This is a genomic window from Microvirga sp. 17 mud 1-3 (assembly GCF_003151255.1).
GTDB lineage: Bacteria > Pseudomonadota > Alphaproteobacteria > Rhizobiales > Beijerinckiaceae > Microvirga.
Window position 1 is genome coordinate 1,421,595 of record NZ_CP029481.1, and the last position, 111,883, is coordinate 1,533,477.

Genomic DNA, 111,883 nt, shown 5'->3' on the forward strand with positions numbered 1-111,883 from the left:
AAGCCGCGACCCGCATCCGCGAGGAAGTGGACCAGGACGCCAACATCATCCTGGGCGCTACCTTCGACGAGAGCCTGGAAGGAATCATCCGCGTGTCGGTGGTGGCCACCGGCATCGACCAGATCGCCGGCGAGGCGGTGGACCTGTCCTCCACGGAGCAGCGGATTTCGGAAGTGGCCGAGCGACTGCGGGCCGAGGCCCGCGCCCGGGTCGCCCAGACCCAGGCCGTCCCGACCTTTCGCGCCACCGCCACAGCCGAAATGGTGAAGGCGGTTCCGGCTCCTGCCCCGGTCGAGGCTGCGCCCGCGCCGGCTCCCGTTGCGACCGCCCCGATCTATTCCTCCCTGGCGACCCCGTCCGTCGAGCCGGCTCCCCAGCCGGTGGTCCGTGACGACGTGGTCCTCACGCCGACCCAGCCGAAGCAGGCCATGGCCTACGAGGCGCCGGTCGTCGCCGAGCCAGCCTACGAGGAGCCCGTTGCGCCGCAGGGCGCCTTCATCCCGCCGCAGGCCGAGCGCGCCATGCGTCCGGCCCGGATGCCCCGGATCGACGAGCTGCCGATTCCCGCGCAGAACCAGATCCGCGCCAGCCGGGGCGAGGAGGCGCCGCACGACACCAAGCGGATGTCGCTTCTCCAGCGCCTCGCCACGGTGGGCTTTGGCCGCCGGGACGACCATGCGCCGGCCGAGCCCGCTCCGCAGCGGCAGGCTCCCGAGGCGCCGCGCCAGCAGATGTCGCCGGTCCATGCCGAGTATGCCAAGCGGCCCGCCGCTCCCCAGGGCTACCGCCCGGCCCAGGGCCATCCGGAGCAGGCTCCGCGGATGCCCGCGGCCCAGCGCGGCGTCGAGGACGACCAGCTGGAGATCCCGGCCTTCCTCCGCCGCCAGGCGAACTGACGTCACGCAGGCCCTCACGGCCTGTTACGAAACCGAGCCCCCGGCCGTCACGCGGCCGGGGGCTTTTTAATAAAACGTTTACTTTTCAAAGAGTTGCGAATTGTCGAGGTTGTAACACACGGTAAGAAAGCGTGATTTGGCCTAGCCGTGCCCGAGTCCTATCTTGCCGTCAGTTCAAAGCGGGATTCGTTGCAGGCCCGCGCGTTGAGATGAGAAAGCGGGCGCTGGGCGCCGGGCGGGGTTCCGCCGGAGCAAAGGGTCCGAGGTCGAGTGAAGATGAAGCAGAGCCAGCAAACCACGCTTCGCGCAGCCGTCGCCCTCACGGGGGCAGGCGTCCATTCCGGAGACGAGGTCAAGATCGTTCTCCACCCGGCGGAGGTGAACCATGGCATTGCTTTCCTGCGCACCGGCCTGCCCGGAGGGCATGAGCGCCTGATCGATGCGCGGCATCTCGCCGTGACAGCCACCGAGCTCTGCACCGTGATCGGGGACCGCGACAGCGGCGCCGTCGCGACCATCGAGCACCTGATGGCGGCCCTCACGGGCCTCGGGATCGACAACGTGCTCGTCGAGATCGACGGGCCTGAGGTTCCGATTCTCGACGGCAGCTCCGCCCCCTTCATCGACGCCATCGACCAGGTCGGCCTCGTGGCCCAGACTGCGGCCCGTCGGTATCTCAAGGTTCTCAAGCCGGTCCGCGTGACCCAGGGCAAGGCTTTCGCCGAGCTCCTCCCCAACGAGCGCGCCTTCCGCCTCGACGTGGAGATCGATTTCCCGACCCCGGTAATCGGCCGTCAGCGCAAGTCCGTCGACCTGTCGCCGTCCGTGTTCCGCAAGGATATTTCCCGCGCCCGGACCTTCGGCTTCATGCGCGATGTGGAGAAGCTCTGGAGCGCCGGTTTCGCACTTGGCGCCTCCCTGGAGAATACCGTCGCCATCGGGGATGATGGCATCATGAACCCAGAAGGCCTGCGCTACGCCGACGAGTTCGTGCGCCACAAGATTCTGGACGCGGTCGGCGATCTCTCCCTCGCGGGCTTCCCGCTGCTCGGCACCTACCGCTCCTATTGCGGCGGGCACCGTCTCAACTTCTCGGTCCTCGAAGCTCTGTTCGAAAGCCGCTCCAACTACGCCGTCGTGGACAGCGGCGCCCGCCGGGAGACCGGCTATGCGGAGCTCGGCAGCGGAATCGCCGTCCCGGCCTACGCTCCGGACGTCCACTGAGGCACCGTTCCTTCCCCTTCCGGGCGCCCGTCGGACTGGAGCGTCCTCCGGCCGCACGATTTTCGGCCCTTTCCCCAAGCCAGCAGGACAAAGCCTGACGGATAGGGTTGGCTCTTTGCCTGCGCATAGGTTAAAGAGCCTGCAATGCACCGTTACAACCCGGGCACCAATTTCGGAGGACCGCGAGGCATGTCTTTCGCGAAGGCTTATTCAGGATTGAGCAAGACCGCCGCCCGTGTGCTGGCGGTCGGCGTCTGCGGCGTGGCCCTTGCAGGCTGCGACACCCTTTCGTCACTCAATCCGTTCGACAAGAGCGAGACCTACAAGCCCGAGATCGTGGCGGACGTTCCGGCTGAGCAGCTCTATAATGACGGTCTCGCGCGCATCCAGAAGCGGGACTTCGAGGGCGCAGCCAAGAAGTTCTCCACTCTCGACAAGCAGTATCCCTATTCCGACTGGTCCCGCAAAGGGCTGATCATGGAGGCCTACGCCAATTACGAGGGCGGCCTCTACGAGGAATCGATCACGGCGTCGAAGCGTTACCTGCAGCTGCATCCGTCGACCCCCGATGCGGCCTATGCGCAGTACCTGCTGGCTTCGTCCTATTACGACCAAATTCCGGACATCACCCGGGACCAGGAGAAGTCGGAGCGCGCCCTCATGGCGCTGCAGGAGCTGATCCAGCGCTATCCGACGTCCGAATACGTGGCCGACGCGAAGAAGAAGATCCAGGTCGCCAACGACCAGCTCGCCGGCAAGGAGATGGAAGTCGGTCGCTTCTATCTGCAGAAGCGCAACTATTCGGGCGCCATCAACCGCTTCCGCACGGTCGTGTCGCGCTATCAGACGACCCGCCACGTGGAAGAGGCGCTGGAGCGCCTGACGGAAGCCTATATGGCGCTGGGCATCGTCAACGAGGCGCAGACGGCCGCGGCGGTCCTCGGGCACAACTTCCCCGACAGCCCCTGGTACAAGGATGCCTACGCATTGCTGACCAAGGGCGGCGTCGAGCCGCGCGAAAATTCCGAATCCTGGATCAGCAAGGCCTTCCGCGGCGTTCCCCAGGTAGGTCAGAAGGCGGGGTAAGCCCTCGGGTTTCATGCTGATTCAGCTGGCGATTCGCGACATCGTCCTCATCGACAGGCTCGAGCTCGATTTCCGCGAGGGCCTCAGCGTCCTGACGGGCGAAACCGGAGCGGGCAAGTCGATCCTGCTCGATGCCTTTGCGCTGGCTCTCGGCGGGCGAGGAGATGGAAGCCTCGTCCGGCATGGGGAAGGGCAGGGGCAGGTCACGGCTGTCTTCGATTGCCCTCCCGACCATCCGGCCCGGCGCATCGCCGCGACGGCCGAGATCGATGTGGACGGGGACCTCATCCTGCGCCGCGTGCAGGTCGCCGACGGGCGCACCCGCGCCTTCGTCAACGACCAGCCGGTGAGCGTGCAGGTGCTCAAGGCCATCGGCGCGGCCCTGGTCGAAATCCACGGCCAGCATGACGACCGCGCCCTCGTGGATCCCGCGACCCACCGGGCGATCCTCGACGCCTTCGGCAGCCTCTCGGGGGAGGTCCAGGCGGTCAACGAGGCCGCGCGCCAGGTCCGCGACGCCCGGCAGGCCCTTCAGGAACATCGCGCGCGTATCGAGAAGGCTCGCAAGGAGTCCGACTTCCTCCGCCATGCGGTCGAGGAGCTTGCCAAGCTCGCGCCGCAGCCCGGCGAGGAGGAGACCCTCTCCGAGCGCCGCATCCTGATGATGCAGTCCGAGAAGGTGGCGACGGACCTCAACGAGGCCTTCGAGGCCGTGGCCGGCTCCACGTCGCCCGTGCCGGTCCTGTCGGCTGCCGTACGCAAGCTGGAGCGGCGCGGCGCCCAGGCGCCGTCCCTGGTCGAGCCGAGCGTGAAGGCCCTCGATGCGGCCCTCGTGGCCATCGACGAGGCGCGCGCGGCCCTCGAGGCGGCGATCCGGGCCACCGAGTTCGACCCGCGGGAGCTGGAGCAGACCGAGGAGCGCCTGTTCGCTCTGCGGGCCGCCGCCCGCAAATATGACGTACCCGCCGACGAGCTCGCGGCCCTTCGGGAGCGCTTCATCGAGGACGTGGCGGCCATCGATGCGGGCGAGGAGCGGCTCGCCGCCCTGGAGACTGCCCTGAAGGATGCCGAGCGCGCCTATGTGGCGGCCGCCAAGGTCCTGTCGGCCGGTCGGCGCAAGGCTGCCCAGGCTTTGGACGCCGCCGTGCAGGCCGAGCTGCCGCCCCTGAAGCTGGAGCGGGCCCGCTTCATCACCGAGATCCAGACCGACGAGGAGAGCCGCGATCCCAACGGGTTCGACCGGATCGAGTTCTGGGCACAGACCAATCCCGGCACCCGGCCCGGCCCCCTGATGAAGGTGGCCTCGGGGGCGAGTTGTCCCGCTTCATGCTGGCCCTCAAGGTGGTGCTGGCCGACAAAGGCTCGGCCCCGACCCTGGTCTTCGACGAGATCGACACGGGCGTCGGCGGCGCGGTCGCGGATGCCATCGGCCAGCGCCTCGCCCGGCTCGCCCGCCGCGTGCAGGTGATGGCCGTCACCCACGCGCCCCAGGTCGCTGCCCGCGCCACGAGCCACTTCCTCATCGCCAAGGAGGCGGTCCGCGGCTCCGAGCGCGTCGCCACCCGGGTCATTCCCTTGGACGACGGCCCGCGGCGGGAAGAAATCGCCCGCATGCTCGCCGGCGCCACCATCACGGAAGAAGCCCGCGCCGCCGCAGCGCGGCTGCTCGAAGCGGCCGTGCATTAGCGTTCGGCCTCCCGCCCCATCTCTCCCTCTCCCGTGTGGGAGAGGGGCAGGAGTGAGGGAAAGCCCTCTCCGGAGAAGGCGTAACCCCGACCTGCCGCACTGATGTGCATCGACCTCTCCCACACGGGAGAGGTGAAGGGGGGCGCTAACCTGCTCTCCTCCCCGTAGGTCTAGTGAGTTCGCGGGAAACGCGTCGCTGCTCTCCTCCCCCTTGTGGGGAGGAGTTGGAGGTGGGGATGCAGCGCGATATTCTGTGAGTCCTGCGCTCACACCCCCACCCTGACCCTCCCCACAAGGGGGAGGGGATCGCGGCGCGCTTGCCCTGACTGTTCTTCTTTCGTTCTTGACAGGTCGACCAAGCTAAGCTATATCCTTTCACATCTGCTCCCGCCGAGGGGCGCGCTCGCGAGGCGTCGCCGAATGCGGGGAGCGGAACGGTCCTGTGGTCCCACCCGACGCAAGGTGTGGCCCAGGTGGCCCCGGCAGTGCCGGAGGTCCGGGCTGGCCCGGCGCCGCGTGCGGTTCTCACCGCAACGCCGCGTCCAGGCAGTACGTGGACCTCTCGCGGCCGGTCCGCCGAAACAAACCGTGCGCGCTGACGCTTCGGCTCACCGCATTATTCATCATTCCCTCAGAGCCGGAGCGATCCTCTCGTCCCCCTCGATCCTGCTTCATCCTCCGGGCCTCACGGCCCGGAGGACGCAGCGGCGTGCCTTCATGGCGCCATGGTCATTCCAAACCGCTTCACCGTCATTCCGGGGCGCCGCAGGCGAGCCCGGAAACCATAACCACCAGCGTCGCAGAACAAGGAGCGACGGCGGCCATTGCGCTTTGTCCTGCATCGTCACCGTTTATGGGTTCCGGGCTCGGCTCTACGAGCCGCCCCGGAATGACGTGGAAGGTCATGGCCCGACAGCGACATGGCTCGACCGAATTCCCTCCCCTTGTGGGGAGGGTTAGGGTGGGGGTGTGAGCGCCAACCTGGATTCAGTCCTGCGCTGACACCCCCACCTCCAGCTCCTCCCCACCGCAAGTCGGGTGTTCCCGACTTGCGTCTGATGGGAGCGGATCTCGGGAACACCCGAGATCCGTGGGGGAGGAGAGCACCCCAGCGCTTCCCGCGCACACCCCAGATCCGTGGGGAGGAGAGCAGGGTATGGCATGATGCCGGGCCCTTCGAATTGGGCTCCGCCGAGCCGCCCCGGAATGACGGGGAGCACCGCTCCCCCTCCAACAGGGAGCGATAAACCATAGGTGTTGTCCGCGCTCTGGAGAGTCCTGCCGGGGGCGTTATGGTGGCAGGCATTCCTCATTCCGATTCGATCCATGGCCCGACAGAAAACCTCCTCGGATACCCCCGTCGACCAGCTCTCCTTCGTCGATGCTCAGCACGAGCACGAAGCCCTCGGGCGTGAAATCGCCGAGCATGACAGGCGCTATTACGAAGAGGACGCGCCGACCGTCTCGGATGCGGAATACGATGCCCTGCGCAAGCGCTACGAGGCGCTGGAAGCGCAATTTCCCGAGCTTGTCGGGGACGAGAGCCTGAGCCGGAAGGTCGGCTCCAAGGCGTCGGAGAAATTCTCCAAGGTCCGGCACCGGGTGCCGATGCTCTCGCTTGCCAATGGGTTCGAGGACGAGGAGGTCGAGGAATTCGTAGAGCGGATCCGCCGCTTTCTTCAGCTCAAGCCCGAGGCGACGCTTCTGTTCACGGCCGAGCCGAAGATCGACGGCCTGTCCTTGAGCCTGCGCTATGAGAACGGCCGCCTCGTGAGCGCCGCGACCCGGGGCGACGGGGCGGTGGGCGAGGACGTGACCGCCAATGCCCGCACGGTGGAGGACATCCCCCAGCGACTCGCCGGAAAGCACGTCCCGGACGTGTTCGAGGTGAGGGGCGAGGTCTATCTCTCGCACAAGGATTTCGCGGCCATCAACGAGCGCCAGGAGGCGGCCGGCAAGCCCCTCTTCGCCAATCCGCGCAATGCGGCGGCGGGCAGCCTGCGCCAGCTAGATCCGGCGGTTACGGCCTCCCGTCCCCTGTGCTTCTTCGCCTATGGCTGGGGCGAGGTGAGCGCCATGCCGTCGACCACCCAATTCGGGATGGTCGAGGCCCTCAGATCCTTCGGCTTCACAACCAACAAGCTCACGCGTCTGTGCGCCAGCGTCGAGGAATTGCTGGAGCATTATCACGCCATCGAGACCGACCGGGCCAATCTCGGCTACGACATCGACGGTGTCGTCTACAAAGTGAACGAGCTCGCGCTCCAGACCCGGCTGGGCTTCGTGTCCCGCTCGCCGCGCTGGGCCCTGGCCCACAAGTTCCCGGCCCAGCAGGCAGTGACGGTGCTGGAGGACATCGAGATCAATGTGGGGCGCACCGGCTCTCTCAACCCCATCGCCAAGCTCAAGCCCGTCACGGTCGGCGGCGTGGTGGTGTCGAACGCGACCCTGCACAACGAGGATTACATCAAGGGCATCGGCGGCGACGGCCAGCCGATCCGCAACGGTGTCGATATCCGCATCGGCGACACGGTGGTGGTGCTCAGGGCGGGCGACGTGATCCCCAAGGTGCTCGACGTGGTGCTCGACAAGCGCCCGCCGGGTGCCAAGCCCTACGAGTTCCCGACAATCTGCCCCGCCTGCGGCAGCCACGCTGTGCGGGAGGTCAATCCCCGCACCGGTAAGGAGGATTCGGTGCGCCGCTGCACGGGCGGCCTGATCTGCCCGGCCCAGGCCCGGGAGCGCCTCAAGCACTTCGTCTCCCGGAACGCCTTCGACATCGAGGGCCTGGGCGGGCAGCGTATCGAGGATTTCTATGCGGAGGGGCTGATCCAGCGCCCCCAGGACATCTTCACCCTGGAGGCGCGCAATGCCCGCAGCCTTCAACGGCTGGAGAACCGGGAAGGGTGGGGGGCGACGAGCGCCCGCAACCTGTTCGCGGCCATCGAGGCGCGCCGGTCCATCGCGCTCAACCGCTTCATCTTCGCCCTCGGCATCCCGCATATCGGCGAGACCTCGGCCCGACTGCTGGCCCGCCATTTCGGCACCTTCGAGGCTCTGCGCGAGACCGCGAAGGCGGCGGCCGACCCGGATTCGGAGGCCCATGCGGAGCTCACGGCCATCGGCGGGATCGGCCCGGTCGTCGCCGATTCCATCGTCGAGTTCTTCAAGGAGAAGCATAACGAGGAGATGCTCGACGCTTTGCTCGCACAGGTCACGACGGAGCCCATGGAGGCCACTGCCGCGAGCTCCCCGGTCGCCGGCAAGACCGTGGTCTTCACGGGCTCCCTGGAGCAGATGACCCGCGAGGAGGCCAAGGCCATGGCCGAGCGCCTCGGCGCCAAGGTCGCGGGTTCCGTCTCCAAGAAGACCGACATTCTGGTGGCGGGCCCGGGCGCAGGATCGAAGCTCGACAAGGCCAAGGAGTTCGACATCCAGGTGCTCGACGAGGACGGCTGGTTCGCCCTCGTGGGCCGACCCTGAGACTCCTGTGCAAGACGCGCCGGGCCCGATGTGGCATGATGCGGGCCATGACGGTCATCTCTCCGGAGCTCTCCCTCGACCCTGACCAGCGCGTCGCTGGCGACGTAACGCATTTCTGGCGGGTGCCGCGCCATCGCGGCCTCGAATGCCTGCGCGCGACCTTCCGCCGTCACGCTTATGCCCGGCATAGCCACGAAACCTACGCGATCGCGGCCGTCCTGTCCGGTTGCGAGACCTTCTTCTACCGGGGCGAGCAGCATTATGTGGGCCCCGGCCAGGTCGCGGTCGTCTGCCCGGACGAGATCCATGACGGGTCCCCGCATGGGGAGGGCTTCGAATACCGGACGTTCTACCCTTCTGCGGAGCTGATGCGGGAGATCGCCGAGGACGTCGCCGGGCGCCCCCTCGCAAGCCCGCCCTGGTTCCCCCGGACGGTCCTGCCGGACCCGGAGCTCGCCCGTGCCCATGCCCGGCTCCATGCCTGCCTTTGCCTCGACGACGTCCTGACCTCCGAGATGGAACAGGACACCCGCCTTATCGCCTATCTCTCCGTCCTCATCGCCCGCTGGGCCGACCTCGACGCGCCGGCGCCGCTTCGCACCGGTTCGAAGGGCATCGTCCGCGTGCGGGAACATCTCGAGGCCCATCTGGGGCAGGAGGCGGAGCTGGCGAGCCTCGCGGCCATGGCGGGCCTCTCCCGCAGCCATTTCATCCGCGCCTTCCAGAGGGAAACGGGCCTGACGCCCCATGCCTACCTGCTCGACCGGCGGGTCCGGGCAGCGCGGCGGCTTCTCGAGCGGGGCGAGACACCGGGGGAGGTCGCACTCGCCTGCGGCTTCTTCGATCAGAGCCACCTGAACCGGGTCTTCAAGGCCCGCATGGGCATCACGCCCGGCGCCTACCGGGTCGCCTGAAAAGCGCACTTTCGTCCAAGACCGGCCGCCAGGCCTCTGCCATAAGGGCCGAAACGGATACGACCATGGAACAAGTGAATCCCTTTAAAGCCTCGCCAATGCGGGAGGCCCGGGCGGGCCTGCGCGACATCGCGCCTGCGGCCATCGCGGCCATTCCCATCGGCCTCCTCTTCGGCGCTGTCGCGGTTACCAAGGGCCTGAGCCCGGCCGAGGTGGCGCTCATGTCCCTCCTGGTTTTCGCCGGCGGGGCCCAGTTCGCCGCCATCGAGAGCTGGGTCAGCCCCGCGCCGATCCTGGCGCTCGCCTTCGGGACCTTCCTCATCAATGTCCGCCACGTGCTGATGGGAGCGTCCCTGGCGCCCAAGATCCGCCTGAGCAGGTCCCAGAAGTTCATCGCGTTCTTTTTCATGACGGACGAGTCCTGGGCGCTGTCGGAGCGACGCGCGATCGACCGGCCCGTGACGGGAATCTATTGGGCCGCCATGGCCGCAATCCTGTTCGCGAACTGGGTAGTGTCGACGACTTTGGGAGCCGTGCTCGGCTCGTTCCTGGGAGATCCGGCTCGGTTCGGGGCGGATTTCGCCTTCACGGCCCTGTTCATCGGGCTTGTCGCGGGCTTTGGCCGCAGCCGGATCACGCTGGTGACGGTGGGCGTCAGCGCCGCCGTGGCGGCGCTCGTCCACCATTTCATCGGCGCCCCCTGGCATGTGGCCTCGGGCGCCCTGGCGGGAATAGCCGCCGCCTATGTGACGGCCGGTCCGGAGGCGCGGGCATGAACCTCGACACCACGACTCTCCTGGCCATCCTGGCCATGGCGGCCGTGACCTATGTCACGCGCATCGCGGGCCTTCTCGTGGCCGACCGGCTCGCCCTGACGGGCCGCGCCAAGGCGGCCTTCGACGCCATTCCGCCCGCCGTGCTCGTGGCGGTCATCGCGCCGACCGCGCTCACGACCGGATGGGCGGAAGCCATCGCGGCCGCCATCACGGCCGTCGTCGCGTTCAGGCTGCCGCTGCTTGCGACGGTCGCCGTGGGCGTCGTGGCCGTCGTCCTGCTGCGCGGCGTCGTCTGACGCGAGGCCTTTAAAACGATGCGGCCGCGGAGGCTTTCGCCATCCGCGGCCGCAAAATCATGAGAATCCCGCGAGAGGCGGGGAGGATCCGACGTCAGCGCGTCGCGGCCTCGAACATCTCTTCCACGTGCTCCCAGTTCACGAGGTTCTCGAGGAAGGCCTTGAGATAGTCGGGACGGCGGTTGCGGTAATCGATGTAGTAGGAATGCTCCCACACGTCGCAGCCGAGGATCGGCTGAGCGCCGTGCACGAGCGGGTTCTCGCCGTTCGGGGTCTTCATGACCTGGATCTTGCCGTCCTTCACGGCAAGCCACGCCCAGCCCGAGCCGAACTGGCTGGTGCCGGCCTGGATGAAGTCCTCCTTCATCTTGTCCACGGAGCCGAGATCCTCGACGATCTTCTTCTCCAGCTTGCCCGGAAGCGCGCCGCCGCCATTGGGCTTCATCCAGAGCCAGAAATGGATGTGGTTGTAATGCTGGCCCGCATTGTTGAAGAGCGCCTGGTTCTTGCCATAGGAGCCCTTCACGACCTCCTCGACGCTCTTGCCCTCGAACTCCGTTCCCTTCATCAGGTTGTTGCCGGTATTCACGTAAGCCGCATGGTGCTTGTCGTGATGATATTCCAGCGTCTCCCGCGACATGTAAGGCTGCAGGGCGTCATAGGCGTAAGGCAGTTCCGGCAGGGTGAACGACATTGGGGTCTCCTTCGAGATTGAGCGACCTGCGGGTTAGTTAAAGCGGCACGGCCATAAGGGCAACGGCCACGCTTCCGACTTTTTTCCGGCCAAGCTTTTCTTGCCCTGACCTTTGCCCTATAAAAATAGGGGTCTGCCTTTTGAGAGATTGTGTTTTGCGTAACGGAGACAGGATGGTCATCGCCCTTTTTGCCCTGGCTTTCGCGATGATCGTCGGCGGCCTCTTCGCCGCCATTTTGGGCTGGGACATCGTCCTCGTCGAACGCGGCTGGACCATGGTGATCGCGGGCAGCATCAGTGCGGCCAGCGGGGCGCTCCTGCTGGGCGTCGCGGCGATCGTGGCGCGCCTGACGCGGATCCAGTCGGAGCTCATGCGCCTCCAGGCCAATCTGGTGGAAGACGAGGAGGCGCCCGTCGCCGCCACAGCCATCGGAGCTGCTGCCGGCATGTCGACGGCGGCCCTTGCGGGCGGGCTGCTCGACAGGACATCGCCTGAAATCTCGCCGGACGAGACGGAATTGGCTCCGGCTGAAACCCATGCGGCCGAGCCCGCGCCGGAGGTCGAGCCGGCGGAGCCTGAAATTCCCGCTCCGACTTTCGAAGGCGAGAGGCTGGACCGCTTCTTCGAGCCGCGTCCCTACCGGGAGGCATCCCGCGACATCTTCGGCGAGCCGCCGCGGGCACCGGAACCCGTCGCGCAGGCCCGTGAAGAGGCGCCCGCAGCAGAGGACGAGACACCCGAGGAGCCGCAACCACAGGACCAGGTGGAACCGGAGGTGCGCATCCCCGACTTCCTGCTCGCTACGCGCTTCAGCGAGACCACCTATACGGAGATCCGCCCGGTCGAGGAGGATCGCCTCTTCGCCCCGCTTCCCCGTGAGGAAGCGCGCCGGGAGGAGCCGGAGCCCGAAGAGAAGTCCGCGATTCCGGAGCGGGAGGAGGATCTCTTCGCGCCCGAACCGGAGCCCGCACCTCCCGCCGAGCCTGAGGCCGAGCCCGAGCCCGAAATCGTGTCGGAAGCCGAGCCTGAGCCTTCACCGGCGCCCGAGAAAGCCGCCGAGCCCGCTGGTGCTCCGTCGGTCATCGGCAGCTACAATTCCGGCGACAACCGCTATGTGATGTATTCCGACGGCTCCATCGAAGCAGAGACGCCGCAGGGCATGTTCAGGTTCGGATCCCTGGACGAGTTGAAGGAATTCATCGCCACCGGCCAGGGCGGCACCCGGATTACTTGAGAAGGGCCGAGAGGGCGCGGAAATCATCCGTGCCGGCCCGCTCGAGCCACTCGAAGATCGCCATCTCGGCATCGATCCAGTGACAGCCCGCATGGAGCAGGCGGGCGCAGGCCGCCGCAACGCTCGAAGGCGCCCGGCTCGATATCGCATCCCCGACCACGAAGACCGGCAAGCCCATCGCATGGAGGCTCAAGGCGGTCTGCAGCACGCAGACATGGGCCTCGATCCCGCAGAGTACGAGTTGGTCCCGGCCCTCGGCCCGCAGGGCCGCGATGCGCTGCGCCGTTGCTTCGTCGCCCGTCGCCGGGAAGGTGACTTTGGGCAGGACGACGGTGCCCTCGGGAAGCTCCTGCGTGACCGGCTCGACCGTCGGGCCGAGCCCCTTGGGGTATTGCTCGGTCACGGTCACCGGAATGCCGAGCCGGGCGGCCCCGCGCAGGAGCAGCCGGACCTTCGGCAGCAGGGCATCACCGCCCGTAATCGCCGGCATGAGGCGTTCCTGCATGTCGATGACAATCAGGTGAGAGCGGTCGGCCTTCAGCAGCATGGCGTCACGTGTCCGGGTTGAAGAGGGGAGGCTGGTCGGGAATCGGCATGGTCATGGTGAAGCGCAGTCCCGCCTCATCATAGTCCATCTGGACCTCGGCGTTGAGCTGCGCAATGAGGACTCTTTGGAGGAGGCGGCTGCCAAAGCCCTGGCGGGCCGGGCCTGTGACCCTCGGCCCACCGCGCTCGATCCAGGAGAAGAAGAGGGTCGGCTTGCCGTCCTTGTCTTCCACAGTCCAGGTGACCTCCACCTGTCCGCCGAAGGTCGACAGCGCCCCGTGCTTGGCGGCGTTCGTGGTCAGCTCGTGCACGGCCATGCCGATGGGCACGGCAGCCTCGGAGGGCAGCTCGACCGACGGGCCGCTCACGGCGACGCGGTTGCGCGCCTCGCCCTCATAGGGGCCGAGCTCAGTCTGGATCAGCTCTTCGAGGGAGGCCTTTTGCCAGTAATCCTCCGTGAGGATGTTGTGGGTGCGGGCGAGCGACACGATGCGCCCGACGAAGCCCTGGTAGAACTCCTCGATGCTGGAGGCGCTGCGCGCCGTCGAGCCGACGATGGCCTGGACAGTCGCGAGGGTGTTCTTCACCCGGTGGTGCAGTTCGCGGATCAGCAACTGCTGGCGCTGCTCGGCCTGCTTGTACCGCGTGACGTCGATATTGACCCCGACCATCCGCAGAGGCTTGCCTGCCGCGTCGTAGAAGAACAGGGCGGTGGTATCGATGGTGTGAGTGCTGCCGTCGGGACGCCGCATCCGGTACACGAGGTTGATCTCGCCGTCCTGTCGGCCGAGCGCCTCCTGCATTGCCTTGTTGGCGGGCCCTAGATCTTCGGGGAGCACCTTCTCTTCCCAGGCGGCGAAATCGCCCTTGAAGGTGCCGGTCTCGATGCCGAACAGGCGCTCCTGCTCGGGGGTCCAGGTGACCTTGCCCGAAGGGATGTCCCAGTCGAAGACGCCGATCCCGGCGGCACGCTGCGCGAGCGAGAGACGCTCCTCGCTGATGCGCAGGGCCTTTTCGGTCTCCTTGAGGTCGTGAATGTCCACGCTCGTGCCGACCCAGCCTGTGAACTCGCCCTTTGCATTGTGCAGGGGCGCTGCGCGGATCAGGTGCCAACGGTAGATTCCGTCCGTTGACCTGTACCGGGCCTCCGTCTCGTAATGGGATTCCGTGCGGATCAGCTCCTTCACGTCCTCCAGGATTTTCGCCAGGTCATCCGGATGGATGGCGTTCATCCAGCTATGGCCGAGGGCCTGCTCGGGTGGCAGGCCCGAATAGGCGACCCATCGCTGGTTCGTGTAGGTGAGGTTGAGATCCGAGCGCAGGATCCACACCAGAGCCGGAAGGGATTCGGCGATAACCTCGAAGCGCGCCTGCGTCTCGCGCAACCCGTTCTCGGCCCGTGCCTTCTCGATGGCGATCCAGGTCCGCTTGGCCACATCCTCGATGAGGGAAACGTCGTCCTCGCTCCACTCGTGGGGCACCGAGGAAGCAATGTAGAGAAGCGCCTTCAACTGACCCTGGTTCAGGAGCGGCACCGTTACCATGGTCCTGATATTGAGCGTCGCGTAGAAGGCTTGAACGGACGCATCCTCCAGGCGGGCATCGGCCTTTACGTCGGCGATCGCAAGGGTTCGTCCCTGCTCCAAATTTTCGGCGACCCAGGCTGGGAACTCGTGGAAGCGATAGCTGCGTCCCTCGTTGCTGATCACGCCCCGGGACCATTCCCGCTCCACCATGACGACGTCGCGCGCCTGGTCGTATTCGCCGTAGCCGACGCTATCGACCTTCAGCAGGCGCCCGAGACTCTGGGCCGTCGTTTCCATGATGTCCGACGGGTCCTGGAAGCTGCGGAGCTGGTCGTTCAGATCGAGGAGAAATTCCTGCCGGCGTTGGGCGTGCTGCGCTTCCTCACGCATCCGCTCGCGCTCGGTGAGGTCCTGCGTGACGCCGATGAGGCGCACCGGCGTATCGCCCTCGTATTGGGCACGGCCCTTGGCGAGAAGCCTGCCGATGCGGCCGTCCGGACGCAGGACGCGGTGCTCCACATGGAAGTCCGTCCTGGTGGCGAGCGCGAAAGCTATCGCCTGTTCGATCCGCTCGATATCCGCCGGGTGCTGGAGCTGCCTCAGGCGTGCCTGGTCGAGGGTCTCGTCGGGCGCGAGGCCGAGATGGGCCTTGCAGGCAGCGTTCGCTTCGATCCGGCCGGTGGCAAGATCCCGCTCCCAGGTTCCGAGGCGGCCGAGCTCGAGGGCGAGGCGCAGCTTTCCATTGCTGCGCCGCAGGGCACTCTCGGCCTCGTGCAGGCGCCTTTCGAGGGCGGCAATACGCTCCTCCTCGTCCTCCTCGGGCGAGATGGCGCCCTGGAGGGTGGATTGGCTGCCGTTGGGAGTCATGAACGCCTGCTTTCCCTCATCGATCCGCAAGTCCTCGTCGTGCCGCCGGGCCGGGAGACCAGAGGCATGGTCCGGCCGGTGGCACTTTCCTTATAGCACCAAAAATGTAAGGAAGTTCCACTTCAGCCCTGGAATCCTTCGACGCACATCAGCGCGAAGGTATACGCGAGGGCGACCTCCTCCAGACGGTCGAAGCGGCCTGCGGCACCACCATGGCCTGCCTCCATGTTGAGCTTGAGCACGACCGGGCCTCCGCCCGTCATGGTGGCACGCAGGCGCGCCGCCCATTTGGCGGGCTCCCAATAGGTGACGCGGGGATCGGTCAGCCCCGCCAGGGCCAGGATCGCCGGATAGGCCTGCGCCTTCACGTTGTCGTAGGGCGAATAGGACAGGATGGTCCGGAAGGCCGCCTCGTCGGCGCCGGGATTGCCCCATTCGGGCCATTCCGGCGGGGTCAGGGGCAGGTCCGCATCCAGCATGGTGTTGAGCACATCCACGAAGGGCACCTCGGCAACGATGCCGGCGAAGAGATCCGGGGCCATGTTGGCCACCGCACCCATGAGCATGCCACCCGCGCTGCCGCCATGGGCGACGATGCGCCCGCGCGCCGTGTACCCGGCGGCGACCAGCGCCTCGCCGGCCGCAATGAAATCCGTGAAGGTGTTGGTCTTCTTTTCGCGCTTGCCGTCGAGATACCAATGCCAGCCCTTCTCGGTTCCGCCGCGGATATGCGCGATGGCGTAGACGAAGCCCCGATCCACCAGCGACAGGATGTTGGTGCGGAAGGCCGCCGACATGGACACGCCGTAGGAGCCGTAGCCGTAAAGCAGCAGCGGCGCCGTGCCGTCCGGCACCACCTCGCGCCGGTGCACGAGGGAGATCGGCACCTGGGCGCCGTCCGCCGCAGTGGCGAAGATCCGCCGGGTCACGTAATCGTCCGGGTTGTGCCCGCTCGGCACTTCCTGGCGCTTGCGAAGGGTGCGCTCTCCCGTACGCAGATCGTAGTCGAGCACTTCGCCCGGCGTTGTGAGAGAAGAATAGCGGAAGCGGATCGTATCTGTGTCGAACTCGTAGCCCGGATCGACGCCGAGCGAATAAGTCTCTTCCGGAAACGCGATGGTCTCCTCGCGGCCCGTCGCGAAATCCCGCACCACGATGCGGGGCTTGGCGTCCTCCCGCTCCAATCGCACGAGATGGCGCGCCAGCGCCACGACGAAGAGAATCATGGTGCCAGGCCGATAAGGAACCAGGTCGCGCCAGTATTGGCGCTGGGGCGTCGCGACCGGCGCCGTCATGATCTTGAAGTCCTCGGCGCCGTCAGCGTTGGTCAGGATGATCAGGTCATCGCCGCGGTGCTCCACGTCATATTGCAGCTGCGGCGTGCGCGGCTCCACGAGGCGCGGGCGGGCGGCGGGATCGGCCCTGTCGAGAAGCCAGACTTCCGAGGTTTCGTGGTCGCTGGCCTCGATGACCGCGAAGGTGCCCGACTGCGTGAGCCCGACCTTCACGAAGAAGCCGGGATCCTTTTCCTCGTAGACGATCGCGTCCTCCTCGGCCGGCCGGCCGAGGATGTGTCGCCTGACCCGCACGGGGCGATGGTTGTCGTCGAGCTCCACATAGTAAAAGCCCGAGGAATCGCCGAGCCAGACCGCATCGCCCGACGTGCGCGGCACCGCGTCGTCCAGCTCTCGGCCGCTTTCCAGTTCCCGCACGCGGATCGTGAAGTATTCGGAGCCCTTGATATCCGCCGACCAGGCCATCAGCCGATGGTCGGGGGAGTGGTCGGCGCCGCCCAGGTCGAAGAAGGCATGGCCCTCGGCTTCCCGGTCCCCGTCGAGCATGATCGTCTCTGCGCCGCCCTGGCGCGGCATCCGGCAGACCAGGGGATGCTGGCCGCCTTCCCGATAGCGGGTGAAGTACGAGAACGGGCCGTCCGGCGCCGGCACGGAGGAATCGTCCTCCTTGATACGGCCGCGCATTTCGGCGACGAGCTTCTCCTGAAAGGCCTCGGTGCCACGCAGGACCTGCGCCGCATAGGCGTTCTCCCGCTCCAGGACCGTACGGATCTCCGGCGAGAGGGCCTCCGGATTCTTCAGGACCTCCTTCCAATTCTCGTCCTTCAGCCAGGCATAAGGATCCTCGATGCGGGTGCCATACAGGGTGAAGCTGTGCTCCTTCGTCGGGACGGAGGGGGCAGGCGGAAGGGGGAGCGGCGACGGACGTTCGCGTTGCATCGAGGATATCCGGATCAGATGGTACGGCGGAAAGGCGAAGGTAACTCATACATAACTCGGATTTGCCGTTCCAGGTCCGTGGTGACGCTCAGGCAAACGCCAAGCAATTCGTACAAACGATTTCTAGCTACTTCTTACGGTCGAGATCATGCGAATTTTCTCATCCTGTTTACCTATGGTGATGGTTAAGACTTTTAACCATCCAGTTTTATTGCTCCTCACAAGATGATATAAAGTTTTTTAGTAGGTTTCGCGAAGCGTGACTTGTAATCGGCAGGAAACTGTCATAGGTGAACGGCAATGCACGATTTCTGTGCGATTACGATGCGGACTCTAGTGAAACGTGCGGCTTCTCTTAAGAAACGGCCCTGAAAACGAATTGCTGCTGATCGGGGTCGGGATTGGGACCGGAAAGGAAGAAAAGTACAATGAGTGAAACCAGTGCTGCATCGAACTATATTGAGTTGGCGGCGGACATCGTGTCAGCCTATGTGAGCAACAATTCGGTTCCTTCGACCGAGCTGCCCGCGCTCATCAACGAGATCCATTCCGCTCTGATTCGTGTCGGCGGAGGTGCCGTCGAGGTTCCGACCGAGGCTCCGAAACCCGCCGTCCCGCTGAAGAAGTCGGTCACGCCGGATTACATCGTCTGCTTGGAAGACGGTAAGAAGTTCAAGTCCCTCAAGCGCCATCTTCGTACGCAGTACAACATGACTCCCGAGCAGTATCGGGAGAAGTGGGGTCTGCCGGTGGATTACCCGATGGTCGCTCCGAACTATGCCCGGGCCCGTTCCGAACTTGCAAAAGAAATGGGACTCGGTCAGCAGCGTCGGAAGCGTCGCTCCGCTCGCGCCTGAAGCATTCGGGATCCGGTCCGAGAGTTGGAAGCCGCCCGCGACGGGCGGCTTTTTTCATGACTTTCGCTGAGGACGGTCGGTCCGAATTGACCCTGTCTTCTCCCGATCCTTCAGGAGGTGCCTTCCGTCAGCCGGCGTCTCGTGAAAAAGTTTTCGATGGAGTGTCGATTCCGCCGATGCTCGTTCGTCGTGTGAACAGGAAGGCCGGTCCGGCCTTCGGAAACGGAGGAGAAAGACACATGCGCGTCATGGTTATGGTGAAGGCGACGAAGGACAGCGAAGCGGGCCTGATGCCCTCGACCGAGCTCTTCGAGGCCATGGGCAAATTCAACGAAGAACTTGCCAATGCAGGCATCATGCTGGCCGGCGATGGTCTGAAGCCGTCCTCGAACGGCAAGCGCGTGGCCTTCGACGGCGCGAGCCGCACCGTCATCGACGGGCCCTTCGCCGAGACCCGCGAACTCGTCGCCGGCTTCTGGATCTGGGAGGTCCGGGACATGGCCGAGGCGGTCGAATGGGTGAAGCGCTGCCCCAACCCCATGCCTGGGCCGAGCGAGATCGAGATTCGTCCCCTCTACGAAATGGCCGATTTCGGCGAGGCCCTGACGCCGGACGTCGCTGCCCTGCATGACCGGGTCCGCGAAAAGATGGGCGGTTCCTAAGCCCTTCAGGCGGTGCTCCCGCCTTCCCGGACATAGCCCGTGACCCCAGTCGACATTCACCAGGCAATCGAGACGGTTTTCCGGATCGAGCAGGCCAGGCTCATCGCTGGCCTGACCCGGATGCTGCGGGATGTCGGCCGGGCCGAAGAACTGGCGCAGGACGCCCTCGTCATGGCCCTGTCCGAATGGCCCAGGGCCGGGGTTCCGGTGAATCCCGGCGCTTGGCTCATGGCCACGGCCAAGCGCCGGGCCATCGACGGCATCCGCCACGAGAGGATGCGTGCACGCAAGCATGCCGAGATCGGCCTCGACCTTGCGCCGGAGCCCGATACCGGCATCGACGACATCGAGGCGGCCATGGGTGACGATATCGGCGACGAACTCCTGAGCCTGATCTTCACCGCCTGCCATCCGGTTCTTTCGCCTGAGGCGCGGGCGGCCCTGACCCTGCGTCTGATTGGCGGTCTCACGACGGACGAGATCGCCCGCGCATTCCTGTCGAGCGAGGCGACGATCGCGCAGCGCATCGTCCGTGCCAAGAAGACGTTGTCCAAGGCCGGATTGGCCTATGAGGTGCCGCGGGGGCAGAGCGGCAGGAGCGTCTCGGGACTGTCCTGGAAGTAATCTACCTGATCTTCAACGAGGGCTATGCAGCTACTGCCGGCGACGAGCTGATCCGCCCGAGCCTCTGTGCGGAAGCCCTGCGCCTGGGCCGGATCGTGGCCCGCCTGATGCCCAATGACGCCGAGGTCTTCGGTCTTGTGGCGCTAATGGAGATCCAGGCGTCCCGTCTGCCTGCTCGCCAGGGCCCGGGCGGCATTCCGATTCCTCTGCCGGAGCAGAACCGGGCCCGCTGGGACCGGCTCCTGATCCGTCGCGGCCTGGCCGCCCTGGAGAGGGCCGAGGCCCTGGGCGGTGCCGACGGTCCCTATGCCCTGCAGGCTGCACTCGCTGCCTGCCATGCCCGGGCCCGCACGGCAGACGAGGCGGATTGGCCGAGAATCGCGGGGCTCTACGACGCTCTCCTGATTGTCAGGCCATCACCCATCGTTGCCCTCAACCGGGCCGTGGCCCACAGCATGGCCTTCGGTCCAGAGGTCGGTCTTGAACTCCTGGGCGAGATCGAGCGGGCGGAGGCTCTGCGCAGCTACGCACCCCTGTCGGCCGCAAAGGGAGATTTCCTGTTCCGGGCCGGTCGGCCGGCGGAAGCCAGGGAGCAGTTCGAGCAAGCTGCCGCGCTCACCCGGAACGGACCCGAGAGGGCCTTCCTGCTCGGGCGGGCAGCGGCTTGCGACTTGTGAAAACCGTCCGAGCGGCATGGCTTTTCAGGCTGCGAGGCGGTCGGGTGAGTCGGTAGTTTCGCGGTCCCGTTCCCCGCGCATGACCGCGCGCTTTCGCCGGAGCAGGGTCTCGCTCGTTCTCTATTCTCACTGAGCGGCGCTTCTTCTGGAGAGGCGCGATCCTCTGTCCCCAGAATTATCCACAGCTTGGCCTCTCCTTGACAGGTAGGAATATGGGCTCACAATTCAGGACGAAGGGACTCGTCCCTTCTTGATTTATTTTAAGGAACAAATCATGAACAAAAAGGATAGTTATGGCATTGGAAAGCAAGGTCAGGGGCGGTCCGAAGCAAAGGGCAAGAGCCGGAAGATGAAAGCCTCCCGGGACGAGGGCGGGGCGCATCGGGAGAGCAATCTCGCCTTGCCGTCGCGCGCGTTGACCCGCGAGGCCAAGCGCTTGCTCGAGGCCCTTGGCCTGCCCGAGGCACAGGCCTTCGTCGACCCGACCGACAGGGAGGATGTGATCCTGCGCAAGCGCCGCGAGGCGGTCTCTGTTGGGGCAGGGCGCTTCTCGCGGAATGCGGCCGAAACCCTGGCGCGGCAGGATCTTGCCCGCTGGCAGCGCGGTCCGGAGGGCGGGGAGGCCCTGCTCCTGACCGATGCAGGCCGCGCACATCTGCGCCGGGCCGAGGCGACAGAGCCGGCGGCGGGCTTTTTTCATCAGCACCGGGAGACCGAGATCTCATCCGTCGAGAGCGAGACGGGCCGGGCACGGGTGCGGGTCGATACGGAGGAAAGCCCGCTGGATTGGCTGCGCCGCCGCAAGGGGCGCGACGGGCAGCCTCTCATCGACGAGGCGTGTCATCAGGCGGGCGAACGGCTCCGCGCCGACATTGCTCTCGCGGGTCTCCTGCCGGGCGTCACGGCGCGCTGGGACGCAATGCCCCGTAGTGGCGGGCCGGCTTCGCCTGGGGAGGCGACGGACCGCATGGTCGCGGCCCGCCAGCGCGTCCGCAACGCCTTCGATGCACTGGGGGCGGATTTCAGCGATCTCCTGATGGACCTATGCGGCTTCCTGAAGGGGCTGGAGCTCATCGAGCGGGAGCGGCACTGGCCGCCCCGCTCCGCCAAGGTCGTCGTCCGGCTCGCTCTGGCGCGGCTTGCGGAGCATTACGGCATCGAGGCCACAGCCCAGGGCCCCGCCGCCTCCCGCGGCATCCGCGCCTGGAAGGCCGTGGTGATCGAGGGCGGACGCAGCTGAACCGAGAAATGCTGTGCGGTCGGGACGGAGCGCGACGGGTTTCCCTCCCCCTTGTGGGGAGGGATGAGAAGGGTGGGGGGCGGCGCTCCCTTTCCTTCACTCAGGGAGATGTGCGCAACGGTAAGAAGTTATGCTGCGAGAACTGCCTGGGCGTCGTGGCGGATGCGTTCGACCATGGACCGGACGCCGTTGGAGCGTTGCGGGGTCAGGTGCTCGGCGAGGCCGAGGGAGGTGAACAGGCCGAGGGCGTCGGTGGCGAGGGCCTCGCGGCCGGTCTTGCCCTCGTAGAGGGCGATAAGCAGGGCGACGAGGCCGCGCACGATATGAGCGTCGCTGTCGCCCACCAGGTGCAGACGGGGCTCGCCGTCGGCCTCGGTGGTGGTCGTCACCAACCAGACCTGGCTTGCGCAGCCCCTCACCTTGTTGGCGTCCACATGGGCCTCCTCGGGCAGGGGCTCCATCATGCGGCCGAGCTCGATCAGGTAGCGGTAGCGCTCGTCCCACTCGTCGAGGAGCTCGAAGTTGGACACAATCTCGTCAATGGGCGGCAGCATGGCATTCCGGCTCGTTTTCCGTGCCGGACATATAAGGGCTCGTATGCGGTTTGGCGACCGATGGCCGTTCAGGAATTCGTTTTCCTGGCGTCTCCGCGCCAGGGCGCCTGCCGGTCGCTCGGCTTGAGCGTGTCGCTCGCCGGGCTCGAGGAAGGGGCCGTGCCGACGCCGGAGGTCGCCATGATCCGGTCGATCACCGCCTGCTTGGCGCTGTCCGGCAGGGCCTGCCACATGGTTTCGAGGCGCGTCGATGCCTCTGCGGGCGCAGCGGCGGCAGGGGCTGCCTCGGCGGCCTGCGGTTTCTGTCCGCTCCAGGCCAGGATCCCGTCGAGCGCGGAGGCCCCTTCGTCGCCCTGACGGACGGGGGAGTAGTAGAAGATCGCTCCGATGATCAGAGCGGCGCGCAGAAGAGAGAACATGACCTTTTCCTCGCAACCCCGTGAGGGCACGATGCTTCATCATAACCTCGCCAGGGCCGGGCTCGTAGGGCGCCGTCCGGCAACCTGGAAACAGGATGAACGAAAGGTTGACGATGCACCGGGCGTCCGAATGCCCTGGAATCTCCGGCAATCGTGGACAAAAGAGGGCCGCGGAGGAACTCCGGCGGTCTGTTCGCCCGGGCCGCATGGCATCCGCAGGCGCTCGCCTTTAGGTTCGCTTAAGCGGAGTCTGGCAGGGTGCTCCCATGACGATGCGCCGCGCCGAAATCCGCTGCCGGCGTCACCAAGACGGGAAGACCGAATTTGCGTGAAGCCCTCGCTGCCCGCCCAGACGACGATTTCGTGACGTCCGCTCCGCCGCCGGCTCGCCGCTCCGCGCCGGCCCGGCGCCCTGCCGCGTCCCGCAAGGCGCCTGTAAAGGCGCGCAAGGAGCCGGGCTTCGGCGCGAAGACGCTCGCCTTCCTGGTGCGGCGTCCCGGTGCGGCCGTCTCGGCCCTTCTTCTGACCGGCTGCGCGGCCGCCATCGCCTGGAATGCCCTCGTTCTCCAGACCGTCCGTCATCCGGCGCCCCTGTTCAATCGGGATGCGTACTCCCCGGCGGAGGGTGCGGTTCCGGCTCAGACAATTCTGCCGCCGACGCGGCCCGTGCCCGTTGCCGCCCCTCTGGCGGAGGCCCCCGTGGCCGAAGCGCCGCCCGCGCCCGCCCATGCGGCCGTGTCAGCGCCGCCGGCTCCGGCGACTCCTGCGCCGGTTCCTGCCAAGCCGTCGTCACGCAGCGCTATCGCGGACCTTATCACGAAGGGCGAGGTCACCCAGCCGCAGCGCGTGACCGCGGTGGCGACGCCCGCGCCGCCTCCAGGACGGATGCCTCCGCCGCCTCACGATTCCATCGCCGAAATGATCCGCATGGGCGGCCCGGTGCCGGTTCCGCCGGCTTCCGTCGGCCGGCCGGAGGCCGATTCCGTCCTCCTCGGCCAGCGGGCCCTGGCGAAGCTCGGCTACAGCGTGAAGCCGGACGGGATCATGGGCTCCGAGACTCGCCAGGCCATCGAGCGGTTCGAGCGCGCCCGGCAATTGCCGGTGACCGGCGAATTCGGTGCCCGGACCTTACGCGAGCTCGCCACCCTGTCCGGCCTGCCTCTCCCGTGAGGTCGTCCCTGCGGGTTGCGGATCGTCGTGCCGAATGGCACAGGATGCCGTCATGGCTCGCCTGAGATCGGATTTCTGGGTCTCCGCCTATCTGCGCCGCTGCGGCGTCGAGGGGGTGGATGCGGCCCTGCGCAAGCGTGGCTCCGCGGAGGCGGGAGCGGTCTTCGTGAAGGTCGACCATCTCGACGGCACTGCGAGCCTCTATGGTCCGGCGCCGCAGCTGTTCCTGGACGACAGCGACGAGCGCCGCTTCTCGCCCGTCCTGCAGGGCGTCATGCCGCTCGATGTGGAAGAGCGGATGGCGCGCGAGATGCGCTTCGATCCGGATCTCTGGCTCGTAGAGGTGGACGACCGCGCCGGCCGCCACTTTCTCGACCTCGCGACGGAAAGCTGACGCTCTCAGCCCTCAGGCGTTTCCAAACCCAGGATCGCCCGCACGAGAACGGCCGCGAGGGCGGGCGAAGCACTTCTCATCGTTCGCACGAGCGACGTTACGGCCGACAGGGAGCCGGACAGGGCAGGGTGGAGGCGAAGGATGATCGCGATCGCATCCCGCTCGGCGAAGTCGAGCGCCTTGAGGGCGAGGGGCAGCAGGGCATGTCGGCCGGGCGCGAGAAGCCGCCATTCCGTTTGGGCCGGATAGCCGAACGCGTAGGACAGGAGCGCTTCGAAATGCGCTACGTCCCCGGCCTGCGCTGCGGCCAGGAAGGCTGCCGTCTCGGATGCGGTCAGGCCCGTGCAGGGCGCAGCGGGATCGCCCGGCGCGAAGGTCGCGAGCCGCTCCCGGATCCGTGCACGACGCGCTTCGTCGGCTGCCAGATAGAGAGCCGCTTCGTCCAGGGGCGAAAGCGAGTCGCGCATCAGAAGATGAGCCGCCAGGGACGGACGCAGGCGTGCGCGGCGTATGAGCTCGCCCATGGCCGGACCTCTCGGAGCGATGCAGCGGTTCGCCGCCAGCGCATCCTCAACGGCGCTCTCGTGCATCACGAGGAGTTGATCGACCATGATGGGCGTGAGCGCGGAATGACGGGCGAGACGCACGCGCCCCTCGGGTGTCCCAAGAAGCCGCGTCAGGAGCGAAGATGACACATGCGCCATGTGGGCGAGCACGATGTCGCGGACGTCCGGGGAGTGCCGCAACAGACGATCGAGAATCGAGGCCGGCGTGTCTTCGCAGGGCGCCAGGATGCGGGCAATGGTCGCGAGCGTCGCGTCATCCGCACGTGACAGGAAACCGAGCGCAAGAGTCTCGAATGTCTCGATAATGTCGCGGTCGCGTGCTGGCGCTGCGACGAAGAGTTCCGCATTCGCGATCAGGAGCGCGGCGCGGGAATCCGTCGCGCCTGCCTCGACCCGTCCCAGACCCGACAGGTCCGGCCAATGCTCCTGTGGGGCGTGAGACGTCATGAACGCAACTCTTTCGGCACGGCAACGCGATGACCCTACGGAGGTACCTTTAGCGAAATGTTAAAGGATTTTGCCCGCGCGGGTACACGCCTTCCGGCTAACGGAACCGAATTCGCGGACCGCATGTTGATTCTGCGTCTGCCGAAGCTTTTGCACGCCACGCGCCTGCTGGAAACGGTCTGTTAACCATAGAGTTATTTTGTGAGGGCAGTGTCGAAGCGGACAGCCGAGCGAATGGGAGGAACCCTCATGAATGACGTCTGGAACAGGTCACCGGGGACTATCGTCGTCTTTCCCGATGCAGCATCCCGCCCACAGCGTCCCGCACTGTCGACGGATGAACCGCGCGGAGAGATCCTGCTCTTTACCGGCGTGCGCTACGAGAGGCCCACGTCCCGCCCCGATCCGTCCCGCCCCTTCGCATCTGGCAGCACCCGCCGCCGCTCTTGACGAGTCCCGTCGAGACGATGCCGGAATGTTGAGCGTTTCGGCGAAAAAGCGTTACCTGCGCAGATCGGGAACGTCCCGGCGCATCAACAGGGCGTCGCTGCCGTAAGTTGCGAGCTTCGCGCGCAGGGCAGCCGTCATCGCGGTCCTGAAACCGCATTTCTCCCAAAACCCCTGCGAGCCGTTCACGGCTACTAGAGACAGGTTGTCGAAACCCGCTGCGGCTGCATGGTCGGCGAGGTGATCCACGATCGTCCCTGCAAGGCCCTTGCCGCGCCCCTCCGGCAGGAGGGCCACGTCATGCAGGTAGAAGGTCGTCGCGCCTTCCGGAATAGCGCCGAGCGGCGTGTCGAGGGGCGGCGGCTCGCCATAGCGCCAGGGATGGCTGAGGGCATATCCCACGAGGCGCGCTCCTGCCTCGGCCACGTGGCAGCCCTCCGGATAGAGAGCGAGGCGCTCGGCGAAGACGGGCATCTCCTCCGGATGATTCACGTGGATGAAGTCCGCAATGGTCTTTACGGCCGCGAGGTCGCCGGCCGTCATGGGCCGCCATCGCACGGCAGGCCCGGTTTCGTCTCGGGACATCAGCTCGCCTCGTCCTCATCCTCATCGACCGTGCAGGAAACCGCCTTGGCGGCCTCCTCGGCCTGCATGCGCTCGCTCGGATAGGGCGCAGCCACACGCACGACGATGTAGCCCTGCTCCTGCGGCGCGACAATGCGCACGTCGCGGGTCGGCTCGTTCGGGTCCTCGGCGGCCCGGGCCTCGTCCAGTTGGCGCGGAGTCATCACCACGAGTTCGAGCTCGCCCCGGATTGCCGCGCGGTCCGTGACGGCGAAGAACACGCCGCGTGTCTTGGTGTGAAACGAGAAGGACAGGAAGTCCTGGCCGGTCTTCGCGGTCACGCGCACCGGGCCGTCCGAAAGATCGAAGGCACAAGCCGCCACCGCAGTCGCGGGGTCGGGCAGGGGAAGCCAGGTCGCGCCGCCACCGGGCGGGCTGATGATCTGAGCCTGATCTTCCGCCAGGGTGTCCTGGAGGCGGCCGAAGGCGTCGTTCTCGGCGAAGGACGGTGCCATGAACACCGCCGCGATATGCACTCCGGCGGCCAGAACGAGCCCGCAGAGGGTCGCAAGAAGGATGCGCGTGAGATTGCTCATGCGCCGCACTCCAGCCGCTCGATTGTGGGCAGGTCTTCGGCGTTCATGCTCAGGCCCGCGGCACCCGGGATATCGTAGAGGCGCAGGACCACGCTGAAGGGACCGGACGGCGGAAGCTGAAGCCAGTTGCCGGCGCTGAGGGCTCGCGAGAGGCTGATCGTGAAACCGTTCTGCGCATCCCGCAGTATTTCGGGCGACGTGAAGCCGTTGCGTCCGAGTTCCGATGGGGCAAGCTTTCCGTCTGCATCATACACGGTCAGTGTCCACCAGCGTGCGGCGGGCGCGGACGAGCCGATGCGGTACGAGCAGGCGGAGTCCAGTTGGCGCCCGCTATTGTCGACCAGGGCCGTGAGGGCCAGGCCCTCGCCTGTCGCCAGGGGGATGTCGCCGCGCCGGGCCACGATGGCGCGCATATAAGGATCCGCCTCCGCGGAGCCCAGCTTCGGCCAGACATGCCAGGGTCCGAAGGACCGGGCCCCGAAGGGTGGGGCGCCCTTCAGCACCGCATAGGCCGAGCCAATGCCGAGCCCCAGCGCAAGCAGGAGGACATAGAGGATCAGGGCGGCGGTCGGAATGGGTCTCTTCACGGGCGGCAGCGGCTCTGGAGGATGGGCATGAACAAAGGGCTTGAGGGAGCCTTCGGGGTGGACCTGGGAACGTGTCTCGTCAAGGCGGCATGGTGTTCGATCTAGAGCACGCCGGGCCAAAGGGGAGGGAAGCTGGCGAGTCCAGGGAGCGTATCTTAGCCGGGTCGCATGGCTCCGCCAGGCCACGCGTACGCATGGCCCGTCACGGCATGGCGAAGCGCCGCGAGGCCCGCACCACCTCTTCCTGCGTGCCTGACGTGCGCATCGGGTCCTCCGCCTTCGTTGCGGCCGCCGGGCGGGCTGCCGACTGGAAGAGTGTGCTGATGGTGCCGAGAACCTCGTAGGAGCGGCGCGACAGGGTGCCGGCCAGATAGGCCTGCTGCATGGCGGAGGCCTCATCCTGAGCATTGCGGTTGGCCGCGACCTTGGCGTTGCCGCCCGTTTCGAGGCCCGGAAGCGGGCGGATTTCGAGGTTCTGGTGGCCGAAGGCCATCACTTGCTGCCACGTCATGGCCGGCAGGGTGCCGCCGGTCATGTTGTTCATGGGGCTGTGGTCGTCATTGCCGTACCACACGGCGGCCACGAGATTGCCCGTGAAGCCGACGAACCAGGCGTCGCGATAGCCGTTCGTGGTGCCGGTCTTGCCGGCTGCGCGGATGCCATCGAGCTGAGCGCGCTTGCCGGTGCCTTCGTCGACCACCTTGTTGAGCATGAAGTTCATGGCGTTGACCACCCGCGGCTCCAGCACCTGGGGCTGGGGCGTATCCGTGGCATGGCGGTAGATCACGTCACCCTGTGAGTTGTGCACCTCCCAGGCGGCGTAGGGCGGTGCCTTGCGGCCCCCATTGGCGAAGACCGCATAGGACGAGGCCATGTCGATGACCGTCACCTCAGCCGCCCCGATGGGCAGGGAGCTCGAATCCGTCAGCGGATGGGTCAGGCCCATCTTGCCCGCCATCTCGATGATCTTGGCGCGCCCGGCCTTGGCGTTGCCTTTGCCGATCTGGAGGGACATCCAGACCGGAATCGAGTTGATGGACCGGGCCAGGGCTGAGACCATGGGCATGCTGCCCGAGAAGGAGCGTCCATAGTTCTGCGGGCACCAGTTGCCGAGGCAGATCGGCTTGTCGACCACCGTGGACGAGGGGGTCAGCTTCGGGTCGGCGGTCAGCGCCGTGGCATAGACGAAGGGCTTGAAGGACGAGCCCGGCTGACGCAGGGCATCGGTAGCGCGGTTGAACTGGCTCTGGCCATAATCTCGCCCGCCGACGATGGCGCGCACCGCACCGTCCACGTCCATCACCACGAGGGCGCCCTGGCCGGCCCGGTATTCGCGGCCGTGCTGGCGGAGCATGTTCTCCAGGGTCTCCTCCGCCTGGGCCTGGAGGGCCGTGTCCAGGGGCGTCTTGATCGTGAGGACGCGGTCATTGCCGAATTTCTTTTCAGCCGCGAGCTGCTTCACCTGCTCGAAGGCCCAGTCCAGATAGAAATCGGGGGTCGTCTCGCGGCTGCGGTTTACCGGGGTCGCCGGGTTGCGCAGGGCGGTCTGGATCTGTCCTTCGGTCAGGAACCCGGCCTCCACCATGTTCCGCAATACATCGTTGGCGCGGGCGCGGGCGGCCGGCAGATTGATGTGCGGGGCATATTTCGTCGGCGCCTTGAAGAGGCCCGCCAGCATGGCGGCCTCCGCCAGGGTCACGTCCTTGGCAGATTTGCCGAAATAGTAGTCCGCCGCAGCCACCACACCGTGTGCGCCGCCGCCCATATAGGCCCGGTCGAGATAGAGCTTGAGGATCTGGTTCTTGGTCAGGTGGTGCTCGAGCCAGACGGCCAGAAAGGCTTCCTTGATCTTGCGCTCGAGGGAGCGCTCGTTGGTGAGGAAGAGGTTCTTGGCGAGCTGCTGAGTGATGGAGGAGCCGCCCTGGACCACGCCACCGCCCTGAGCATTGACCACGAGGGCCCGGAAGGTGCCGATCGGGTCGATGCCCCAATGATCGTAGAAACGCCGGTCCTCGGTCGCGAGCGCGGCCTTGACGAGGTAGTCCGGGAAATCCTCAAGCTTGTAGGAATCGTCGAGCCGGATGCCCCGGCGGCCGACCTCCTGGCCGTAGCGGTCCAGGAAAGTCACGGCGAGGTCCTGGGTCTTGAGCCAGTCTTCCTCGGTCTCGCGGAAGGCCGGCAGCGCCAGCGCCAGCATGACGACGCCGCCCGCAAGGCCCAGGGTGGTCGCCTCGCTCGTCAGGTCGAGGAGGGCACGGGGTGCGCCACGAAACCGCAGGCACTTTGCGAAATCCGAATAAGCCTCCCAGCCTCGTGCGAGCTTCTGCCCGCTCTGGTACAGGGATGTGTTGAGCCAGGCATCGAAAGCCAGGGCCGCGCGCTTAATCTTCGTTTTGAACGGCGTACGGGGCTGCGGGCGCACGGGGAGGTCCTTCGGGCAGGTCGGATGACCTGGGGGCTTGCGGTGATCCTTAACCCTCCGTCCGGCGGGACACCGTCGCGGAGGCTTCTATTAACAACTCACGAAAAGGCTTGACGGTTCATATGGTTTCGTACCCTTGCCCATAAGGCCGAAATTCCGCCATTCCCCGCTTCCCTCAAAGTGCCGTAAAGAAAGGGTTGAGACCTCTTTATGGATACCACAGCTGTCGTAACGTTAAAGCCTGAAGATTTGCCCTTCTGGAAAGTAAAGTCCTTGGAGGCGATGTCCGCCGACGAGTGGGAGAGCCTGTGCGACGGTTGCGGCCGCTGCTGCCTGGTGAAGCTCGAGGACGAGGATACCGGGGAGGTGCTCTACACGGATGTGGGCTGCACCCTGCTCGACGACCAGACCTGCCGCTGTCGCGACTATCCCAACCGGCAGGCCAAGGTTCCGGACTGCGTCCGGCTGACCCCGGAGGCGGTGCGTGGCCTGTCCTGGCTCCCGGCCACCTGCGCCTACCGGCTCCTGGCCGAGGGGCAGGATCTGTACTGGTGGCATCCCCTTGTGTCGGGCGATCCCGAAAGCGTGCATGCGGCCGGAATTTCGGTGCGGGACCGGGTGGCTGGGCCCGAGGAGGATTTCACCGTTCGGGAACTTCTGGAGCGCCTCGTCGACTGGCCGGCGGAGGATGCGGACGAGGACCCGCGCCCTTAAGGCCCTTCTCAGGATTTGGCGCCGCGCGCCTCCACCAGCTCCGCCATGGCCTCCGATCGCTCATCGGCCAGGCCGCGCAGGCCCGCGCTCACGCCCTGGCGGTCGGCTTCAGGGCGGTTCTGGCTGACCTTCCACTTCGCCTCGATGCGAGTGATCTCGATGGCGATGCCGACGATTCCCTTGAGCTGGGCCGTGACGAAAGGCTCGGGCGCATCGGTCACGGCCCAGGGAGTAGGGAACGGGGCCTCGTGCCGGGTCGTGAGGGCCGTGACCTGGTCGAGGATCCAGGCGGGATCCTCGAATACGCTGATCCGCCCATAAGCCTGGACCATCGCGTAGTTCCAGGTCGGCACGACCTTGCCGGTCTCGCGCTTCGTTTCGTACCAGGACGGGGTCACATAGGCGTCCGGCCCCTGGAAGATTACCAGAGCCTCCGCACCGGGCTCCACGTCCTGCCATTGGGGATTGGCCCGCGCCAGATGCGCCTTGAGTGTGCCCTGCGGGGACGCTGCCTCGTCGAGCAGGAACGGCGCAGGATTGGCAACAAGTCCCGATCGTCCCGCCGTCACCAGCAGGCCGAACGGATGGGAGCGGATGAACGCGTGCTGGACCTCCAGGCGGTCCTCGCGGAAATGCGGCGGCTGGTACATGGCGGGCCCATCCTCGTCTCGTCCGATGTCATAGGCGCAACGATGGGCCGCCGACCAATCAATTTTCGCGCCGGCAGACATCACGGGGGACGATGGGCAGGGCCCAGGCGGGCTTCAGCCCCTCGCTCTCAGAACACGCAGCTTGTCGGCAAGCTCCGTCCAGCGATAGGGCTTGCTGATGAAGGAGGCCCCTTCGGGCAGCCCTTGGGTGGGAAGCGTGGAAACCGGGTAGCCGGACGCGAGCAGGATTTTGACCTTCGGGCGCAGGCGCTGGGTCTCCTTGGCGAGTTCGAGCCCGCTCATGCCCCGCGGCATCACCACGTCCGAGAACAGGACGTCGATATGCCGGTCGCTCTGCAGCACCTCGAGGGCCGCGAGAGCGTCCACGGCAGTCAGGACTTCGTAGCCGAGACTATCGAAGATCTCACTGGCAATCTCGAGCACTTCCGGCTCGTCCTCGACGATCAGGACGGTGCCCGCGCTCTGCCTGATTTCACGATCGTCCACGGCATCCTCTCGAGAATCGCTCTCCCCCTCCTGTGCCGGAAGCAGCATGATGATGGTGGTGCCCTTTCCGGGCGTGCTGTCGATCTCGATGTGACCCTCCGACTGGGTCACGAAGCCATAGACCTGGCTCAAGCCCAGGCCGGTGCCCTTGCCCACTTCCTTGGTGGTGAAGAACGGCTCGAAGGCGCGGCTTGCCGCCTCCGGCGACATGCCTGTGCCCTGGTCGATGACCGCGATGCGGACGTAGGCGCCGGGCTTCAGGTACTTGGCCTCCCTGTCGCCTTCACGAATTACGACGTTCCGCGTCTCGATCATCAGGGTACCGCCACCGGGCATGGCGTCCCGGGCGTTGATGACGAGGTTGAGAAGGGCGGTCTCGAATTGCGGCCCGTCGATGTTCGAGGACTTGAGATGCGGGTCCAGAGAGACCGAAAAATCGATGGTCTCACCGCAGGCCCGGTGCAGCACGGGCTCGAAGCCCCGGATCAGGCCGTTCGGATTGTTCAGCTCGGGCTGGAGGGGCTGCCGGCGCGAGAAGGCCAGCAATTGCTGCGTCAGCTTCGCGCCCCGGTCGGCCGCGCGCTGGGCGCTCTCGATCAGGCGCATGTCGCGCGGTTCCCGGGCCGTGCGGGTGAGCAGATCGAGATTGTTGACGATGATCGTCAGAAGATTGTTGAAATCGTGCGCGATCCCGCCCGTGAGCTGGCCGACGGCCTCCATCTTCTGGGACTGGAACAGGGCGGCCTGCGCCTGGGCGAGCGCGTCCTGCGCCTGTTTTCGCTCCGAGACGTCCCGCGTGATCTTGGCGAAGCCGAGCAGGGTCCCGTCCGCGCCCCGGATGGCGTCGATGACGACGTGGGCCCAGAAGCGCGTGCCGTCCTTGCGAACACGCCACCCTTCGCCTTCGAATTTCCCCTGGTCGGCAGCGGTCTTGAGGGCACGGAACGGCAGGCCGGTGGCGCGATCCTCGTCCGTGTAGAAGCGGGAGAAGTGCTCGCCGATGATCTCGTCCTCGGTGTAGCCCTTGAAGCGTTGCGCTCCCGTATTCCAGCTCACGATGGTGCCTGACGAGTCGAGCATATAGATGGCGTAGTCGGTGATCGACGCCAGAAGAAGATGCAGCTGCCCTTCGTCGCGCGCTGCCATGCGTACTCTCGTTACTGAATCCATTAAGATCGCCCGATCACGCTGGTATACCGTCTGTCTGGTTATGCCGGGTCCGGTTGTCCGGTAACGCAACCGGGGACCGAGCGTTCCTAGGGCTGCCGAACCCGGTCAGGCCCTCTGTTCGATTTCACCCGGGAAAGGAAAGCCTATCCATTCAGGCTTGTCCAGAACGACCGCGATTCCTCCCGCCCGGATCGTCTCGCCCGCCGCGAGGGCATCGGCGGCCCTGTCGAGGCGGATCATCAGGAGACCACGCCCTCGGGCGCCCGTCCCGGTCTTGCCGAGAATCTTGTCTCCGGCCGTCACCTCGACGCCGGCCTCGGCCGCAAAGCCTCCCTCGTAGGTCGCCGGCACGATCCGGGTCCGGGCCGTGCCCCGATGCTGCATGCGCGAGACGACCTCCTGGCCCACGTAGCAGCCCTTGTCGAAATCGACACCGTGGAGCTGGTCCATCAGCGCCTCGTGCGGAAATGCATCGCCGAACAGGAAATCCCGCCCGCCTTCCGGAATGCCGAGGGCAATGCGGCGGGCGTGGTAATCCTCTGCCGAGGCCGTGGTGAATTCGGCCGCATCCTCGGCCGCCACGATGGCGCGCCAGCCCAGGGCCGCAAGGCGCGGATCTTCCGTGACGAGGCCCGCTTCGTCGGCCGGAGGCGGGGCATCCCACCCGGCCACGACGGCCAGCATGTCCGACTTGTCCTCGACTGCGACCTTGGCGCGGAGCTTGTAGAAGCCGAGCCGCTTGGCGAGATCGGGCGCGAAGACCTTCATGACGTCGAGAAAGTACCCGCCGCCGATCTCCGGTGGAGCCTCGAAGACCATGAAGTCGAACAGGATCTTGCCCTGGGGCGTCAGCAAAGCCCCCAGCCGCGCCCGCTGTGATGTAATTTTGTCCATGTCACAGGTGACAAGGCCGTCGAGGAAGGTCTTGGCATCCTCTCCCGAGACCTTGACGACACCCCTGTCGGTGAGATGCGCTGACGGCATATGCGGCTCCGGCGATCTGTCTTGTTGCTCTTGTTCGAAGCGTGACATATGCCCGGACGGCACCAGCCTTCAAGGGACGAGACCTCATGCCCCAGACCTTCGACCTGATTCTCAAGGGCGGCATCGTCGTGAATCACGACGGGCGCGCGGAGCGCGACGTGGGCGTACGGGGAGGCACCATCGCGGCGATCGGCGACCTGTCCCGCGCCTCGGCCGGGCGGGAAGTGGACTGCAAGGGCCTGCATATTCTCCCGGGCGTCATCGACACGCAGGTCCATTTCCGCGAGCCCGGGCTCGACCACAAGGAGGATCTCGAATCAGGCTCCCGCGCGGCCGTGATGGGCGGCGTGACGGCCGTGTTCGAGATGCCCAACACCGATCCCCAGACCACGACTCCCGAGGCCCTGGCGGACAAGATCGCGCGCGGTCGCGGCCGGATGCATTGCGATTTCGCCTTTTGGGTCGGCGGCACCCACGAGAATGCACGGCATGTGGCTGAGCTGGAGCGCCTGCCGGGCGCCGCCGGCATCAAGGTCTTCATGGGCTCCTCCACGGGCTCGCTCCTGGTCGAGGACGACGAGGGCATCGCCCAGATCCTGCGCCGGACCCGCCGCCGCGCCGCGTTCCACTCGGAGGACGAGGCTATGCTGCGCGCTCGTAAGGACCTGCGGATCGAGGGCAACCCGCGCTCCCATCCGGTCTGGCGCTCGGCCGAGGTGGCGCTCGCCTGCACCCAGCGCCTCGTCAGGATCGCGTCCGAAACGGGCGCGCGCATCCATGTGCTCCATGTCACGACGGCCGAAGAGATGGCTCTCCTGAAGGACCACAAGGACCTGGTCTCCGTGGAGGTGACGCCGCATCACCTCACCCTGGTGGCGCCCGAATGCTATGAGCGCCTCGGCACCTATGCGCAGATGAACCCGCCCGTCCGCGACGAGAACCACCGGGCCGCTCTCTGGCAGGGGCTGGACGAAGGCATCGCCGACATCCTGGGCTCGGACCACGCGCCGCATACGAAGGCCGAGAAGGACAAGACCTATCCCAATACGCCCTCCGGCATGACCGGGGTGCAGACCCTGGTCCCGATCATGCTCGACCACGTCAATGCGAGCAGGCTCACCCTGGAGCGGTTCGTCGACATGACGAGCGCCGGCCCCAAGCGCCTGTTCGGCATCGCCCGGAAGGGCCGCATCGCCGTAGGCTACGACGCCGATTTCACCGTGGTCGACCTGAAGCGTCGCGAGACCATCACCAACAACTGGATCGCCTCCACGTGCGGCTGGACTCCCTATGACGGGGTCACGGTCACCGGCTGGCCCATCGGCACGGTGGTGCGCGGCAACGTGGTGATGTGGGACGGCTCCCTCGAGACGCCCGCTCAGGGAGACACCGTCCGCTTCGAAGAGACGATGGGCGGGTAGGGCCTTTCGCTTCCCTTCGCCGCGCTCCAGGTAAAGCGGCGAGATCGCGCGCAATAGCGACGAGCCGCGCCGGGATTCCCTCCCCCTTGTGGGGAGGAGAGCGGCGCGGCGCTCCCCGCGTCATTCCGGGATGGTCCAAAGGACCAGGCCCGGAACCCATAACCGTTGACAGAACAGGATAAAGCTCAGCGTTTGCCGTTGCCCTTATTCTGCAAAGTTGGTGTTTATGGGTTCCGGGCTCCGCTGCGCGGCCCCGGAATGACGGAGGTGGCCCCGCAAGGACGGAGCCTTACCCATCACATCGTGCGGTTCGACGGCAGACCCACCGGTTTCAGCACGTCCCGCGCGGCCTCCACGAAGGCATGCATCACCTCGGGGCCGTAGGGATTGTCCGAGATGATAGTGCGGAAGAGCTCGTCCGAGTCGTGGCGCACCATGTCGACCATGTGCTGGAGATGGCCGAAGGAGGCTGTCGTCAGGTCGAGCCGGGGCAGCGCCATGGCGGCCGTCACGCGCCCCAGGAGATGGGTGAGGCCCTGCACATAGGCCATCTGCCGGTCGTGCTCGTCGGCGGTTGTGCGGATTACATGAAGTCCAAGATGACGGCGAAGGAAACGGGCGGCCACGAGGCTCTGCGCGCAATCATCGGCACAGAATGCGATGCGCAGGCCCACGATCCCGTTCCGGCCGCTCTGGGGGCCGAACAGCGGATGAGTGCCGACCAGTCTGGTCCCTGAGGGAAGCTCTTCCCGCAGGATGGCCAGGGGCTCGGTCTTCACCGAGCAGAGATCGACCACAAGGGTGCCGGGGCTCAGATGCGGTGCCATGGCCCGCGCGACGGCGCGGAGGCTCCGCAAGGGAACGGCAAGGACGACGATGTCCTGCCGGGCGGCCGTTTCCAGGTCCACGGCTTCGACATTCCACCGGGCCGAGAGCGCGCCGAGGTCGTGGCGGGAATCGTGGATCCGCAGATCGAAGAAACGCCGCAGATGCGGCAGGCTGAATTCGCCGAAGGCGCCTACGCCCACGAGGGCGAGGCTGCGCCGTCGTTGCAGAAGTTCGGCGTCGTCAGCCAGCGGGGAGGTGAGGAGGTTTTGCGTGCTCATGCGGTTCTCGGAGGCTTTGTCCGCCGCAGGGCATTGCCGAAATGAAAACGCCGCCTTGCGGCGGCACCATTTCGACGAAATCGATCGACCCGTGCCGCTCCTATGGGGAGGGCCGGTAATACGAAACAGCAAAAGGCAGGGTCGTGATCATGGCCGCATCATCCCCGAAATCCGGCGCGGGTCAAGGCCCATCACTCAGCCGGACATCCCGGGCCAGCCATGCGTCACGGAGCAGGCCCGGTCGGCTTCAGTGCTTGAGGGCCGTCGAGAAGCCCCCGCTGCGGATCTTATCCGGCAGGCTGGCCGCGTATTCGGCCACGGCGTCTTCGCCATAGGTCGCGACGAGCTCCGCAAAGGCGGCGAAAAGGGCAGCCTGCGCCATGCAGTCGCCGTCGAGGCCGTCGAGCTCGGCTTCGGCAAAAGCCTCGGTCACATAGCTCAGGGCAGCCTGCTTGATGGCGCTGAGTTCGGGCAAGTCGGGGAGGAGGGCGTCGTTATCGTTCATGATCCAGGGCCCCATCGCGCAGGGGCGGCGCGTGTTCGGTTGTCCCGAATGTAGTGAGCGCACCGACCCACCGCCACCATCTCCTTGCAAAGAGGTTAATGCGAGAGGGCATCCACGGAAAAATGTGGATAAATCAGCCGCCGTAACGGCTGGTGATGGTGCGCGCGAGGGTCTCGCCCTCCTTGAGATAGCGGTTCGAGGCCTCCTGAGCGGAGGCTGTGCAGATGCGGTAGGTCAGCGCATAGGCCTGGTAGCCCTTGTTGTAGGCGCCGGCGAGCCGCTCCCGCCGACCGGGCGTCGTGCCCTCCGCGTCGAGCAGGGCCTGCATGCGTCCCTGCCATTCTGTGCCGTCGGCGGCGGCGCAGAGGGGGCGCAGAAGTGCGAGGGAGCCCATGATCTCGGCGAGCCTGAGCAAATCCTTCTCGTAGGGAGCGGGCGGCGGCTCGACCGGGGGCGCCGGCTCGGCCTTCTGCTCCTTCTCCTTTTCTTTCGCCTCCTTCGGGGGAGCCGAGCGCTGGTTCTGCGGCGCCCGGCGCTGCGGGCGGAATTGCGGCTGCGGCCGCAGCTGAGGCTGGGGGCTGAGCTCCGGCTGTCGGGGCGGGCCGAAGAGCCGCTCGAAGAAGCCCTGCGCGCTCGCGGGCTGGGTAGCCGTCATTAGGACTGTGCCGAGCAGAAGAATCCGCTTCACCGCGCGGACTCCCGCCGGTCGAAGGCGAAAGCCCGTTCCAGAATGGCCGCTAGGCCCGGTGTCGTGGGCAGGCCGACGATGTCCCGTTCCGTAACCCAACGGATTTCCTTTGCTTCCGGGCCTGTCCGAGGTTCGCCCGAGACCCAGCGCGCGGCATGGGCGGCGATGACGATATGGTGCTTTATACGGCCTTCCCGATCCCTTTCAATGAATTCGAGGGGAGCGATCAGACCGATCAGCTTGGCCTCAACACCGACCTCCTCCCGAAGTTCCCGAAGGGCCGCCTCGGCCAGGGTCTCGCCGATCTCCACCTGTCCGCCGGGCAGGGAGAAAAGGCCCTCGGAGGGTGGCTTGCCGCGGGCTGCCAGGAGGGCCCGGCCGTCGCGGAAGACCGCCACGGAGGCGGCCAGGATCGGGCGGGAGGGATAAAGGCGCGACTCGGTCATGAGGGGTTCTCCTCCGCCAGCACATAGCGGGCGCGGGGGCGGATCAGGGTGGCCTGGCTGCGCTGCTCGATGGCATGGGCAAGCCAGCCGGCGGTCCGCCCGATGGCGAACAGCGCAAAGGATGCCCCGGCCGGAAGCCCGTATGCCCGCTCCAGCATCACCAGGGCGGCGTCGAGACTGGGCCTGTCGCCCGTGGCGCTCTCCACGGCCTGCAGGGTCGTAGCGTCGGAGGCGAGGAGCGGAAGTCTTTCCAGGAGCGCAGGTGCCCGTGGGTCCCCGTCCGGGTAGAGCCGGTGCCGGAAGCCGGGGGCCTCGGCGGCCCGGGGTGCCTCGAGGAAGGTCCGGACCCGCTCGATCATGCCCCCATGATGGGGCCCGCTCAGGGCCGCGAGGCCGGCGATGACCGCATTGCGCAGGGAGGTGCCCGTGGAGGCCGTGACCCGCACGGCGAAAGCCGAGGCGCTGAGTTCGTGATCGGCGCTGAGCACCAGGGCGCGGCGGATCGCATCGGCCGCCCGAGGCGCCCTCCAGGCCGCAGCAAGGTGCTGGTGGATGGGCTCGGCGCCCGGATCGGCGCCGCTTCCGGCCGCTGTCACGAGACGCAGGATCGTCGCGACCTCTGCGGCCCGGGCCTCCATCGGGACCGGGGCGGACAGGAGGCGAACCGCCTGGGTGACGAAATCGTACGGGCCGAAAGCAGGACCGGGCAGAGTGCCCACCACGTTCCTGACGAGCGGCGAGGGGGCCTGGAAGGCGGCACGGTCGAGGCCGCCGATCAGCAAGAGGGCCGTCTCCTCCAGGGTCGCGGTCTCGGCCAGCCGGATCGCATCCAGCTCCCGATAGTACAGGTGCCCGTCCTTGATCTGGGTGATGCTGGTCTCCAGGACCGGGAGCCCCCAGTCCAATGCCGTGGCGGCTGCTGCGGCCGGGCGGCGGAAACGCGCCTTGCGCTCCGCCAGCGCCGTGACGTCCTCAAGGGAATAGAGCTTCTGGCGAGGATCGTGGGGCGACGCGAAGGAGCGGATCAGGCCCCGGCTCACATAAGCATAGAGGCTCGCCCGGCTGATGCCGAGGCGGCCGGAGGCCTCTTCGGCCGAGGTCAGATCGAGCAACTTCGTTCCCATAGGTTGATATGTTGATTCAAGATTGACCGCTCCGCAATGGCGGCGTGATGCTCCGCGTCGAAAAAGGAGATGCCTCATGTCCATCGGACTCGACGATGTCATTGCCGCCGAAACGGTTCTCAGCCACGTGGACGGGGAGGCGGGGCGCCTCATCATCCGCGGGCACGATCTGGAGGAACTGGCGGGCCGTGTTTCCTACGAGGATGCGGTCGCGATGCTCTGGGAGGGTTTCGTGTCCTTGAGCGATCCGCGCGCCGCGCTCGGGAAGGGGCGCGCACGGGCCTTCGCGCTCCTGTCCGGCCTCGCGCCCCGGCTGCAAGGCCTCTCGCCGGTCGAAGGAATGCGCCTTCTCCTCGCAGCGCTGCCGGATGCGGAGCCGGACCATGGGCCCCTGGCCGTTGGCGCCGCGGCCGTCGCGGCCGCCATGGCGGTGCGGGGCGCGCAGGGGCTGCCACCCATCGCGCCCGACCCTGCAGCCGGACATGCGGCCGACCTCCTGCACATGCTGCGCGGAGAGCCGGTCGACGAGGGTGACGCGAAGGCGCTCGATACCTATCTGGTGACCATCCTCGACCACGGCCTCAACGCCTCGACTTTCACGGCGCGGGTCGTCGCGTCCACGGAGGCAGGGCTGCTCTCGGCGGTGGTCGCCAGTCTCTGCGCCCTCAAGGGACCTTTGCACGGCGGTGCGCCGGGGCCAGTGCTCGACATGCTCGACGCCATCGGCAGCGCCGACCGGGCGGAGGAGTGGCTCGACGCGGCCATCGCCCGCAACGAGCGGCTGATGGGGTTCGGCCACCGAGTCTACCGGGTCCGCGATCCGCGGGCGGATGTGCTGAAGGGCGCGGTGTCGCGCCTGAAAGGCCGGGACAACCGCATCGCCTTCGCGGAGGCCGTCGAGGCCGCGGCCCTGCGGGTGTTGGCGCGCCGCAAGCCCGGACGCCGGCTCGACACCAATGTGGAGTTCTACACCGCCCTGTTGCTGGAAGCTCTCGGCGTGCCGCGGGAAGGCTTCACGCCTCTCTTCGGCGCCGGCCGGACGGCCGGCTGGGTCGCTCATGCGCTCGAACAGGCCGGGACCGGCCGCATCATTCGCCCGCAGTCGCGCTATGTAGGACCGCGGCCGGCAGAAGCCGCCTGAGGCGCACTCATTCCTGCGGCAGATCCTCAATGCCGATCCGCCGCAGGACCGCATCGGTGATCCGGTTGCAGCGGGCGCCCGCGAACGGGAAGGCGTCCACGAGTGCGGACGAAAGGGTCTCGTGAAGGGCCTGCCTGAGGAGCCTGCGGGCGCGGTGCAGGCGCGTCTTCACGGTCTCGGGGCGCAGGCCGAGCTGCGAGGCGGTTTCCTCGATGCTCATCTCCTCCATGTCCCGCAGCACGAAGACGATGCGGAACGGGACTGGCAGACGGTCGACGGCCTGCTCCAGAAGGCGGCGGACCTCCGCACGGGCGGCCGCTGCTTCCGGGTCGTTATCCCTATGGGCCGTCGGCAGGGCGATCACGCGGGTGTCTCCTTCGTCTCTGAGCCGGTCGAGGTGCTCCACCTCCACAGTCGGGCGCCGTTGCCGCACCCGACCGAGCGCCTCATTGAGGGCGATCCGCGTCAGCCAGGTGGAGAGGCGCGCCTCGCCTCGAAAAGCGTCGAGATGCATAAAGGCCCGGACATAGGTCTCCTGGACCACGTCCTCGGCCTCCGCGTCGTCCGCCAGGACACTGCGTGCGACCCGATAGAGGCGGCGGTTGTAGCGGCGCATGATCTGGCGAAAGGCCTCACCGTCACGGGCGAGGGCGCGCTCGACCAAAGCTGCGTCATCCAGATCGTCCAACACGACCGGCGCGGTTGCGGTGCTCGGCATGGCGGGCCCCTCCCTGGTCCTTAGATGGAGCAAGGACGCGAAGGTTCCCGGGAGTTTCGCTCATCGCAGCCGCGGCGTCACGTATGGCGCACGATACCCCTGCGCAGGATCTCGTCGACCGCCGGGAAGGCGCGCAGAGCCTCGTCGGGAACTGGCTCGCCGCCTTGGGAGGCCGACGACGAGACGGTGCTTCCCCCAAGCCCGCCGGGGCGGCCCACCACGATCCGCCCGACCATGCCGGCATGCTCGTGCGGAATGCAGAAGTAGTCGTAGGTCCCCTCCACCGTGAGCGTGACCGAGAAGCTCTCGTCCGGCAGCAGGTAATCCGAGTTCCAGGGGGTGGCGCCCGCCGGAATGCGCAAGGGGCGGTCGGAATTCTGCGGGTGGTAGGCGGTGGACGTGTGAGAATTGCCCGGATCGCGATTGATCCACCGGACACTCTGGCCGGGCCGGATGAGGATTCCGATCGGGTCGAACCAGACCTGGGATCCGTCCGCATTGCCCCGCATCACGATCTCGACCGTATCCTCCGCCCATGCCCGGCCGGCCAGGCGAGCGGCCAAGGGAGCGGCGAGGAGAACCCCGCCGACCCTGAGGATATGGCGCCGGGTCGGCGTCATTTCGCCACCCGCGCCTCGTCGGCCTTGGAGACGTGCCACAGAACCACATGGGCGTGGGGCTTTTCGACGCCCGGATGGCCGGCATTGTAATAAACGTCCACATGGTCGACCTTGCCGCCGGGCGCCGCGAGATTGTCGAAGCTCTTGTCCTTGTTCGACAGGTCCTCGATGGGCAGCATGTAGACGGTGCTGACGAGCTTGCCGTTATGGTCGTAGGCCAGGAAAGGGCCGGCCGGCAGGGTGTTCGGGTCCACATAGAGCTGGCCGAGCCCGGGCAGGAAATCGGGCAGCTTCACGAGGGTGCTCACCTTCTTGTAGGCGCCTGAGGGCGGCGCCTTCTCGACCTGATCGGCCGCAAATGCGGGCAAGGTGAGCGCAGGCATGGCGAGCGCCGCAATGGCGGCAACGGCGAAGCGGAGAAACATGGCGACATCCTCTCTCTTGCCGGGCGGCAGGCCCGGCCTGTCGATTGGATGAAGCTCCGTGCGAAAGGTTCCCGGTTCCGATCTCGGCCGGGAGAGGCGCCTCAGACGTGCTGCCCGCCGTTGATGTGCAGCTCCGCGCCGTTCACGTAGGACGAAGCGTCCGTGCATAGGAAGTAGATGGCCTTCGCGACCTCATCGGTGGTGCCGAGGCGGCGCATGGGGATCTGCTCGACGATCTTCTCCGTGCCGGGCGAGAGGATCGAGGTGTCGATCTCGCCGGGCGAGATGGCGTTGACGCGTACGCCCAGGGGACCGAAATCGGCCGCCATCTCGCGGGTCAGGGAGGCGAGAGCCGCCTTCGAGGTGGCATAGGCCGCGCCCGCGAAGGGATGGACCCGGGAGCCCGCGATGGACGTGACGTTGACGACCGAGCCCTTCGCCCGGGTCAGCTCGTCCACCAGGCCGCGGGCCAGCATGATCGATGCGAAGAAGTTCACCTGGAACACCCGCACCCAGTCCTCGTACCGAGTGTCCAGAGCCCCCAGGCGGGCGCCGCCGGGCCCCTTGGGCGAAATGCCCGCATTGTTGACGAGGGCGTGGAGCACGCCGCCCTCGGCCGCGAGGCGCCCTTTCACCTCTTCGATGGCCCGGAGCGTGTCGTTGGCGTCCGCGAGATCGACCTGAAGGTGGTCCTCGGGACCCATCTCCCAGGGGCAGTTCTCCGGAAAGGCGTGGCGCGAGCAGGTGATCACCCGCCAGCCCGCCGCCGAGAAGCGCTTGACGGTGGCATGGCCGATGCCCCGGCTGGCGCCGGTCAGCAGCATGATGCGGCGGGAATTCTGAGACGTCGTGGGCATGGCGTCCTGCGGGCTGCCTGTGGGAACGGGCGCGGACCCTAGCGTGCCGGAGGCCGCAGGTCCATGGGTGCCAAGCCTCCTATGCTGCAATCAAGTGTCGGGGTCGGACCGCCTGGGCGCACCTGGCAAATGAAAATGGATGCGATCCTTTTCCAATTTGTCGAATTGTTACATGATCTCAGTAATATGCTGAGTTCGAATGCAGGGCGGAAGTGGAATGCTATCCCGATTGTTGAGAGTGCTGAAGCTCGGGTTTCTGGGATTATGCTGCATCTTGGTCGGATATGGGATTGGACGCGGAAGCGTCCTGAGCGGCCAGAGCACAATTCTCTCGACAGTAGAGAAGTCTGTCGATGCCTCGACAGGCCCCTTTATGTGCTCACTCCAGCAGCATGGAAATGTCGGTCGTTATCTCCGTGAGGTGGGTGTGGAAACCGATCGCTTCGACGATATTCGAACGCTTGACAATGAGAATATGCTCGTGGTGTTCGACGGCCGTGTTTTGCGGGCCGTGCGGTTCACGACGTTCGGCCCCCATCTCTCGGAAGAGAAGTGCTCCCTGATCGATTGATGGCTGCACCGGATTGCGGATGGCCTGACCTGGATGTCATGAAGTGACTGCGCCCAAATGGCGCGTGAAAACGAGTGTCTCGGAGAGACCCATGCAAGTGCCGCCGCCCGTCAGGGCCTATGTGGATGCCTATAACGCTCGGGATGTGGAGGGAATGCTGCGCGCTCTCGCAGAGGACGTGCATTTTCAGAACATTACTGCCGGCTCCGTGAATGTGGAGACGAACGACATCGGTGCATTCGCGGACCTTGCGAGAACGGGCGCTACAGCTTTTCAAGAGCGCCGGCAGGAGATCGTGGCCTGCATCGTTGTCGGCGACCGCGCCATGATCGAGGTCGATTACAGCGCCGTTGTCGGGGCCGACCTCCCCAACGGCTGGAAGGCCGGGCAGGCCCTGCGCTTCAGGGGCAAAAGCTATTTCGAGCTTCGGGACGGCAGGATCGTCCGAATCGTGGACGAGATCTGAAGGACGGGAGCGGGATCGTTGCCCGGGAGGTTGCGACGTTCAGCGTCAGGGCCCGGTTTTGAATTCCATGATCAGGAGTTTCCACTCGCTGTAGGAGCCCTGGAACCTATCCGGAATGAGAAAGGGCGCGCAGCGCTGGATCGCACGGACGGCAGCCTTGGCGATATCCGAGTCAGGTGTCGGTTCGAGGACCTTCGGCGCTTGCAACAGCGAACCGTCGCGGCGGAGACGGATTTCAAGACGGGCTTTGCTCGACCAGGACGTGACGGGCGCCGTGAAGCACCGCGTAGCTTGCTCGAACATGATCTGGAAGAAGGCTTTTCGCTGTTCGGCGTTCAGCGCATGGGCCGGCATGACTCCCAGAAGACCGGCCAAGGCGAAGGCCAGGATCATTCGCATCATGCGTGCCTCTTTCCTGGACCGCCTCGCACTTTTGGGTTCCAGTCTGCCGTCACGTCGCGGCCCTCTCCGCTTACCCTATAGATTGAATGGAGAGGTAGGAATACGGTCAAGTTCATTTGACCGGTTTCAACGCCATTCGGAAGGGGGCGACGGAGTGTGGAGGGGCGGGCTTGATCCGAAAGCCGCCGCGTGTTTGCCCGACTGCTAATCCCTTGTTTTGCGCCAGGCTGGGGCGGGACCAAGCCCGCCCCGATGCTGTCAGAGAATCATAGGAGCCTCCTTCCGAAGACGGGTCTTATGTCGCTCCGACGGGGCCGCTGAGGCTGTGCGCGGCAGCACAGCCAGACACTGGCTATTCCGTAAGGGGAGATGGCTCGTACTGAGGCTACGTCGTCGGATTTTTGGAGAGCGTTCATGGCGCTCCCAGGTCTACGATGGGAATATCGGACAACGCATCCACGGGCTTCCGCAGGGTTTGTCGATCAGGGTGAAGTCAAGCGTTGGCAGGGCCGGACATTCTTCCTGAACGAGCCGCTCGCTTTACAATTTATTCTTACTTTCAAGATAAGGAGTTGCGGCGCACCTGACATTGCATGGCGGCCCGTCGACGTCTCCACACGGTCATGCGCTTATCCGCACACATGACCCTTCCTAGGGAAGACAGCGCCATGTTGAACTTTCGTTCCGCACGCGACGCGAAGGCCAAGCTCGCAGCGCTGGATCGGTCACAGGCCATTGCCGAATTCGAGCCCGACGGCACCATCCTGACGGCCAACGAAAATTTCCTGGCGTTGCTCGGCTACGCCCTGGACGAAATCCGGGGGCGGAATCACAGTTTATTCGTCGACCAGGCCACGCGCGACAGTCCGGAATACCGCGCCTTCTGGGATTCTCTCCATCGGGGCCAGTATCAATCGGCCGAATACAAGCGCATCGGGAAGGGCGGACGGGAGGTATGGATCCGGGCGACCTACAATCCGATCCTCGGACGCAACGGCAAACCAGGCAGGGTCGTGACCTTCGCGACCGACATCACCTCGGGCCGGCTGCGCAACGCCGATTTCGAGAGCAAGGTTCACGCCATTGACCGGTCGCAGGCGGTCATCGAGTTTCTGCTCGATGGCACCATTTTGACGGCCAACGAGAACTTCCTGAACGTGATGGGCTACAGCCTGGATGAGATCCGGGGGCGGCATCATGGGATGTTCGTCGATGCCGCGTACCGCGCCAGCAGCGCATACCAAGATTTCTGGGCTTCACTCGCCCGCGGAGAATATCAGGCGGCCGAGTACAAACGCATCGGCCGGGAGGGGCGGGAGGTCTGGATCCAGGCGACCTACAATCCGGTCTTCGATCTGAACGGTCGGCCCAGCAAGGTGGTCAAGTTTGCCACCGACATCACCGCCCAGGTCCGGCAGCGTCTCCTTCGCGCCGAGCTTCAGAACTCTATCGCCCGCGAGCTGGGCGAGATCACCAGGGCGGTGACCGAGGTCACACAACAGGCCTCCGGTGCTGCGGGCGCGTCGAGCGAGACCTCCGCGAATGTCACGGTCGTGGCGGCGGGAGCCGAGGAACTGGCGGCGTCCATCGGCGGGATCCGCGAGCAGGTCAGCCAGGCTCTTGCGATCTCGACCGAATCCGTGACGCAGGGCCAGCAGACGACCGCTATCGTGTCCGGTCTGGCGGTCTCGTCCGAAAAGATCGGCGAAATCGTCACCCTGATCGGATCCATCGCGTCCCAAACCCATCTCCTCGCGCTCAACGCGACGATTGAGGCTGCTCATGCCGGGGAGGCTGGGCGCGGCTTTGCGGTGGTGGCGTCGGAGGTCAAGGAGCTTGCCATGCAGACGGCCCGGGCCACCGAGGAAATCGGCCGGCAAATCGCGCAGACGCAGACCGCGACCCATCAGGTCGTCAAAGCCATCGAGACGATCACGGCGACGGTCATGAGGATCAATGCGATCTCGATGGCGATCTCGCAGGCCGTCGGAGAGCAGTCTGCGGTCACGCAGGCGATGTCGACCACCATGCGGACCGCCTCACAGAGCGTATCGTCGATCAGCGGCAGCATCGGCGAGATCGCCCGCTCGGCGGGGCTCGTCGACACTGCGATCGGCAAGATGCGGGAGGCCTCCATCGCCATGGCCTGATTGGCCGCCGGAAAGGCGAAGCCGGGCCCGATCCCGGCCCTGTGCCTTCTGGATTACGGATAAAGCCGCGTCTTCCGCCAGCCATCGCCTTCACGCTTGAAGACCACGCGGTCGTGGAGGCGGAAGGGCTTGTCCTGCCAGAACTCGATGGAGACCGGCGCGATGCGGAAGCCCGTCCAGTGAGGCGGGCGGGGCACTTCGCCGATGGCGTATTTCGCGGCGGTCACGGCCACGGCCTTCTCCAGGGCGAAGCGGCTCTCGAGGGGGCGGGATTGCTGGCTCGCCCAGGCGCCGATGCGGCTGTCCCGGGGACGGCTCTGGAAATAGGCATCCGCCTCCTGGTCGCTCACGAGGGTCACCGGGCCCCGTGCCCGCACCTGGCGGCGCAGGCTCTTCCAGTGGAGCACAAGGGCGGCCTTCTTCTGGCCGAGGAGCTCGCGGCCCTTGTTCGATTCCGTGTTGGTGTAGAACACGAAGCCGTTCTCGTCGAAGCCCTTCAGGAGCACCATGCGCACGTTCGGCAGGCCGTCCGCGTCCACGGTCGCGAGCGCCATGGCGTTGGGGTCGTTGGGTTCTGAGCGCGTCGCCTCCTCCAGCCAAGCTGCGAAGAGGGTCCAGGGCTCGTCGACTTCGGTAAAGTCACCGCTTTTTAACTGATTCAAGGCTTTATCCTGGTTGTGACCAATTCGTTCCGGGGGACCGACGCCGCATGAGGGCCGATGCGCGCCGTTATAGATCAGCCGCCGTCCTGGGCGAAGCGGTGAAAATTGCCGCCGTCGCCCTGATCGCCCTCTCGACAGGGGCCTGCAGCTTCACCTATGGCCTCGTCGGCTACCAGGACGAGGAGCCGGTCGCCACGGGCTCCATCGCGCCGAAGGCCGTTTCGCCCCTTTCGCCGGACCTCAACGAGGAGGATTGGCGCCGGGCCAAGGCGGCCCTTGCCGTTGCGCTTGATCCGCAGGGAGCCGGCACTCTGGTGTCCTGGGACAACCCGGACACGGCCCATAAGGGCAGCTTCTCGCCGTCTAGCCCGCCCTTCGTGAAGAACGACGAGGTCTGCCGCGCCTTCTCGGCTCACCTGGCCGGTTCGGCCACCCTCGAAGGCACCGCCTGCCGCCCCTCCGGGGGCGATTGGGCGATCAAGGACCTCAAGCCTGCCAAGGCGAAGAGCGCCGAGAAGGCTTCCGAAAAGCCGTCCGGAAAAGCCTCCGCGGAGAGTTGAGGGGCCATCCGCCGCAAGGCAAAGGCGGCTGGCTCAACGAATTCCGCCAGACCGTAGCCGTTGCAAACGCGCAACACTTTCCCATATGGTCCTTGAGAGCCGGTGGGGCGGCGGCTGCGTCTCCTCCCGCGTCCGGGCACCCCCAAATCGACGGCTGATGGATTTCACGATGCGTAACCCCTACGACATTCTCGGCGTGCCCCGCACGGCCAGCGAGGCGGAGATCAAGAAGGCTTTTCGCAAGCTCGCCAAGACCTATCACCCGGACCGCAACAAGGACGATCCCAAGGCGAAGGACAAGTTCGCGGAGGTGAATTCCGCCTATGAGATCCTGGGCGATGCGCAGAAGCGCGGCCAGTTCGACCGGGGCGAGATCGACGCGGAAGGAAAGCCGCGCTTCCAGGGCTTCGAGGGTTTCGGGGCCGGACGGGGCGGCGGGGCCCGGGGCGAGGATGTCTCAGGTTTCAATTTCGGCTTTTCCGGCGGGGGCGGTCCCTTCGGCGGTGGGCGCCGGCGCGCCGCTGGCGATGCGGAGGACGACATCTTTTCCCAGCTCTTCGGCGAGGCCTTCCGCTCGGCGGCCGAGGGGGGAGCGCGGCGCGGCCGCGCAAAACCCCAGCAGCAGAAGGGTGAGGACGTGAACGCCACCCTCACGGTCACGCTCGAGGAGGTGGCCGGCGAGGCCAAGAAGCGCCTCCGGCTCCCGACCGGCCGGGATGTGGACGTGGTGATCCCGAAAGGCGTGGCCGACGGCCAGGTGATCCGCCTGCGCGGCCTCGGCCAGGGGGCGCCGGGCGTCGATCCGGGCGATGCCCTTTTGACCATCCGCATCGCGCCCCATGAGCGCTTTACGCCCGAGGGATCGAACCTGCGCCTGCGGCTGCCGATTGAGATCGAGGAGGCGGTGCTGGGCGGCACGATCCGCGTTCCCACCCTCACGGGCGCGGTCGAGATGGCGATTCCGCCCCTGACCAATTCCGGCCGGACCTTCCGGCTGCGCGGCAAGGGCCTGCCCGGCAAGAGCGGGGCGGGCGACCTCCTCGCCACCGTCGAGATCAAGCTGCCCGAGATCGTCGACGAGGACCTGATGGACTACGCCCGCAAGCGGCGCTCCGCCAAAGCGGGCTGATATCCGCCGGGTCGATTCCTGCCAATCGGTCCCCGCCGGGACCGCATATTCCGTTACGGAAAAACCATTTCCCGGGGGAAGTCCGCGAGGTGGCTTCCCCCTGGCGACACTGTCGGTTAAAGAAGCCTTCGTTTCGACGTGTCCAGCGACGGTTTAAGGTGAAACATGGCAGAGACAACGGCGCCCGGCATCCTGGCCGGAAAGCGCGGCTTGATCATGGGGGTTGCGAATAACCGGTCCATCGCATGGGGCATCGCGCAGGCGGCCCGCAAGCATGGAGCGGATCTGGCCTTCACCTATCAGGGCGAGGCCCTGAAGAAGCGGGTCGAGCCTCTGGCGAAGGAGCTGGACGCGGCTGTCGTCGGCCATTGCGACGTGACGGACGGGGAGAGCATCGACGCGGTCTTCGAAGAGGTCCGCAAGCTCTGGGGCTCCCTCGACTTCGTGGTCCACTGCATCGCCTTCTCGGACAAGGACGAGCTCACCGGCCGCTATGTGGAGACCAGCGAAGGCAATTTCTCCAAGTCGCTCCTGATCTCCTGCTATTCCTTCACGGCCATCGCCCAGCGGGCAGAGAAGCTGATGACGAATGGCGGCTCGCTCCTCACGCTCACCTATTACGGCGCCGAGAAGTGGATGCCCCACTACAACGTGATGGGCGTCGCCAAGGCGGCGCTGGAGGCCTCCGTCCGCTATCTGGCGGCGGATCTCGGCCCCCAGAACATCCGCGTCAACGCCATCTCGGCAGGCCCGATCAAGACCCTCGCGGCCTCCGGCATCGGCGATTTCCGCTACATCCTGAAGTGGAACGAGTACAACTCGCCCCTGCGCCGCACCGTCACGACCGAGGAGGTGGGCGAGACTGCCGCCTATCTGGTCTCCGACATGGCCCGCGGCATGACCGGCGAGATCCTGCACGTGGATGCCGGCTATCACGTGGTCGGCATGAAGAACCCTGAGGCACCTGACCTTTCCCTCGACAAAGAGTGACCGTGACTGCCGGCCGCCCGACGATCTACTTCATCCGCCACGGCGAGACCGACTGGAACCTCGAGGGGCGCCTCCAGGGGCAGAAGGACATTCCGCTCAACGACCTCGGCCGCGTCCAGGCCGAGGAGGCGGGCCGCCGCCTCCAGGCCCTCGTGCCCCAGGTCGAGGACCTGGACTACGTGGCGAGCCCGATGCTGCGCACCCGGGAAACCATGGAGCGCCTGCGGGCGTCGCTCGGCCTCTATCCGGACTATTACCGGCTGGACGAGCGCCTCGTGGAACTCACCTTCGGGGCCTGGGAGGGCATGACCTGGAAGGAAGTCCGCAAGCAGGAGCCGGCCCTCGCCGCCCTGCGGGAGCGCGACAAGTGGAACTACGTTCCCCCAGGCGGAGGCGAGAGCTACGCCATGCTGGCCGATCGGGTGCGCCCGATCCTCGACGACCTGACCCGCGACACCGTCCTCGTGGCCCATGGCGGCGTCGCCCGTGCGTTCCTGGCAGTCGCCTGCGGCGTCTCGACCCGCCACGCAGCCAGCATCGACATCTGGCAGGGCAAGGTGCTGGTGATCGAGGGGCGCAACCACCGCTGGGCCTGAGCTCGGTCGATTATTGTCAGGACGAGGAAAATATGCTCTTCGTGGAACAGAGTTTCACGAAGAGGAGGCGCCGTTGCGCCGGATTGCCATTGCGCTGACGGGGCTCGCGCTCCTCACGGCGCCAGCATTTGCCGAAACCCTGGAGCGTACCGTCAAGGCCAACAGCCGCTCGGCCATCGGCGGGTTCCTCAGCTATGAAGTCGATACCTGCTACGCGGCGGATATTCCGGACGTGAAGGTCCGGCAATCCCCGGCACACGGCACCATCCAGATCCTCCCGCACGAGCAAGCCCTGAGCCAGGATTCCCGGTGCCCTGGCAAGAAAGTCCGCGGCCTCGCCTATGTCTACACGCCGCAGCGTGGCTACAAGGGCGCCGACGAAGTCGTGCTCGATGTGCCCTGGCGCTCGAACGACCTCAACCCTCCGACGACCCTGACCTACACCTACCGGATCCGCGTGGAATAGGGCTTCCCGGTGGAGGCGGTGACGCACGACCTTGTGGCATCTTTTCTTTGCGAAAAGGGAGGGTAGGGGCAATGATGCTCGGAGCACGGGTGCCATGCATCACCCAAACAGCCTTCCCGCCGGGCGGTTTGGCTCCCTGGGCAGACGCACAGATGAAGGGCCTGCCGGTCATTAGGGTGGAGGTTTGATCGCTAAGGAGGGTGCAGTGCGGGCCTCCCTTGCTTCCGTCGCGGAGTTCCTTCTGGCTCCTGGAGACCTTTCCGATCCTGGGGCGGCTGGGCTAGGCGGACCTGCGCCATCGCGCCGCCGGGCGTGACCTTGCGGGATCCGGCGTGATCCATTAACGATACATCATATCGTTAATGGGACTTGTCCCCTCCGCCTCGGAGACGCCGCATGGCCACTACCTATATCGTGACGCCCCAGACCTCCCTTGAGACGACGGCCGACAATACCCCGGCCCGGCCGATGGACGGGGCCGATCTGCTCTTCGTCGACGCAGGCGCCTATATCAAGGCGAACGGGGCGGGGTCATTTGGCGTCTATGTCCAGACCGCCGCGACAGCCGCCGCTCCGACGAGCCTTACAATCAATGGTGAGGTCTACTCCAAGCAGGATGCTGCGATTGCCTCAGCCGGTCCTTCGCACATCGTTATAGGGGCAGGCGGGAATGTTCACTCAGACTTGAACCGGGCGTTCTCTTTAAAATCGAGCACCGTCAGCCTCATCGGCTCCTCGATCATTGAGAACTCGGGCCTTGTCTCAGGCTCTGACGGGGCACCCGTAATCGCATTCTCCGGTGACCGGTCAACCGATAGCCTCGTGCTGACCAATACGGGAACTATCGAGAATCTAGTCTCGGTCCTGCATCCTGACACGATGTCGCTATGGAGCATTTACGCCTCGCTCGGGGATGACGTGATCACCAACAGCGGAACGATCAAGGGCGCAATTCACCTCTCAAATGGGAACGATACGTACCATGGGGAGCAGGGTAGTGTTCTCTTCGGGTATATCTTTCTGGGAGAGGGGCAGGATAGTGCCTATGGCGGGGCCGGCACCGAGGTCTTCTTAGGTGGCTTCGGCGACGACCTGATCGACGGCGGCGGCGGCCTCGACACTGTCGCCTTCGACCAGGCCGCGACGGTCGACCTGCGCCTCACCACCGCGCAGAACACCGGCGAGGGGATGGATACGCTGATCCATATCGAGAACCTGCGCGGGTCGGACGGAAAGGACACCCTCATCGGCGACGAGGGCGCCAACCGCCTCGAGGGGCGACACGGTGACGATACCCTGACCGGCAATGGCGGCAACGACGTCCTCCTGCCCGGAGCGGGCAACAACGTCGTGGATGGCGGCGCCGGCATCGATACGGTCTCGTATGAAGACCGAACATATGGCGTGATCATCGATCTCAGCCTGGCGGGGCCGCAGGCGGTCGGGCCGAACCATACCGATACGCTGCAGAACATCGAGAACGTCATCGGCGGAGAAGCCGGCGACCTGCTGAAAGGCGATGCCGGCGACAATGTCCTGACCGGGGGCAAAGGCGACGACACCCTCGACGGCCGCGGCGGCGTCAACACGGCGGTCTTCTCCGGCAAAGCCGCCGATTACTCTATTCAAAGCCTGGAGGGGGGAGGACTCTTTTTCAAGGTGCAGGACAAAGTGTCCGGCCGCGACGGCACCGATACGCTCAGCAACATCCGCTTTGCCCAGTTCGCCGACAAGACGCTCACGCTCTACAATTCCCCGCCCGATCAGCTGGCGCTGTCGGCCTCCTCGGTGGCCGAGAACACTCCGGCCGGCACGACGGTCGCCATGGTCTCGGCCACGGATATGGACGGCGATGCCATCACCTATGCGCTGACCGATCCGACCGGCACGTTCAAGATCGACGGTACGAAGCTCGTGCTGCTCAAGGCGCTCGATTACGAGACCGGCCCGCACGCCTACGAGCTCACCCTCATGGGCGTGGACTCGTATGGCGCCACCTCCGTTCGCACAGTGACCTTCGCCGTGACCGACGTTGACGATACGCCTGCTCCGCCCCCGGCCAACGGTGGTGGCTCGTCTGGCGGAGGCGGAGGCGGTTCGTCCGGCGGGGGCGGAGGTGGCGGCACGCCTACCGGCCCGGTGGCGCTGAGCCTGCGCGGCACGTCCCGGGCGGACCGGCTCACCGGCGCGGACGGCAACGATGTAATCAAGGGCCTCGCCGGCAACGATGTGCTCAAGGGGCTGGCCGGCAACGACAAGCTCTACGGCGGGGCCGGCAAGGACGTGCTGTATGGCGGCGCAGGCCAGGACATCTTTGTGTTCGATGCCAAGTTCAACAAGAAGACCAACCTCGACAAGATCGCCGACTTCAATGTGAAGGACGACACGCTCTGGCTGGAGAACAGCCTGTTCAAGGCCAACAAGAGCCTCTATGCGGCGATCAAGAAGGGCAGCGAGGCCAAGCCGGCGAAGATGGCGAGCAAGTTCTTCACGGTGGGCGACAAGGCCAAGGATGCCAACGACTTCTTCATCTACGACAAGAAGACGGGCGTGCTGTCCTATGATGCCGACGGGTCCGGGTCGAAGGCAGCGGTGGAGATTGCGACCCTCAAGAAGGGCCTCAAGCTGACCGAAAAGGACTTCTTCTTCGTCTGAGGGAGACCCTCAACCGGCTCTCCTCCCCCTTGTGGGGAGGAGGTGGAGAGGGGGGTGCCAGCGCAGGACTGGATCCAGCTTAGCGCTCACACCCCCACCCTGACCCTCCCCACAAGGGGGAGGGGATCGCATTCCGCTTGGTCCCAAGGGTGCATCTCACCCTTCGCCGGAGGATTGGGCGGGAGAGCTGGATCGCCATTTCGCCATGTCGCGCGTGACTCACCGGCGCTTTGGCTCTAAGAGGCCCTGAACCTCAGTCAGTGCCATGTCCCACAACACCTTCGGTCACCTCTTCCGCGTCACCACCTTCGGCGAGAGCCACGGCCCGGCCCTCGGCTGCGTCATCGACGGCTGCCCGCCGATGATCCCGCTCGACGTGTCGGAGATCCAGGCGGAGCTCGATCGCCGCCGGCCCGGCCAGTCCCGGTTCACCACCCAGCGGCGCGAGCCGGACGAGGTGAAGATCCTCTCGGGCGTCTTCGTGGACGAGCGGACCGGACGGCAGGTCACGACCGGGACGCCCATCGCGCTCCTCATCGAGAACGTGGACCAGCGCTCGAAGGATTATTCCGAGATCAAGAACAGCTACCGGCCCGGCCATGCGGACTTCACCTATGACGTGAAGTACGGCATCCGCGATTACCGGGGCGGCGGGCGTTCCTCCGCGCGCGAGACCGCCGCGCGGGTCGCGGCGGGCGCTGTCGCCCGCAAGGTCCTGCCCGGCGTGACGATCCGCGGTGCCCTCGTGCAGATGGGCCCGCACCCGATCAACCGGGACCGCTGGGACTGGGACGAGGTGGGCCGGAACCCCTTCTTCTCGCCTGACGCGGAGGCGGCCGCCTTCTATGCGGATTATCTCGACGGCCTGCGCCGGGAAGGCTCCTCCATCGGCGCCGTGATCGAAATCGTGGCCGAGGGCGTGCCCCCGGGGCTCGGCGCTCCCATCTACGGTAAGCTCGACTCCGAGCTCGCCTCCGCGCTCATGTCGATCAACGCCGTCAAGGGCGTCGAGATCGGAGACGGTTTCGCGGCCGCGGCCCTGCGGGGCGAGGAGAATGCCGACGAGATGCGCCCCGGCAATGCGGGCGCGCCGACCTTCCTGTCGAACCATGCGGGCGGCGTGCTCGGCGGCATCTCGACGGGGCAGTCCCTGGTCTGCCGCTTCGCCGTGAAGCCGACTTCGTCGATCCTTACGCCGCGGTCCAGCGTCACCCGCTCCGGCGGAGAGGCGGAGGTCCTCACCAAGGGTCGGCATGACCCCTGCGTGGGCATTCGCGCCGTTCCGGTCGGGGAGGCGATGGTGGCCTGTGTTCTGGCTGACCAGTTCCTGCGCCACAGGGCGCAGGTGGGGCAGTCGATCCCCTGGCCATTCCAGAATTGAGTGTCGTTCAATTCTGACATGTGCAGGCGGAATGGAAATTTAAGTAGCACTTAAATCTGGCCTCGGTTAAAACCGGGGCATGAAGCTTGCCGATTGGCTGTCCCGTAAACGTGTCTCCCGGGTGGAATTCGCCCGACGGATCGGCGTCACGCCGGCGGCCGTCACGCAGCTGTGCAACAACGACCATGCCTGGATGTCCCGGGATACCGCCGCGCTCATCGCGCGGGAGACCCGCGGCGCCGTCACTCCCAATGATTTCCTGCCGACGCCCCTGAAGGAGGGTCGCATGCTCCATTCCGTCACCGAAGCCATCGAGGCCTTCGCCCGGGGCGAGATCGTCATCGTCACGGACGACGACGACCGCGAGAACGAGGGCGACCTCATCGTCGCGGCCTCCCTCTGCACGCCCGAGAAAATGGCGTTCATCATTCGGAACACCTGCGGCATCGTCTGCGCGCCGCTCACGGCTGCCGAGGCGCGGCGCCTTCGCCTCGATCCGATGGTCGCCTCCAATGACGCGCCGCTCGGCACCGCCTTCACGGTGACGGTGGACGTGAAGCATGGCCTCACGACCGGCATTTCGGCCGAGCAGCGCACCAATACGGTGCGGGCGCTTGCCAACAACAATATGGGCGCGGGCGATTTCGTGCGTCCGGGCCATGTCTTCCCGCTCGTCGCCAAGGATGGCGGCGTGCTCATGCGCTCCGGCCATACGGAAGCCGCCGTCGATCTCTGCCGCCTCGCCGGTCTGCCGCCCGTGGGCGTGATCTGCGAACTCGCCAACGATGACGGCACGGTCATGAAGGGCGAACAGATTTCGGCTTTCGCCGAAAAGCACGGGCTGAAGCGCATCTCGGTCGCGGACCTCATCGCCTATCGGCAGGCGCGGGAGAAGCTCGTCGAGCGCATCGCGACCTTCCCGGTCGAGACCGAGTGGGGCACCCTGACGGGCTACGCCTATTCGACGCCCTTCGACAGCGTCCAGCACATGGCGCTGGTGCATGGCCGCATCGGCGACGGCACCGACATCCCCGTGCGCCTTCATCGGGCCAACGCCCTGACGGACGTGTTCGAAGGCGGCAAGACCATCGCGGCCGCCCTGAGGCGCTTCGCCAAAGAGGGCAAGGGCGTTCTGGTCTATCTGCGCGACGGCACTGCCGGCGTGCCGACCACGAGCTTCTCCGACAGCGAGAGCACCGCGTCCGAAGCCATGCGCTCCAGCCAGTGGCGCGAGGTGGGCCTTGGGGCACAGATCCTGAAGGATCTCGGCGTCGTCTCGATCCGCAACCTCGCGACCACGAGCAGGTCCTATGTGGGCTTGAGCGGTTTCGGGATCGAGCTGCTGGGCGAGGAATCCCTCGACCAGTAATGATCAGATCCGCACGTCCCGGCCCATGAGCGCATCCATATGGGCCGCGGTGGATCTCGACAGGCCCTCGAGGTCGTAGCCGCCCTCGAGGACCGAGACGAGCCGTCCGCCGCAGAACCTGTCCGCCAAGTCCATCATCTTCACGGTCGCCCAGGCGAAATCGGCTTCCGTGAAGTTGAGGCTCGCGAGCGGATCGCGCCAATGGGCGTCGAAGCCAGCGGAAATTACGATCAGGTCCGGCGCGAAGGCCTCGATGCGCGGCAGGACGAGACTTTCCATCGCGTCACGGAAGACGGCGCCATCGCTGCCCGGTGCGAGCGGCGCATTGACAATGGTGTCGCATTCGCCGCGCTCGGAGGCCGCTCCTGTTCCGGGATAGAGCGGCATCTCGTGGGTCGAGCAGTACATCACCGTCGGGTCGCGCCAGAGGATGTCCTGGGTGCCGTTCCCGTGATGCACGTCCCAATCGAGAATCGCGACCCGTTGCGCCCCGTGCCGGCTTTGGGCATGGCGGGCCGCGATGGCCGCGTTATTGAAGAAGCAGAAGCCCATGGCCCGGGTCCGCTCCGCATGATGCCCCGGCGGACGCATGGCCACGAAGGCATTCTCGACCCTGCCGGTCATGACCTCGTCCACGGCCAGGACGGCCCCGCCCGCGCCGCGGAGCGCCGCCTCGAAGGTGCCGGGAGACATGACGGTATCCTCGTCGATCCGGACCAGACCCTCCCGGGGGGCGATGTCGCGCAGTCCCACCACGTAATGCTCGGGATGGGCGAGGGTCAGGCTTTCCATCTCGGCCATGGGGGCCTGCTCGCGGATGAGCGATGCAAATCGCTCCTTCTCCAGCACGCCCTCGATGGCGCGGATGCGCTCCGGCCTTTCGGGATGCCCGAGGGGCGTCTGGTGATCGAGGGCGGCCGGATGGGTAATGTAGAGCGTGGACATGCTGGAACGGGAAATCCTGGGATCGCGGAGGATCGGCGCCAGTACTGTCGCAGCCCCAGGGGCACGTGTCCATCAAGGGACCGCGAAGCATCCATATCGTAGCGTCAACGGTGTGGATGTTCGACAGAGCGGGTCGCTGTTGTTGCGACGCAACACACTTGCGGCAAAAGCCGTGGCATGGTGGACGAATCATCCCAATGAAGTATGGGACCTTTGCCGTATTGCCGCGTTACCCAACCGGCTCCAGAGGCCCTTCAAGAGCTTTGACCATGCGTCTTTCAAGCCTATCCCTCGTCTTCGCCGCCGCGGCGGTTCTCGCCGGCTGCACGTTCAAGGGCGTTCCCGACCCACAGGTTTCGTCCCGCGACAGCGAATGGATGGCCTTGGTCCCGAAGGCTCAGGAGGATCTGCGCTACGGGCGCTACCTGATGGACGACCCGACGGGCGAGGCGCCCGGAACGGTGGTGGTCGATACCAAGGAGCGGTTTCTCTACTACGTGATGCCCGGCAAGAAGGTGATCCGCTACGGCGTCGCAGTCGGCGACGAGGCCTATGGCTGGACCGGGACGGCCCGAGTCGCCCGCAAGGCCGAGTGGCCGGACTGGAACCCGCCGGCCGAGATGAAGGCGCGCTGGCCGCACGTGAGGTTCACGAAGGGTGGTCCGGAGAACCCCTTGGGCGCCCGGGCGCTTTATCTCTTCGAAGGGAACAAGGATACGCTCTACCGCATCCACGGCACGAACGAGCCGGAGAAGATCGGCCTTGCCGTCTCGTCCGGTTGCATCCGGATGCGCAACATCGACGTGGTCGATCTCTACAACCGCGTCGACGTGAACGCGAAGGTCATCGTCCGTTAAGGCGGGGGGTGGCCTCCCGCCTTCAGGATCGTCAGTCCGTCATCGCTTCCTTGCGAAGGATCGCCGGAAGCTCGTTCGGCTGGGGGCGCGGGCTCTGAAGGCTCGCCGCCTGGACCGCAGCCGCGAGGGCCGGGAGCGCAACGGGCTTGAAGGCCGGCTGCTGAGGCCGCTCGGCAGGACGGTTGAGCTGTTGGGGGTCACGTTCGGCAATTGGCGTCGTCACAAGAATTCTCCCTGGGAAGCAGTCCATTTTAGGACTTGCCACCATGAACCCGACCCTCGGGGCTACTTCGGGGCCAAGTCATGGTCATTTGCTGGCTGGGCCGGACATGGCAGGCATAGCCTTAATTGCAGGTGAACGCGGACGCGCTCAGGTGGCCGCTCGGGGCAGGGCTGATAGGGCCTAGTTAACGGGATCGGGCGGAGTTCAGCGCCCGGTCCGGGTGAGCGTTTCCTCTTCGGCCGCCCGTGCCCGGTCGCGCCAGGCCAGAACGATGCGCTCCAGGTCGGCCAGATCCTCCGGGGGCAGGGATCCGAGGGTGCCCTCTACATAGGAACGCTGTGCCGCGATGCCGCGCTCCGCGAGCGCGCGCCCCTTTGGTGTCAGATAGAGGGCGTTGGACCTGCGGTCTCCCGGAATGGCGCGACGCTCCACCAGATCGGCCTCCACCATCCGGTCGAGGAGGCCCGATACGTTGCCCTTGGTCACATAGAGACGCTCGGCCAACTCCTGCTGGCTGAGGCCCTCCTGTTCGGTCAGGGTGGAGAGCAGGTCGAATTGTGGAATGGAGAGACCCAGGGCCTTGAGTTCCGTCGCGACCGTGTTCGTGGCGCGCCGGTGCAGCCGGATGAAACGGAACCAGACCCGGAGCGGATCGACGGCGGCGTGCGCGGGAGGCGGAAAGGGGGACGTCAAGGGCACCATATCCTCACGATTCAGGATAGTTTACTTCGGAACCTTTTGTCTCGTCACCCGCGATCCCGAAACGATGATGCCCCCGATGGGGCAGGCTGTGGATGGGGGGTAAGGCTTAGCTCAAGGGAATTTCCCTGACAATGTTCTTGTTATAGAGTTTCGATAGATTTCCGAGGTTCGCCCAATGACCGCTTCTCTCGCTTCCGAACACGCCCCTCCGGCGGTCGGATCCGCGCCCATGTCCTTCTCAGGCCGGGGAGGCGAGTTCCTGAGGCTCCTCGTCACCGGCAGCCTTTTCCAGATTCCGACCTTCGGCTTCTATCGGTTCTGGCTCCTCACGAAGCTGCGTCGGCATCTGTGGTCCAACACGCAGGTTGCGGGTGAGAGCTTCGAGTATATCGGCTCGGCCAAGGAGCTCCTGATCGGTTTCCTCATCGCCCTCGCGGTCCTGACGCCGATCTATCTCGGATATTTCATTCTCGGGCTGATCCTCGAGGAGCAGCAGGCGCTGGCCAGCCTGCCGCTCGTCCTGATCCTCTATGTACTTGCCCATTTCGGCGTCTATCGCGCCCGCCGCTACCGCGCGAGCCGCACGGTTTTTCGCGGCGTCCGCTTCTGGATGACGGGGCGCGGCTGGGCTTACGCCTTCCGGGCGATCCTGTGGGACATCGCGACGGTCCTGACCCTCGGTCTTGCATTGCCCTGGGCCTCCGCGTCGCTCGAACGCTACCGGATGCGGCACACCTATTATGGAAATGTTCAGGGGGATTTCGTCGGGACCGGCTGGACCCTGTTCAAGCGCGGAATAGGGCTGTGGGCGCTCGGACTCGCCTTGACCATCGGCACTCCGACGATCTTCGCCCTCATGCCGAAGCGGGCGCCCGAGACGGCGAGTTTCTGGGGGATCCTCGTTCCGTTGTCGGTCGTCCTCGTGTTCCTCGCGCTCTGGCCCATCGCAATGGCCATCTTCGCGCGCTGGCAGCTGGAGGGCGTCCGTTTCGGACAGGCCGCAATATCCAGCGATCTACGGATCGGCGCCTTCTACGGCATCTTTCTCAAGACGATCCTCTCGGCGCTGGCCTTCGTGCTTTGCTTCGGCCTTGTGGTCTGCGTCATCGGTTATGTCTTCCGGGAGGCGCTGATTCCCATGCTGGGCAGCTTCAACGCGATCCTGACGCAAGGCGAGGCGGATGCCTCCGACCTGGGGACGGAACTGGCGAATGCCGGGATCGTGGTCGCGGTGGGGATGCTGGCCTATCTCGTCCTGTTCCTCGGCCTTGGCGTCATCCAGCGCTATTTCATGGGCCGTGGCCTATGGGCGGTGATCGTCGGGTCCCTGTCCGTCTCGAATCTCGAAACCCTCGCCAGCGCCGTTGCGGCGGGGCGTCCCGCTGGGGTTCTGGGCGAAGGCCTTGCGGACGCGCTCGACTTCAACGTAGGGATCTGAGGCGTCCGGGGCGCGATTTCACCGCGAGGCGCGGCCGGGCAGGGGATTTACCATGGCGACGGCAGTGTTTTACGACGGGGCTGTCGCCCGCCGCAGATCCGTTGCGATCAGGGTCTCGGCCTCCAGCCTCGACATCGAGGAGGCGGGCGAATGGATCGCTTCCTGGCCAGTCGGGAAGGTCCGGCGCGCGGATGCGCCTGAGGGGGTGCTCCGGCTCATTCTCGAGGGCGGGGCCTCGCTCGCCCGCCTCGATATCGGCGATCCGTCCGATCAGGCCGCGGTCAGGCTCCATTGCAAGGCTCTCGACGGGACCGACGCGAAAGAAAAGACCGGTCGCATCCTCTTCTGGTCCCTGGCCGCCGCCGTCTCGATCATCCTCTGCGTCTTCTTCCTCGTCCCCCTCATGGCCGAGCGTATGGCGCCCCTGATCCCCATGTCCTGGGAACAGCGCCTCGGTCGCGCGGTCGATAACCAGGTCCGGTTGGTCTTCAGCGGAAAAATCTGCGCTGATCCTGGCGGTTCGGCCGCTTTGGCGACGCTCACCAAGTGGCTGAGGAATGTCCATTCCCTGCCGACCGATGTGGATATTCTGGTCGTGGATTCGTCAGTGCCGAACGCCATCACGCTTCCGGGCGGCCGGATCTATCTGTTCCGGGCCCTCCTCGACCGGGCCGAAACACCCGACGAGATCGCGGGCGTGCTGGCTCACGAGATCGGTCATGCGCGCCATCGCGACAGCCTGCGCAAGCTGATTCAGGCGGGCGGCACGTCCTATCTCTTCGGCCTGCTGTTCGGCGATGTCACCGGCGGCGGCGCCCTCGTGCTTGCCAGCCGGATGCTGGTCGACAATGCCTATTCGCGGGAAGCCGAGATGGCGGCGGATACCTTCGCGGGAGAGACTATGACGGCCCTTGGCCGGCCTGCTGGCGCGATGGCGCATCTCCTCAAGCGCATCGAGGGGAACGAAAGCAGGATTCCGGCATTTCTCTCCACCCATCCGGTCACCGATCGGCGTCTTTCGGCTCTCGAACGGCTCGTTCCGGCTCAGGCTGGGCCGCCGCTTCTTGCCGATGAGGAGTGGCGTGCGCTCAAAGAGATTTGTAAGACGTCCTGATGCGACACCTGATCATCGAGGAACCCTATTCACGACCGGCAAAATGGTCGCCCGCCGTCGCGTGGTTCGCGCTCGCGGCCACGGCCATCGCGGCTGGCCTGGTCCGCTTCGGCTGGATCGATTACCAGTCCGGTCTCGTGGCCCTCGCGGCCGGAATTCTGGTGGCGGTACTTGCGGTCGCGCTGGCCTTTCTGGCCTTCATCCGGATCTGGCAGGAGGGACGGCGCGGTCTCGGCTATGCGGTGAGGGGGCTCATCGTCGCCGGGCTGGTGCTGGCCTACCCGGCCTGGATGGCCATGAAGGCCGCCACCCTGCCGCCGATCACCGACGTCAGCACCGATACGGAGGACCCGCCGACCTTCTCCCGGTCTCGGGCTGCTCTGGACGCAAGAGGCGGCCGTGTGCCTCCGGATCCCTCTCCCGAGGTGCGGGAGGCCCAGCGGAGTGCCTATATCCGCATTGCACCCCTGACTCTCGATATCGCGCCCGATCAAGCCTTCGAGGTGGCGCGCAAGGCGGCCGAGCGGCTCGGCTGGCAGATCATCGAGGCGGTGCCCCCCGGCGGACGCATGGGGACCGGGCGCCTGGAAGCGGTGGACCGGACCTTTCCTCTGAAGCTGCCGGAGGACGTGACCGTGCGGATCAGGCCCCGGGTCGACGGGACGCGCATCGACATCCGCTCCGCGTCGCGCCTGGGCTCCCACGATCTCGGGACGAACGCGGCGCGCATCCGCGCCTTCCTGGACGAGACAGCCAATCAGGCGCTTGCGATCGATTAAGCAGGGTCAGGCGAGCCTGTATTCGCCGTCGAGGGAAGGCGGACCTTCCGTAGTCACCGCACCCCGGGCCACCAGATCCTCCAGGTGGGCGAAGACGGACAGTCCCGCGGCCCCGATCAAGGCAGGCTTGAGACCCTGATAGATGGCAGCCACGATGGCTGGAATTGTCCGGTCCCCCGCCGCGAGCCGGTTGAGAATGGACACCTCGCGCTGGCGGCGGTGGTGGGCGAGGGCGCGCACGAAACGCTGTGGCTCCCGCACCGGCCCGCCATGGCCCGGCCAGTAGAAGCGCTCGTCCCGTCCGCGCAGTTTCTCCAGGGATGCCATGAAGTCGCTCATGGAGCCGTCCGGCGGGGCGATCACGGTGGTGGACCAGGCCATCACGTGGTCCCCTGAGAACAGCGCATTCTCCTCCGGCAGATGGAAAGCCAGGTGGTTCGCCATATGGCCGGGGGTCTCGACGGCCGTCAGGCTCCAGCCCTGGCCCGAGATCCGGTCTCCCTCGCGCATCTCCTCGTCCGGAACATAGTCCCTGTCGGAGCTCGCCTCGAGGAAGTTGACCTCCTCGGCCGCCAGGGCGCGGGCGCTGCGATGCGGGCCGCAGCCGACGAGGCGTGCTCCTGTCGCGGCCACGATGGCCCGTGCGGCCGGCGAATGATCCCTGTGGGTATGGGTGACGAGGACGTGGGTCACGGTCTCGCCCCGTACGGCAGCAAGCAGCGCTGCGACATGCTCCGGGCTGTCCGGCCCCGGATCCAGGATGGCGACCTGGCCCCGGCCGACGATGTAGCTGCAGGTCCCCGTGAAGGTGATGGGCCCTGAATTGTCGGCGACGATTCGGCGGACCAGGCGGCTCAGGCGTACGCATCGTCCGGGGCTGTCGGGAGGGGTCGCGTCGAAGGTCAGGTCATCCGCCATGGACTTGTCTCTCCCGGTGTCGGCAGCCGGACCGGCTGCGGCTTGAGACGTTCGCACGAGCCACCTATAAGGCGTCCGGAACCGCCTGCGAATGGCGGAACGATCTGGAGATCTCTCGATGACGACTGGCGTTACGCCCCTTGCCTCGCCGTCCACCCTGGTGGGCCTGCTCTGGCCTTCCCGGAACGATGCCCGCTTCGCCGCCCTTCGCGCCATTGTGCTGATGGTCGCGGGTACGGCGCTCCTGACGATCTCGGCGAAGGTGCAGGTGCCTCTGCCCTACGTGCCGATGACCATGCAGACCATGGTGGTCCTCCTCATCGGCGCGTCCTATGGCTGGCGCCTCGGCGGCGCCACTGTGGCGCTTTATCTCGCCGAAGGCGCCATGGGCATGCCGGTCTTCGCGAACACGCCGCCGCTGCCGGCCGGGATCGGCTATTTCTTCAGCCCAACCGGAGGCTTCCTCTTCGGCTTCCTGGCCGCCGCCCTCGTGATGGGCGCCATGGCCGAGCGGGGTTGGGACCGTTCCCTCGGCCGGGTCGTCGTCATGATGACCATCGGCCATGCGGTGATCTTCGCCGTGGGTCTTGGCTGGCTGTCCGCCATGATGCCCTTCGCCAAGGCCTGGACCGTGGGCGCTGCGCCCTTCGTGGCTGCAACAATCGTGAAGACGGCGCTCGCCGCCGCCCTGATGAAGGCGGCCTGGACCTTCACCCGCCGGGGCTGACCGCCTCGAACTGTCCTGCGATAACGAAAAGCCGCCCAACCGGGCGGCTTTTTTCATGGGAAAGTCTGGCGCGGGACTGTGCGTCAGCCGGCCGAATGCACGACCTTGAGCTTCGGACGCGCCGAGCCATGGCGGAACGTCAGGTCGACGAAGCCCTCCTGTTCCTGATCTTCAACGACATAGTAGCCCATCTGCCGAGCGATGGCGCGGACCTGATCCAGGTTGTCGCGCCCGATTCTCCGGCTGAACTCGGGCCGCCCCGAATCCATCAGCACCGCCAGCATTCCGATCTCGACGCCCTGGTCGAATTCCTCACCGCGCCCGGGAAACCTGAGGCGCAAGCCGTTGTCGAGATGGATATGGCGCATGTCGTCAGCCCCCGCGCACCTTGATCCGGCGCTTTTTGACCTGTCCTGTCTAGCCTTCTCAATCCGTAAGGAAAAGGCGTCAAGCACGCGCAGCGCGCGGAGACGGGCAGGAATCCCGTAACCGTGACCGTGCGGGACGGAACCGCCGAACCTGTCGCACATTAGGCACAGGAGATATTCAACCGAAAGGCTCGTTTCATGCGTCTTCTTTTCGCCGCCGCGGCCGTCGCCCTGCTGAGCCAGGCGGCCGTCGCCCAGACCCAGACCGAGCAGAATCCGGGTCTCAACCCGGCGATCAATTTCAAGCCCAAGGGCAGCCCCGAAAGCACCGGGGCCGTAGCGCCAGGCGCCAACAGCTTTACGGAGGGGCAGGCCCGCTCCCGTATCGAGGCGCTGGGCTTCAGCGACGTGTCCGACCTGCGCAAGGACGACCAGGGCATCTGGCATGGCAAGGCGCAGCGAGACGGCAGAAGCGTCGAGGTGATGCTCGATTACCGCGGCAACGTCGCGTCGAAGTAAGTCCGCCAGGGCACAGGTCCCGGCAAACGTCGCAGCGCTGCCATCTCAGGAGATTTCTTTATGGCCCGAAACACGATCACGGCTTTTTATGACAATTACGACAGCGCGGCGCGTGCCGTCTCCCGTCTGGAGGCGGCCGGAATCCCTCACGAAGAGGTCAGCGTCGTGGCGAGCAATGCCAACGATGCTTATTCGCGCCATGCGACCCGCTCCTTCGACACGGACGCGGACAGGAACGATGCGACCGGAACCGCCGCCACCCTCGGGACGCTCGCTGGCGGTGGCGCGGGTCTGCTCGCCGGCCTTGGAATGCTCGCGATCCCGGGGCTCGGCCCCGTTGTCGCGGCGGGCTGGCTGGTTTCGACCCTTGTGGGAGCAGGCGCCGGGGCTGCCGTCGGTGGCTTGGTGGGCGCTCTGGTGGATGCGGGCGTCAATGAGGAGGAGGCGCAGGTCTACGCTGAGGGGATTCGTCGCGGCGGCGCCCTGGTGACGGTCAGGATCGAGGAGGCCGAGATGGGCCGGATTATCGACATCCTCGACGACGAAGGGCGGGTCGATATCGAGGAGCGCCGCAGCGCCTGGCAGGCCGACGAGTCGGACGAGCCGGCGCCGCCGATCGGCGCTGCCGCATCGACCACTACGGGCCTGACCACGGACATGATGCCGAACCCGCTCGACGAGACGGACCCGGCGCGTACCGAAGTCGAGATGGAGGACGAGCGCGTGCGGCGCCTCAAGGAACAGGGGCTCGGCCGGACCTGACGCACCGCGCGCTTGCAGGCAGGCGCCGCTCACGCGCCTTGCCGGCGCAGGTTGTCCAGGCTCCAGGCGCCGCTGCCGGCCGTGAAGATGTAGAGAAACACGAAGCAATAGAGAATGGCGGCATCGCCGCCGTTCAGCACCGGAAAGAAGCTGCGCGGCGCATGCGCCATCCAGTAGGCGACAGCCATCTGCCCCGACAGAAGGAAGGCGACAGGACGTGTGAACAGGCCGAGCGCGAGCAGCGCGCCGCCGACGAGCTCCAGAACGCCCGCGATCCACGACAGGCTCATCATCGCCGGGCCCGGGTTAGGCGAGGCCGGGAAGCCCAGGAGCTTCTGGGTGCCGTGAGCCATGAAGATGAGCGCCGCAACGATGCGCAGGATGCCGAGCGCGCGAGGGGCCCAGACATGCGTGAGGTGGGCGTTGGTCATGAGGACAATTCTCCCGATCAGAAGGGGTGCCGAAAATTTGGTTCGGCCATCCGCTTAAGGCCCGGTTCCTCTCGCGGCCAGTGCGACCGCATCCCTCTCCAGTAACGAATTGCTTACCACGATCCGAACGGGCTTTGATCTTACGGCATGCTGACGCGTTGATCCTGCACAACGCGTACAGGAGTAAGCCATGACGATCCTCGACCCCCTGACCGGCGAACTCGTGACGATCGACATGCCCCCACGGCCCCGGAGCCGTTGAGACAGATTGTCCCTGATTGAACTTGCGGGAGAAGAATGGTCGGAGTGGCAGGATTTGAACCTGCGACCCCCACGTCCCGAACGTGGTGCGCTACCAGACTGCGCTACACTCCGACATCACGACATGGCACGGCGGCCAGATCGGAAACGCCCTCGCGGGCGAGTGGTGGTCCCTATCACGCGAAGCCGGCAGTAATCAAGGCACTCTTCCCGCCCGCGGATGAGGCCTTGCCGGATTGCGACCGGTCCGGCTGGCATGCGACGCGGCCGTAGTGCGCGCAGCTCAATACAATTTTCATTGCCCGAAAACTCTACGAGAACTTGTTTACCTTTGGGCAAGCGGTGCCGTTATATTGCAAGTTAAGTATAATCGCCGGGGGAAACGACGTGTCCGAAGAGGAAGTAGAGCTTGTTGCGGAATTGCTCGCTAGGGTCGGCGGCGCCTGGTATCCCGAGCGGACGAAACCGGCCCTGAGACCCGTGAGCAACCGTCATCGCGAGGTTGCACGCCTCATCCTCGATGCGGTCGAGCGATCGAAGGCGGCTGAAGAAGAGGCCCTGGAGACAGGCTCTCCCTCCGATGCGACACCGGAGGGCCGGGCCTTCAGCTTTGCCGGAGAGGACCAGCTCCATGTGGGCGCGACCGTCGTGTATCGCCCCCTGGTGAGAAGAGAGCGCTGACCTGCCGTATCGAGCGGATGGAGCATGGTCGGGCTTTTCTTGTCCCGGCGCAGCGGGAGGTCGGCTGGGTGTCTGTTCACACACTCCTGCTGCTGGATTCCTGAAGGCCTTTGCGCAGCATCTTCGTATGCTGAAGTCGTCACCGTCTCTCTGCAGACCGTTTTACGGTTCGTTTTACAGGCGGCTCTATCGTGAAATCATAAAAGACAGGGCGCGGGGGCGGAATTGTCGGAAGAAGAAGTCGAACTTGTCGCAGAGTTGCTCGCCAAGATCGGCGGCACCTGGAACCCGGAGCGGACGCAGCCGGCATCGCGGATCGTCGGCAATCGCCATCGGGAGGTTGCACGGCTTGTTCTCGATGCGGTCGAGCGCTCCAAGGCGACCAGCCGCGACGTCGAGGAGGATGTCGTATCCGGCGAAGCTTCGGAGGACGATGCGGTCCGCGATGCGAAAGGCAATCGTCTCTATGTCGGCGCGAATGTCGTGTATCAGCCCCCCGGCGACAAGAGGACCCTGGCCTGCCGTGTCGAGAAGATGGAGCAGGGCCGCGCCTATCTGGTTCCGACCCAACGGGAAATCGGTTGGGTCTCCACCCATACGCTCCTGCCGCTGAAGCCCATTCGCGAGGCCGGAGCACCGGCACGCCAGCCGTCGCCAACGGCGACGGAAGTCGGCGGCATTGCTCCTCAGGCGGCCGCTCCCATCAGCGAGCCCATTCTGTTCAACCCCGCCCTGCCCATGAAGATTGGGGATGCCTCTGTCAGGGTGCAACACTTCTTCAGCTCGATGGGAGATTGGATCGCCTTCCGGCGCTATCCCGGCGATCGCTACCTGTTCGATCGAAAAGGCAACTGGATCGGCTGGTTTCCATGGGGCGACAACGACATCGTGGATCTCAACGGCCAGTATCTGGGCACCGTGATGGATGGGAACCGGATCTATCGGAAGATATCGCCTGATCCGGGAAAGCGTGAGGCGGGCTTCATCGTGCATCCGGGTCGCAGCGGCTATGCAGGTTATCCGGGCTATACCGCGCATTGCTTGCCCCCATTCGGATTCAAGGATCTCGACATGTCGAAGATCCCGATGGGGCGTCGATTCTGGCTGAAGAGCTACGGCCGGGGCGATGCTGCCCAGAATCCGAGCCTGTTCTATGCGCTGCTGTCGAAGATCGGCCTCGGTTCATTCGCAAGCTGGCTCGAGCGCATATTCCGGCGCGGGAAGAAGCCGTAAAGCGCACCACGCGAGATCCGGCCGGGCGCGTTGCATCTCTCTCGTCAGGTGCCTGAAGCCACCTCACCATCGTGCCGAGAAGGGGTTTCTTTCCGCCGCCCGATATAGGGGTGATCCTTCCAGGATCCGGACGATCTTTGAAATAAGATTCTATTGATCGAAGCCTCCCTACCGGAGACGCTTGGAAGCATGACAAGCCAGAAGAGCATCATGCCCCATATCGTCGCCATCTCCGGCAGTCCGACCCTCCGCTCCCGCACGCGCAGCCTCGTCACCGAGATTCAGCGAAGGATCGTGCAGGAGACCGGCGCCGGGGCGGGTCTTGTCGACATCGCCGAACTGGTGCCTAGCCTGATGGTGCGCACGCGCGAGCAGGCGTCACCCAGCTTGGAGGATGCGCTGGCCTCAGTGGAGCGGGCCGATCTGCTCGTGGTCGCATCGCCCGTCTACAAGGGATCCTATACGGGCCTGTTCAAGCATTTCATGGATCTCGTCGACTACAAGTCCCTGGCAGGCGTGCCCGTGGCGCTCCTTGCGACGGGCGGATCGGATCGACATGCCCTCGTGATCGATCACCAGCTGCGGCCGCTTTTCGGGTTCTTCAATGCGCAGACCTTGCCGACCGGCGTGTTCCTGTCCGATGCCTCGTTCGTCGACGGGCGCATCGAGGATCCGGCGCTGCAGCGGCGGCTCTCCGTCCTCGTCCGCGAAAGTGCGGACGCCGTGCGGCTCCGCGTGGCATCGGGTGGACTCAAGGCTGCGTAGTCCGCGAGGATTGCTCAGCCCTGAGCCGCGAGCGAATAGGCAGTGGTCGATTTGACTCGCTGCATGGCGAAGCGGGACGTCACGTTCTTGAGCGGGATTTCGTCGATCAGCCGCTTGTAGAAGCGGTCATAGGCGGCCATGTCGGACACGACGACGCGCAGCATGTAGTCCACGTCGCCCGCCATCCGGTAGAACTCCATCACCTCCGGCATGGCGGACACGAATTCGGCAAAACGCTGCAGCCATTGCCCCGAATGGTCCGACGTCTCGATGGAGACGAAGACGGTCAACCCAAGGCCGACCTTCTCGGGATCGACGATCGCAACCCGCCGTTGGATGACGCCTGTCGCTTCCAGCCGCTGAATCCGTTTCCAGCACGGTGTCTGGGAGAGATTGATCCGTTGGGCCAGTTCCGCGATCGAGATGCTCGCATCTTCCTGCAGAATGGTCAGAATTTTGATATCGGTGGCATCCATCTCTTATTCAGGCCTAGTGTAGAGAATAATTCTCGCTTTCTCTTGAAAGTGAGAAAAAATTTCATATGATGCGCGAAACGGCATCGTGGAAGATAAAATTATTCTACCTTGACCAATGGGTACGTCAATCGTGGCCGACCATGCCTCGGGCAGAACCAGTTCTCCCTGAGAGCCTCTGACAGGCTCCAGGACTGTTCTATGTAAAGAACGGAAACGGGTCCGGCTGCACCGCTTTCTCTCTTGATTCATCTGCGGATTCGACGAATTTTGATGCAACGAACATTTCATCTCTCGGAGCAGCCCTGAAGAGAAGGATTTACTCGGACGGTTCGTTCTAAAAAAAGAACGTTCCCGTTGCCGTTTGGGGCGTCTCTCGGGATAATTCTCCGGTCTTTCGGCGATCCAGCCAAGCACGCAGGGGAATGATCGTGTCGCTCACCAATCGCTTCAAAAACAGGCCTGTCCTCGCTGCCGCCGCAGGTGCCGTCTTCCTGACGGGTTCGTTGACATGGGGCAGCGTCACGAAGGCCGCCGGCGCAAGTGAGACGCCGGTCAAGGGCGGCACGCTGGTTTATCTGGAGCAGCAGCCTCATACGAATCTCTATCCGCCTGCCGGCGGCTTTTATCCGAATGGCGGCATCCTCAACCAGATCACCGACAAGCTGACCTACCAGAATCCCGAGACTCTCGAAATCGAGCCCTGGATCGCAGAATCATGGACGGTCAATGCCGATGCGACCGAGTACACGTTCAAGATCCGCAAGGGCGTTACGTTCTCGGACGGAACGCCGCTCGATGCCGCTGCCGTGGCGAAAAATTACGACGTTTACGGGCGCGGCAGCAAGGACCTGAAGCTTCCGATCTCGGAAGTGATCAACAATTACGACCGCAGCGAGGTGATCGATCCGCAAACCGTCAAATTCTACTTCAAGAAACCGTCGCCCGGCTTCCTGCAGGGAACGTCCGTGATCGGCTCCGGTCTCGTCTCGCTCGCGACGCTTGCGCTGCCCTATGAGGCCCTTGGCGATGCCACGAAGATCATCGGCTCCGGACCCTTCGTGGTGGCGGCTGAAACGTTAGGGCGGGAACTCACGCTTAATGCGCGGACCGACTACAATTGGGGACCGGCCAAGCTCGCGCAGCAGGGCCGGGCTTATCTCGACACCATCAAGTACATCATCACGCCCGAGGACAGCGTGCGCATCGGCGCGCTGCTGGCCGGGCAGGCCGACGTCATTCGCCAGGTCCAGGCCTATGACGAAAAGCAGGTCGAGGACGAAGGGTATCTCATCTACGCGCCTTCCACACGGGGCGTGAACAACAGCGTCGTGTTCCGCCCCGACAATCCACTCGTTGCCGATATCCGCGTACGCCGCGCCTTGCTGCACGCGACCAATGCGGACGAGATCGTCTCGACCCTGTTCTCTGCCAACTACCCGAAGGCCACGTCCATCATCGCCAAGACGGCCCTCGGCTATGTCGACCTGTCGTCCAGGCTTTCCTATGATCTCGAGAAGGCCAAGGCGCTGCTCGACGAGGCAGGCTGGAAAGAGGGCACGAACGGCCTTCGTCAGAAGGACGGTCAGGTCCTGGAGCTGACGGCCTATGAATCCCTGCCGCAGCCGCAGAACAAGGAGACGCTGCAGCTGGTCTCCCAGCAATGGGGCAAGATCGGCGTGAAGCTGAATGTTCTCACGGCCGATTCAGGCAGCGCGACGGTGAACAATCTCGATCCTGCAAAGGCGCCCGTGTCCCCCGCCATGGTCGGCCGTGCCGATCCCGACGTGATTAAGAGCCAGTATTATCCGACGAACCGGAACGTGCTGCTGCAGAAAGGCGGCAACAGCGACAAGGTCCAGACCTTCCTGGACGAGAAGCTGAACACGCTCCTCGACAACCTGGCGTCCGAGCCGGATCGCGCAAAACGCCTCGCCATTGCGGGTGATGTGCAGGCCTATGTCGTCGATCAGGCCTACGCCATTCCGATCTTCGAGGAGCCGCAGGCCTTTGCGGCCGCCCCTTACGTGAAAGGCCTGTCGTTCGAGGCCGTCGGACGTCCCAGTTTCTACGGCACCTGGCTCGCGCCGCGTCACTAATCGTTGCCTGGGCCGGCCTCTAAAGCCGGCCCCCACGCTCTCAGGCAGGATCTCTCATGTCGCGCTATGTGATCGGACGTGTCGGACAGGCTCTGCTCGTGCTCTGGGCAGCCTTCACGGTGTCCTTTGTCCTTCTCCAGGCATTGCCCGGCGATGCCATCCTCATCAAGTTCCTGAATCCGGAGTTGGGGCTGGGCCCGGAGCAGATTGCGGAGATCCGCGCCTCCTATGGGGCGGATGTGCCGCTCCTGTCCCAATATCTGCACAGCATCGTCAATTTCCTGTCCGGTGAGTTCGGCTATTCCGTGCAGGCCGGCGTGCCTGTGGGCGACCTTCTGCTCGCCAAGCTGCCGCCGAGCCTGTGGCTGGCGACGCTCGGCTTTCTGCTCGCGACGATCCTCGCCGTCTCGATAGCCGTCCTCTCGACCCTCGCCCCGTTTGCGTGGCTGCGCTCCCTGATCCAATCCGTGCCATCCCTGTTCGTGTCCACGCCGGTGTTCTGGCTCGGGATCCTGCTGATCCAGGTCTTCTCGTTCCAGCTCAGGCTGATCCCGGTCATCAATCCGGGCCCATGGGAGGCCCTCATCCTTCCCGTGCTGACTCTCGCAGTGCCGATCTCGGCGCCTCTCGCCCAGATCCTGATCCGCAACATCGACGAGGTCATGACCGAGCCCTTCATCGCGGTCGCCCGCGCGAAGGGCGCCTCGCGCAGCTGGGTTTTGTGGAAGCATGTGGCGAAGAACGCCATCCTTCCGACCCTGACCATCGGCGGCATCCTGTTCGGAGAGCTTTTGGCCGGCGCCGTCGTCACGGAAGCCGTCTTCGGCCTGAACGGCATCGGCGGACTCACGCAGCGCGCCGTGGGCAGCCAGGACATCGCCGTCCTTCAGGCGCTCGTCGTGTTCTCGGCGGTGGCTTTCGTACTCATCAATTTGGCCGTGGATCTCCTCTATCCGGTTTTCGATCCGCGTCTGCGCATCAGAGAAAGGGCTGCTGCATGACCAGCATGAACACCACAGGGCGAAGCCTGCTGCAGAACGATGCAGGTGTGCTGGAGGGTTCTTCCCGGGTCTTCGCGGCTGGCCATGTCGGCAACCTGTCAGGCCTGCAATGGCTTGCAAGCCTCCGCGGCATCAAGCCCGGCCTCGTGCTCGCATGGTCCGTGATCGCCATTGTCGTCCTGTGGGGGCTCCTTCCTCATTGGTTCACGAGCTACAGCGGGACAGTCGGGGTCGCCCGGCAGCAGCTTCGCGCGCCCAGTGCAGACCATTGGCTCGGCACGGATGCCCTGGGTCGCGACCTTCTCGCCCGCATCATCTACGGCACCAGCCAGTCGCTCTCGGGAGCCATCGTCGCTGTCGGTGTCGGCCTTCTGGTCGGCACTGCGCTCGGCCTTGTCGCGGGTTCGGCCCGAGGCAAGGTGGAGAGCGTCGTCATGCGGGGCGTCGATGTCCTGCTCTCGATCCCGCAGCTCCTTCTGTCGCTGAGCATCGTCATCCTGCTCGGTTTCGGCACCGTCAATGCCGCCATCGCGGTGGGCGTGACCTCCATCGCCAGCTTCGCGCGGCTCGCCCGCTCGGAAGTCGTGCGGGTGCGCGCCAGCGACTATGTGGAGGCCGCCTTCGGCAGCGGCGGAACGTTTCTCCGCGTGCTGCTGCGCCACATCCTTCCGAACTCCCTGACCTCCGTCATCGCACTCGCTGCCCTGCAGTTCGGATCGGCCATCCTGGCCATCTCGACCCTGGGCTTCCTGGGCTACGGCGCGCCTCCGCCCACGCCCGAATGGGGCCTGCTGATTGCCGAGGGGCGGAACTACATCGCGCGCGCATGGTGGCTGACGACCGCTCCGGGCCTTGTCGTGATCCTCGTCGTGCTGTCCGCGAACCGCATCAGCCGGTCCTTCGGAAAGGCCGGAGCATGAGCGCAAAGCAAGCCCTCGTCCCGGCCGTGCCCGGTGCCCGGGACGTGCCGGTTCTCGAGATCGCCGATCTCGCGGTTTCCTATCGGGGCGATACCGGGTTCCAGCCTGTGGTGCACGGTGTCTCGCTCCAGGTAAGACCGGGCGAGATCGTCGCCCTCGTCGGGGAATCGGGTTCCGGCAAGACCACGACCGCGCAGGCCGTCATCGGTCTCCTGGCCGAGAACGGACGCGTCGATTCCGGAGCGATCAGGCTCAACGGCACCGACATCGCGGGCTGGTCGCAGACGCGTCTCGACACCGTTCGCGGCCGCAGGATCAGCCTGATCCCGCAGGATCCAACGAGTTCGCTGAACCCTGTCAAGACCATCGGTGCGCAGATCGCCGAAGTGTTCCGCATCCACCGGCAGGGCAGCCGGGGCGAGGTCGAGAAACACGTCATCGATCTCCTGGCCCGCGTTGGCCTTTCGCAGCCGGAGCTGCGGGCCCGGCAATACCCTCATGAGCTCTCGGGCGGCATGCGCCAGCGCGTGCTGATCGCCATCGCGATTGCCCTGCGGCCGGCCCTGATCATTGCGGACGAGCCCACCAGCGCCCTCGACGTCACCGTACAGAAGCGCATCCTCGATCTCATCGACGGGCTTCGTGAGGAATTCGGCACCGCGGTGCTGCTCGTAACGCACGATCTGGGCGTGGCGGCCGACAGGGCCGACCGTCTCGTCGTCCTGAAGGGCGGGCGCATTCAGGAGCAGGGGCCGACGGACGCGATCCTGGCCGCGCCCCGCAGCGAGTATACGCGAAAGCTCCTGGCCGATGCTCCGTCATTGGCGAAGGCTCAGACATTTCCTCGAACGGCAGGTTTTCGGAGGAGCGACGGCGACCCTGTCGTCATTGTCGAGAACCTCGTTCAGGATTTCCCCGTCGATCACGGGCCGCGGAAGACCTTCAGGGCGGTCGACGGCGTCTCGTTCAAGGTCGAACGTGGAACGACCCACGCCATCGTGGGTGAGTCCGGTTCCGGCAAAACGACGACGGCGCGCAGCATCGTCGGCTTCCAGAAACCCACATCCGGGCGGATCCTGGTCGACGGGATCGACATCACATCCCTGCGCGGCGAGGCCCTCCGCCAATTCCGCCGGTCGATCCAGCTCGTCTATCAGAACCCCTTCGCGTCGCTTGATCCGCTCCAGACCATCTTCCGGATCGTCGAGGAGCCTCTCCTCAATTTCGGTTCTGTGCCGAGGGAGGAGCGAGCCAGAAAAGTCCAGGCCATCGTCGAGCGGGTCGGCCTGCCGCTGTCTGTGCTGTCTCGCAAGCCGCGGGCTCTGTCGGGAGGGCAGCGGCAGCGCGTAGCCATCGCGCGTGCCCTCGTGCTGGAGCCGAAGGTGCTGGTCCTGGACGAGGCCGTCTCGGCTCTCGATGTGACCGTGCAGGCGCAGATTCTGGCGCTCCTCGACGAACTCCAGCGCGATCTCGGCCTGACCTACCTGTTCATCTCCCATGATCTGGCCGTGGTCCGCCAGATCTCCGACACGGTGTCCGTTCTCCAGGGCGGCCGCCAGGTCGATGCCGGAACCGTGGAGGATGTGTTCCTGCGCCCCGGCAGCCCCTACACGCGCGAGCTCATCGCGGCCATTCCCGGCCGGCGCAAGGCCGACCGGCGTGACGTTTCACCCGCTTTCATCGGAGCAGATTCATGACGACATCCTCACGGCCGAAGCGGCTCGGCTTCTTCACCCGTCTCCTTGATGAAGGGAGCGCCGCGGAGCGCTACCGTCTCGCCACTGAGCAGATCGTTCATGCGGAGAGATACGGCTTCGACTCCGCCTGGGTCGCGCAGCATCACTTCCACGAGGCTGAGGGAGGCCTGCCGTCGCCGTTCGTCTTTCTGGCGCAGGTTGCGGCCAGGACTTCTCGGATTCGCCTCGGAACGGGCATCATCACCCTGCCGCTCGAAAACCCTGTCCGGGTGGCCGAGGATGCGGCCGTCCTTGACCTCCTGTCCGATGGGCGGCTCGAGATCGGCGTCGGGACAGGCGGCACGCCCTCGTCCTTCACGGCTTTCGGCCTCGACAGCGCAAACCGTTCTGAGATTTACGAACGGCACCTCGCGACTGTGCGAGACGCCTGGGCGGGCAAGCCGCTCGAAGGGGGCGATACCCTCTACCCGTCGGCCCCTCATCTGAATGGACGCGTCTGGCAGGCGACCTTCTCGACCTGGGGCGGCGCGCGCGCCGGACGGGCAGGGGACGGCCTCATGCTGTCCCGCACTCAGCCTCGCCCGAAGGAGGCGCCCCAGGCCAGCCTTGCGGAGATCCAGCATCCCATCATCGATGCCTATCTCGAGGCGCTGCCCGAAGGAGCGGAGCCGCGCATCGTCGCGTCGCGCTCGCTCTTCGTGGCGGATGATCGCGAGAAGGCGCTTCGCCTTGCCGAGAAGGGATTGCGCCGGGTGGTGGACGGGTTTGCCGCTAAGGGGCACGTCATCCCGGGAAATTCCCTCGCGGACATTCTCGCGGCCCTCGACACGCATGTGGGCACGGCGGCGGACGTGATCGAAAGCCTCAGCCGGGACACGACCCTGCCGCGCGTGACGGATCTCGTCTTCCAGGTGCACTCGGTTGATCCGCCCCATGCCGACATTCTGCGTTCCATCGAGCTGATCGCCACCGACGTGGCACCTGCGCTCGGCTGGCAGAGCGCGGCCCCCAGGTCCGAGAAGCGTGTCGCTCTCGTGCGCTGAACTGCCAGCTGCCGCCATACCAAAGTGAGAAAGCCATGAGCACGATCTTATCGGACGTCATCGACCATCTGGCCGGCATTGAGCCGGGTTCGCATCTCGATATCCTGAGGGCTCAGCGCCTTCAGGCGCGGGAGAATGCCCAGAAGAGCTATCTGGCTCTGTTCGAGCCTGAGTATCCTGGCAATGTCACGGCACTGGAGCGCCATGCGGTCGCGACATTCGTGGCAGGCCTTCACCGTCAGCAAGTGGTGCTCGATTTCTACCGAGCGGCGCTTCTGAGGCTCGAGCGCCCGGATGTGGCCGAACTGATCGATGCCGAGATCGCACGCGCCTCCGTGAAAGGGCCCTATGGGCGCTATCCCAAAGGGCCGCTTGCCGCTGAGGATCGGGACGGTCCGGATTATCGTGTCCTCTCGGGATACGAGAAGGTCCTGGGAGCCCGTCTGAGCGCCGCCCTGGAGCACGCGCATCTGCTCGTGTTCCGCCCACGTGACGCCAGCCCTGCGGCGCTGCAGAAGCTGCTCGATGCAGGGTGGTCGACGACGGACATCGTGACCCTGTCGCAGCTCGTGGCCTTTCTCTCGTTCCAGATCCGCGTGGTCGCGGGCCTGCGCGCCCTTGCGGCCGAACCGGCGCATGATGCGGCTGACCTCTATCGCGGTCCCGCCTTCACGGGCCTCCTCGCCTCCGGCACCGTCTGAAAAGGAACTCTCATGAGCGAGCAAACCCTGTCATACCCCGATAATCATGAGCCTGTGGCGTTCACGCAGGAGGAGTTGGGCTGGCTGCCGTGGCTTGAGCCGTTCCCGGCCGACCAGTTGACCGAGCGGCACTGGGCCGGTCTCGTCGATGCGTCGCGCGCGAAGTCGCCATACTTCCTCCTGCTCGCCCGTGATCCGGACATCCTTCAGGCGAGGACGAAGACCGACAAGGACATCTTCTACAACACAAAGAACGGTCTTCCCCGAGCGGAAAGGGAGCTTGCCGCGACCGCGACCTCACGTGTGAACGGCTGCATCTTCTGCGCGTCCGTCCATTCCCGGTTCGCGACCCAGTATTCCAAGCGGGGTGCCGATGTTCAACGCCTGCTCGACGAAGGGGATGGAGCGGACATCGACAGCCGGTGGAATGCCATTGTTGCGGCCTCCGTCGCGCTGACGAAGACACCACAGGAATTCAGCAGCGAGCAGGTGCGGGACTTGCGCAGCGCCGGCCTGGATGACCTCGAAATCGTGGACGTCATCAACGGTTCGGCCTTCTTCAACTGGGCGAACCGCCTGATGCTCTCCCTGGGAGAGCCGACACCTCCGGCTAAACACGCATAGGACAGCACCTTGAGCCGGGCAGGACAATGCTCCTGCCCGGGCGGCTAAGGGGGAAGGGGACAGCCTCAGGCCCGCCATCCCCTTTCTGGCCATTGGGCGTTTCACCCCTATACCACCCTCGCCCTATGGCTCTTCATGGAGCGATCGGCTAACATTCGCGCCAGTCCTGCATCCGGTTGCATATTCTGGCCGCGCGACTATGTAGCAATTCGATCCTAATCCATCGAAGGAGGGGACAGGTGAACGCATCCAGTCCAAATGACCTGAGGCAGGTATTGGCGAAGGCGATCTGCACCCTGCCGTCCCCGAACGACCTGCGGCTGGTAGCCCAGCGTTTCGTCGATCACGCGGTCGAGCCCCGGCTTTCCACCGCGGAGGCGGACATGCTTGCACAGGATCTGGGCTATACGGATCTCGAAAGCTTCTGCCGCGACGTCCAGCTGCCCGAGCATATCATCGAGAGATGGAAGCGCTTCGGCATCTCTTCGGAGATGGGGCAGGTGCTGGCCTTCTTCGTGCTGCAGCGGAAGCGCGTGCGTGATGCCGTGGACGAATTCGAGTCGACACGCAATGTCGGTCTGGACGACTTTTTCGAAGAGCGTGGGCTCGTCTGAGCGCTTCCGCCTCTAAAGTCTTTATAGACTGTCTGCCTTTATCTGTGGTTGCGGTTCCTGATCAATGCTCGTCGAGCAGCGAGGCCGCGGTATCGCTGTCGGTGATCAGGACCTGAACGGACACGGCCTTCATGGCTGCACGGACAGCCTGGACTTTTTTCTTCCCACCTGCCGCCAGGACTACGTTGGGGATTCGGCTGATCGCCTCAAGCTCGATCGCCATAATTCGCCGGTTGATCTCGTGATCCACCAGGCGCCCGTCGGCCGTCACGAAATGGCAGAGGATGTTGGCGACCGCGCCTTTCCGTTTCAGCGGATGGATCAGGTCGGCCGGCACGATTCCATGCCTGAAGATGGTCGCCTCCGCCGAAATGTCGCCGACGGTGAGCAGCGCAATGTCCGCAGCCTCTGCCTTGGCATGGACGACCTGCAATGTCGGCTGGGCCCAGAGGCGATCTCGCAGATCCGGCTCGTCCACGATGACCGGGGCGGTGATCTGGTAACTGTCTGCCCCTAGCGCTTCGGCGACCTTCACGGCAACGATGGAAGGGTTGATCCACTGCGAGTGCGGCAGGCTGCCGACAAGCGCCACCACCGTTGCATCCTGGAGTTGCCGGCGCGGTAGAAAGGCCAGGCTCGCGTAGAGTGTCGCGCCGCCGCCGATCGCGAGGGTCGCGCCATCCTGCATCCTCTCGCCCACATAGGCGGCAACCGCATGGCCGATGGACTTTTCCAGGCTCGCCTCGTTGCTGGGGGTTGGGACGACCACGGCTGCGGCCAGCCCCCAGCGCTTCTCCAACTCCCGCTCGAGCCGAATCTGCTCGGCTGTCGAGGCATTGATGGCCGTCGTTACGACGCCCTCGGCCGCACATGCAGCCAGTGTGCGCATGACCTTGATCCGCGTCACGCCGAGCTTCTCGGCGATCTGCTCCTGCGTGAATCCTTCCACGTAGTAGAGCCAGGCCGTTTTCACGGCCAGATCGGAGGAGACGAGCGGCAGCGTGGCCTCCGGTGCATCGTGCTTGAGTACCGTCATTCTTCTGTTCCCTCGGCACAACCCGGCGAATGCAGTCACGAATGGGGCGCGTCAAGCCTGCCGCTGGGGCAGGCGTGATCATTTGTACTTGACTTTGAACAAATGAACAATATCGTCGGCGATGTCATCACCCTGTGACACTGCTAATTATAAGAACTGCGGGCCGACACAACCATTAGGTGTGGACGGATTCCGTTTAGACAGGAGGAATTCATGAGCCGTCGCTTTTCAATGGGATTGAAGCTGATCCCATTCGCCTTTGCCGCAAGCATGATCGCGTCCGCGGCGCAGGCCGAGACCATCATGCTCTACACATCGCAGCCTGAGGCCGATGCTTCGAAAACCATCGAAGAGTTCCGGAAGGCGAATCCGGGCATCGACGTTCAGGTTTACCGCTCCGGCACCAGCGATATTCTCAGCAAGCTCGCGGCCGAATTCGCTGCCGGCGCTCCGCAGCCCGACGTGCTGTTCATCGCCGATGCCGTCAGCATGGAGCTGCTGAAGAAGGACGGAAGGCTTGCCGCCTACAAGGAGGCCAACACTACCGGTTTCTCGCCTGAGGCCTACGATGCGGACAAGACCTATTTCGGCAGCAAGCTGATCACGACCGGCATTGCCTACAACACCGGCGCGCCGAAGAAGCCGCAGCATTGGCAGGATCTTGCCGATTCATCCTATAAGGGAATGATCGTCATGCCGAGCCCGCTCTATTCGGGCGCGGCCGCTTACATGCTGTCGGGCTTCGCCGCGAAGCCCGAATACGGGTGGGGCTACTTCGAGAAGCTGAAGGCGAACGATACGCTGGCGGTTCGCGGCAATGGTGCAGTCCTGAAGTCGGTTGCGAGCGGCGAGAAGCCTTACGGAATCCTCGTCGATTTCATGGCGCTCAATGCCAAGGCCAAGGGCTCGCCGATCGAGTTCGTGTTCCCCGAGGAAGGCGTGCCGGCAGTTACTGAGCCGGTGGCGATCATGTCGACGGCCAAGAATCCGGCTGGGGCTAAGAAGTTCATCGACTTCATCCTCTCCGATGCGGGCCAGAAGCTGGCTCTGAGCCAGGGCTATCTGCCCGCGAAGGAGAATGTGGGCCGCCCGTCCTGGCTGCCGCAGGACGCCAAGATCAAGATCATGCCGATCGACATCAAGGCCGTTCTCCAGAGGACCGAGGAGGACAAGAAGAAGTTCTCCGATCTCTTCGGCGGCTAAGGAGAGACATTCGATGGCCGTATCGATCAGTCGCGTACAGGCGTCGCCCGAGCTTCCGGCGCCTGCTTCGCTGAAGAAAAGCCTTCCTTCGGAATGGATGTTGACTGGCTTCGTCGTTGCAATCGTCGTCGTCCTGTCGATCCTTCCCATGCTGCGCCTGATCCAGGAGATCATCGCGCCGGGCGGAAAGCTGTCGACTGCGGCCATCGAAGCCGGTCTTGCCAATCCCGCGACCTGGACCGCGACTTGGCACTCCCTCGTGGTGGGTTTCGGAGGCACCGCTCTGGCGGTGTTCTTCGGAACCACCATCGCCATTCTCGTATCGCTCACGGACGTCCGCGGACGCAGCGCATTCGTGCTCTGCTACGTAACGCCCTTGATGATTGCGCCTCAGGTGACGGCACTTGCCTGGTTGCAGCTCTTCGGTCCCGCAAGCCCTCTCCTGAAGCTGCTCGGCATTGCCCCGCCTCTGGGCAGCCGTAACCCGCTCTACTCGCCGGAGGGCATCATTCTCCTGCTCGGAGTGCAATACGGCCCCCTGGTCTTCCTGATGGTCCGCGCTGGGTTGCGCAAGCTTCCTCGGGAACTCATCGAAGCCGCTTTGGCTGGTGGTGCGAGCCGCTGGACGACCCTGAGGACCGTTATCCTTCCGCTGATGACGCCTGCGATCATCGGAGCCTCGGCCCTGGTTTTCGTTTCATGCGTCGGCAACTTCGGTATTCCGGCCTTCCTGGGCATTCCGGCCAATTACCTCGTGTTGCCGACCCTGATCTATCAGCGTCTGGCAGGTGCCGGGCCCTCCGTTCTCGCCGAGGTAGCCTTCCTTTCGGTCCTGATCGGTCTGATCGCCATGGCGGGTATCGTCGCGCAGGACATCATCAGCCGCCGGCGAGATTACCGGATCACGTCCACGTCGCTTCCAGCAGAACCTTTCGAGCTCGGGCGCTATCGCATCCTCACCGAAATGATCATGTGGGCGGTCGTCGTGATCATTCTGGTGCTGCCGCTGCTCGGGCTCTTCCTGACGTCGATCGTGCCCGGATACGGCATTCCGCTGTCGGCCAAGACCGCAACGCTGTCCAACTACTCGTTCGTGCTGTTCGACCATGCGGGCGCCAAGAGTGCTTTCTTCAACAGCTCTCTCCTGTCGGTCGGAGCTGCCGTATTCGCGGTCCTCATCGCGGTGCCGCTCGGCTATTTCATCGCCTGGCGCATGTCGTGGTGGACCAAGTTCCTGAACCTGACGATCGAGCTTCCCTATGCGCTTCCGGGCGTGGTGCTGGCCATTGCGGCGCTGCTCCTGTTCCTGAAGCCGATCCCGGTGATCAACCTTCACATCTACAACACCGTCTGGATCATTCTGTATGCGTATCTCGCGCGCTTCATGGTCCTGGCCCTGCGCCCGACGGTCAGCGGGTTCCACCAGATCGACCGCTCCCTGGAGGAGGCCGCGCAAGTCGCCGGCGCGGGCTTCTTCATGCGGCTGCGCACGATCATCTTCCCGCTCGTCGCACCCGTGGCAGTCGCGGGAGGTCTTCTGATCTTCATGACGGCGCTTAGTGAACTGACGGTTTCGGCGCTCCTGTGGTCCTCCGGTTCGGAAACCATCGGCGTTGTCATCTTCTCGTTCGAGCAGGGTGGCGATTCGAGCTACGCGGCGGCGATCTCGATGATCACGGTCGTCCTGACATTCCTGGTGATGCTCGCATCCAACCTGCTTGCCCCCCATCTGCCGAACGGAGTCCTCCCATGGCGGGATTGATGATCGACCAAGTCAGCAAGCGCTTCGGCGACTTCGACGCACTCTCCAACGTGTCCATCGATGTCGCGGATGGGGAGTTCCTTGCGGTCCTTGGGCCCTCCGGCTGCGGCAAGACGACATTGCTGCGCACGGTGGCAGGCTTCGAGAAGGTCACGGGCGGGCGCATCGTCATCGGCGGCGAGACGGTATCAGAGCCGGAGCGCAGCCTTCCGCCGGAGAAGCGCCGCGTCGGCATCGTGTTCCAGAACTATGCCCTCTGGCCGCACATGACCGTTGCCGAGAATGTGGGCTACAGCCTGCGGGTCGCGAAGGTCCCGCGCGCCGAGCGCGATCGGCGTGTGCAGGAGGCGCTCGCGCTCGTGAACCTGTCGGGCTATGGCGACCGGCGCCCCAGCAACCTTTCCGGCGGCCAGCGGCAGCGCGTGGCCTTGGCCCGCTGCCTTGTCGCCGCTCCATCCCTCGTCCTGTTCGACGAGCCGCTCGCCAATCTGGACGTCCATCTGCGAGCCGCCATGGAAGACGAGTTCGCAGATTTCCATAAGCGGACCGGCACCACCATCGTGTACATCACCCATGACCAGGCCGAAGCCATGGCGCTTGCGGATCGCATCGCCGTCATGGATCGCGGAAAGCTTGCCCAACTTGCGCCTCCGCGCGAGCTCTATCGCGAGCCGGCAAACGAAATGGTCGCCTCATTCATCTCCCAGGGCATCCTGCTCCCGGCGGACGTGCTGACGCCTGCTGAGGCCGGGCATTGCCGTGTTCGGGTTCTGGGGCACGAGATTGTGGCCCGCTGCCGGCCCGACGAGAAGCCGCGAGCGGACGCCAAACTGTGTTGTCGGTCCGCGGAGATCGAGGCTGTCGGGCCCGGCGAGGATGGCATCCCGGTTGAGATCAAGCGGGTCGTCTATCAGGGAGGTCGCGCCCGGGTGGAGCTTTCGCCCGCGGATCGTCCCGATCTGAGCCTTCATATCGAGCAGGCGGATCCGGTGACCCTGGAGGCCGGTGTCGCGGCGCGGGTTCGCATCCGCTCCGGCTGGGTGATCCCGAGGTCCGCCCCATGATGCAGGTCGATCTGCACGGTGGCTTCGGCGAGAAGGGGCGGACGAGTGTTGCGATCCGGGGCAACGACGGCCATGTCCTGCTCGATGTCGGGATCAAGGTCGGCGCCTCCGGCCGAGAATATTACCCGGCCATCGACGGGGCTGGAGACATCCAGGCGCTCCTCTTGTCCCATGCGCACGAGGATCATGTCGGGGCTCTCTCGTGGCTGCTGGCTGAAGGCTACCGCGGCCCCATCTTCATGACCGAGGAGACCCTTGAGGAGGCTCCGGCGACGCTCGCGCACTATGCGGATCGGAGCCAGTTGAAGCAGTTTCCATTGCCTCGGGACCGGGTGCAGCTGTTCAAGCCGGGCGAGACACTCACCGTCGGAGACCTGACCATCCGCACGGGGCGCTCGGGGCATGTGGTCGGCGGCGTATGGTTTGCGGTTGGAAACGGAAATGAGACGATTGTCTATTCGGCTGACGTCCTGCCGGACAGCAAGGTCTTCGTCATGGACCCGATCCCGGCCTGCGATCTGCTGATCCTCGATGCCTCCTACGGGGCCGATCCGGTCTCGAGCGAGACGCGGGGCGACGAGATCGCTGCCTGGATCGCGGGTCACCCAGGGGGATGCCTACTGCCGACGCCCCTGTTCGGCCGGTCCCTTGAACTGCTCGCCGTCATGCCGGATCGCTTCGCGATTCATGCCAGCATGCGCCAGGCATTGGCCAGCCAAATCGAAGCCCGCGAGGCGCTGCAGCCTGAGATCATCGCCACTCTGGTGCAGAAGCTCGCCGCGGCCATCGACTGGCACGACGGCGAGCCCCTGCCGGAATGCCCGCTCCTGGCCGATGACGGCATGGGCACGGCAGGTCCATCGGCGAAACTGATCCCTCTGGCCGATGCCAGTGACTATCCCGTGCTCCTGACCGGGCACCTGCCGGCTTCCTCGCCGGGCGATGTGCTCTATCGCAAGGGGCGTGCCGCCTGGATCAGGATGCCGACTCATCCGACCCTGTCGGGCAATGTCGGGATCTGGCAGAAGGCCGGAGAGCCGCCGACCCTCGGTCATTCCTGCACTCTTCCGACGCTCGAGGAGCTCGGTCGCCATATCTGCTCGCTTCGCACGGATGTCCGGACAGGCCAGAGCCTTACCCTTCGTGAAGGAAAGATTACATGAGGATTCTCGTCTGCAACGATGATGGCGTCGAGGCTCCCGGCATTGCCTTCCTGACCGAGGTTGCTCGCAGCCTTTCCGATGATGTGTGGGTCGTTGCCCCCGACGGAAAGCGGACAGCCGGCAGCTCATCGCTGACCATTGCCCGGCCCCTGACGATGAAGAGGCTCTCGGAGCGGCGGTATTCATGCTCCGGCACTCCGGCCGATTGTGTCATCTCGGCCATGGCTTGGCTCTTCAAGGACGACAAGCGGCCCGACCTGGTGCTTTCCGGCATCAATGATGGCCGTAACGTAGGGGAAGATCTCGCATATTCCGGCACGCTCGGCATCGCGCGGGAGGCTAGTTTTTGGGGTGTTCCGGCGATCGGCTTCTCGCGGGTCAAGAATCCCCGGACGACTGACAAGGATCTGCCCTGGCTGGCCGGGCTGATCCATGGCCTCTGGCAGAACCGTGCGACCTGGGCCATCGAGGGGCATTACCTGTGCGTCAATCTCCCGGCGGAGCTCCCGGCCGGGATCCTCCAGCCGAAGATCGGCCGGGACAAGATCGGCCGCTTGGCTGACGTCGTTTCGACCGAGGGGGACGAGACGGTCATCGTGGTGCCGCGCGGACGCAGCCATCATACGACTCCTGGCGACGATAACGAGGCCATCGACAGCGGCCACGTCACCATCAACCGCCTGAACTGGTTCGGCGAAACGCCTCTGGAGACGGGTTTCATATCCGGTCTGATGGAGGTCGCCGGAGCGCGGGCCGGGGAAAGCTGCGTTCGGGAACAGGCTTAAGAAACTGAAGCCATAAGCGGGCCGCCATGCCCGCAGGCGCCCGAGTGGCGCCTTTGATCAGGTCGAAAGCCCTCTTGGCTTCAGGGGATTGCTTTCGGCACGGTCTTGGCGTTCATTGACATACTAAGTCGGCAAATAAAATCGGGCTTTTTGGAATGGACGCGACCCGGACACTCATTCAGTTGATCGGCAGTGTCGCCCTCATGCTTTGGGGAGTGTACTTGGTGCGCTCGGGCGTGAGCGAAGCCCTGGGAGCCCAGCTGCGGCGGCTGGTTGCCGCTTCGTCACGGAACCGGCTGACAGCATTCACCAGCGGCCTGGTCGGGACGACGCTGCTGCAATCCAGCACGGCCATGGCCCTCATCATTGGCTCCTTTGCGGGACGCGGTATCATCGGCCTGTCGGCGGCTTTGGCCGTCATGCTCGGAGCCGATGTCGGCTCGACGATCGCGGCGCAGCTCCTGGCTTTCGACATCAAGTGGTTCTGGGCGATTCTCGTGGCCGGTGGCTTCGGGCTCTTCAGTGCCAGGGAAAGTGCCAAGAGTGTCGCAAGGGCCATCATCGGTCTCGGCCTTCTCCTGCTGGCGCTTCAGGAACTCGGATTGGCTGCGGCGGCCTTGCGCGAGTCACCGACCGTGCGCCTCGTCCTTGGAGCCGTGGCCGAGGAGCCCATGATTGCGCTCATCGTCGCGGCACTGCTGACCTGGGCGGCCCATTCCAGCCTCGCGATCGTCCTTTTCATCATGTCTCTGGCAGGCAGCGGCGTCATCTCGATGCCCGAAGGGCTGGTTCTCGTGCTCGGCGCCAATATCGGCGGTGCATTCGCCCCATGGGTGGCGCTTTCCGGTTCGCCGCCTGCGGCACGGCGCGTTCCGCTCGGCAATCTACTCATGCGCGGCGTCGTCGGTCTCCTCGTGCTGCCGTTCATCAGTTTCATCGCCCAGGAAATGAGCTTGTGGATCCAGGATCCGGCCCGCAACGTCGTCCTGTTCCACACGGCTTTCAACCTCGGGGTCGCAATAGTCGGTCTCCCGTTCGTGGGCCTCCTGGCCAATCTTCTCGAGCGCTGGGGCAACGAGCCTAAGGGCGCTGTCGACGAGGGTCAGCCGCGCCACCTGGAGCCAAGCGTGCTCGGCACGCCATCGGAGGCCCTGGCCTGTGCCATGAGGGAATCCCTGCGCATGGGAGAACTTGTCGACACCATGCTCAACAACGTGCTGGCTGTGATCGAGGGTAACGACCAGAAGCTTCTGAAGGATATCGAGAAGGCGGACGATACGGTGGACCGGCTCCACGAAGCCATCAAGCTCTATCTGGTCGAAGCATCCAAGGCCGCCATGTCTGACGAGGAAAGCCGCCGTCTGCTGGAAATCCTGACCTTCACGACCAACCTCGAACATATCGGCGACATCATCGACAAGAACCTCGTCGAGCTTGCGGCCAAGAAGATGCGGCGACAGCTGTCGTTCTCGGCCGAAGGGCTTGCGGAGATCCGTACCTTCCACAGCCGCGTCACGGAAACGATGCGCATGGCCTCGAATGTGTTCGCCACCCGCGACATCAGCCTGGCGAGACGGCTTTTCGCGGACAAGAGCACCATGCGCGCGGCGGAGCGGAACGCGACGGAGAGCCACTTCGTGCGCCTGAAGGACGGCCGGCCGGAATCGATCGAGACCAGCTCCATCCATATCGACATCATTCGAGATCTGAAGCGCATCCACGGCCATCTCACGGCCACCGCTTACCCGCTTCTCGAGGCGCAGGGTGACCTGGCTGAATCGCGGCTCCGGCAGAGGAATGCCCAGGAGACGCCGGACATGACGGCATCTTTGAGCGGGCGTGCCTAAGCAGGCTTCGTGTATTCTGATAGAAAAGCCCGAAGAGCAGGGACTGTCGAGACGGGATTCTACAATAGCGCATCGATCCTGCTACGGCAGGTGATGTTGCGGCCCGGACTGATGCCGGGCCGCCAGAGCCTACTATCCTGCGCGCGCCAGTTCCGCGCTCAGGCGGCCAATGGCATGCCGCTGTTCCATCTGCGGCATATGACCGGTCGCCGAAAAGACGTGAACGGCGATATTCCCCGGAAGGCCCATGGCATGGCGAACCGGAATGATCCGGTCCTCAGCGCCAAAGATGACCTTCACGGGCCAGTCGAAGCTCTCGAGAAGAGGCCGGATGCTGAAGGCCTGCGTCCCATCCGGGAAGATGCTGGCGGCGAGCCGTTCCTGGAGTTTCGGTTGGTCGCTGGTTCGTGCCCGCAGCGTGGCACTCACGAAGGACGCTCCCAGGGAGCCTTCGTCGAAGACGAGCTCCCGAACCCACGGTGCCAGGCTCGCCTCGCTCGTCGCGCGCAGGAAGCCCGAGATGAAGGCACCGTTGATGTCGGGGCCAAGCCCGGCTGGCGAGAGCAGCATCAGCGAACGGATGTCCAGCATCGACTGCGCTGCGACGGTCGCCGCAACGGCAGCGCCAAGCGAGTGGCCGATCAGATGGAGGCTACCGACGCCCTCATCCGCAAGAGTGTCGAGCACGGCTGCCGCGAGATCCTCGAGAGAGCTCTGGCCCGCCAAGGGAGAGCGGCCATGCCCTGGAAGATCGATTCCGAGGATCGGCCGATCCGAGGGCAGGGACGAGAGGACAGGGCGCCAGCTGTTCAGGTCGGATCCAAAACCATGGATCAGGACGAGGGGCGTGCCCGTGCCCTGACGCAACCAGGTCCGGTAAAGGGGGGAGGTTCCGGACGTCGGTGCCGGGATGGCATCCTGCCGGGCCCGGGCCAATCGTGGCGAAGAGACCTCGGCTACAGCGCTCGTACTGACATCGTTCCCAGACAGAGTGCCGAGATGTTCGAGCACGTCGCTTTGCTGAATACGTCCCCGGGGCCCGGAACCTTGCAGGCGGCTCAGCTCGATGCTGTGCTCGCGAGCAAGTCGCCGCGCCAAGGGCGTGGCGCGCAGGCCGTCCGATACCGACGTCTGTCCCATAGGCAGGGCTGCAGGCGGTGTGGCCGGAGCCGGGGATGCGGGTCGAGCCGGGGCATCGGCAGAAGTTGGGATATCGATAGGAGCGCCAGGCGCCGCCTGGACCGGGCCATTATAAGCCTCGCCCTCCCCATAGATCTGGGCGACCACGCTGCCGACCGGGACTTCCTTGCCTTCTTCGCCTGTGATGTCCCGAATGATGCCGGACACGGGGGCTTCGATCTCCATCACGGCCTTGTCCGTCTCGAGCTCGAAGATCACCTGGCCCTTCTCGACCTTGGCATTCTCGTCGACAAACCAGCGGGAGACTTTGCCGGTCGCCATATCCATGTCGACGCGCGGCAGGATCACCTCGGTAGGCATCGTCAAGCCTCCTTGCGAACGAGCTTGCGCGCCGCCGCAACGATGTCGGGAACTTGAGGCACGGCGGCCTTTTCCAGCTCCGGATTATAGGGGAGGGGGGACTCGGCGCCGCCCAGCCGCAGCACGGGCGCATCGAGATAGTCGAAGGCGTCGCTCTCGACGATGGCGGCGCTGATCTCGGCACCGATGCCCAGGGTCTTCACCCCTTCATAGACGCAGAGGAGCCGGGAGGTCTTCTTGACGCTCTCGATGATCGTCGCCGTATCCATGGGGCGGAGGGATCGCAGGTCTACCACCTCGACGTCGATTCCCTCGTCGGCAAGCTGCTGGGCTGCGTCGAGCGACTTATGGACCATGATCGACGTGGCCACGATGGTCAGGTCGCGGCCATGACGGCGGGTCTCGGCCTTGCCGATCGGCACCGTATAATGGCCCTCCGGCACCGGACCCTTCATCTTGTAGAGCAGCTTATGCTCGAAGATCATGACGGGATCCGGGTCCGCCACGGCGGCGAGCAGCATTCCCTTCGCGTCGTGCGGCGTCGAGGGCTGGAGCACCTTGAGGCCGGGCACGTGGGCAAGCCAGGCCTCGAGGCTCTGGCTGTGCTGCGCGGCCGCGCCGGTCCCGGAGCCTGCCGGGAAGCGCATGACGAGGGGGACCGAGACATTGCCGCCGAGCATGTAGCGCATCTTGGCGGCCTGGTTCACGATCTGCTCCATTGCGAGCGTCGCGAAGTCCGAGAACTGAAACTCGAAGATCGGCCGCATGCCCGTGACGGCTGCGCCGACCGCGACGCCGGCGCCACCAAGCTCGGAGATGGGCGTGTCCATGACCCGATCCTCGCCGAAGCGATGGACCAGGTCGCCGGTCACTTGGAAGGCGCCGCCATAGACGCCGATATCCTCGCCCATGAGAAAGACGCGTTCGTCCATCTCCATGGCGATGGCCATGGCCTCCTGGATAGCCTGGGCATAGCTGAGTTCGCGCACATTCGCATCCATGGCGGCATCAATCCGTGTAGACATATTGCGTGACGTCGGAAGGGGAGGGCGACGGGCTTGCCTTGGCGAACTCCAGCCCCTCGGCGATCTCCGTCTCCACCTCGGTGCGGATCTTCTCGATCTCGTCGGGCGTGATCAGGCCGAGCTGGGTCAGTTCGGTCTCGAAGATGCCGATCGGGTCGCGGGCTTGCCAGGACTCGATCTCCTCCTTGGTCCGGTAGCGGTTACGATCGGAGCGCGAGTGGCCCCGGATGCGGTAGGTCTTGCTCTCGATCAGGGTCGGGCCCTCGCCACGGCGGGCTCTATCGGCGGCCTCGAAGGACGCGGCGGCCACGGCCCCGAAATTGTTCCCGTCGACGATGACGCCCGGCATGGAATAGGCACTGGCCCGGTCCGCGATGTTCGGCACTGCGGTCGAGCGCTTCGTCGAGGTGGACATGCCATAGCCGTTGTTCTCGCAGACGAAGATCACCGGCAGCTTCCAGATCGAGGCCATGTTGAGAGCCTCGTGGAACGCGCCTTCGTTGTTGGCGCCGTCGCCGAAGAAGGACACGACGACGGAATTCTTGCCCTGCTTCTTCAGGGCAAGTGCGGCCCCTACGGCGATGGGAATGCCACCGCCGACGATGCCATTGGCGCCGAGATTGCCTTTCGAGACGTCGGCGATATGCATGGATCCGCCGCGGCCGCGGCAATAGCCGTCTTCCTTGCCGAAGAACTCGGCAAACATGCGCTTCACTTCCGCACCCTTGCCGATGCAATGGCCATGACCACGATGGGTGGAGGTGATGAAGTCAGCGTCCGTCAGCGGAGCGCAGATGCCAACCGCGCTGGCCTCCTGGCCGATGGACAAGTGCATCGTGCCGTGGATCAGGCCGCGCATATACGCTTCCTCCGCGCTTTCTTCGAAGCGGCGGATGAGGTGCATCTTGCGAAGCGCTTCCCTCAGGTCGTCGGAGGAAAGGCGCCGGTAGACGTCCGGCAGATTGGCGACAGGGGGCGCTGCCTTATCGGTCGTCGGTTGAGGCATGACAATTCTCTCGGCAGGTTGGGCAGGCAGCATGAGGCCGCCCGTTCGTTCTCAGGCGACTTCAGCGAACCGCGCATCCGCTTCATCGAGGCGGCGGCGAATCTGGGTGACGACGAAGGACTCGTCCGGCTGGCAATTCGTATAGGTGAGGCGCTCACCCGCCTTGATCGGCTTCACAACCTTGGCGCGCTCCGAGAGGCCGAGCGGCAGGGCGCGCTCGCTGCGTGCATCGCTCCAGGTCATGGCGAAGCCGCGATAGTCCGTCTCGCCGATCTTGCCCAGAGTTTCGCCCGGCTGGAGATCGCGCTTGGCGACCGAGACACATTCCGCGACCGGATGGTCGAGAGGCTGCATGTCGGGCCTCCCGAAAGCGACGGCTCGCGCGGCGGAGAGCGGCGTCTCGAGGCTGGTCAGGTGATAGGGGCGGAGGATCGAGAAGCATGGGCCAGGGCCCACCTTAAGGTCGACCATGCGCTCAAGGACGCGGGGATGCCTCGGCTTTACGATGCAGAAGACGCCCGGCGCGACTCCCTTGCCGATCGAATAGTCGACGACGCCCGAACGGTTGAGAATGCCGCCGTCCTCTTTGGTGCACAGCACCTGCGCCAGCTGCTCGCGCGTGGCGGTGGGGCCGTGCATGCCGGGAACGTCCGGCACAAGCCCGGTGGCGTTCGCGACCGCAACCATCTCGACCATGGTCTTGGTACCGTCCACGAACTCCACCAGCATGCGCGCATTCATGTTGCGCGCCCGGGCCTCCTCCTCATAGTCGGCCGGCATGGCGTCGAACTTGAGCGGATTGTTCTTGCCTTTGCCGGCAGCCACCACTTCGAAGCCGAGGCTCTGGGCGAAGCTGAGGATTTCCAGCGTACAGGCCGGCTCGTCACCGGCGGCGCCCGTGTAGACGACCCCGGCCTTGCGGGCCTCTTCCTTGAGGAAGCGCCCGACCGTGATGTCGGCTTCCACGTTCAGCATGACCACATGCTTGCCGTTCTTCATCGCCTCGAGGGCGAAGAGCGTGCCGATATTGGGATTGCCGGTGGCGTCGATCACCACATCGATCCGCCCGGCCGCGCAAAGGGCGTTGATGTCTTCCGTGATGGCAACCTTGTTGGCCTCGATGGCGCGGTCAATGTCGGAGGCCGTGGAGGCGTTCACAACGTCATCGAGCGCATGGCCGGCCAGGAGGGCCGCATCCCGTGCCGCCTGCGGGCGAACTTCGGAAATGGCACCGATGCGCACGCCGGGCATGAGCGCGACCTCGACGACGATGTCGGTGCCCATCTGGCCCGCGCCGGCCAAGCCGATCGTGATCGGTCCCGACTTCTCCATCCGAGCGGCAAGCTCAGCTGCCAAACCCAGTTGCGCGATCCGCGGCATCGAACTGACCTTTCCCATTGAAGAGCGATGTCAGAAGGCTAGAGAACTTTTGTGTGTCGGTCAAACAATATGTACATTCTGAGAGCGCCATCCCTGCGATATTGCAGGCCTCAGAGACCTCCTGGTCTACCTCAAAGCCTGATCCTCATGGCCTGGCCATGGCTCCACAGTACGAAAGAACTATGCGGGGATGCCTATCGGTCACCTACTAAGCCAAGGTCTCGCTCGGACAATGCACAGCTTAAGACCGCGCCTCTGCCTGTGTCTGATTCAGATGGCGGCCCACCCAGGGCCCTGATCGACCCGCCAGGGATCGAGGCCGTGTGTGCGAAAGGGTCCGTGCAGTTCGGGACGAGATGAATTTCCAGCTCGTTGGCCCCCTACGCGTCACTGTCCAGTGGATTCATCAAGTGAGGGCTATGCTGGACACTCAACGCCAGTCACACTGTTCAGAGATGCCTTTCCCGGCTTCTCTCGCCGGCCTTGTGTACATATTGACATAAAAGGTGGCAAATGTTCTCCTCTGAAAATTGGCCTAAATGGCCGCGAAGGCCGACCATGCAGAGAGAACGTCTTGTTCGCCTGCGTGTTCAAGCTGGAGGTGGGTGATGCCCCTATGGCAGATCGGATTGCTGCTGCTCGGCGTGGTCTGGCTCCTTCAGGCCGTCGGGACCTGGCTGCAGATGCGGCATTACCGCGAGGTCATGAGCTCCATCGGAGGCAAGTGGACCGACGGGTATCTGGGTGTCGGCAATGCCCGCGCCAGCCTCGGGCGAGGCGTCATTCTCATGCTGGTTCTTGGTCCGGACGACACGATCCGGGATCTGCTCGTCATGGAGGGGAGGAGTGTCTTCGCCAAGTTCGAGCGGCTGAGCCAGTATCAAGGCCGCAATGTCGGCAGCCTCCTTGAGGACGAGTCCTTTACAGGAAGGCGCGGGCGCAGGCAGGCCCTGGAACAGGCATTGCAGCAAATCGCCAGCGCAAAAGCTAGGAAGTCCGAGGTTCCGGCTCTGCCGGATCAGCAGCCGGCATGAGCCCGGCCGCATAATATAAGACGAGGCTTAGCCTTACGTCAGAGGGAGGAAACATGACAATCCTTGCCACGATGGCTCAGCACATCGATGTGATTGGTGAAGGTCTTCACCACGCATCGCTGAGTGCAAGCCACGCCGTCCACAGCCTGGGCATGGCTGCGGCAGACGGCGCACATGCAGGCCACGCCGCGGGACAGGCATCCGGCGACATGATCGTTCTCGCCCAGAACACAGCTCCCGCGGCTCCGGGCACGGCAGCGGACTTCGCGAACCGGGTGAAGAACGTCGCTCAGGAGGAGCAGCTTGGGTGGCTCTCCACAATCGGCCGCCATTTCATCGGCGTGTTCCAGCAGGGCGGTCAGGTCTTTACCGGATTTGTCACGGGCATCATCCCGACCCTGATCGTCCTGATGACGGCATTCTATGCCGTTACAGAAATCGTCGGCGAGCAGCGGGTGCACGGATTGGCGCGCGCAGCAGGACGAATTGCGCTGACCCGCTACACGGTCCTGCCCGTCATGGCGATGTTCTTCCTCACCAACCCCATGGCCTATACGTTCGGGACCTTCCTCGAGGAGAGGCACAAGCCGGCCTTCTACGATTCGGCGGTGTCGTTCTGCCATCCCATCACGGGCCTCTTCCCCCACGCTAATGCGGGCGAGTACTTCGTGTGGGGCGGTGTCCTGGTCGCTCTCCAGCAGCTTGAGGCTGCCGGGAAATTACCCTCCGGCTGGCATGTCAATCTTGCCGTCTGGTACTTCATCGTCGGCGTCGTGGTGATCTTCATCAGAGGCATCGTGACGGAAAAGATCACGCAGATCATGGCTCGCCGCGAAGGCGTGAAGCTCTGAGCGGAATGTGGGAGGAGTGCCATGACAAAGACATACAGAGCCGTACGTATCAATCACGGATCGGGTGGCTGGGGCGGCCCGCTGGTCATCAAGCCGACGGCGCAGAAGGATAAGATCGTCGCCGTTACCGGTGGCGGAATTCCCCCGCTGGCCCAGAAGCTCGCCGATATGACCGGCGCGACCGTCGTCGACGGCTTCCGGGCACCGCCCGTCGAGGGCGAAATCGCCGCGGTGGTGATCGATTGTGGCGGAACCGCGCGATGTGGCGTCTATCCGCGCAAGCGTATTCCGACCGTGAACCTGACGCCCGTCGGGCAATCAGGACCGCTGGCTCAGTTCATCACGGAGGACATTTACGTCTCCGGCGTGAAGGAGGCCAACCTGTCCTTTGCGGATGACGAGGATATTCCGGCGCCTGCTTCCGCCGGCGCGAGCGACCTGTCGCCGTCGGTCGGCGAGGCTGCGGCCGAAGCCCGGTCGGACATGGCGCATTCCACCGCGCCTGCCAGCGGCTTCATCGGCATTGTGACCAGCGTCGGCCGCGTCATGGGCCGAGCCGTCGCGATCTTCTTCAACGCGGGCCGCCGGACAATCGATCAGGTGATCCGTAACGTGCTGCCGTTCATGGCCTTCGTGACCATGCTCATCGGCATCATCCTGTATACCGGCATTGGCGACCTGCTAGCCCAACCCATGGGGCCGCTCGCCAACAACATTATCGGCCTTGTCATCCTTGCGGCCATCTGCGGCTTGCCGTTCCTGTCGCCCGTGCTCGGGCCCGGGGCCGTCATCGCGCAGGTGATCGGCGTCGCGATCATCGGTCCGCAGATCGCCAACGGAACCATTGCGCCCGCAATGGCTCTGCCGGCGCTCTTTGCCTATAACGCCCAGGTCGGCTGCGACTTCGTACCCGTCGGTCTGGCCCTCGGAGAAGCCAAACCGAAGACGATCGAGATCGGCGTCCCGGCAGTTCTGCTCAGCCGTCAGATCACCGGGCCCATCGCGGTTCTGGTCGCCTACGGAGCGAGCTTCTTCCTCTAAACAGAAAAGAGACCCATGACAGTTTTCTACCAGACGAAGATCACGGATGTCGGTCCTGAAGTCGCCGAACTGATCGAAGGCGGCGTCCTGATCCTCTACGCGGTGGGGGCTCCGCCGGAGCTGGCCGAGGTATCGGTGCTGCACAAAGTTGAGACCGGACCCACTGTAGAGGCTCCGCCGGTTGGAGCAGAGCTTCGCATTGGTGACGTCTCGGCAGCGTTGACGGCTATCGGTGAGCTGGCATGGAAGAAAGTTGCGGATATCGGCCACGTCGTGATCAATTTCGACGGGGCCGATACCGCTGGCCGGCCGGGAGAGCTCTGCGCCTCCAAGGTCGATGCCGCCATTCTGCTCAAAGCCCTTGCGCCAGGAGCCGCGATCGCGATCCGATCCGCCGCTTAACGAGCGAACGCTGATTCATTTGAGAGTTTATGCGGCGCTCCGCGCGCCGCCTCTGATTCATTGGAGAAGAGCGATGCAGATCGAGCGAGCCGTTTGCGTCAGAGTTCGCGACGGCCTTCATGCCCGTCCCGCGACACAGTTCGTCAAGCTCGCGAAAAGCTTCCAGTCCGATATCGAGATTGTCCGAGACGGACAGGGTGTCAATGCGAAGAGCTCCGTCAAGCTGATGCTTCTCGGCATCAAGGAGAATGATGAACTCGTTCTGCGTGCAAGCGGCGAGGATGCCGCCACGGCCATGGATGCGCTCAGCCGTTTCATGGAGACGCCGGACGCAGGGTTGGACGTTGGAGCGCCAGACGCGCATGCGTCAGCTGCTCCCTCACAGGAAACCAGGCCACCGAAACCATCCTTGTCGGAAGAGCCACGAGGCATTCCGGCGAGCGAAGGGACGGCCTTGGGGCCCGTCCACCACTTCTTCCACGATCCGTTGAAGGTCGAGCGACGCCAAGTGCATCCGGACCAGATCGAGGCGGAAATCCTGCGCTACGAGGAGGCTGTCGCACGGACGGCTTTGGTCCTTGCGGAGGAGCGCAAACGGGCGGACCTCAAGCCAGAGGATCTTCAAATCATCAATGCGCTGATCGACGTGGCGCACGATGCGGAACTCGTCGGGCAGGTGAAGGGCAGGATCGGGAGCGGTGAGGATGCTGTCTATGCGACCCTCGCGGCCGGAGATGATCTTGCCCGCTCCTTCGAAGCCATGAGCGATCCTTACATAAGGGCCCGTGCCGAGGATATCAGAGGCATTACGAGAAATGTGGCCCTGACGCTGCTTGGACGCCGCGAAGCAACGCTCGCGGATGTGGCGGAGGGCGCAATCATCGTAGCGGAGGAGATCAGTGCCTGGGATTTCGCGAAGGCGCCGATCGGACGCATTGCGGGACTTCTCTGCACCAAAGGGTCTTCGACCTCGCATATCGCCATTATGGCGCGCACCCACGGCCTTCCGGCTGTGCTCGGGTATCCCGGTTCCGTCGAGGCGCTCCGCAGAGCGAAGACCGCTGCGATCGACGGCCATACGGGCGAGGTGGTGCTGGATCCGTCGGAATGGGTAGTAGCGACCTTCCGCGCTCGGATCGACAAGGAGGCGGAGGCCCGCGCACAGCTGGCGCGCTATTCTCACATGGAGCCGCGAACCCGTGACGGAACGCTGATCGAGGTTGCGGCCAATCTCGGCTCCCTCAGCGAGATCGACGCTGCTCTGAAGGCCGGTGCCATGGGCGTCGGGCTGTTCCGCACGGAGCTCCTTTTCATGGAGCGCAAGGTGCTGCCGACGGAGGATGAGCAGGCGGACATCTATACCGAGCTCGCGCGCGCGTTCGCGCCGCATCCGGTCATCGTCCGCACGCTCGATATCGGCGGCGATAAGCCGATTGCGGGTATTGATTTTCCCGAGGAAGCCAATCCCTTCCTGGGCTGGCGCGGAATTCGCATGTGCCTGGACCGGCTCGATATCTTCCGGCCGCAACTGAAGGCTCTCCTGCGGGCCGCGACCGTCGGCAACATCAAGATCATGGTACCCATGATTTCCGACGTATCGGAGCTCAAAGCCGTGAAGGCGCTGCTGGATGAGTGCAGAATGGAACTACGGAACCAGGGAATTCCATACGGGGATGCTGAGCTCGGTGTCATGATGGAAACGCCAGCAGCCGCCCTCGGGGCCGACGAGCTGGCGGCCGAGGCGGACTTCTTCTCGATTGGGACCAATGACCTGACCCAATACATTATGGCGGCAGACCGCCTGAACGCTCGCCTCGTCAATCTTAACCGGGCGGATCACCCCGCTGTGATGAAGGCGATCGACCTCATCTGCCAGGCAGCGAAGGGAGGTGGGATCTGGGTCGGTATCTGCGGAGAGGCCGCGGCCCGCGAGGACCTGATCCCGGAATTCGTCCGTATGGGCGTCACCGAACTGAGCATGAGCCCGGCCTCGATCCCGAGAGCCAAGAAGCGCATCATCGAGTTGTGAGTTCCCTCTCGGACCGGGAGGCCCGGTTCGGGACCTATGAAAGCTGAGAGGGCGGTACGCCGACAGCCGAGAGCACAGAAGCGGCCGTGACTTCATCCGTGATGAAGACCGTCGGCTTCACCATGCGAATGGCACCGATGATCGCATCGATCTTGCTTGGCCCCCCAGAGGTCAGAATCCGGTTCGGCGCTCCCGCGAGGCTTTCGACCGGAATGGCCATGACGCGCTCGTTCACGGGATGATCGACGAGGCGGCCGTCGAGGCCGTAGAAGAAGTAGAGCAGGTCGCCAACGGCGCCCTCTTTAATCAGCTCCAGCCGATCCTGTTCGGAGAAATAGCCGAACCGATAGGCGGTGGCGTCCGGGTTCATGCCACCGACGCTCAGTAGCACCGCATCGAGCGAGCGTCCTACTTCGAAGATCTCGGACAGGCCGCATCGCTCGATGAGGGCGTGCTTAGTCTCGACGCTGTCAACCAGAGCCGGGGCAGGGAGCAGGAAGCACTCCGACTGGAGAAGCCTGGAGAACTGCCATGCAAACTCGGTCGGGTTGTACTGCTTGGCCTTCACGATGCCTCCCAACAGGGAGACGACGGAGATATCGGGGATCTGGCGGTCACTGATGAAAGCAAGCGATTGCAGCAGGGTCTTGCCCCAGCCGACGCCGATCTTCATGCCCGGCTGCAAGAACTCGGAAATGAACTGTCCCGTGGCCGCTGCAATCGTACGGGTGGGGTCAGCATCCTTGGACGAGACGGGAGCCACGATGACCTCCCCGATGCCGAAAGCTCTCTCTAGTGCCATCTCAAGCGACGTCAGTTCAGAGACGGCACGGCTGAGGGTGATGCGGACCTCATGGAGGTTCCGTGCATCCGACAGAAGCCGCACGACGGTCACGCGACCGATGCCCAGGGCGTCTGCAATCGCGCTCTGAGTCATCTCTTCGACGTGGTACATCCAGGCGGCACGAAGCCTGAGCCGGTCCGATCGACGGCCAACGGGCATGGGAGCAGTGTCGGTATCGGCTGACGCAGCAGCGGCGTTTTTCTTTCGCGCTTTGTTCTCGGTCATGGCAGATTTCTAGCCTGGGCTCGCAAGAAATACAACGGCGAGTACTTCAGCTGAACATATTGCGCAGTAGATAGACGAATGATCTAATCAATTCTCTAGAGCCGGATATCCGGTCCGCGCATGTCGCTAACCGGTCAAAGAACGCCGGGTGGTAAATGGAGCCAGTCGGGAGGAAGAGGCCATGGACGGCATACTGACAGCCTTCAAAGGTGTCGTGGATACCCTCGGTGCAACGGTTTTGCTGCCGATCATCATTTTCATCATTGCGCTGGTGCTCGGTGCGCGTCCAGGCAGGGCGTTTCGGGCCGGCCTGACCATCGGCATTGCCTTCATCGGCATCAATCTCGTGCTGGGGCTGATGCTGACCACCCTTGGCGAAGTCGCCCAAGCCATCGTCAAGAATACCGGGATGCAGCGGGACATTGTGGATGTCGGCTGGCCTTCCGCGGCGGCCATCGCGTTCGGGTCGTCCGTCGGCCTGTGGGTGATCCCCATCGGCATCATCGTCAATATCGCCCTGTTGCTCGTAGGCCTGACACGAACGCTCAATGTTGACGTCTGGAATTTCTGGCACTTCGCCTTTGTAGGCTCGCTCGTGGTCGCCGCGACCGGGAGCCTGGGCTACGGCCTCGCGGCAGCTGCCCTTATGGCAGCCCTGGCGCTCGTGCTTGCGGACTGGACCGCCAAGGGCGTGCAGCGCTTCTATGGGGTGCCCGGGGTGTCAGTGCCTCACCTCGCGTCTGCGCAGATCGTGCCGATCGCGATCGTCCTGAACTGGATCATGGATCGCATTCCCGGCATCAACACCATCCAGCTTGATACCGATACGGTGCAGAAGAGGCTCGGCGTCTTCGGCGAGCCGATCGTCCTCGGTCTCGTCATCGGCCTGGTGCTCGGCTTCGCGGCCTACTACAACGCCGGCGATGCAGGCACCGTCCTCTCGAAGGTCCTGAAGACCGGCATCAATCTGGCGGCCGTGATGCTGCTGCTGCCAAGAATGGTCAAAATCCTCATGGAGGGCCTTATCCCGGTTTCCGAAGCGGCACGGGAATTCGTGCAGAAGCGGGCCGGCGACCGGGAGATCCATGTGGGCCTGGATTCGGCGATCCTGATCGGCCACCCGGCCGCGATCGCCAGTTCTCTCGTCCTGGTGCCGGTTGCGATCGTGCTGTCAATCATTCTTCCGGCAAACCGGATCATTCTGTTCGCGGACCTCGCGGTTATTCCGTTCGTCGTTGCCATGACGGCTCCGATCGTCAACGGAAACGTCTTCCGGATGATCGTCATCGGGGCGATTACACTGACGGTCGGCTTCTACGTAGGCATGGCACTGTCGCCGCTCATGACATCGACCGCGCAGACGGCAGGGTTCCAGATCCCGGCCAACGCGACGCTCATCACAAGCGTCGTCGACGGCTTCCTCTACATCCCCTACCTCGTGATCAGTGCCATTTCGGCGCTGGGCTGGCTCGGTGTCGGGCTGGTTCTCGTTGCGGTCGCGGCTCTCCTCTTCGGCTTCCGGTCTGCACCGCGGGCATGGGAGCGCATGGCCGGGGCCGAGCCGACGGAGCCCGTCATCCAGACCCGCGCCACAATGCCGGCGGAGTAGGGCATGGCTGTCGATTTTCGATCGATCCTCTCTCCCCAGGCCATGTGCCTGGGGATATCGGCCAGATCATCAGACGAAGTGATCAGGCTTTTGGGAGAGCGGCTCATTGCTCTCGGAAAGGTCAAGGCTGATTACCCGGATGCGCTGATCTCCCGTGAGAGCACCATGCCCACCGGACTGCCTCTCGGCACGATCAACGTAGCCGTTCCCCATTCCGATCCTGTGCATGTCGTTGCTCCGGCCATCGCATTGGCCACTCTGGAAGAGCCCGTCTCCTTTGGCAGCATGGATGACCCTGAGGACAGAATTCCAGTCCAGATTGTCATTGCCCTGGCATTGACCGACAAGGATGCGCAGATCGAAATGCTGCAGGCCGTTGCAGGCTTTATCCAAAACCCGGGAGCTCTGGCCGCCCTTGCCGAGGCAAGGACGCCCGAGGAGGCATTCTCGGCCCTTCCAACCTGAAAAGTGAGTTTTTCTATGGCTCAGCCCAAAGTCGTTCTGGTCGCCTGCGGAACAGCGGTCGCAACATCAACCGTCGTTGCGCTTGCAATCGAGGAGGCCATGGCGGAACGGGGTATTCCTGTCGTGATCCGCCAGTGCAAGGCAACTGAGGTTCGCAGCATGGTTGCCGATGTCGACATCGTGGTTGCGACGACTCCGGTGCCAGACGATCTTGGCAAGCCGACATTCAAGGGCCTTCCGTTCCTCACCGGTATCGGAAAGAGCCAAGTGCTGGACGATATTGAGAAGGCGCTGCGGAGCTAACCGGTTAAGACGCTTACCGGGACGCTGTGAACCCGCCGTCCCTTCCTGGATGCAAGGGAAGGAGACTGCGTAAGGTATGGATGCGGACCTGCATCCGTGTGGGTCGGTGATAGCCTGATCTATTTTCGTCGGTGACCAAACGGGCTCCCTGTCATCACATCGGGGTTTGGAGCTCGGTGTATGGGTTAAGCTTGTGGAACTGCAGGCGTGCTGCCGAGCTGCCGAGCTTTATGTATCGACGTATCGTTGCGATGAAGGAAGGCATTCATTGCCCACCTTCATATCGTCCTGAGCCCACATGAGCTGATGCGACCTTCAAAGGCGAGCCGGTTCCAGATAGGATGGCGATGTTTGAGCCATTCTACACTAATCAGTTACCATGGATGGATCAGGGTCATCCAAAGACATGGCGGATGCATGATCGAATGTGCGGCGCGACCTATCTATAAGGCTCGCAACTATCGAGGACCACCAATCGTAACGGGATATCGTGAGATGTCCCGTTCTTCCTTTTAAAGGCGTAGTCAATCATGGCGTTGTTAGTCGTCGTGGACGATCAAGGCAGCAACCGGCGGATTTATTCCAAGCTGGCGAGCCTCGTTGACGAGGATGCTTCTGTTAAGACTTTTAGCAGCCCGTTCGAGATGCTGGACTGGGCAAAGACCCATACGCCCGATCTTGTCATCACTGACTTCAAGATGCCCGGCATGGACGGGGCCGACCTGACCCGTCGGCTGCGTGCGCTCCCCGACGTGGCAGAGGTTCCGATCATTGTCCTGACCGCATATGAGGACCGGAGCTTTCGTCTGAACGCCCTTGAGGCAGGGGCGACGGACTTCATGCAGACCCCCGTCAGCCACGACGAGTTCATCAGCCGCGCCCGGAATCTGCTGAGGCTGCGGCAGCAGCAGCAGAAGATCAGGCAAGAGGCCAGGAGACTCGAGCGTCGTCTTTGGGAGAGTGAAACCTCACGGCAAAAGGCGCTTCGTCATGGCCATGAGCAACTGGCACAGGTGATCGATACGGTTCCGGCGCTCATCAGCGCAACGAACCTCGACGGGCAGTGTGTCTTCGTCAATGCGATGTTCGCAGTCTATGCGAAAAGGGATCCTGCGGACTGTGTCGGTCTCAAGCCGTCTGACCTCCTGTCCGGGTCCGACTTGGAACGCAACAAGGCTGCGGAGGAGGCTGCCCGCACGCGCGGCCAAGTCAGCCCCGGGTTTGAGGAGCGGCTCCTCGATCCTGATGGCTTTCCCCGATCCTTCCTGACCACCAAGTCGCCACTCTTCAACGAGAGTGGATCGCTTATCGGGATTCTCACGACCTCGCTCGACATCACGGAGCAGAAGCAGGCACAGGAGCGCCTCCGTCACCTGGCCCAGCATGACGCTCTGACGGGCTTGCCGAACAGGACCTTTCTCAGCAACCGTCTGCAGGAAATTCTGGCAAGTCATGACAGCTCGGAGACGGGCCAGTTAGGCGCGCTTCACCTTCTGGATCTGGATCGATTCAAGAGCATCAACGATACGCTCGGTCATTCCTTTGGCGATCAGCTGCTGCAAGCCGTTTCGGGTCTGTTGCGGCCCCTGTGCGGTGTCGGTGTGACACTGGTACGCCTGGGAGGCGACGAGTTTGCATTGCTGCAGGAAGACATCACGGAAAGATGGGAGGCGGAGCAGCTCGCCTCCAGGATCATCTCCGCCTTGGCAAAGCCCATCAAGGTCGGCCAACGCTATGTGAATACGACTGCCAGCCTAGGCATCGCCTTCGTGGGGCGCGATGGATCCGACGTCAATGAGATCCTCAAGAATGCCGACCTTTCCATGTACCAGGCGAAATCCAAGGGCCGGAATCGATATCATGTCTTCTCCGAGGACCTGCGGGCTCGCATGGACGAGTTCGCATGGCTTGAGGCCGGCATCAGGGAAGCCCTCAAGCGAAACGAATTCGTCCTCCATTACCAACCGCAGCTGAACCTGCAGTCAGGCCAGATCATCGGTGTCGAGGCCTTGATACGGTGGCAGCACCCGGAACGCGGGCTGCTGATGCCCGGAGCGTTCCTGCCGGTTGCCGAGGAAAGTGGCTTGATGCCCGACATCTCGGACTGGGTGCTGCGGGCTGCCTGTCGGCAGCTGGCTGAGTGGCGAAGGCGGGGGATCGGAGAACTTCGTCTTGCCGTTAATATCTCTCCTTCTCAGTTTAACAGGTCGAAAACCTGGGAGAGCCTGAGGTCTATCCGCGACGAGATAGGCGATGATCTGGCTAAGCTGGAAATCGAGCTGACGGAAAGTGCTTTCGTCGACCAGATCGAAGATGCAGCGGGCAATCTCAGACTGCTTAAGGAGGCTGGGGTCAGTATTGCGCTCGACGACTTTGGGACCGGATTCTCTTCCCTGGGACTGGCGAAGGAGCTGCCGATCGATGCTCTGAAGATTGACCGTAGCTTTGTGTGCAATCTTCCCCACAGCAAGGCCGATGCGGCCATCACGCGCGCCATAATCCGGCTTGGCCATGGTCTGGATTTGCGTGTCGTCGCCGAAGGCGTTGAAAACGAGGAGCAGCTGGCCTTCCTTCGTCAGGAGGACTGTGACGAAATCCAGGGTTATTATTTCAGCAAGCCTTTGGCTGCCGAGGAGTGCCTGCAGCGCATTCTCCAACAGAACTCCGGCGGAACATCCGTCTGATATGGGCTCTGCCCATAGGCGATGATCAGGAGCGCGCGTGTTCGATTCAATCTCGCACTGGCGTCGATGGTTCCAAAACCGCCCTGATCGTGAGCATGAGATCACGATCAACCGGCAGATCATAAGCCTAGCCATCTTCGTCTATGTGTGGCTCATCATGCCCGGCTTTGCCGAGCAGACGTTTGAAGCACGGATGATCGCGCTGGCCTATCTGTGCGCGGCGTCTGTCCTGTCCATTCATCTCCTCGCCAGGCCCGGGATCTCGGTTGTCCGCCGCGTCGCGGCAATTGGCGTCGATCTTGGGCTTTTATCCATCGGCCTTTATGCCGGCGGAGAGTACGTCACCATCCTCTATCCGTTTTATTACTGGATTATCCTCGGCAACGGCTTCCGGTACGGCGTCAGGTATCTCTATTTTGGCACATTCGTCGGAGCGCTCGGCTTTCTGCTCGTCACCCAATCGGCGGAATACTGGTTGCAGAACCAGCCGCTGGGCCTCGGCCTTCTGGGTGGAGTGATCATCCTTCCTCTTTATGCCGCGACCCTCATCAGGAGCCTGTCGCAGGCACGTGAGCTTGCGGAGCAGGCCAACCGGGCAAAGACCCAGTTCCTGGCCAGTGTCAGCCACGAGCTACGAACCCCGCTCAACGCAGTCGTAGGGATGGCAGACCTTCTCAACGACACGTCGCTGCGTGCAGATCAGCGCGAAATGGTTGAAACCGTCAGGACATCATCGAAGGCGCTTCTTGCCCTCATCGACGACCTGTTGGATTTCGCCAGCATCGAAGCCGGCAAGATTACGATAAATTCGGCGCCGTTCCACCTGAGCCGGATGCTGTCGCAGGTACGGGAGGTCGCGTCCCTTCAGGCAGGAGCCAAAGGGCTTCGATTCCACCTTCATGTCACGCCGCGAACACCTTCTTTTTTGCTTGGAGACGAGCGTCGACTGAGAGAGGTTCTTCTCAACCTGATCGGCAATGCCGTGAAGTTCACCGAACAGGGCAGGGTGGACCTGTTCGTGGACGGCGCCCCGACCCGCAATCTGGTGTCGCTCCGCTTCGACGTGAGCGATACGGGGATTGGCATTGAGGCGAGCGCCCGAAGGCGGATTTTTGAGAGGTTTACCCAGGCCGACGAGACGATCCTGAATCGCTTCGGCGGAACGGGTCTCGGTCTTGCCATCTCCCAGCATCTCGTCCGCCTGCAAGGGGGCGAGATCACCGTCGAGAGCGTACCCGGCCGGGGAAGCACGTTCAGCTTTACGCTGCCGATGGCACTCTCCGATACCCAGGATGAACGTGAGGTCGATCTCCAGGACGTGGAGGTTGTCCTGCTTGGCGGCGATGACGATCAGCTGCGCTGGGTTGAGGAGCGGCTAGGCCAGGCTTGCGGCTCGGTTAGGAAATGCGAGGACGTTCTGCAGGCAGCGCGTATCCTCAAGTCTCCTACGGCGGGCCAAATCCAGCGGCGGATTGTTCTGCTCGTAGGGGACCGTGGCCTTGCGGTGATTTCCAGCGAAGGGCCGCTCAAGCTCGCCGAGATCGAGGCTGCCAATCCCTATGGGGTCTTTCTTGTTGGGGCTCCGTCGATGGATGCAACCCAGCCCGTCGTTAGGAAAAGCGTCTCGGCCGTCCTGAGCCGCGATGCCCTTCTCTCTGATCTAACGGCTGCGATGCGCTTCGTTAGGGGAGGGCAGGCCACCGTCGCCGTACGGCAGCCGCTGATCCGCCGACGCGAACGCAGCCTGCGCATTCTATTGGCCGATGACAACCGAGTGAACCAGAAGGTCATCAGTCGCATTCTGGAAGCGGGCGGCCATGAGGTCTCGCTCGTCGAGGATGGGGAGCAGGCCCTGGACAGCCTGGAGCGCCATAGCTTCGACCTTGTCGTAATGGACCTCAACATGCCTGTGATGGACGGTATCGAGGCGACCAAGCTCTACCGAATGGCATCCCTGGGGGAGCGCTATGTCCCGATTGTCGGTCTGACCGCGGATGCCACCCTATCTGCGGCATTGAGAGCGAAGGAGGCGGGCATGGATGCCTGCTTGACCAAGCCTGTCAGTGCTCCCGTTCTCCTCGATCGGATCGACGAACTCACGGCAGGCCAGCCGCAGGCGCAGCCCGTTCAAGTTCCTGAAGCTACTCAAGTAGCACCCCATCTCGGCAGTCACGATCTCGTCGATTTCGGAATGTTGGAGAACTTGAAGATTCTCGGGGGCGAGACCTTTCTGGAAGAAGTCATCTCCGCCTTCCTGACGGATGGTGGCGTCATTCTCGATCAACTCCAGGCCGCCGTGGATCGAGGCGACGTGCCCGGCTTCAACGAGCAGGTGCACGCTCTGCAAAGCGGGTCAGGCAATGTCGGTGTGCACGGCCTCGCCGAACGTTGCCGCCGTTGGCGGCCGAGATCGGCAAGTGATCTCAAGAACCATGGCGGCGAAATCGTCTCAGGATTGCGTTCGGACTTTGAAGCCGCACGTTCCATCTTCCTGCGAGATTATGTGAGCAAGCCCTTCTTGATCATAGACCGTCGCCCATCGGACGATCATTGAACGTCCTGGCAAGACAGAGAAATCCGTCTCGCCAAGAGTTGCAGTTCTCGCGGGATCCGCCGAACAGCGATTTTCGGGCGGTCATGGTTCGCGCGGGTTCAGGTGGCAGATGGATCATTCGGCGGCGATGAGCATTCCGGGAGCCGGTCCCAAATTGCAACGGCGATCCTGAGCGGATGCCAGGCGCTCCATCTTCCGCAGGTCGGAAGGTGTTAGCCGCAGGGCGGCCTCGACCCACGTGTCGGTCACGTGGCGGAGCTCTTCGAGCGTGATGGGAGAGACTTGGTGTCTCGCTTTGAAGACTGCCTGGAGAGCATTGTGGCGGCGCTGGTGTTGATGGACGTATTCCCTGACGGCCTCTTCGCCGTAACCATCTTCCGCGAGGATATCGACAAGCCCTTTCTGGTGCAGCTCCTCGGCGGTGTAGATCTTCCCGCTTAAGATCATCCGCTCCGCTTCGATCGCGCCGAGGCGGCGAGCGATGAGGCTGTAGGCGCCCATGCCCGGGAACAGGTTAAACAGGACCTCGGGCAAGCCGAACTTGGCGCTGCGCTCAGCAACAATGACATTGCAAGACAAGGCGGTCTCGAAACCGCCCCCCAGGGCATCTCCCTGTACCAGCGCAATCGTGACGACCGGATGCCCGTAGCTGCTGAGATTGTTGTAGATGATATCGACGCAGCTATATGCATAGGTCTGGAGACAAAGCCGCTGCTGCTTCCGAACGGCCTCCGCAAAAAGGCGAAGATCGCCACCGAGATTGAAGACACCCGGGGTACGGGAGCCAACGACGAGAAAATCGAACGGTCGCTCTGCTTCGGGGGTGTCCGAGAGCCGCTGACGCAGGAGGGTCTGCATGGCCGTAACGTCGCGGAGCAGACCAGGCGTGACGCTGGGTCTGTCCTCAGAGTTCAGATGGCACCAGAAAATCCGCTCCATCTCGTCGAGGGAAAGATCAAGATTGGCGTAAGTTGGAGTCCAATCCTGCTCGATGGGTCTGGGCAAGCGATGGGGCGAGAGGCCCTGCGAAAGCATAGGCCCGCTCTGATTGAAAGAATACTTCTTTTCCATGAGTTGCTCCTGTGTGTAGCACAATGCCGTCCACGCAAAGCGCGCTCGAAAGACTTGGGTTGCGTGGCGTTAATCTATTTTGCGCGTTCGGCAGGGAGGCGCAAAGCTTTGTTTTGAGGAGTGTCCACGGCGATAATGGGGAATTATATGTTACAATAAACCGTAGCATTTTGCGGTGTGTGCAGGCGTCGCGCGGGACAATGTTGCAACATGATTACGGATTCGGATTGGACTTGCCGGTTCACCACGCGTGGCCAGAGAACATTATCGCTTCGGTCGAACACTGAAGTTCATCGTGCGGATCAAACGAATTACAGTACGCGCGGAAGACCGAGCCTTCCCTCACCCTGAGGTCACTGTCTCGAAACCGCAGACGTTGTTCCGACCCGCCGCTTTGGCCTTATAGAGAGCTGTGTCGGCAGCCTCGAAGAGAATTGCCGCCATGCTACCCCGCGGCGGGCGTGCCGAAGCAACGCCAATGCTGACGGTCACAATGTGATAAGGGCTTCCCTCGTGAGCGATGCCCAGCGCCATGATGGCTTGCCGGATGTTCTCGGCAACCATGCGTGCACCGGACGCATCCGTCTCGGGCAGTACAATGGCGAATTCTTCGCCGCCGTGTCGAGCGGAGACATCCCGCGGGCGCTGTATGTTCGCGTTGAGCATGTGCGCGATCGTTCGAAGCACGTCGTCGCCTTTTCCATGCCCATAGCGGTCGTTGAAACTCTTAAAGTAATCCGCGTCGATATAGAGAAGAGAAATCGATGACCCCGAGCGGATCGCCTGTCGCCATTCGCGCTCGAAGATTTCCCGAAAGCCACGCCGGTTCAGAAGGCCGGTCAGGTCGTCCGTTCTGGCAAGCCTTCTTAGTTTCGTCTCAGCTTTCGTGCGCCGTTTCAGCTCTCGCTGGAACAGGACGGTCAGGCCAACCACGGCAAAGCAGAGGATCCCCGTCATGAGGCTCATGACAATCGCCTTGACCCTCCAAGCAGCGAGAAATTCATCCACGGACAGCGCAACCGTCAGGACGAGCGGTTGATCATCGAGCCGCTGAAACGAAATGATGCGGCGGACCTGATCGATAGGAGACACGGAATCAAGGGTACCGTTGGGCGCGTGCAGAAGACGCTGGACCTGCAGGGAGGTACCGAGATTCTGGTTTATCTGAGAGGTGTCGAAAGGATGACGGGTCAGGAGAATTCCATCCCCTCGGAAGAGATTGATTGTGCCATGCTTTCCCAGCCTGAGGTCGTTGAACAGCTGGTTGACGGTGTGGAGAGGAAGAAAGCCCATCACCACCCCTGCAAAGCGTCCATCCGAATAGGAAAGCCTCCGGCTCAGGCCGAGGCTCAGCTCCCCGTTCCTCAGCGGGTCCTTGAACGGACGACTGACGTAAAGCCCGATGTAGGAGTTCGCCTTGTGCACAACGAAGGATTCGTTGTCGGCCAGGTTGAAGGACCGCGGCGCGATCACGGGACCCGCATCTGCGATGAGTTCGCCGGCCTCGTTTACGACAACGAGCGACCCCATGAGGGAGGCTGTCGCGACACGATCAAATAAGACCCGGTGCTGCAGATCGGGCGGGAGCCTCTGAAATCCGATATAGCGAAGACCTTCAATGACACCCTTCAGTGACAGGTCCAGTAGATCGAGATCGCTTCCGAGGTCGCGCGCAATGGCCGTGAGCAGGTTCCTGGAGGAGTTCTCGGCCTCTTGCCAGGTGTCGAGGTAATCGTTCCTCAACGTATGCGCTGAAATCGCGAGGATGCCTAATGCAATGAGGCCAGCGATCAGGTTGAGGCGGAGCTTGGTCAAGGCAAATTTCATTTGGGATCACCAGCACCCCTCTAACGCCTTTTACCGCTTAGCCATGGATCGGAAATTAGACATAAGGTTATTTGGATTTCGTGAATAAGCGGCCGTCCGAGACGAGTAAATCGTAAGAGCATCCAGTCTTGTATGAAGGATGCCTGCCTGATTTCTCGGTCAGGGAGGAGAGGTGCGAACCTTGTCCTGGGCTCAGCGTCTTCTCGGAAGGTGCACTGTCCCGCGCAGCTAGATCTGCGCTAGGGCCCGAAGGGTTCGTGGATGGATAATATAACGGGAGATGGCGTGCTGCTTGGAGTTCGGCACAAGTTCTATGGAAGTGACAGGGCTCCTGGGCGAGCCTCACTTCTTCGCTCTTGGAAATTCAAGAAATGGTCGGAGTGGCAGGATTTGAACCTGCGACCCCCACGTCCCGAACGTGGTGCGCTACCAGACTGCGCTACACTCCGACACCGAAATCATCGGGAAGGCCGGTCTTATAGCGGGGGGCATCCTGGGCCGCAAGAGGGAAAACGAGCTTGGCCGTGAGATCGCCGCAGTGGCGAAAACCTAGTTGCCAGCCCAGTTCGAGACGATTATGTACACCCCACTTCGCGAAGCATTGGGGCGTCGCCAAGCGGTAAGGCAGCGGTTTTTGGTACCGCCATTCCCAGGTTCGAATCCTGGCGCCCCAGCCATCGTTCTTCCGCAAATCCTCTATGACCTTGCCAGCTCGAAGCACTGGGTTGCTTCCTTGGCCATCTGCCAATTGTTACCGCCCTCATCCATCACGTCCGAAAATCGCGAGACGGCGGCTTGTGGCATTGCCATCATGGCTCCTGGGGTCGTGGGATTGGAGCGCTTTGGAACGGTTTCGTTCGGAGCTTGCGGAGGGGGATTATGGAACCGGCATTGCCAGTACGCCTCGTGGTCAGCCAGATCGAGACGCCGCTCGGCGATGCGCTCGTGGCGGTGGACGAAAGGGATGTCCTGCGGGCCCTCTTCTTTGCGGATTTTGAGGAGAGGATGCTCCGATCCCTTCGGTCCCAGTATGGCGCCCTGCCTCTTGAGGCCGGCCAGGTTCCGGCTCCCGTGGGGAGGGCGATCTCGGCATATTTCGAGAGTGACCAAGCCGCCCTGTCGGGGCTCGCCTGGGCGACCGGCGGTACACCCTTCCAGCGGACGGTCTGGAGGGCGCTGGCGGACATCCCGTTCGGGGCGACCGTGAGTTACAGCGCGCTTGCCGCAAGGCTCGGGATGCCGAAGGCAGTTCGGGCCGTCGGTCTCGCCAACGGGGCCAATCCCATCAGCGTCGTGGTGCCCTGCCATCGGGTCATCGGCGCTAATGGAGCGCTCACAGGCTATGGCGGTGGTCTCCACCGGAAACGATGGCTCCTTGCCCACGAGAATGCTCTTCCGCCCGAGCCGCCGCGCCTGCTGTGATCCGGGTCGAGGGCCTCTCCTTCAGGGGAGACAAGCGGTGCAATTCCCGGGCAATATGCATGCCTCTCAGGGAGCGGGAATCGGGATGGGCGAGAATTTGTTGCAGAATGATCTCTTGAAGGCGCTTCCGGCAGACGGGTGTAGCGGCGCCCTGGCGGGCCGGGCCTGGCGCCCGGGCGTCGGCCCCTGTGTGGTGTCTATCCGGGACGAGGGGGTCTTCGACCTCTCGGCCGCCTGCGCCACCATAAGTTCGCTTGCGGCACTTCCCGACCCAGCCTCGGCGGTGAAGAATATGTCTGGCGAGCGCATTGGCTCCCTTGAGGACATCCTTGCCAATACGCCGCCCGAGAGGCGCGACCCGGCCAAGCCCTGGCTTCTGGCGCCGATCGACCTTCAGGTGATTAAGGCGGCCGGGGTGACCTTCGCGGTCTCGATGCTGGAGCGTGTCATCGAGGAGCGGGCGCGGGGTGATGCGGCCTCCGCGGCAGCCATCAGGGCCGAAGTGACCCGTCTGGTGGGCGACGATCTCAGCCGTCTCAAGCCCGGCTCCAAAGAGGCCATGGACCTGAAAGCGGTCCTGGTGGCGCAGGGCGCCTGGAGCCAGTATCTCGAGGTCGGGATCGGTCCTGACGCCGAGATCTTCACCAAGGCGCCGACTCTCTCGGCAGTGGGCTCCCTGATGGATGCAGGCGTGCATCCCAAATCGACCTGGAATAATCCGGAGCCTGAGGTTGTGCTTTTGGTTTCCGGGGAGGGGCGTATCGTCGGCGCGAGCCTGGGCAACGACGTCAACCTGCGGGATTTCGAAGGCCGTTCGGCCCTCCTCCTGTCCAAGGCCAAGGATAACAACGCTTCCTGCGCCATCGGCCCCTTTATTCGCTTTTTCGACGAGAGCTTCTCGCTGGACGATGTGCGCCGCACGACCGTGACCTTGACGGTCGAGGGACAAGACGGCTTCAAGCTTGAGGGATCCTCTTCCATCGCGAAGATCAGCCGCGACCCGGAGGATCTGGTGGCGCAGACGATTGGGGCAAACCACCAGTACCCGGACGGGTTCGTGCTGTTCCTGGGCACCATGTTTGCGCCGACGCAGGACCGGGACGAGCCCGGGATGGGCTTTACCCACAAGCCGGGCGACATCGTCACCATTGCGGCGCCTCAGCTCGGCGCCCTGACGAACCGCATCCGACCGAGCTCGGAATGCGAGCCCTGGACCTTCGGCATCGGCGCGCTCATGGCGAACCTCGCCCGGCGCGGCCTGCTGAAGGAGTGACCGGAGGAGAGGGCGGGCCGGGGCCGGCTCTGGTTGCGCCTATTCCGGTCAGAACCCGATCAGACAGCGCTGATACGATCCCGGCACTGTTCCGAGAGGGTCTCTCTGATCTTTTTCCAGTTTCGCGGGTTGGGTTGGACACAACCAAACGAAAGTGGACGGGGAATGGGGTCTGACGAAAAGCTTCTCGATTGCCTTATCGTGGGAGGCGGTCCTGCGGGTCTGACGGCGGCCCTCTATCTGGCGAGGCTTCGACGGAACTTCGTGCTCATCGACAGCGGAGCGCAGCGGGCGGCCTGGATTCCGAAAAGTCATAATATCCCCGTCTTTGCGAGCGGCATCTCCGGTCCGGACCTGCTGGCCCGCCAGCGGGACACGCTTGCGCAATATGGGGTCGCGCCTACCATAGGGACGGTTTCGG

104 protein-coding genes, 3 tRNA genes and 2 pseudogenes (2 of these 109 only partly in view) are annotated in these 111,883 nt (G+C 64.4%); 66 read left to right on the forward strand and 43 right to left on the reverse strand.

Annotated elements, in window-relative coordinates; translation table 11 throughout:
• The 8 genes and pseudogenes from ftsZ to C4E04_RS06635 all read left to right on the forward strand — a co-directional run.
• Positions 1–896, forward strand: the 3' portion of a protein-coding gene (ftsZ, locus tag C4E04_RS06600; protein WP_109596042.1) for a cell division protein FtsZ. 841 nt of this gene lie to the left of the window's left edge; only the last 896 of its 1,737 coding nucleotides appear in the window; its start codon lies off the left edge, out of view; its stop codon occupies positions 894–896.
• A 276-nt stretch (positions 897–1,172) separates the two neighbouring features.
• Positions 1,173–2,120: a UDP-3-O-acyl-N-acetylglucosamine deacetylase gene (gene lpxC / locus C4E04_RS06605; RefSeq protein ID WP_109600859.1), complete on the forward strand. Its 948-nt coding sequence runs from the start codon at positions 1,173–1,175 to the stop codon at positions 2,118–2,120.
• A 189-nt stretch (positions 2,121–2,309) separates the two neighbouring features.
• The gene (locus C4E04_RS06610; RefSeq protein WP_109596043.1) at positions 2,310–3,206 is read left to right on the forward strand and encodes an outer membrane protein assembly factor BamD; all 897 of its coding nucleotides are present in this window, start codon (positions 2,310–2,312) and stop codon (positions 3,204–3,206) included.
• A gap of 13 nt (positions 3,207–3,219) precedes the next feature.
• A pseudogene (gene recN, locus C4E04_RS06615) lies at positions 3,220–4,892 on the forward strand (DNA repair protein RecN).
• Positions 4,893–6,218: 1,326 nt separating this feature from the next.
• Entirely contained in the window at positions 6,219–8,375 is a 2,157-nt protein-coding gene (gene ligA / locus C4E04_RS06620) for an NAD-dependent DNA ligase LigA (RefSeq protein WP_109596044.1), read from the forward strand.
• 47 nt (positions 8,376–8,422) lie between these two features.
• Positions 8,423–9,289 carry an AraC family transcriptional regulator gene (locus C4E04_RS06625; RefSeq protein WP_162559300.1) on the forward strand — a complete coding sequence of 289 codons (867 nt, stop codon included), beginning with the start codon at positions 8,423–8,425 and terminating at the stop codon, positions 9,287–9,289.
• 65 nt (positions 9,290–9,354) lie between these two features.
• Positions 9,355–10,065 carry an AzlC family ABC transporter permease gene (locus tag C4E04_RS06630; RefSeq protein ID WP_109596046.1) on the forward strand — a complete coding sequence of 237 codons (711 nt, stop codon included), beginning with the start codon at positions 9,355–9,357 and terminating at the stop codon, positions 10,063–10,065.
• Positions 10,062–10,361, forward strand: a complete 300-nt coding sequence (locus C4E04_RS06635; RefSeq protein ID WP_109596047.1) for an AzlD family protein — start codon at positions 10,062–10,064, stop codon at positions 10,359–10,361. The genes C4E04_RS06630 and C4E04_RS06635 overlap by 4 nt, the downstream gene beginning before the upstream one ends.
• Before the next feature lie 94 nt (positions 10,362–10,455).
• Here the strand turns inward: C4E04_RS06635 and C4E04_RS06640 are convergent, their stop codons facing one another.
• Positions 10,456–11,055: a superoxide dismutase gene (locus C4E04_RS06640; RefSeq protein ID WP_109596048.1), complete on the reverse strand. Its 600-nt coding sequence runs from the start codon at positions 11,053–11,055 to the stop codon at positions 10,456–10,458.
• A 173-nt stretch (positions 11,056–11,228) separates the two neighbouring features.
• Between C4E04_RS06640 and C4E04_RS06645 the strand changes: the two genes are divergently transcribed.
• The gene (locus C4E04_RS06645; protein ID WP_109596050.1) at positions 11,229–12,290 is read left to right on the forward strand and encodes a hypothetical protein; all 1,062 of its coding nucleotides are present in this window, start codon (positions 11,229–11,231) and stop codon (positions 12,288–12,290) included.
• On the opposite strand, the gene C4E04_RS06650 is transcribed toward C4E04_RS06645, so the two are convergent.
• From C4E04_RS06650 to C4E04_RS06660, 3 genes are all read right to left on the reverse strand, one after another.
• Positions 12,283–12,837 (reverse strand): isochorismatase family protein, encoded by a 555-nt coding sequence (locus C4E04_RS06650; protein WP_109596052.1) that lies wholly within the window; start codon positions 12,835–12,837, stop codon positions 12,283–12,285. The genes C4E04_RS06645 and C4E04_RS06650 overlap by 8 nt on opposite strands.
• Before the next feature lie 4 nt (positions 12,838–12,841).
• Complete coding sequence (locus C4E04_RS06655) at positions 12,842–15,229, reverse strand: PAS domain-containing protein (protein ID WP_162559301.1); 2,388 nt, start codon at positions 15,227–15,229, stop codon at positions 12,842–12,844.
• Positions 15,230–15,351: 122 nt separating this feature from the next.
• On the reverse strand, positions 15,352–17,463 hold the full coding sequence (locus C4E04_RS06660) for a S9 family peptidase (protein WP_109596056.1): 2,112 nt from the start codon (positions 17,461–17,463) through the stop codon (positions 15,352–15,354).
• 428 nt (positions 17,464–17,891) lie between these two features.
• On the opposite strand from C4E04_RS06660, the gene C4E04_RS06665 reads away from it, so the two are divergent.
• From C4E04_RS06665 to C4E04_RS06680, 4 genes and pseudogenes are all read left to right on the forward strand, one after another.
• On the forward strand, positions 17,892–18,320 hold the full coding sequence (locus C4E04_RS06665) for a MucR family transcriptional regulator (RefSeq protein WP_109596058.1): 429 nt from the start codon (positions 17,892–17,894) through the stop codon (positions 18,318–18,320).
• A 239-nt stretch (positions 18,321–18,559) separates the two neighbouring features.
• Positions 18,560–18,982 carry a YciI family protein gene (locus C4E04_RS06670; RefSeq protein WP_109596060.1) on the forward strand — a complete coding sequence of 141 codons (423 nt, stop codon included), beginning with the start codon at positions 18,560–18,562 and terminating at the stop codon, positions 18,980–18,982.
• A 39-nt stretch (positions 18,983–19,021) separates the two neighbouring features.
• Positions 19,022–20,283, forward strand: a pseudogene (locus C4E04_RS06675) (RNA polymerase sigma factor).
• Between the two features lie 349 nt (positions 20,284–20,632).
• A complete protein-coding gene (locus C4E04_RS06680; RefSeq protein WP_245416256.1) occupies positions 20,633–21,523 on the forward strand; it encodes a DUF6456 domain-containing protein in 891 nt (296 codons plus the stop codon).
• 128 nt (positions 21,524–21,651) lie between these two features.
• Here the strand turns inward: C4E04_RS06680 and C4E04_RS06685 are convergent, their stop codons facing one another.
• Positions 21,652–22,077, reverse strand: a complete 426-nt coding sequence (locus tag C4E04_RS06685) for a SufE family protein (RefSeq protein WP_109596062.1) — start codon at positions 22,075–22,077, stop codon at positions 21,652–21,654.
• A 68-nt stretch (positions 22,078–22,145) separates the two neighbouring features.
• Positions 22,146–22,496, reverse strand: a complete 351-nt coding sequence (locus tag C4E04_RS06690) for a hypothetical protein (protein WP_109596064.1) — start codon at positions 22,494–22,496, stop codon at positions 22,146–22,148.
• 324 nt (positions 22,497–22,820) lie between these two features.
• On the opposite strand from C4E04_RS06690, the gene C4E04_RS20830 reads away from it, so the two are divergent.
• Both C4E04_RS20830 and C4E04_RS06705 read left to right on the forward strand, forming a co-directional pair.
• Positions 22,821–23,666, forward strand: coding sequence for a peptidoglycan-binding domain-containing protein (locus C4E04_RS20830; RefSeq protein WP_162559302.1), 846 nt, complete (start codon positions 22,821–22,823; stop codon positions 23,664–23,666).
• A gap of 52 nt (positions 23,667–23,718) precedes the next feature.
• Positions 23,719–24,060, forward strand: a complete 342-nt coding sequence (locus C4E04_RS06705; protein WP_109600863.1) for a DUF1491 family protein — start codon at positions 23,719–23,721, stop codon at positions 24,058–24,060.
• Positions 24,061–24,065: 5 nt separating this feature from the next.
• Here C4E04_RS06705 and C4E04_RS06710 read toward each other — a convergent pair whose 3' ends face one another.
• The 5 genes from C4E04_RS06710 to C4E04_RS06735 all read right to left on the reverse strand — a co-directional run bounded on the left by C4E04_RS06710 (position 24,066) and on the right by C4E04_RS06735 (position 29,689).
• The gene (locus tag C4E04_RS06710; RefSeq protein ID WP_109596070.1) at positions 24,066–25,073 is read right to left on the reverse strand and encodes a hypothetical protein; all 1,008 of its coding nucleotides are present in this window, start codon (positions 25,071–25,073) and stop codon (positions 24,066–24,068) included.
• A 501-nt stretch (positions 25,074–25,574) separates the two neighbouring features.
• Positions 25,575–26,105: a GNAT family N-acetyltransferase gene (locus C4E04_RS06720; protein WP_109596074.1), complete on the reverse strand. Its 531-nt coding sequence runs from the start codon at positions 26,103–26,105 to the stop codon at positions 25,575–25,577.
• Positions 26,105–26,680, reverse strand: a complete 576-nt coding sequence (locus C4E04_RS06725; protein WP_109596076.1) for a DUF1254 domain-containing protein — start codon at positions 26,678–26,680, stop codon at positions 26,105–26,107. Before C4E04_RS06725 ends, C4E04_RS06720 begins: the two co-directional genes overlap by 1 nt.
• Positions 26,677–27,267, reverse strand: coding sequence for a DUF1214 domain-containing protein (locus C4E04_RS06730; protein WP_109596078.1), 591 nt, complete (start codon positions 27,265–27,267; stop codon positions 26,677–26,679). Before C4E04_RS06730 ends, C4E04_RS06725 begins: the two co-directional genes overlap by 4 nt.
• Positions 27,268–27,469: 202 nt before the next feature.
• On the reverse strand, positions 27,470–29,689 hold the full coding sequence (locus C4E04_RS06735) for a transglycosylase domain-containing protein (RefSeq protein WP_109596079.1): 2,220 nt from the start codon (positions 29,687–29,689) through the stop codon (positions 27,470–27,472).
• Between the two features lie 210 nt (positions 29,690–29,899).
• Between C4E04_RS06735 and C4E04_RS06740 the strand changes: the two genes are divergently transcribed.
• Complete coding sequence (locus C4E04_RS06740; protein ID WP_109596081.1) at positions 29,900–30,403, forward strand: YcgN family cysteine cluster protein; 504 nt, start codon at positions 29,900–29,902, stop codon at positions 30,401–30,403.
• Between the two features lie 8 nt (positions 30,404–30,411).
• Here C4E04_RS06740 and C4E04_RS06745 read toward each other — a convergent pair whose 3' ends face one another.
• The 3 genes from C4E04_RS06745 to C4E04_RS06755 form a co-directional block, all read right to left on the reverse strand.
• Entirely contained in the window at positions 30,412–31,053 is a 642-nt protein-coding gene (locus tag C4E04_RS06745) for an FMN-binding negative transcriptional regulator (RefSeq protein ID WP_109596083.1), read from the reverse strand.
• 114 nt (positions 31,054–31,167) lie between these two features.
• Positions 31,168–32,706 carry a PAS domain S-box protein gene (locus tag C4E04_RS06750; protein WP_245416257.1) on the reverse strand — a complete coding sequence of 513 codons (1,539 nt, stop codon included), beginning with the start codon at positions 32,704–32,706 and terminating at the stop codon, positions 31,168–31,170.
• A 129-nt stretch (positions 32,707–32,835) separates the two neighbouring features.
• Positions 32,836–33,714: a folate-binding protein YgfZ gene (locus C4E04_RS06755; protein WP_109596087.1), complete on the reverse strand. Its 879-nt coding sequence runs from the start codon at positions 33,712–33,714 to the stop codon at positions 32,836–32,838.
• Between the two features lie 86 nt (positions 33,715–33,800).
• On the opposite strand from C4E04_RS06755, the gene C4E04_RS06760 reads away from it, so the two are divergent.
• Positions 33,801–35,135, forward strand: a complete 1,335-nt coding sequence (locus tag C4E04_RS06760) for a dihydroorotase (protein ID WP_109596089.1) — start codon at positions 33,801–33,803, stop codon at positions 35,133–35,135.
• 296 nt (positions 35,136–35,431) lie between these two features.
• Here C4E04_RS06760 and C4E04_RS06765 read toward each other — a convergent pair whose 3' ends face one another.
• The 5 genes from C4E04_RS06765 to C4E04_RS06785 form a co-directional block, all read right to left on the reverse strand.
• Entirely contained in the window at positions 35,432–36,241 is an 810-nt protein-coding gene (locus C4E04_RS06765) for a prephenate dehydrogenase (protein ID WP_109596091.1), read from the reverse strand.
• A 247-nt stretch (positions 36,242–36,488) separates the two neighbouring features.
• Positions 36,489–36,746, reverse strand: coding sequence for a hypothetical protein (locus C4E04_RS06770; RefSeq protein WP_109600865.1), 258 nt, complete (start codon positions 36,744–36,746; stop codon positions 36,489–36,491).
• 133 nt (positions 36,747–36,879) lie between these two features.
• Complete coding sequence (locus C4E04_RS06775; protein WP_245416258.1) at positions 36,880–37,434, reverse strand: TIGR02301 family protein; 555 nt, start codon at positions 37,432–37,434, stop codon at positions 36,880–36,882.
• Positions 37,431–37,880 (reverse strand): NUDIX hydrolase, encoded by a 450-nt coding sequence (locus C4E04_RS06780; RefSeq protein WP_109596093.1) that lies wholly within the window; start codon positions 37,878–37,880, stop codon positions 37,431–37,433. Before C4E04_RS06780 ends, C4E04_RS06775 begins: the two co-directional genes overlap by 4 nt.
• A complete protein-coding gene (locus tag C4E04_RS06785; protein WP_245416259.1) occupies positions 37,877–38,992 on the reverse strand; it encodes a citrate synthase in 1,116 nt (371 codons plus the stop codon). Before C4E04_RS06785 ends, C4E04_RS06780 begins: the two co-directional genes overlap by 4 nt.
• Before the next feature lie 88 nt (positions 38,993–39,080).
• Between C4E04_RS06785 and C4E04_RS06790 the strand changes: the two genes are divergently transcribed.
• A complete protein-coding gene (locus tag C4E04_RS06790; protein ID WP_109596098.1) occupies positions 39,081–40,145 on the forward strand; it encodes a citrate synthase/methylcitrate synthase in 1,065 nt (354 codons plus the stop codon).
• Between the two features lie 7 nt (positions 40,146–40,152).
• Here the strand turns inward: C4E04_RS06790 and C4E04_RS06795 are convergent, their stop codons facing one another.
• The 5 genes from C4E04_RS06795 to C4E04_RS20835 form a co-directional block, all read right to left on the reverse strand.
• Positions 40,153–40,863 carry an RNA polymerase sigma factor gene (locus C4E04_RS06795; RefSeq protein ID WP_109596100.1) on the reverse strand — a complete coding sequence of 237 codons (711 nt, stop codon included), beginning with the start codon at positions 40,861–40,863 and terminating at the stop codon, positions 40,153–40,155.
• A gap of 77 nt (positions 40,864–40,940) precedes the next feature.
• Positions 40,941–41,483, reverse strand: coding sequence for a plastocyanin/azurin family copper-binding protein (locus C4E04_RS06800; RefSeq protein WP_109596103.1), 543 nt, complete (start codon positions 41,481–41,483; stop codon positions 40,941–40,943).
• Positions 41,480–41,908 carry a DUF5602 domain-containing protein gene (locus tag C4E04_RS06805; RefSeq protein WP_245416260.1) on the reverse strand — a complete coding sequence of 143 codons (429 nt, stop codon included), beginning with the start codon at positions 41,906–41,908 and terminating at the stop codon, positions 41,480–41,482. The genes C4E04_RS06800 and C4E04_RS06805 overlap by 4 nt, the downstream gene beginning before the upstream one ends.
• A 101-nt stretch (positions 41,909–42,009) precedes the next feature.
• Positions 42,010–42,732 carry an SDR family NAD(P)-dependent oxidoreductase gene (locus C4E04_RS06810; RefSeq protein ID WP_109600871.1) on the reverse strand — a complete coding sequence of 241 codons (723 nt, stop codon included), beginning with the start codon at positions 42,730–42,732 and terminating at the stop codon, positions 42,010–42,012.
• Between the two features lie 412 nt (positions 42,733–43,144).
• Positions 43,145–43,303: a hypothetical protein gene (locus tag C4E04_RS20835; protein WP_162559303.1), complete on the reverse strand. Its 159-nt coding sequence runs from the start codon at positions 43,301–43,303 to the stop codon at positions 43,145–43,147.
• A gap of 124 nt (positions 43,304–43,427) precedes the next feature.
• Here C4E04_RS20835 and C4E04_RS06815 point away from each other — a divergent pair, with 124 nt between their 5' ends.
• Complete coding sequence (locus C4E04_RS06815) at positions 43,428–43,802, forward strand: nuclear transport factor 2 family protein (RefSeq protein ID WP_109596105.1); 375 nt, start codon at positions 43,428–43,430, stop codon at positions 43,800–43,802.
• A 45-nt stretch (positions 43,803–43,847) separates the two neighbouring features.
• Here the strand turns inward: C4E04_RS06815 and C4E04_RS06820 are convergent, their stop codons facing one another.
• On the reverse strand, positions 43,848–44,204 hold the full coding sequence (locus tag C4E04_RS06820) for an energy transducer TonB (RefSeq protein ID WP_109596107.1): 357 nt from the start codon (positions 44,202–44,204) through the stop codon (positions 43,848–43,850).
• Positions 44,205–44,872: 668 nt separating this feature from the next.
• Here C4E04_RS06820 and C4E04_RS06825 point away from each other — a divergent pair.
• Entirely contained in the window at positions 44,873–46,354 is a 1,482-nt protein-coding gene (locus tag C4E04_RS06825; protein WP_109596109.1) for a PAS domain-containing methyl-accepting chemotaxis protein, read from the forward strand.
• A gap of 53 nt (positions 46,355–46,407) precedes the next feature.
• Here C4E04_RS06825 and pdxH read toward each other — a convergent pair whose 3' ends face one another.
• Positions 46,408–47,016 carry a pyridoxamine 5'-phosphate oxidase gene (pdxH, locus tag C4E04_RS06830; protein ID WP_174219257.1) on the reverse strand — a complete coding sequence of 203 codons (609 nt, stop codon included), beginning with the start codon at positions 47,014–47,016 and terminating at the stop codon, positions 46,408–46,410.
• A 98-nt stretch (positions 47,017–47,114) separates the two neighbouring features.
• Between pdxH and C4E04_RS06835 the strand changes: the two genes are divergently transcribed.
• The 8 genes from C4E04_RS06835 to ribB all read left to right on the forward strand — a co-directional run bounded on the left by C4E04_RS06835 (position 47,115) and on the right by ribB (position 56,162).
• On the forward strand, positions 47,115–47,576 hold the full coding sequence (locus tag C4E04_RS06835) for an RT0821/Lpp0805 family surface protein (protein WP_109600873.1): 462 nt from the start codon (positions 47,115–47,117) through the stop codon (positions 47,574–47,576).
• Between the two features lie 169 nt (positions 47,577–47,745).
• Positions 47,746–48,705 carry a DnaJ C-terminal domain-containing protein gene (locus tag C4E04_RS06840; RefSeq protein ID WP_109600875.1) on the forward strand — a complete coding sequence of 320 codons (960 nt, stop codon included), beginning with the start codon at positions 47,746–47,748 and terminating at the stop codon, positions 48,703–48,705.
• 165 nt (positions 48,706–48,870) lie between these two features.
• The gene (gene fabI / locus C4E04_RS06845; protein ID WP_109596113.1) at positions 48,871–49,695 is read left to right on the forward strand and encodes an enoyl-ACP reductase FabI; all 825 of its coding nucleotides are present in this window, start codon (positions 48,871–48,873) and stop codon (positions 49,693–49,695) included.
• 2 nt (positions 49,696–49,697) lie between these two features.
• On the forward strand, positions 49,698–50,291 hold the full coding sequence (locus C4E04_RS06850) for a histidine phosphatase family protein (RefSeq protein WP_109600877.1): 594 nt from the start codon (positions 49,698–49,700) through the stop codon (positions 50,289–50,291).
• A gap of 73 nt (positions 50,292–50,364) precedes the next feature.
• Complete coding sequence (locus tag C4E04_RS06855) at positions 50,365–50,757, forward strand: hypothetical protein (RefSeq protein ID WP_109596115.1); 393 nt, start codon at positions 50,365–50,367, stop codon at positions 50,755–50,757.
• Between the two features lie 396 nt (positions 50,758–51,153).
• Positions 51,154–53,412: a cadherin domain-containing protein gene (locus C4E04_RS21620; protein ID WP_109596117.1), complete on the forward strand. Its 2,259-nt coding sequence runs from the start codon at positions 51,154–51,156 to the stop codon at positions 53,410–53,412.
• A gap of 265 nt (positions 53,413–53,677) precedes the next feature.
• A complete protein-coding gene (gene aroC, locus C4E04_RS06865) occupies positions 53,678–54,793 on the forward strand; it encodes a chorismate synthase (RefSeq protein WP_109596119.1) in 1,116 nt (371 codons plus the stop codon).
• A 79-nt stretch (positions 54,794–54,872) separates the two neighbouring features.
• Positions 54,873–56,162, forward strand: coding sequence for a 3,4-dihydroxy-2-butanone-4-phosphate synthase (ribB, locus tag C4E04_RS06870; RefSeq protein WP_174219258.1), 1,290 nt, complete (start codon positions 54,873–54,875; stop codon positions 56,160–56,162).
• Positions 56,163–56,165: 3 nt separating this feature from the next.
• Here ribB and C4E04_RS06875 read toward each other — a convergent pair whose 3' ends face one another.
• Positions 56,166–57,107: a histone deacetylase family protein gene (locus C4E04_RS06875; RefSeq protein WP_109596121.1), complete on the reverse strand. Its 942-nt coding sequence runs from the start codon at positions 57,105–57,107 to the stop codon at positions 56,166–56,168.
• Positions 57,108–57,376: 269 nt separating this feature from the next.
• On the opposite strand from C4E04_RS06875, the gene C4E04_RS06880 reads away from it, so the two are divergent.
• Positions 57,377–57,964, forward strand: a complete 588-nt coding sequence (locus tag C4E04_RS06880; RefSeq protein ID WP_109596123.1) for a L,D-transpeptidase — start codon at positions 57,377–57,379, stop codon at positions 57,962–57,964.
• A 31-nt stretch (positions 57,965–57,995) separates the two neighbouring features.
• Here C4E04_RS06880 and C4E04_RS06885 read toward each other — a convergent pair whose 3' ends face one another.
• Positions 57,996–58,187, reverse strand: a complete 192-nt coding sequence (locus C4E04_RS06885; protein ID WP_109596125.1) for a hypothetical protein — start codon at positions 58,185–58,187, stop codon at positions 57,996–57,998.
• 204 nt (positions 58,188–58,391) lie between these two features.
• On the reverse strand, positions 58,392–58,880 hold the full coding sequence (locus tag C4E04_RS06890) for a MarR family winged helix-turn-helix transcriptional regulator (RefSeq protein WP_371682038.1): 489 nt from the start codon (positions 58,878–58,880) through the stop codon (positions 58,392–58,394).
• A gap of 238 nt (positions 58,881–59,118) precedes the next feature.
• Between C4E04_RS06890 and C4E04_RS06895 the strand changes: the two genes are divergently transcribed.
• From C4E04_RS06895 to C4E04_RS06905, 3 genes are read left to right on the forward strand one after another with little or no spacing between them, the layout of a single operon-like run.
• Entirely contained in the window at positions 59,119–60,327 is a 1,209-nt protein-coding gene (locus tag C4E04_RS06895) for a DUF898 family protein (RefSeq protein WP_162559304.1), read from the forward strand.
• Positions 60,328–60,379: 52 nt separating this feature from the next.
• Positions 60,380–61,441: a M48 family metallopeptidase gene (locus C4E04_RS06900; RefSeq protein ID WP_109596131.1), complete on the forward strand. Its 1,062-nt coding sequence runs from the start codon at positions 60,380–60,382 to the stop codon at positions 61,439–61,441.
• Complete coding sequence (locus tag C4E04_RS06905) at positions 61,441–62,220, forward strand: DUF1499 domain-containing protein (RefSeq protein ID WP_109596134.1); 780 nt, start codon at positions 61,441–61,443, stop codon at positions 62,218–62,220. The genes C4E04_RS06900 and C4E04_RS06905 overlap by 1 nt, the downstream gene beginning before the upstream one ends.
• A gap of 6 nt (positions 62,221–62,226) precedes the next feature.
• Here C4E04_RS06905 and C4E04_RS06910 read toward each other — a convergent pair whose 3' ends face one another.
• Complete coding sequence (locus tag C4E04_RS06910; RefSeq protein ID WP_109596135.1) at positions 62,227–63,138, reverse strand: MBL fold metallo-hydrolase; 912 nt, start codon at positions 63,136–63,138, stop codon at positions 62,227–62,229.
• Positions 63,139–63,256: 118 nt separating this feature from the next.
• Here C4E04_RS06910 and C4E04_RS06915 point away from each other — a divergent pair, with 118 nt between their 5' ends.
• The gene (locus tag C4E04_RS06915; RefSeq protein WP_109596137.1) at positions 63,257–63,865 is read left to right on the forward strand and encodes a biotin transporter BioY; all 609 of its coding nucleotides are present in this window, start codon (positions 63,257–63,259) and stop codon (positions 63,863–63,865) included.
• Positions 63,866–63,948: 83 nt separating this feature from the next.
• On the opposite strand, the gene C4E04_RS06920 is transcribed toward C4E04_RS06915, so the two are convergent.
• Positions 63,949–64,233 (reverse strand): hypothetical protein, encoded by a 285-nt coding sequence (locus C4E04_RS06920; protein ID WP_109596139.1) that lies wholly within the window; start codon positions 64,231–64,233, stop codon positions 63,949–63,951.
• Between the two features lie 198 nt (positions 64,234–64,431).
• Between C4E04_RS06920 and C4E04_RS06925 the strand changes: the two genes are divergently transcribed.
• Complete coding sequence (locus C4E04_RS06925; RefSeq protein ID WP_109596141.1) at positions 64,432–64,752, forward strand: PepSY domain-containing protein; 321 nt, start codon at positions 64,432–64,434, stop codon at positions 64,750–64,752.
• A 60-nt stretch (positions 64,753–64,812) separates the two neighbouring features.
• The gene (locus tag C4E04_RS06930) at positions 64,813–65,514 is read left to right on the forward strand and encodes a hypothetical protein (RefSeq protein WP_109596144.1); all 702 of its coding nucleotides are present in this window, start codon (positions 64,813–64,815) and stop codon (positions 65,512–65,514) included.
• Between the two features lie 29 nt (positions 65,515–65,543).
• On the opposite strand, the gene C4E04_RS06935 is transcribed toward C4E04_RS06930, so the two are convergent.
• Both C4E04_RS06935 and C4E04_RS06940 read right to left on the reverse strand, forming a co-directional pair.
• On the reverse strand, positions 65,544–65,945 hold the full coding sequence (locus tag C4E04_RS06935; RefSeq protein WP_109596146.1) for a DoxX family protein: 402 nt from the start codon (positions 65,943–65,945) through the stop codon (positions 65,544–65,546).
• Between the two features lie 298 nt (positions 65,946–66,243).
• Positions 66,244–66,320 (reverse strand) — tRNA-Pro (locus C4E04_RS06940).
• Positions 66,321–66,593: 273 nt separating this feature from the next.
• Between C4E04_RS06940 and C4E04_RS06945 the strand changes: the two genes are divergently transcribed.
• From C4E04_RS06945 to C4E04_RS06955, 3 genes are all read left to right on the forward strand, one after another.
• Positions 66,594–66,887 carry a hypothetical protein gene (locus tag C4E04_RS06945; RefSeq protein WP_162559305.1) on the forward strand — a complete coding sequence of 98 codons (294 nt, stop codon included), beginning with the start codon at positions 66,594–66,596 and terminating at the stop codon, positions 66,885–66,887.
• Positions 66,888–67,112: 225 nt separating this feature from the next.
• Positions 67,113–68,120: a hypothetical protein gene (locus tag C4E04_RS06950; RefSeq protein ID WP_162559306.1), complete on the forward strand. Its 1,008-nt coding sequence runs from the start codon at positions 67,113–67,115 to the stop codon at positions 68,118–68,120.
• 189 nt (positions 68,121–68,309) lie between these two features.
• Positions 68,310–68,885, forward strand: coding sequence for an NAD(P)H-dependent oxidoreductase (locus C4E04_RS06955; RefSeq protein WP_245416262.1), 576 nt, complete (start codon positions 68,310–68,312; stop codon positions 68,883–68,885).
• 14 nt (positions 68,886–68,899) lie between these two features.
• Here C4E04_RS06955 and C4E04_RS06960 read toward each other — a convergent pair whose 3' ends face one another.
• Positions 68,900–69,361 (reverse strand): Lrp/AsnC family transcriptional regulator, encoded by a 462-nt coding sequence (locus C4E04_RS06960; RefSeq protein WP_109596152.1) that lies wholly within the window; start codon positions 69,359–69,361, stop codon positions 68,900–68,902.
• 491 nt (positions 69,362–69,852) lie between these two features.
• Here C4E04_RS06960 and C4E04_RS06965 point away from each other — a divergent pair, with 491 nt between their 5' ends.
• The 8 genes from C4E04_RS06965 to C4E04_RS07000 all read left to right on the forward strand — a co-directional run bounded on the left by C4E04_RS06965 (position 69,853) and on the right by C4E04_RS07000 (position 78,057).
• A complete protein-coding gene (locus C4E04_RS06965) occupies positions 69,853–71,457 on the forward strand; it encodes a TIGR04028 family ABC transporter substrate-binding protein (RefSeq protein WP_245416300.1) in 1,605 nt (534 codons plus the stop codon).
• 56 nt (positions 71,458–71,513) lie between these two features.
• A complete protein-coding gene (locus C4E04_RS06970; RefSeq protein WP_109596156.1) occupies positions 71,514–72,458 on the forward strand; it encodes an ABC transporter permease in 945 nt (314 codons plus the stop codon).
• Positions 72,455–73,378 carry an ABC transporter permease gene (locus tag C4E04_RS06975; RefSeq protein WP_210204602.1) on the forward strand — a complete coding sequence of 308 codons (924 nt, stop codon included), beginning with the start codon at positions 72,455–72,457 and terminating at the stop codon, positions 73,376–73,378. Before C4E04_RS06970 ends, C4E04_RS06975 begins: the two co-directional genes overlap by 4 nt.
• Complete coding sequence (locus C4E04_RS06980) at positions 73,375–75,075, forward strand: ABC transporter ATP-binding protein (RefSeq protein WP_109596158.1); 1,701 nt, start codon at positions 73,375–73,377, stop codon at positions 75,073–75,075. The genes C4E04_RS06975 and C4E04_RS06980 overlap by 4 nt, the downstream gene beginning before the upstream one ends.
• On the forward strand, positions 75,072–76,118 hold the full coding sequence (locus C4E04_RS06985; RefSeq protein WP_109596160.1) for a putative FMN-dependent luciferase-like monooxygenase: 1,047 nt from the start codon (positions 75,072–75,074) through the stop codon (positions 76,116–76,118). The genes C4E04_RS06980 and C4E04_RS06985 overlap by 4 nt, the downstream gene beginning before the upstream one ends.
• Before the next feature lie 35 nt (positions 76,119–76,153).
• Positions 76,154–76,819 (forward strand): CMD domain protein, encoded by a 666-nt coding sequence (locus C4E04_RS06990; RefSeq protein ID WP_109596162.1) that lies wholly within the window; start codon positions 76,154–76,156, stop codon positions 76,817–76,819.
• Positions 76,820–76,831: 12 nt separating this feature from the next.
• Entirely contained in the window at positions 76,832–77,443 is a 612-nt protein-coding gene (locus C4E04_RS06995) for an alkylhydroperoxidase domain protein (RefSeq protein WP_109596165.1), read from the forward strand.
• A 239-nt stretch (positions 77,444–77,682) separates the two neighbouring features.
• Positions 77,683–78,057 carry a hypothetical protein gene (locus C4E04_RS07000; protein WP_109596167.1) on the forward strand — a complete coding sequence of 125 codons (375 nt, stop codon included), beginning with the start codon at positions 77,683–77,685 and terminating at the stop codon, positions 78,055–78,057.
• A gap of 61 nt (positions 78,058–78,118) precedes the next feature.
• Here C4E04_RS07000 and C4E04_RS07005 read toward each other — a convergent pair whose 3' ends face one another.
• The gene (locus C4E04_RS07005; RefSeq protein WP_109596169.1) at positions 78,119–79,093 is read right to left on the reverse strand and encodes a sugar-binding transcriptional regulator; all 975 of its coding nucleotides are present in this window, start codon (positions 79,091–79,093) and stop codon (positions 78,119–78,121) included.
• 231 nt (positions 79,094–79,324) lie between these two features.
• On the opposite strand from C4E04_RS07005, the gene C4E04_RS07010 reads away from it, so the two are divergent.
• From C4E04_RS07010 to C4E04_RS07035, 6 genes are all read left to right on the forward strand, one after another.
• Positions 79,325–80,296 (forward strand): ABC transporter substrate-binding protein, encoded by a 972-nt coding sequence (locus C4E04_RS07010; RefSeq protein WP_109596171.1) that lies wholly within the window; start codon positions 79,325–79,327, stop codon positions 80,294–80,296.
• A 97-nt stretch (positions 80,297–80,393) separates the two neighbouring features.
• Complete coding sequence (locus C4E04_RS07015) at positions 80,394–82,058, forward strand: iron ABC transporter permease (protein ID WP_109600886.1); 1,665 nt, start codon at positions 80,394–80,396, stop codon at positions 82,056–82,058.
• Entirely contained in the window at positions 82,046–83,122 is a 1,077-nt protein-coding gene (locus tag C4E04_RS07020) for an ABC transporter ATP-binding protein (protein WP_109596173.1), read from the forward strand. The genes C4E04_RS07015 and C4E04_RS07020 overlap by 13 nt, the downstream gene beginning before the upstream one ends.
• The gene (locus C4E04_RS07025; RefSeq protein WP_371682039.1) at positions 83,119–84,285 is read left to right on the forward strand and encodes an MBL fold metallo-hydrolase; all 1,167 of its coding nucleotides are present in this window, start codon (positions 83,119–83,121) and stop codon (positions 84,283–84,285) included. The genes C4E04_RS07020 and C4E04_RS07025 overlap by 4 nt, the downstream gene beginning before the upstream one ends.
• A complete protein-coding gene (locus C4E04_RS07030; RefSeq protein ID WP_109596175.1) occupies positions 84,282–85,070 on the forward strand; it encodes a 5'/3'-nucleotidase SurE in 789 nt (262 codons plus the stop codon). Before C4E04_RS07025 ends, C4E04_RS07030 begins: the two co-directional genes overlap by 4 nt.
• Before the next feature lie 155 nt (positions 85,071–85,225).
• Entirely contained in the window at positions 85,226–86,917 is a 1,692-nt protein-coding gene (locus C4E04_RS07035; protein ID WP_109596177.1) for a Na/Pi cotransporter family protein, read from the forward strand.
• A 132-nt stretch (positions 86,918–87,049) separates the two neighbouring features.
• On the opposite strand, the gene C4E04_RS07040 is transcribed toward C4E04_RS07035, so the two are convergent.
• From C4E04_RS07040 to C4E04_RS07055, 4 genes are read right to left on the reverse strand one after another with little or no spacing between them, the layout of a single operon-like run.
• Complete coding sequence (locus tag C4E04_RS07040; RefSeq protein ID WP_109596179.1) at positions 87,050–88,417, reverse strand: acetoin dehydrogenase dihydrolipoyllysine-residue acetyltransferase subunit; 1,368 nt, start codon at positions 88,415–88,417, stop codon at positions 87,050–87,052.
• 2 nt (positions 88,418–88,419) lie between these two features.
• Entirely contained in the window at positions 88,420–89,418 is a 999-nt protein-coding gene (locus C4E04_RS07045; protein WP_109596181.1) for an alpha-ketoacid dehydrogenase subunit beta, read from the reverse strand.
• A gap of 7 nt (positions 89,419–89,425) precedes the next feature.
• A complete protein-coding gene (locus tag C4E04_RS07050) occupies positions 89,426–90,448 on the reverse strand; it encodes a thiamine pyrophosphate-dependent dehydrogenase E1 component subunit alpha (protein WP_109596183.1) in 1,023 nt (340 codons plus the stop codon).
• Between the two features lie 51 nt (positions 90,449–90,499).
• A complete protein-coding gene (locus C4E04_RS07055; RefSeq protein ID WP_109596185.1) occupies positions 90,500–91,828 on the reverse strand; it encodes an NAD(P)H-dependent oxidoreductase in 1,329 nt (442 codons plus the stop codon).
• 608 nt (positions 91,829–92,436) lie between these two features.
• Between C4E04_RS07055 and C4E04_RS07060 the strand changes: the two genes are divergently transcribed.
• From C4E04_RS07060 to ptsP, 5 genes are all read left to right on the forward strand, one after another.
• Positions 92,437–92,862 carry a transcriptional regulator GutM gene (locus C4E04_RS07060; RefSeq protein WP_162559307.1) on the forward strand — a complete coding sequence of 142 codons (426 nt, stop codon included), beginning with the start codon at positions 92,437–92,439 and terminating at the stop codon, positions 92,860–92,862.
• A gap of 53 nt (positions 92,863–92,915) precedes the next feature.
• On the forward strand, positions 92,916–93,713 hold the full coding sequence (locus C4E04_RS07065) for a PTS glucitol/sorbitol transporter subunit IIC (protein ID WP_109596189.1): 798 nt from the start codon (positions 92,916–92,918) through the stop codon (positions 93,711–93,713).
• A gap of 21 nt (positions 93,714–93,734) precedes the next feature.
• Complete coding sequence (locus tag C4E04_RS07070; RefSeq protein ID WP_109596191.1) at positions 93,735–94,754, forward strand: PTS glucitol/sorbitol transporter subunit IIB; 1,020 nt, start codon at positions 93,735–93,737, stop codon at positions 94,752–94,754.
• A 15-nt stretch (positions 94,755–94,769) separates the two neighbouring features.
• On the forward strand, positions 94,770–95,156 hold the full coding sequence (locus C4E04_RS07075) for a PTS glucitol/sorbitol transporter subunit IIA (protein WP_109596193.1): 387 nt from the start codon (positions 94,770–94,772) through the stop codon (positions 95,154–95,156).
• Between the two features lie 73 nt (positions 95,157–95,229).
• Positions 95,230–97,185 carry a phosphoenolpyruvate--protein phosphotransferase gene (gene ptsP, locus C4E04_RS07080; RefSeq protein WP_245416263.1) on the forward strand — a complete coding sequence of 652 codons (1,956 nt, stop codon included), beginning with the start codon at positions 95,230–95,232 and terminating at the stop codon, positions 97,183–97,185.
• 34 nt (positions 97,186–97,219) lie between these two features.
• Here the strand turns inward: ptsP and C4E04_RS07085 are convergent, their stop codons facing one another.
• Positions 97,220–98,254: a sugar-binding transcriptional regulator gene (locus tag C4E04_RS07085; RefSeq protein WP_109596196.1), complete on the reverse strand. Its 1,035-nt coding sequence runs from the start codon at positions 98,252–98,254 to the stop codon at positions 97,220–97,222.
• Positions 98,255–98,435: 181 nt separating this feature from the next.
• Here C4E04_RS07085 and C4E04_RS07090 point away from each other — a divergent pair, with 181 nt between their 5' ends.
• The 5 genes from C4E04_RS07090 to C4E04_RS07110 all read left to right on the forward strand — a co-directional run bounded on the left by C4E04_RS07090 (position 98,436) and on the right by C4E04_RS07110 (position 105,869).
• Positions 98,436–99,863, forward strand: coding sequence for a PTS galactitol transporter subunit IIC (locus C4E04_RS07090; RefSeq protein WP_109596198.1), 1,428 nt, complete (start codon positions 98,436–98,438; stop codon positions 99,861–99,863).
• A gap of 3 nt (positions 99,864–99,866) precedes the next feature.
• Entirely contained in the window at positions 99,867–100,328 is a 462-nt protein-coding gene (locus C4E04_RS07095) for a PTS sugar transporter subunit IIA (protein WP_109596200.1), read from the forward strand.
• Positions 100,329–100,343: 15 nt separating this feature from the next.
• The gene (locus tag C4E04_RS07100) at positions 100,344–100,631 is read left to right on the forward strand and encodes a PTS sugar transporter subunit IIB (RefSeq protein WP_109596202.1); all 288 of its coding nucleotides are present in this window, start codon (positions 100,344–100,346) and stop codon (positions 100,629–100,631) included.
• A gap of 530 nt (positions 100,632–101,161) precedes the next feature.
• Positions 101,162–103,315 carry an EAL domain-containing protein gene (locus C4E04_RS07105; RefSeq protein WP_109596205.1) on the forward strand — a complete coding sequence of 718 codons (2,154 nt, stop codon included), beginning with the start codon at positions 101,162–101,164 and terminating at the stop codon, positions 103,313–103,315.
• A 37-nt stretch (positions 103,316–103,352) separates the two neighbouring features.
• Positions 103,353–105,869 carry an ATP-binding protein gene (locus C4E04_RS07110; RefSeq protein WP_109596207.1) on the forward strand — a complete coding sequence of 839 codons (2,517 nt, stop codon included), beginning with the start codon at positions 103,353–103,355 and terminating at the stop codon, positions 105,867–105,869.
• Between the two features lie 114 nt (positions 105,870–105,983).
• Here C4E04_RS07110 and C4E04_RS07115 read toward each other — a convergent pair whose 3' ends face one another.
• From C4E04_RS07115 to C4E04_RS07125, 3 genes are all read right to left on the reverse strand, one after another.
• The gene (locus C4E04_RS07115; RefSeq protein ID WP_109596209.1) at positions 105,984–106,940 is read right to left on the reverse strand and encodes a crotonase/enoyl-CoA hydratase family protein; all 957 of its coding nucleotides are present in this window, start codon (positions 106,938–106,940) and stop codon (positions 105,984–105,986) included.
• 342 nt (positions 106,941–107,282) lie between these two features.
• Positions 107,283–108,755, reverse strand: a complete 1,473-nt coding sequence (locus C4E04_RS07120) for a diguanylate cyclase (RefSeq protein WP_162559308.1) — start codon at positions 108,753–108,755, stop codon at positions 107,283–107,285.
• A 384-nt stretch (positions 108,756–109,139) separates the two neighbouring features.
• Positions 109,140–109,216 (reverse strand) — tRNA-Pro (locus C4E04_RS07125).
• Between the two features lie 153 nt (positions 109,217–109,369).
• On the opposite strand from C4E04_RS07125, the gene C4E04_RS07130 reads away from it, so the two are divergent.
• The 4 genes from C4E04_RS07130 to C4E04_RS07145 form a co-directional block, all read left to right on the forward strand.
• Positions 109,370–109,444, forward strand: a tRNA-Gln gene (locus tag C4E04_RS07130).
• Positions 109,445–109,646: 202 nt separating this feature from the next.
• Complete coding sequence (locus tag C4E04_RS07135) at positions 109,647–110,189, forward strand: methylated-DNA--[protein]-cysteine S-methyltransferase (RefSeq protein WP_109596214.1); 543 nt, start codon at positions 109,647–109,649, stop codon at positions 110,187–110,189.
• Positions 110,190–110,274: 85 nt separating this feature from the next.
• A complete protein-coding gene (locus tag C4E04_RS07140) occupies positions 110,275–111,462 on the forward strand; it encodes a fumarylacetoacetate hydrolase family protein (RefSeq protein WP_109596216.1) in 1,188 nt (395 codons plus the stop codon).
• A 165-nt stretch (positions 111,463–111,627) separates the two neighbouring features.
• Positions 111,628–111,883 carry the start of an NAD(P)/FAD-dependent oxidoreductase gene (locus C4E04_RS07145; RefSeq protein WP_109596218.1) on the forward strand. The gene runs 689 nt beyond the window's last position, so only the first 256 of its 945 coding nucleotides appear in the window; the start codon lies at positions 111,628–111,630; the stop codon falls past the right edge of the window.

What these genes read in the sequence shown, in the direction of transcription:
- lpxC (WP_109600859.1), top strand. Translation starts at nt 1,173, where the DNA reads ATGAAGCAGAGCCAGCAAACCACGCTTCGCGCAGCCGTCGCCCTCACG.
- C4E04_RS06610 (WP_109596043.1), top strand. Translation starts at nt 2,310, where the DNA reads ATGTCTTTCGCGAAGGCTTATTCAGGATTGAGCAAGACCGCCGCCCGT.
- ligA (WP_109596044.1), top strand. Translation starts at nt 6,219, where the DNA reads ATGGCCCGACAGAAAACCTCCTCGGATACCCCCGTCGACCAGCTCTCC.
- C4E04_RS06625 (WP_162559300.1), top strand. Translation starts at nt 8,423, where the DNA reads ATGACGGTCATCTCTCCGGAGCTCTCCCTCGACCCTGACCAGCGCGTC.
- C4E04_RS06630 (WP_109596046.1), top strand. Translation starts at nt 9,355, where the DNA reads ATGGAACAAGTGAATCCCTTTAAAGCCTCGCCAATGCGGGAGGCCCGG.
- C4E04_RS06635 (WP_109596047.1), top strand. Translation starts at nt 10,062, where the DNA reads ATGAACCTCGACACCACGACTCTCCTGGCCATCCTGGCCATGGCGGCC.
- C4E04_RS06640 (WP_109596048.1), bottom strand. Translation starts at nt 11,055, where the DNA reads ATGTCGTTCACCCTGCCGGAACTGCCTTACGCCTATGACGCCCTGCAG.
- C4E04_RS06645 (WP_109596050.1), top strand. Translation starts at nt 11,229, where the DNA reads ATGGTCATCGCCCTTTTTGCCCTGGCTTTCGCGATGATCGTCGGCGGC.
- C4E04_RS06650 (WP_109596052.1), bottom strand. Translation starts at nt 12,837, where the DNA reads ATGCTGCTGAAGGCCGACCGCTCTCACCTGATTGTCATCGACATGCAG.
- C4E04_RS06655 (WP_162559301.1), bottom strand. Translation starts at nt 15,229, where the DNA reads ATGACTCCCAACGGCAGCCAATCCACCCTCCAGGGCGCCATCTCGCCC.
- C4E04_RS06660 (WP_109596056.1), bottom strand. Translation starts at nt 17,463, where the DNA reads ATGCAACGCGAACGTCCGTCGCCGCTCCCCCTTCCGCCTGCCCCCTCC.
- C4E04_RS06665 (WP_109596058.1), top strand. Translation starts at nt 17,892, where the DNA reads ATGAGTGAAACCAGTGCTGCATCGAACTATATTGAGTTGGCGGCGGAC.
- C4E04_RS06670 (WP_109596060.1), top strand. Translation starts at nt 18,560, where the DNA reads ATGCGCGTCATGGTTATGGTGAAGGCGACGAAGGACAGCGAAGCGGGC.
- C4E04_RS06680 (WP_245416256.1), top strand. Translation starts at nt 20,633, where the DNA reads ATGAAAGCCTCCCGGGACGAGGGCGGGGCGCATCGGGAGAGCAATCTC.
- C4E04_RS06685 (WP_109596062.1), bottom strand. Translation starts at nt 22,077, where the DNA reads ATGCTGCCGCCCATTGACGAGATTGTGTCCAACTTCGAGCTCCTCGAC.
- C4E04_RS06690 (WP_109596064.1), bottom strand. Translation starts at nt 22,496, where the DNA reads ATGTTCTCTCTTCTGCGCGCCGCTCTGATCATCGGAGCGATCTTCTAC.
- C4E04_RS06705 (WP_109600863.1), top strand. Translation starts at nt 23,719, where the DNA reads ATGGCTCGCCTGAGATCGGATTTCTGGGTCTCCGCCTATCTGCGCCGC.
- C4E04_RS06710 (WP_109596070.1), bottom strand. Translation starts at nt 25,073, where the DNA reads ATGACGTCTCACGCCCCACAGGAGCATTGGCCGGACCTGTCGGGTCTG.
- C4E04_RS06720 (WP_109596074.1), bottom strand. Translation starts at nt 26,105, where the DNA reads ATGTCCCGAGACGAAACCGGGCCTGCCGTGCGATGGCGGCCCATGACG.
- C4E04_RS06725 (WP_109596076.1), bottom strand. Translation starts at nt 26,680, where the DNA reads ATGAGCAATCTCACGCGCATCCTTCTTGCGACCCTCTGCGGGCTCGTT.
- C4E04_RS06740 (WP_109596081.1), top strand. Translation starts at nt 29,900, where the DNA reads ATGGATACCACAGCTGTCGTAACGTTAAAGCCTGAAGATTTGCCCTTC.
- C4E04_RS06745 (WP_109596083.1), bottom strand. Translation starts at nt 31,053, where the DNA reads ATGTACCAGCCGCCGCATTTCCGCGAGGACCGCCTGGAGGTCCAGCAC.
- C4E04_RS06750 (WP_245416257.1), bottom strand. Translation starts at nt 32,706, where the DNA reads ATGGCAGCGCGCGACGAAGGGCAGCTGCATCTTCTTCTGGCGTCGATC.
- C4E04_RS06755 (WP_109596087.1), bottom strand. Translation starts at nt 33,714, where the DNA reads ATGCCGTCAGCGCATCTCACCGACAGGGGTGTCGTCAAGGTCTCGGGA.
- C4E04_RS06760 (WP_109596089.1), top strand. Translation starts at nt 33,801, where the DNA reads ATGCCCCAGACCTTCGACCTGATTCTCAAGGGCGGCATCGTCGTGAAT.
- C4E04_RS06765 (WP_109596091.1), bottom strand. Translation starts at nt 36,241, where the DNA reads ATGAGCACGCAAAACCTCCTCACCTCCCCGCTGGCTGACGACGCCGAA.
- C4E04_RS06770 (WP_109600865.1), bottom strand. Translation starts at nt 36,746, where the DNA reads ATGAACGATAACGACGCCCTCCTCCCCGACTTGCCCGAACTCAGCGCC.
- C4E04_RS06780 (WP_109596093.1), bottom strand. Translation starts at nt 37,880, where the DNA reads ATGACCGAGTCGCGCCTTTATCCCTCCCGCCCGATCCTGGCCGCCTCC.
- C4E04_RS06790 (WP_109596098.1), top strand. Translation starts at nt 39,081, where the DNA reads ATGTCCATCGGACTCGACGATGTCATTGCCGCCGAAACGGTTCTCAGC.
- C4E04_RS06795 (WP_109596100.1), bottom strand. Translation starts at nt 40,863, where the DNA reads ATGCCGAGCACCGCAACCGCGCCGGTCGTGTTGGACGATCTGGATGAC.
- C4E04_RS06800 (WP_109596103.1), bottom strand. Translation starts at nt 41,483, where the DNA reads ATGACGCCGACCCGGCGCCATATCCTCAGGGTCGGCGGGGTTCTCCTC.
- C4E04_RS06805 (WP_245416260.1), bottom strand. Translation starts at nt 41,908, where the DNA reads ATGTTTCTCCGCTTCGCCGTTGCCGCCATTGCGGCGCTCGCCATGCCT.
- C4E04_RS06810 (WP_109600871.1), bottom strand. Translation starts at nt 42,732, where the DNA reads ATGCTGCTGACCGGCGCCAGCCGGGGCATCGGCCATGCCACCGTCAAG.
- C4E04_RS20835 (WP_162559303.1), bottom strand. Translation starts at nt 43,303, where the DNA reads ATGGGGGCCGAACGTCGTGAACCGCACGGCCCGCAAAACACGGCCGTC.
- C4E04_RS06815 (WP_109596105.1), top strand. Translation starts at nt 43,428, where the DNA reads ATGCAAGTGCCGCCGCCCGTCAGGGCCTATGTGGATGCCTATAACGCT.
- C4E04_RS06820 (WP_109596107.1), bottom strand. Translation starts at nt 44,204, where the DNA reads ATGATGCGAATGATCCTGGCCTTCGCCTTGGCCGGTCTTCTGGGAGTC.
- C4E04_RS06825 (WP_109596109.1), top strand. Translation starts at nt 44,873, where the DNA reads ATGTTGAACTTTCGTTCCGCACGCGACGCGAAGGCCAAGCTCGCAGCG.
- C4E04_RS06840 (WP_109600875.1), top strand. Translation starts at nt 47,746, where the DNA reads ATGCGTAACCCCTACGACATTCTCGGCGTGCCCCGCACGGCCAGCGAG.
- fabI (WP_109596113.1), top strand. Translation starts at nt 48,871, where the DNA reads ATGGCAGAGACAACGGCGCCCGGCATCCTGGCCGGAAAGCGCGGCTTG.
- C4E04_RS21620 (WP_109596117.1), top strand. Translation starts at nt 51,154, where the DNA reads ATGGCCACTACCTATATCGTGACGCCCCAGACCTCCCTTGAGACGACG.
- aroC (WP_109596119.1), top strand. Translation starts at nt 53,678, where the DNA reads ATGTCCCACAACACCTTCGGTCACCTCTTCCGCGTCACCACCTTCGGC.
- ribB (WP_174219258.1), top strand. Translation starts at nt 54,873, where the DNA reads ATGAAGCTTGCCGATTGGCTGTCCCGTAAACGTGTCTCCCGGGTGGAA.
- C4E04_RS06875 (WP_109596121.1), bottom strand. Translation starts at nt 57,107, where the DNA reads ATGTCCACGCTCTACATTACCCATCCGGCCGCCCTCGATCACCAGACG.
- C4E04_RS06880 (WP_109596123.1), top strand. Translation starts at nt 57,377, where the DNA reads ATGCGTCTTTCAAGCCTATCCCTCGTCTTCGCCGCCGCGGCGGTTCTC.
- C4E04_RS06895 (WP_162559304.1), top strand. Translation starts at nt 59,119, where the DNA reads ATGTCCTTCTCAGGCCGGGGAGGCGAGTTCCTGAGGCTCCTCGTCACC.
- C4E04_RS06900 (WP_109596131.1), top strand. Translation starts at nt 60,380, where the DNA reads ATGGCGACGGCAGTGTTTTACGACGGGGCTGTCGCCCGCCGCAGATCC.
- C4E04_RS06905 (WP_109596134.1), top strand. Translation starts at nt 61,441, where the DNA reads ATGCGACACCTGATCATCGAGGAACCCTATTCACGACCGGCAAAATGG.
- C4E04_RS06910 (WP_109596135.1), bottom strand. Translation starts at nt 63,138, where the DNA reads ATGGCGGATGACCTGACCTTCGACGCGACCCCTCCCGACAGCCCCGGA.
- C4E04_RS06915 (WP_109596137.1), top strand. Translation starts at nt 63,257, where the DNA reads ATGACGACTGGCGTTACGCCCCTTGCCTCGCCGTCCACCCTGGTGGGC.
- C4E04_RS06920 (WP_109596139.1), bottom strand. Translation starts at nt 64,233, where the DNA reads ATGCGCCATATCCATCTCGACAACGGCTTGCGCCTCAGGTTTCCCGGG.
- C4E04_RS06925 (WP_109596141.1), top strand. Translation starts at nt 64,432, where the DNA reads ATGCGTCTTCTTTTCGCCGCCGCGGCCGTCGCCCTGCTGAGCCAGGCG.
- C4E04_RS06930 (WP_109596144.1), top strand. Translation starts at nt 64,813, where the DNA reads ATGGCCCGAAACACGATCACGGCTTTTTATGACAATTACGACAGCGCG.
- C4E04_RS06935 (WP_109596146.1), bottom strand. Translation starts at nt 65,945, where the DNA reads ATGACCAACGCCCACCTCACGCATGTCTGGGCCCCTCGCGCGCTCGGC.
- C4E04_RS06955 (WP_245416262.1), top strand. Translation starts at nt 68,310, where the DNA reads ATGACAAGCCAGAAGAGCATCATGCCCCATATCGTCGCCATCTCCGGC.
- C4E04_RS06960 (WP_109596152.1), bottom strand. Translation starts at nt 69,361, where the DNA reads ATGGATGCCACCGATATCAAAATTCTGACCATTCTGCAGGAAGATGCG.
- C4E04_RS06970 (WP_109596156.1), top strand. Translation starts at nt 71,514, where the DNA reads ATGTCGCGCTATGTGATCGGACGTGTCGGACAGGCTCTGCTCGTGCTC.
- C4E04_RS06975 (WP_210204602.1), top strand. Translation starts at nt 72,455, where the DNA reads ATGACCAGCATGAACACCACAGGGCGAAGCCTGCTGCAGAACGATGCA.
- C4E04_RS06980 (WP_109596158.1), top strand. Translation starts at nt 73,375, where the DNA reads ATGAGCGCAAAGCAAGCCCTCGTCCCGGCCGTGCCCGGTGCCCGGGAC.
- C4E04_RS06985 (WP_109596160.1), top strand. Translation starts at nt 75,072, where the DNA reads ATGACGACATCCTCACGGCCGAAGCGGCTCGGCTTCTTCACCCGTCTC.
- C4E04_RS06990 (WP_109596162.1), top strand. Translation starts at nt 76,154, where the DNA reads ATGAGCACGATCTTATCGGACGTCATCGACCATCTGGCCGGCATTGAG.
- C4E04_RS06995 (WP_109596165.1), top strand. Translation starts at nt 76,832, where the DNA reads ATGAGCGAGCAAACCCTGTCATACCCCGATAATCATGAGCCTGTGGCG.
- C4E04_RS07005 (WP_109596169.1), bottom strand. Translation starts at nt 79,093, where the DNA reads ATGACGGTACTCAAGCACGATGCACCGGAGGCCACGCTGCCGCTCGTC.
- C4E04_RS07010 (WP_109596171.1), top strand. Translation starts at nt 79,325, where the DNA reads ATGGGATTGAAGCTGATCCCATTCGCCTTTGCCGCAAGCATGATCGCG.
- C4E04_RS07015 (WP_109600886.1), top strand. Translation starts at nt 80,394, where the DNA reads ATGTTGACTGGCTTCGTCGTTGCAATCGTCGTCGTCCTGTCGATCCTT.
- C4E04_RS07020 (WP_109596173.1), top strand. Translation starts at nt 82,046, where the DNA reads ATGGCGGGATTGATGATCGACCAAGTCAGCAAGCGCTTCGGCGACTTC.
- C4E04_RS07025 (WP_371682039.1), top strand. Translation starts at nt 83,119, where the DNA reads ATGATGCAGGTCGATCTGCACGGTGGCTTCGGCGAGAAGGGGCGGACG.
- C4E04_RS07030 (WP_109596175.1), top strand. Translation starts at nt 84,282, where the DNA reads ATGAGGATTCTCGTCTGCAACGATGATGGCGTCGAGGCTCCCGGCATT.
- C4E04_RS07035 (WP_109596177.1), top strand. Translation starts at nt 85,226, where the DNA reads ATGGACGCGACCCGGACACTCATTCAGTTGATCGGCAGTGTCGCCCTC.
- C4E04_RS07040 (WP_109596179.1), bottom strand. Translation starts at nt 88,417, where the DNA reads ATGCCTACCGAGGTGATCCTGCCGCGCGTCGACATGGATATGGCGACC.
- C4E04_RS07045 (WP_109596181.1), bottom strand. Translation starts at nt 89,418, where the DNA reads ATGGATGCGAATGTGCGCGAACTCAGCTATGCCCAGGCTATCCAGGAG.
- C4E04_RS07050 (WP_109596183.1), bottom strand. Translation starts at nt 90,448, where the DNA reads ATGCCTCAACCGACGACCGATAAGGCAGCGCCCCCTGTCGCCAATCTG.
- C4E04_RS07055 (WP_109596185.1), bottom strand. Translation starts at nt 91,828, where the DNA reads ATGCCGCGGATCGCGCAACTGGGTTTGGCAGCTGAGCTTGCCGCTCGG.
- C4E04_RS07060 (WP_162559307.1), top strand. Translation starts at nt 92,437, where the DNA reads ATGCCCCTATGGCAGATCGGATTGCTGCTGCTCGGCGTGGTCTGGCTC.
- C4E04_RS07065 (WP_109596189.1), top strand. Translation starts at nt 92,916, where the DNA reads ATGACAATCCTTGCCACGATGGCTCAGCACATCGATGTGATTGGTGAA.
- C4E04_RS07070 (WP_109596191.1), top strand. Translation starts at nt 93,735, where the DNA reads ATGACAAAGACATACAGAGCCGTACGTATCAATCACGGATCGGGTGGC.
- C4E04_RS07075 (WP_109596193.1), top strand. Translation starts at nt 94,770, where the DNA reads ATGACAGTTTTCTACCAGACGAAGATCACGGATGTCGGTCCTGAAGTC.
- ptsP (WP_245416263.1), top strand. Translation starts at nt 95,230, where the DNA reads ATGCAGATCGAGCGAGCCGTTTGCGTCAGAGTTCGCGACGGCCTTCAT.
- C4E04_RS07085 (WP_109596196.1), bottom strand. Translation starts at nt 98,254, where the DNA reads ATGACCGAGAACAAAGCGCGAAAGAAAAACGCCGCTGCTGCGTCAGCC.
- C4E04_RS07090 (WP_109596198.1), top strand. Translation starts at nt 98,436, where the DNA reads ATGGACGGCATACTGACAGCCTTCAAAGGTGTCGTGGATACCCTCGGT.
- C4E04_RS07095 (WP_109596200.1), top strand. Translation starts at nt 99,867, where the DNA reads ATGGCTGTCGATTTTCGATCGATCCTCTCTCCCCAGGCCATGTGCCTG.
- C4E04_RS07100 (WP_109596202.1), top strand. Translation starts at nt 100,344, where the DNA reads ATGGCTCAGCCCAAAGTCGTTCTGGTCGCCTGCGGAACAGCGGTCGCA.
- C4E04_RS07105 (WP_109596205.1), top strand. Translation starts at nt 101,162, where the DNA reads ATGGCGTTGTTAGTCGTCGTGGACGATCAAGGCAGCAACCGGCGGATT.
- C4E04_RS07115 (WP_109596209.1), bottom strand. Translation starts at nt 106,940, where the DNA reads ATGGAAAAGAAGTATTCTTTCAATCAGAGCGGGCCTATGCTTTCGCAG.
- C4E04_RS07135 (WP_109596214.1), top strand. Translation starts at nt 109,647, where the DNA reads ATGGAACCGGCATTGCCAGTACGCCTCGTGGTCAGCCAGATCGAGACG.
- C4E04_RS07140 (WP_109596216.1), top strand. Translation starts at nt 110,275, where the DNA reads ATGGGCGAGAATTTGTTGCAGAATGATCTCTTGAAGGCGCTTCCGGCA.